At 72.2% G+C, this 112716-nt stretch carries 101 protein-coding genes, 3 tRNA genes and 1 other RNA gene (2 of these 105 cut by a window edge); 54 read left to right on the top strand and 51 right to left on the bottom strand.

Annotated elements, in window-relative coordinates:
* The 5 genes from QQX09_RS05490 to cofD all read left to right on the top strand — a co-directional run.
* Positions 1 to 1218: the 3' portion of an aminotransferase class I/II-fold pyridoxal phosphate-dependent enzyme gene (locus QQX09_RS05490; protein WP_301131751.1), read on the top strand. 162 nt of this gene lie to the left of the window's left edge; 1218 of the gene's 1380 nt are visible here — the last part of the coding sequence; its start codon lies beyond the left edge, outside the window; it ends in the stop codon at positions 1216 to 1218.
* A 105-nt stretch (positions 1219 to 1323) separates the two neighbouring features.
* Positions 1324 to 2340, top strand: coding sequence for a putative F420-0 ABC transporter substrate-binding protein (locus QQX09_RS05485; protein WP_301131750.1), 1017 nt, complete (start codon positions 1324 to 1326; stop codon positions 2338 to 2340).
* Positions 2340 to 3377 (top strand): iron chelate uptake ABC transporter family permease subunit, encoded by a 1038-nt coding sequence (locus tag QQX09_RS05480; RefSeq protein WP_301131749.1) that lies wholly within the window; start codon positions 2340 to 2342, stop codon positions 3375 to 3377. The genes QQX09_RS05485 and QQX09_RS05480 overlap by 1 nt, the downstream gene beginning before the upstream one ends.
* The gene (locus QQX09_RS05475) at positions 3368 to 4189 is read left to right on the top strand and encodes an ABC transporter ATP-binding protein (protein WP_301131748.1); all 822 of its coding nucleotides are present in this window, start codon (positions 3368 to 3370) and stop codon (positions 4187 to 4189) included. The genes QQX09_RS05480 and QQX09_RS05475 overlap by 10 nt, the downstream gene beginning before the upstream one ends.
* Positions 4186 to 5190, top strand: a complete 1005-nt coding sequence (gene cofD / locus QQX09_RS05470) for a 2-phospho-L-lactate transferase (RefSeq protein WP_301131747.1) — start codon at positions 4186 to 4188, stop codon at positions 5188 to 5190. The genes QQX09_RS05475 and cofD overlap by 4 nt, the downstream gene beginning before the upstream one ends.
* Here cofD and cofC read toward each other — a convergent pair.
* The 4 genes from cofC to QQX09_RS05450 form a co-directional block, all read right to left on the bottom strand.
* The gene (cofC, locus tag QQX09_RS05465) at positions 5174 to 5839 is read right to left on the bottom strand and encodes a 2-phospho-L-lactate guanylyltransferase (protein ID WP_301131746.1); all 666 of its coding nucleotides are present in this window, start codon (positions 5837 to 5839) and stop codon (positions 5174 to 5176) included. The genes cofD and cofC overlap by 17 nt on opposite strands.
* On the bottom strand, positions 5836 to 6654 hold the full coding sequence (locus QQX09_RS05460; RefSeq protein ID WP_301131745.1) for a coenzyme F420-0:L-glutamate ligase: 819 nt from the start codon (positions 6652 to 6654) through the stop codon (positions 5836 to 5838). The genes cofC and QQX09_RS05460 overlap by 4 nt, the downstream gene beginning before the upstream one ends.
* Positions 6655 to 6657: 3 nt before the next feature.
* Entirely contained in the window at positions 6658 to 7656 is a 999-nt protein-coding gene (locus tag QQX09_RS05455; RefSeq protein ID WP_301131744.1) for a TIGR03557 family F420-dependent LLM class oxidoreductase, read from the bottom strand.
* A 113-nt stretch (positions 7657 to 7769) separates the two neighbouring features.
* A complete protein-coding gene (locus tag QQX09_RS05450; protein WP_301131743.1) occupies positions 7770 to 8240 on the bottom strand; it encodes a rhodanese-like domain-containing protein in 471 nt (156 codons plus the stop codon).
* Between the two features lie 309 nt (positions 8241 to 8549).
* Between QQX09_RS05450 and dnaK the strand changes: the two genes are divergently transcribed.
* From dnaK to QQX09_RS05430, 4 genes are all read left to right on the top strand, one after another.
* The gene (gene dnaK / locus QQX09_RS05445) at positions 8550 to 10415 is read left to right on the top strand and encodes a molecular chaperone DnaK (protein ID WP_301131742.1); all 1866 of its coding nucleotides are present in this window, start codon (positions 8550 to 8552) and stop codon (positions 10413 to 10415) included.
* A gap of 85 nt (positions 10416 to 10500) precedes the next feature.
* Positions 10501 to 11082, top strand: coding sequence for a nucleotide exchange factor GrpE (locus QQX09_RS05440; RefSeq protein WP_301131741.1), 582 nt, complete (start codon positions 10501 to 10503; stop codon positions 11080 to 11082).
* Positions 11083 to 11095: 13 nt separating this feature from the next.
* A complete protein-coding gene (locus QQX09_RS05435; RefSeq protein ID WP_301131740.1) occupies positions 11096 to 12058 on the top strand; it encodes a DnaJ C-terminal domain-containing protein in 963 nt (320 codons plus the stop codon).
* A 55-nt stretch (positions 12059 to 12113) separates the two neighbouring features.
* A complete protein-coding gene (locus QQX09_RS05430) occupies positions 12114 to 12527 on the top strand; it encodes a heat shock protein transcriptional repressor HspR (protein WP_301131739.1) in 414 nt (137 codons plus the stop codon).
* A gap of 47 nt (positions 12528 to 12574) precedes the next feature.
* On the opposite strand, the gene QQX09_RS05425 is transcribed toward QQX09_RS05430, so the two are convergent.
* Together QQX09_RS05425 and QQX09_RS05420 are read right to left on the bottom strand one after the other, a co-directional pair.
* Positions 12575 to 13186 (bottom strand): TetR/AcrR family transcriptional regulator, encoded by a 612-nt coding sequence (locus tag QQX09_RS05425; protein ID WP_301131738.1) that lies wholly within the window; start codon positions 13184 to 13186, stop codon positions 12575 to 12577.
* Between the two features lie 116 nt (positions 13187 to 13302).
* A complete protein-coding gene (locus QQX09_RS05420) occupies positions 13303 to 14076 on the bottom strand; it encodes a hypothetical protein (RefSeq protein ID WP_301131737.1) in 774 nt (257 codons plus the stop codon).
* Positions 14077 to 14238: 162 nt separating this feature from the next.
* Between QQX09_RS05420 and QQX09_RS05415 the strand changes: the two genes are divergently transcribed.
* Positions 14239 to 17253 (top strand): sigma-70 family RNA polymerase sigma factor, encoded by a 3015-nt coding sequence (locus QQX09_RS05415; protein WP_301131736.1) that lies wholly within the window; start codon positions 14239 to 14241, stop codon positions 17251 to 17253.
* A gap of 30 nt (positions 17254 to 17283) precedes the next feature.
* On the opposite strand, the gene QQX09_RS05410 is transcribed toward QQX09_RS05415, so the two are convergent.
* The 5 genes from QQX09_RS05410 to upp form a co-directional block, all read right to left on the bottom strand.
* A complete protein-coding gene (locus QQX09_RS05410; RefSeq protein WP_301131735.1) occupies positions 17284 to 17892 on the bottom strand; it encodes a DJ-1/PfpI family protein in 609 nt (202 codons plus the stop codon).
* A gap of 52 nt (positions 17893 to 17944) precedes the next feature.
* Positions 17945 to 19141 (bottom strand): multidrug effflux MFS transporter, encoded by a 1197-nt coding sequence (locus QQX09_RS05405; protein ID WP_301131852.1) that lies wholly within the window; start codon positions 19139 to 19141, stop codon positions 17945 to 17947.
* A 227-nt stretch (positions 19142 to 19368) separates the two neighbouring features.
* Complete coding sequence (locus QQX09_RS05400; protein ID WP_301131734.1) at positions 19369 to 20358, bottom strand: ribonucleotide-diphosphate reductase subunit beta; 990 nt, start codon at positions 20356 to 20358, stop codon at positions 19369 to 19371.
* 31 nt (positions 20359 to 20389) lie between these two features.
* Positions 20390 to 23356 (bottom strand): ribonucleoside-diphosphate reductase subunit alpha, encoded by a 2967-nt coding sequence (locus tag QQX09_RS05395; RefSeq protein ID WP_436969049.1) that lies wholly within the window; start codon positions 23354 to 23356, stop codon positions 20390 to 20392.
* 471 nt (positions 23357 to 23827) lie between these two features.
* Positions 23828 to 24469 (bottom strand): uracil phosphoribosyltransferase, encoded by a 642-nt coding sequence (gene upp, locus QQX09_RS05390; protein WP_062298968.1) that lies wholly within the window; start codon positions 24467 to 24469, stop codon positions 23828 to 23830.
* Between the two features lie 62 nt (positions 24470 to 24531).
* Here upp and QQX09_RS05385 point away from each other — a divergent pair, with 62 nt between their 5' ends.
* The 3 genes from QQX09_RS05385 (at position 24532) to QQX09_RS05375 (ending at position 26210) form a co-directional block, all read left to right on the top strand.
* The gene (locus tag QQX09_RS05385; RefSeq protein ID WP_367307545.1) at positions 24532 to 24987 is read left to right on the top strand and encodes a nucleoside deaminase; all 456 of its coding nucleotides are present in this window, start codon (positions 24532 to 24534) and stop codon (positions 24985 to 24987) included.
* The gene (locus tag QQX09_RS05380; protein WP_301131732.1) at positions 24988 to 26085 is read left to right on the top strand and encodes an FUSC family protein; all 1098 of its coding nucleotides are present in this window, start codon (positions 24988 to 24990) and stop codon (positions 26083 to 26085) included.
* Between the two features lie 34 nt (positions 26086 to 26119).
* Positions 26120 to 26210, top strand: a tRNA-Ser gene (locus QQX09_RS05375).
* 104 nt (positions 26211 to 26314) lie between these two features.
* Here the strand turns inward: QQX09_RS05375 and QQX09_RS05370 are convergent.
* The 8 genes from QQX09_RS05370 to QQX09_RS05330 form a co-directional block, all read right to left on the bottom strand.
* On the bottom strand, positions 26315 to 27718 hold the full coding sequence (locus QQX09_RS05370) for a mannitol dehydrogenase family protein (RefSeq protein ID WP_301131731.1): 1404 nt from the start codon (positions 27716 to 27718) through the stop codon (positions 26315 to 26317).
* A complete protein-coding gene (locus QQX09_RS05365) occupies positions 27715 to 29415 on the bottom strand; it encodes a glycoside hydrolase family 13 protein (protein WP_301131730.1) in 1701 nt (566 codons plus the stop codon). The genes QQX09_RS05370 and QQX09_RS05365 overlap by 4 nt, the downstream gene beginning before the upstream one ends.
* Positions 29412 to 30221 (bottom strand): carbohydrate ABC transporter permease, encoded by an 810-nt coding sequence (locus QQX09_RS05360; protein WP_301131729.1) that lies wholly within the window; start codon positions 30219 to 30221, stop codon positions 29412 to 29414. The genes QQX09_RS05365 and QQX09_RS05360 overlap by 4 nt, the downstream gene beginning before the upstream one ends.
* An 89-nt stretch (positions 30222 to 30310) precedes the next feature.
* A complete protein-coding gene (locus tag QQX09_RS05355) occupies positions 30311 to 31258 on the bottom strand; it encodes a carbohydrate ABC transporter permease (RefSeq protein WP_301131728.1) in 948 nt (315 codons plus the stop codon).
* Positions 31259 to 31311: 53 nt separating this feature from the next.
* Complete coding sequence (locus tag QQX09_RS05350; protein WP_301131727.1) at positions 31312 to 32628, bottom strand: ABC transporter substrate-binding protein; 1317 nt, start codon at positions 32626 to 32628, stop codon at positions 31312 to 31314.
* Positions 32629 to 32782: 154 nt separating this feature from the next.
* Positions 32783 to 33790 (bottom strand): LacI family DNA-binding transcriptional regulator, encoded by a 1008-nt coding sequence (locus QQX09_RS05345; protein WP_301131836.1) that lies wholly within the window; start codon positions 33788 to 33790, stop codon positions 32783 to 32785.
* 594 nt (positions 33791 to 34384) lie between these two features.
* Positions 34385 to 35533: a M4 family metallopeptidase gene (locus tag QQX09_RS05335; protein ID WP_301131726.1), complete on the bottom strand. Its 1149-nt coding sequence runs from the start codon at positions 35531 to 35533 to the stop codon at positions 34385 to 34387.
* 40 nt (positions 35534 to 35573) lie between these two features.
* Complete coding sequence (locus QQX09_RS05330; RefSeq protein WP_301131725.1) at positions 35574 to 35885, bottom strand: protealysin inhibitor emfourin; 312 nt, start codon at positions 35883 to 35885, stop codon at positions 35574 to 35576.
* 276 nt (positions 35886 to 36161) lie between these two features.
* Here QQX09_RS05330 and QQX09_RS05325 point away from each other — a divergent pair, with 276 nt between their 5' ends.
* The 5 genes from QQX09_RS05325 to QQX09_RS05305 all read left to right on the top strand — a co-directional run bounded on the left by QQX09_RS05325 (position 36162) and on the right by QQX09_RS05305 (position 42310).
* A complete protein-coding gene (locus QQX09_RS05325; RefSeq protein ID WP_301131724.1) occupies positions 36162 to 37196 on the top strand; it encodes a DUF998 domain-containing protein in 1035 nt (344 codons plus the stop codon).
* A gap of 121 nt (positions 37197 to 37317) precedes the next feature.
* The gene (locus QQX09_RS05320; protein ID WP_301131723.1) at positions 37318 to 37677 is read left to right on the top strand and encodes a DUF2200 domain-containing protein; all 360 of its coding nucleotides are present in this window, start codon (positions 37318 to 37320) and stop codon (positions 37675 to 37677) included.
* A 106-nt stretch (positions 37678 to 37783) separates the two neighbouring features.
* On the top strand, positions 37784 to 40531 hold the full coding sequence (locus QQX09_RS05315; RefSeq protein ID WP_301131722.1) for a helix-turn-helix transcriptional regulator: 2748 nt from the start codon (positions 37784 to 37786) through the stop codon (positions 40529 to 40531).
* Positions 40532 to 40632: 101 nt separating this feature from the next.
* Positions 40633 to 41457: an alpha/beta fold hydrolase gene (locus QQX09_RS05310; protein ID WP_301131721.1), complete on the top strand. Its 825-nt coding sequence runs from the start codon at positions 40633 to 40635 to the stop codon at positions 41455 to 41457.
* A 28-nt stretch (positions 41458 to 41485) separates the two neighbouring features.
* Positions 41486 to 42310, top strand: coding sequence for an alpha/beta hydrolase (locus tag QQX09_RS05305; RefSeq protein WP_301131720.1), 825 nt, complete (start codon positions 41486 to 41488; stop codon positions 42308 to 42310).
* Positions 42311 to 42313: 3 nt separating this feature from the next.
* On the opposite strand, the gene QQX09_RS05300 is transcribed toward QQX09_RS05305, so the two are convergent.
* Entirely contained in the window at positions 42314 to 44074 is a 1761-nt protein-coding gene (locus QQX09_RS05300; protein ID WP_301131719.1) for a SulP family inorganic anion transporter, read from the bottom strand.
* Positions 44075 to 44187: 113 nt separating this feature from the next.
* Between QQX09_RS05300 and QQX09_RS05295 the strand changes: the two genes are divergently transcribed.
* From QQX09_RS05295 to QQX09_RS05285, 3 genes are all read left to right on the top strand, one after another.
* Entirely contained in the window at positions 44188 to 45294 is a 1107-nt protein-coding gene (locus QQX09_RS05295) for an FUSC family protein (protein WP_301131718.1), read from the top strand.
* 99 nt (positions 45295 to 45393) lie between these two features.
* A complete protein-coding gene (locus tag QQX09_RS05290) occupies positions 45394 to 47337 on the top strand; it encodes a glycoside hydrolase family 127 protein (protein ID WP_301131717.1) in 1944 nt (647 codons plus the stop codon).
* A gap of 29 nt (positions 47338 to 47366) precedes the next feature.
* Positions 47367 to 48359: a LacI family DNA-binding transcriptional regulator gene (locus QQX09_RS05285; protein WP_301131834.1), complete on the top strand. Its 993-nt coding sequence runs from the start codon at positions 47367 to 47369 to the stop codon at positions 48357 to 48359.
* Between the two features lie 220 nt (positions 48360 to 48579).
* Here the strand turns inward: QQX09_RS05285 and QQX09_RS05280 are convergent, their stop codons facing one another.
* The 5 genes from QQX09_RS05280 to QQX09_RS05260 form a co-directional block, all read right to left on the bottom strand.
* Entirely contained in the window at positions 48580 to 49293 is a 714-nt protein-coding gene (locus QQX09_RS05280) for a YesL family protein (RefSeq protein WP_301131716.1), read from the bottom strand.
* Positions 49293 to 50642: an arabinan endo-1,5-alpha-L-arabinosidase gene (locus tag QQX09_RS05275; RefSeq protein ID WP_301131715.1), complete on the bottom strand. Its 1350-nt coding sequence runs from the start codon at positions 50640 to 50642 to the stop codon at positions 49293 to 49295. The genes QQX09_RS05280 and QQX09_RS05275 overlap by 1 nt, the downstream gene beginning before the upstream one ends.
* A 1-nt stretch (position 50643) precedes the next feature.
* On the bottom strand, positions 50644 to 51594 hold the full coding sequence (locus QQX09_RS05270) for a carbohydrate ABC transporter permease (RefSeq protein ID WP_301131714.1): 951 nt from the start codon (positions 51592 to 51594) through the stop codon (positions 50644 to 50646).
* A gap of 18 nt (positions 51595 to 51612) precedes the next feature.
* The gene (locus tag QQX09_RS05265) at positions 51613 to 52566 is read right to left on the bottom strand and encodes a carbohydrate ABC transporter permease (protein WP_301131713.1); all 954 of its coding nucleotides are present in this window, start codon (positions 52564 to 52566) and stop codon (positions 51613 to 51615) included.
* A gap of 78 nt (positions 52567 to 52644) precedes the next feature.
* On the bottom strand, positions 52645 to 54057 hold the full coding sequence (locus QQX09_RS05260; RefSeq protein ID WP_301131712.1) for an ABC transporter substrate-binding protein: 1413 nt from the start codon (positions 54055 to 54057) through the stop codon (positions 52645 to 52647).
* A 386-nt stretch (positions 54058 to 54443) separates the two neighbouring features.
* Between QQX09_RS05260 and QQX09_RS05255 the strand changes: the two genes are divergently transcribed.
* From QQX09_RS05255 to arfA, 3 genes are read left to right on the top strand one after another with little or no spacing between them, the layout of a single operon-like run.
* A complete protein-coding gene (locus QQX09_RS05255; protein WP_301131711.1) occupies positions 54444 to 55727 on the top strand; it encodes a glycoside hydrolase family 27 protein in 1284 nt (427 codons plus the stop codon).
* Between the two features lie 20 nt (positions 55728 to 55747).
* The gene (locus tag QQX09_RS05250) at positions 55748 to 56833 is read left to right on the top strand and encodes an arabinan endo-1,5-alpha-L-arabinosidase (RefSeq protein ID WP_301131710.1); all 1086 of its coding nucleotides are present in this window, start codon (positions 55748 to 55750) and stop codon (positions 56831 to 56833) included.
* A 52-nt stretch (positions 56834 to 56885) separates the two neighbouring features.
* On the top strand, positions 56886 to 58388 hold the full coding sequence (gene arfA, locus QQX09_RS05245; protein ID WP_301131709.1) for an arabinosylfuranosidase ArfA: 1503 nt from the start codon (positions 56886 to 56888) through the stop codon (positions 58386 to 58388).
* 195 nt (positions 58389 to 58583) lie between these two features.
* On the opposite strand, the gene QQX09_RS05240 is transcribed toward arfA, so the two are convergent.
* Positions 58584 to 59267: a LytR C-terminal domain-containing protein gene (locus QQX09_RS05240; protein WP_301131708.1), complete on the bottom strand. Its 684-nt coding sequence runs from the start codon at positions 59265 to 59267 to the stop codon at positions 58584 to 58586.
* Between the two features lie 30 nt (positions 59268 to 59297).
* Positions 59298 to 59385: transfer RNA gene (locus QQX09_RS05235), tRNA-Ser, on the bottom strand.
* A gap of 146 nt (positions 59386 to 59531) precedes the next feature.
* Here QQX09_RS05235 and ffs point away from each other — a divergent pair.
* The 3 genes from ffs (at position 59532) to recR (ending at position 62429) form a co-directional block, all read left to right on the top strand.
* Positions 59532 to 59628: signal recognition particle sRNA small type (ffs, locus tag QQX09_RS05230), an RNA gene on the top strand.
* A 64-nt stretch (positions 59629 to 59692) separates the two neighbouring features.
* Positions 59693 to 61654, top strand: a complete 1962-nt coding sequence (locus QQX09_RS05225) for a DNA polymerase III subunit gamma and tau (protein WP_301131707.1) — start codon at positions 59693 to 59695, stop codon at positions 61652 to 61654.
* A gap of 178 nt (positions 61655 to 61832) precedes the next feature.
* On the top strand, positions 61833 to 62429 hold the full coding sequence (gene recR / locus QQX09_RS05220) for a recombination mediator RecR (protein WP_301131706.1): 597 nt from the start codon (positions 61833 to 61835) through the stop codon (positions 62427 to 62429).
* A 155-nt stretch (positions 62430 to 62584) separates the two neighbouring features.
* Here recR and QQX09_RS05215 read toward each other — a convergent pair whose 3' ends face one another.
* Together QQX09_RS05215 and QQX09_RS05210 are read right to left on the bottom strand one after the other, a co-directional pair.
* Entirely contained in the window at positions 62585 to 63853 is a 1269-nt protein-coding gene (locus QQX09_RS05215; protein ID WP_301131705.1) for an ABC transporter permease, read from the bottom strand.
* Entirely contained in the window at positions 63850 to 64785 is a 936-nt protein-coding gene (locus tag QQX09_RS05210) for an ABC transporter ATP-binding protein (protein ID WP_301131704.1), read from the bottom strand. Before QQX09_RS05210 ends, QQX09_RS05215 begins: the two co-directional genes overlap by 4 nt.
* A 260-nt stretch (positions 64786 to 65045) precedes the next feature.
* Between QQX09_RS05210 and QQX09_RS05205 the strand changes: the two genes are divergently transcribed.
* Positions 65046 to 65621 carry a TetR/AcrR family transcriptional regulator gene (locus QQX09_RS05205; protein WP_301131703.1) on the top strand — a complete coding sequence of 192 codons (576 nt, stop codon included), beginning with the start codon at positions 65046 to 65048 and terminating at the stop codon, positions 65619 to 65621.
* A gap of 6 nt (positions 65622 to 65627) precedes the next feature.
* Here QQX09_RS05205 and QQX09_RS05200 read toward each other — a convergent pair whose 3' ends face one another.
* Positions 65628 to 67208 carry a carboxylesterase/lipase family protein gene (locus QQX09_RS05200; RefSeq protein WP_301131702.1) on the bottom strand — a complete coding sequence of 527 codons (1581 nt, stop codon included), beginning with the start codon at positions 67206 to 67208 and terminating at the stop codon, positions 65628 to 65630.
* A 151-nt stretch (positions 67209 to 67359) separates the two neighbouring features.
* Between QQX09_RS05200 and QQX09_RS05195 the strand changes: the two genes are divergently transcribed.
* Together QQX09_RS05195 and QQX09_RS05190 are read left to right on the top strand one after the other, a co-directional pair.
* Positions 67360 to 68631, top strand: a complete 1272-nt coding sequence (locus QQX09_RS05195; RefSeq protein WP_301131701.1) for an aspartate kinase — start codon at positions 67360 to 67362, stop codon at positions 68629 to 68631.
* Positions 68628 to 69671: an aspartate-semialdehyde dehydrogenase gene (locus tag QQX09_RS05190; protein WP_301131700.1), complete on the top strand. Its 1044-nt coding sequence runs from the start codon at positions 68628 to 68630 to the stop codon at positions 69669 to 69671. Before QQX09_RS05195 ends, QQX09_RS05190 begins: the two co-directional genes overlap by 4 nt.
* Before the next feature lie 171 nt (positions 69672 to 69842).
* Here QQX09_RS05190 and QQX09_RS05185 read toward each other — a convergent pair whose 3' ends face one another.
* The 7 genes from QQX09_RS05185 to QQX09_RS05155 all read right to left on the bottom strand — a co-directional run bounded on the left by QQX09_RS05185 (position 69843) and on the right by QQX09_RS05155 (position 78583).
* A complete protein-coding gene (locus tag QQX09_RS05185) occupies positions 69843 to 71411 on the bottom strand; it encodes an L-lactate permease (protein WP_301131699.1) in 1569 nt (522 codons plus the stop codon).
* Between the two features lie 130 nt (positions 71412 to 71541).
* Positions 71542 to 72819, bottom strand: coding sequence for a sugar ABC transporter permease (locus tag QQX09_RS05180; protein ID WP_301131698.1), 1278 nt, complete (start codon positions 72817 to 72819; stop codon positions 71542 to 71544).
* Positions 72816 to 73568, bottom strand: coding sequence for an ATP-binding cassette domain-containing protein (locus QQX09_RS05175; RefSeq protein WP_301131697.1), 753 nt, complete (start codon positions 73566 to 73568; stop codon positions 72816 to 72818). Before QQX09_RS05175 ends, QQX09_RS05180 begins: the two co-directional genes overlap by 4 nt.
* Before the next feature lie 90 nt (positions 73569 to 73658).
* Positions 73659 to 74753, bottom strand: a complete 1095-nt coding sequence (locus QQX09_RS05170; RefSeq protein ID WP_301131696.1) for a sugar ABC transporter substrate-binding protein — start codon at positions 74751 to 74753, stop codon at positions 73659 to 73661.
* 303 nt (positions 74754 to 75056) lie between these two features.
* Positions 75057 to 75130: transfer RNA gene (locus QQX09_RS05165), tRNA-Pro, on the bottom strand.
* A 79-nt stretch (positions 75131 to 75209) separates the two neighbouring features.
* The gene (locus tag QQX09_RS05160; RefSeq protein ID WP_301131833.1) at positions 75210 to 76118 is read right to left on the bottom strand and encodes a metallophosphoesterase; all 909 of its coding nucleotides are present in this window, start codon (positions 76116 to 76118) and stop codon (positions 75210 to 75212) included.
* Positions 76115 to 78583, bottom strand: coding sequence for a penicillin-binding protein (locus tag QQX09_RS05155; RefSeq protein ID WP_301131695.1), 2469 nt, complete (start codon positions 78581 to 78583; stop codon positions 76115 to 76117). The genes QQX09_RS05160 and QQX09_RS05155 overlap by 4 nt, the downstream gene beginning before the upstream one ends.
* 78 nt (positions 78584 to 78661) lie before the next feature.
* Here QQX09_RS05155 and sp36 point away from each other — a divergent pair, with 78 nt between their 5' ends.
* Positions 78662 to 78820 carry a Sp36 family protein gene (gene sp36 / locus QQX09_RS05150; RefSeq protein ID WP_074789164.1) on the top strand — a complete coding sequence of 53 codons (159 nt, stop codon included), beginning with the start codon at positions 78662 to 78664 and terminating at the stop codon, positions 78818 to 78820.
* Between the two features lie 2 nt (positions 78821 to 78822).
* Complete coding sequence (locus QQX09_RS05145; RefSeq protein WP_301131694.1) at positions 78823 to 79296, top strand: RidA family protein; 474 nt, start codon at positions 78823 to 78825, stop codon at positions 79294 to 79296.
* Between the two features lie 105 nt (positions 79297 to 79401).
* Here QQX09_RS05145 and QQX09_RS05140 read toward each other — a convergent pair whose 3' ends face one another.
* Positions 79402 to 80094: a Crp/Fnr family transcriptional regulator gene (locus tag QQX09_RS05140; RefSeq protein WP_301131693.1), complete on the bottom strand. Its 693-nt coding sequence runs from the start codon at positions 80092 to 80094 to the stop codon at positions 79402 to 79404.
* 1 nt (position 80095) lies between these two features.
* Complete coding sequence (locus tag QQX09_RS05135; protein WP_301131692.1) at positions 80096 to 80500, bottom strand: hypothetical protein; 405 nt, start codon at positions 80498 to 80500, stop codon at positions 80096 to 80098.
* Between the two features lie 96 nt (positions 80501 to 80596).
* On the opposite strand from QQX09_RS05135, the gene nth reads away from it, so the two are divergent.
* Complete coding sequence (nth, locus tag QQX09_RS05130) at positions 80597 to 81298, top strand: endonuclease III (RefSeq protein ID WP_301131691.1); 702 nt, start codon at positions 80597 to 80599, stop codon at positions 81296 to 81298.
* Between the two features lie 18 nt (positions 81299 to 81316).
* Here nth and nhaA read toward each other — a convergent pair whose 3' ends face one another.
* Positions 81317 to 82660 (bottom strand): Na+/H+ antiporter NhaA, encoded by a 1344-nt coding sequence (gene nhaA, locus QQX09_RS05125; RefSeq protein WP_301131690.1) that lies wholly within the window; start codon positions 82658 to 82660, stop codon positions 81317 to 81319.
* Between the two features lie 51 nt (positions 82661 to 82711).
* Complete coding sequence (locus QQX09_RS05120; protein WP_301131689.1) at positions 82712 to 83416, bottom strand: response regulator transcription factor; 705 nt, start codon at positions 83414 to 83416, stop codon at positions 82712 to 82714.
* Between the two features lie 56 nt (positions 83417 to 83472).
* Between QQX09_RS05120 and QQX09_RS05115 the strand changes: the two genes are divergently transcribed.
* The 9 genes from QQX09_RS05115 to QQX09_RS05075 all read left to right on the top strand — a co-directional run bounded on the left by QQX09_RS05115 (position 83473) and on the right by QQX09_RS05075 (position 91029).
* Positions 83473 to 84207 (top strand): hypothetical protein, encoded by a 735-nt coding sequence (locus QQX09_RS05115; RefSeq protein ID WP_301131688.1) that lies wholly within the window; start codon positions 83473 to 83475, stop codon positions 84205 to 84207.
* An 18-nt stretch (positions 84208 to 84225) separates the two neighbouring features.
* A complete protein-coding gene (locus QQX09_RS05110) occupies positions 84226 to 84660 on the top strand; it encodes a thioredoxin family protein (protein ID WP_301131687.1) in 435 nt (144 codons plus the stop codon).
* A 51-nt stretch (positions 84661 to 84711) separates the two neighbouring features.
* Positions 84712 to 85152 (top strand): DUF4395 domain-containing protein, encoded by a 441-nt coding sequence (locus QQX09_RS05105; protein WP_301131686.1) that lies wholly within the window; start codon positions 84712 to 84714, stop codon positions 85150 to 85152.
* A gap of 1 nt (position 85153) precedes the next feature.
* On the top strand, positions 85154 to 85510 hold the full coding sequence (locus tag QQX09_RS05100; RefSeq protein WP_301131685.1) for a DsrE family protein: 357 nt from the start codon (positions 85154 to 85156) through the stop codon (positions 85508 to 85510).
* A 168-nt stretch (positions 85511 to 85678) separates the two neighbouring features.
* On the top strand, positions 85679 to 86260 hold the full coding sequence (locus QQX09_RS05095) for a heme-binding beta-barrel domain-containing protein (RefSeq protein WP_301131684.1): 582 nt from the start codon (positions 85679 to 85681) through the stop codon (positions 86258 to 86260).
* A 25-nt stretch (positions 86261 to 86285) separates the two neighbouring features.
* The gene (ygfZ, locus tag QQX09_RS05090) at positions 86286 to 87422 is read left to right on the top strand and encodes a CAF17-like 4Fe-4S cluster assembly/insertion protein YgfZ (RefSeq protein ID WP_301131683.1); all 1137 of its coding nucleotides are present in this window, start codon (positions 86286 to 86288) and stop codon (positions 87420 to 87422) included.
* A 71-nt stretch (positions 87423 to 87493) separates the two neighbouring features.
* Positions 87494 to 87841, top strand: coding sequence for a DUF2516 family protein (locus tag QQX09_RS05085; protein WP_301131682.1), 348 nt, complete (start codon positions 87494 to 87496; stop codon positions 87839 to 87841).
* 7 nt (positions 87842 to 87848) lie between these two features.
* On the top strand, positions 87849 to 88274 hold the full coding sequence (dtd, locus tag QQX09_RS05080) for a D-aminoacyl-tRNA deacylase (RefSeq protein ID WP_301131681.1): 426 nt from the start codon (positions 87849 to 87851) through the stop codon (positions 88272 to 88274).
* Positions 88275 to 88509: 235 nt separating this feature from the next.
* Positions 88510 to 91029, top strand: coding sequence for an ATP-dependent Clp protease ATP-binding subunit (locus QQX09_RS05075; RefSeq protein ID WP_301131680.1), 2520 nt, complete (start codon positions 88510 to 88512; stop codon positions 91027 to 91029).
* A 268-nt stretch (positions 91030 to 91297) separates the two neighbouring features.
* Here the strand turns inward: QQX09_RS05075 and QQX09_RS05070 are convergent, their stop codons facing one another.
* Positions 91298 to 92227: an endonuclease domain-containing protein gene (locus QQX09_RS05070; RefSeq protein WP_301131679.1), complete on the bottom strand. Its 930-nt coding sequence runs from the start codon at positions 92225 to 92227 to the stop codon at positions 91298 to 91300.
* A gap of 173 nt (positions 92228 to 92400) precedes the next feature.
* On the opposite strand from QQX09_RS05070, the gene QQX09_RS05065 reads away from it, so the two are divergent.
* Positions 92401 to 93414 (top strand): aldo/keto reductase, encoded by a 1014-nt coding sequence (locus tag QQX09_RS05065; protein ID WP_301131678.1) that lies wholly within the window; start codon positions 92401 to 92403, stop codon positions 93412 to 93414.
* Positions 93415 to 93436: 22 nt separating this feature from the next.
* Here the strand turns inward: QQX09_RS05065 and QQX09_RS05060 are convergent, their stop codons facing one another.
* Positions 93437 to 94390, bottom strand: coding sequence for an HhH-GPD family protein (locus QQX09_RS05060; RefSeq protein ID WP_436969047.1), 954 nt, complete (start codon positions 94388 to 94390; stop codon positions 93437 to 93439).
* A 59-nt stretch (positions 94391 to 94449) separates the two neighbouring features.
* Here QQX09_RS05060 and QQX09_RS05055 point away from each other — a divergent pair, with 59 nt between their 5' ends.
* Positions 94450 to 95076: a hypothetical protein gene (locus QQX09_RS05055; protein ID WP_301131677.1), complete on the top strand. Its 627-nt coding sequence runs from the start codon at positions 94450 to 94452 to the stop codon at positions 95074 to 95076.
* Positions 95077 to 95102: 26 nt separating this feature from the next.
* On the opposite strand, the gene radA is transcribed toward QQX09_RS05055, so the two are convergent.
* Positions 95103 to 96479 carry a DNA repair protein RadA gene (gene radA, locus QQX09_RS05050; RefSeq protein ID WP_301131676.1) on the bottom strand — a complete coding sequence of 459 codons (1377 nt, stop codon included), beginning with the start codon at positions 96477 to 96479 and terminating at the stop codon, positions 95103 to 95105.
* Positions 96480 to 96577: 98 nt separating this feature from the next.
* On the opposite strand from radA, the gene QQX09_RS05045 reads away from it, so the two are divergent.
* Genes QQX09_RS05045 through proC form a run of 3 tightly spaced genes read left to right on the top strand, consistent with a single transcriptional unit; the run spans position 96578 to position 99358 of the window.
* A complete protein-coding gene (locus QQX09_RS05045; protein WP_301131675.1) occupies positions 96578 to 97861 on the top strand; it encodes a hypothetical protein in 1284 nt (427 codons plus the stop codon).
* Positions 97858 to 98460, top strand: a complete 603-nt coding sequence (locus QQX09_RS05040) for a TetR/AcrR family transcriptional regulator (RefSeq protein WP_301131674.1) — start codon at positions 97858 to 97860, stop codon at positions 98458 to 98460. The genes QQX09_RS05045 and QQX09_RS05040 overlap by 4 nt, the downstream gene beginning before the upstream one ends.
* Before the next feature lie 52 nt (positions 98461 to 98512).
* Entirely contained in the window at positions 98513 to 99358 is an 846-nt protein-coding gene (gene proC, locus QQX09_RS05035) for a pyrroline-5-carboxylate reductase (RefSeq protein ID WP_301131673.1), read from the top strand.
* Between the two features lie 118 nt (positions 99359 to 99476).
* Here proC and QQX09_RS05030 read toward each other — a convergent pair whose 3' ends face one another.
* Entirely contained in the window at positions 99477 to 100508 is a 1032-nt protein-coding gene (locus tag QQX09_RS05030) for an aminotransferase class V-fold PLP-dependent enzyme (RefSeq protein WP_301131672.1), read from the bottom strand.
* Positions 100509 to 100586: 78 nt separating this feature from the next.
* Between QQX09_RS05030 and QQX09_RS05025 the strand changes: the two genes are divergently transcribed.
* Complete coding sequence (locus QQX09_RS05025) at positions 100587 to 101465, top strand: LysR family transcriptional regulator (protein ID WP_301131671.1); 879 nt, start codon at positions 100587 to 100589, stop codon at positions 101463 to 101465.
* A gap of 470 nt (positions 101466 to 101935) precedes the next feature.
* Here QQX09_RS05025 and QQX09_RS05020 read toward each other — a convergent pair whose 3' ends face one another.
* From QQX09_RS05020 to QQX09_RS05010, 3 genes are read right to left on the bottom strand one after another with little or no spacing between them, the layout of a single operon-like run.
* A complete protein-coding gene (locus tag QQX09_RS05020; RefSeq protein ID WP_301131670.1) occupies positions 101936 to 103768 on the bottom strand; it encodes a carbohydrate-binding domain-containing protein in 1833 nt (610 codons plus the stop codon).
* Between the two features lie 18 nt (positions 103769 to 103786).
* A complete protein-coding gene (locus tag QQX09_RS05015; RefSeq protein ID WP_301131669.1) occupies positions 103787 to 104554 on the bottom strand; it encodes a polyphosphate polymerase domain-containing protein in 768 nt (255 codons plus the stop codon).
* Positions 104551 to 105159, bottom strand: a complete 609-nt coding sequence (locus tag QQX09_RS05010; protein WP_301131668.1) for a DUF4956 domain-containing protein — start codon at positions 105157 to 105159, stop codon at positions 104551 to 104553. Before QQX09_RS05010 ends, QQX09_RS05015 begins: the two co-directional genes overlap by 4 nt.
* 178 nt (positions 105160 to 105337) lie before the next feature.
* On the opposite strand from QQX09_RS05010, the gene QQX09_RS05005 reads away from it, so the two are divergent.
* Positions 105338 to 106021: a response regulator transcription factor gene (locus QQX09_RS05005; RefSeq protein WP_301131667.1), complete on the top strand. Its 684-nt coding sequence runs from the start codon at positions 105338 to 105340 to the stop codon at positions 106019 to 106021.
* On the top strand, positions 106018 to 107448 hold the full coding sequence (locus tag QQX09_RS05000; RefSeq protein ID WP_301131666.1) for a sensor histidine kinase: 1431 nt from the start codon (positions 106018 to 106020) through the stop codon (positions 107446 to 107448). The genes QQX09_RS05005 and QQX09_RS05000 overlap by 4 nt, the downstream gene beginning before the upstream one ends.
* Here the strand turns inward: QQX09_RS05000 and QQX09_RS04995 are convergent.
* Positions 107434 to 108048, bottom strand: coding sequence for a TetR/AcrR family transcriptional regulator (locus QQX09_RS04995; RefSeq protein ID WP_301131665.1), 615 nt, complete (start codon positions 108046 to 108048; stop codon positions 107434 to 107436). The genes QQX09_RS05000 and QQX09_RS04995 overlap by 15 nt on opposite strands.
* A 117-nt stretch (positions 108049 to 108165) precedes the next feature.
* Here QQX09_RS04995 and QQX09_RS04990 point away from each other — a divergent pair, with 117 nt between their 5' ends.
* Positions 108166 to 109599, top strand: coding sequence for a DHA2 family efflux MFS transporter permease subunit (locus QQX09_RS04990; RefSeq protein ID WP_301131664.1), 1434 nt, complete (start codon positions 108166 to 108168; stop codon positions 109597 to 109599).
* A gap of 74 nt (positions 109600 to 109673) precedes the next feature.
* On the opposite strand, the gene QQX09_RS04985 is transcribed toward QQX09_RS04990, so the two are convergent.
* Positions 109674 to 110102 (bottom strand): cupin domain-containing protein, encoded by a 429-nt coding sequence (locus tag QQX09_RS04985; RefSeq protein ID WP_301131663.1) that lies wholly within the window; start codon positions 110100 to 110102, stop codon positions 109674 to 109676.
* Between the two features lie 60 nt (positions 110103 to 110162).
* Between QQX09_RS04985 and QQX09_RS04980 the strand changes: the two genes are divergently transcribed.
* Genes QQX09_RS04980 through QQX09_RS04970 form a run of 3 tightly spaced genes read left to right on the top strand, consistent with a single transcriptional unit; the run spans position 110163 to position 112269 of the window.
* Positions 110163 to 110753, top strand: a complete 591-nt coding sequence (locus tag QQX09_RS04980) for a TetR/AcrR family transcriptional regulator (protein ID WP_301131662.1) — start codon at positions 110163 to 110165, stop codon at positions 110751 to 110753.
* The gene (locus QQX09_RS04975; RefSeq protein WP_301131661.1) at positions 110750 to 111502 is read left to right on the top strand and encodes an ABC transporter ATP-binding protein; all 753 of its coding nucleotides are present in this window, start codon (positions 110750 to 110752) and stop codon (positions 111500 to 111502) included. The genes QQX09_RS04980 and QQX09_RS04975 overlap by 4 nt, the downstream gene beginning before the upstream one ends.
* On the top strand, positions 111499 to 112269 hold the full coding sequence (locus QQX09_RS04970) for an ABC transporter permease (protein ID WP_301131660.1): 771 nt from the start codon (positions 111499 to 111501) through the stop codon (positions 112267 to 112269). Before QQX09_RS04975 ends, QQX09_RS04970 begins: the two co-directional genes overlap by 4 nt.
* Positions 112270 to 112282: 13 nt before the next feature.
* Here QQX09_RS04970 and QQX09_RS04965 read toward each other — a convergent pair whose 3' ends face one another.
* Positions 112283 to 112716: the 3' portion of an SRPBCC family protein gene (locus QQX09_RS04965; protein ID WP_301131659.1), read on the bottom strand. The gene runs 58 nt beyond the window's last position; 434 of the gene's 492 nt are visible here — the last part of the coding sequence; the start codon falls outside the window, past its right edge; the stop codon is at positions 112283 to 112285.

Genomic DNA, 112716 nt, shown 5'->3' with positions numbered 1-112716 from the left:
AGCCAGGCGTGGCACGGCCTCGTGCAGGCGGGTCTCATCGAGGTCCGCGGGCGCGCAGGCTCGTACGTGCTCGAGCCGCGCACGCCGTGGCTCACGCCACGCTCGGGCCACCTGGCGGACCGGGGGGACGATGCGCCGATGCCCCGCCTCGACCTGGCACTGGGCATGCCCGACCCGATGCTCCTGCCCGACATCACCGCGGCGCTCGAGCGCGTGGCGCCGCGCCGCGCGGCCGTCTCCTCGTACCTCCAGCCGCCGCTCCTGCCCGAGCTCGAGGCGCCCCTGCGGGAGCTGTGGCCGTCGAAGGTGGGCGCGCTCACGGTCGTCGACGGCGTGATGGACGGCATCGAGCGGACGCTGCGGTCGGTCGCGCGCTTCGGCGACCGTGTCGTGGTCGAGACGCCGACGTTCCCCGTGCTGCTGGACCTGCTCGACCACCTGCACCTCATGGCCGTGCCCGCGCGCATCGACGCCGAGGGGATGGTGCCGGAGAGCCTGGAGGCCGCGCTCGCGTCCCGGCCGGCGGCCGTGGTGATCCAGCCCCGGGCGCACAACCCCACCGGCGTGTCGATGACCCCCGCGCGCGCCGCGCGGCTCGCCGACGTGCTCGAGCGCCACCGCTACGGCCGCGACGCCGTGGTGATCGAGGACGACCACACGGGGCAGGTCGCCGCCGCGATGTCGGTGAGCCTCGGCGCGTGGATCCCCCACCGCACCATCCACGTCGCGGGCTTCTCGAAGTCGCACGGCCCGGACCTCCGCATCGCGGCCCTCGGCGGACCCGCCGCCGCGGTCGAGCGCATCGTGGGCTACCGCGTGCTCGGGCCGGGATGGACGTCGCGCCTGCTCCAGGCCGTGCTCCACGACCTGCTCACCAGCCGGGCGTCGGTCCATGCGATCGACAGGGCGCGGCACGCGTACTTCATCCGTCAGCGCGAGCTCGCCGCGTGCCTGCGCGGGGCGGGCATCGACGCGGCCACCGCCGACGGCCTCAACGCCTGGGTGCCCGTGCGCGACGAGCACGCCGCCCGCGTCACGCTCGCCGCGCACGGCATCCGCGTGAGCCGCGGCTCCGCCTTCCTGGTGCGCAGCGAGCTCAACGGCGACGCGGAGGGTCCGCATACCGGCGACCACATCCGCGTATCGCTCGGTGCGCTGCGGGAGTCGATCCCCGCGGTGGCGGGCGCGATCGCGGCCGCCGCGACCACGGAAACATAGGCGAAACCGCGCGTGCCTAGCCTGACCCCAGGCCTCCCGGCCAGTGCTCCGGGACGCCCGATCCGCGTCGGCCCCGACGGGCCGCCCGACCCCCGGAGGCCCGGCATGACACGCACCCGCCTCGCCGCCGCGCTCGTCGCGGGCGCGCTCGCCACCTCCGCGTGCGCCGCCGACGCCGCCCCCGGTTCCACGGGCGCCGCGGCCTCCGCCGACCCCGGCGCCGCCGCATCGGCCGCCGCCACCGCCGCGGCGAGCGTGGACAACTGCGGGACCGAGGTGCCGCTCGGCACCGCGCCCGCGCGCATCGTCGCCGTGAAGTCCACCACCACGGAGCTGCTCATCGAGCTCGGCCTCGCGGACCGCATCGTCGGCGCGGCCTTCCTGGACGGCCCGCTCGAACCGCCCTACACGGACGACGCCGTCGAGGTGCCGGTGCTCTCCGAGTTCCTGCCCGGCCAGGAGGCGACCCTCGCCCTCGAGCCCGACGCGGTCTTCGCGGGCTGGGAGTCCGGCTTCGCGGCCGACGGCGTGGGCGAGCGCGACGACCTCGCCGCGCGCGGCGTCCTCACCTACGTCGCGCCGTCCGCATGCAAGGCGCCCGGCTACCAGCCGGATCCGATGACGTTCGACCTGCTGTTCGACCAGATCGCGGAGGCGGGCGAGGTGTTCGGCGCGCAGGACGCCGCGACGGACCTGGTCGCGCGCCTGCGGGACAGCCTCGACGCGGTCGAGCCGGACGGCCGCGGCCTCACCGCCCTCTGGTACTCGTCCGGCACCGATGCCCCGTACGTGGGCGCTGGCATCGGCGCGCCGCAGATGATGATGGAGGCCGCCGGTCTCACGAACGTGTTCGCCGACGTCCACGACACCTGGACCTCCGCCACGTGGGAGGCGGTGATCGATGCCGACCCCGACGTCATCGTGCTCGTCGACGCCTCGTGGAACACCGCCGCGAGCAAGATCGAGATGCTCGAGGACAATCCCGCGACGGCCGCGCTGAGCGCCGTCCGGGCGGGCGCGTACCTCGTCGTCCCGTTCGCGGGCGCGGAGGCCGGCGTCCGCAACGCGGAGACCGTCGGCTCGCTCGTGCGGCAGCTGCGCACCGCCGCCCCGGAGGACTGATGGCCGCAGGCCTCGACCGTCGCGCCCGCATGCTGACCGCCGCCCTCGCGGCGGCGCTCGTCGCGTCGATCGGTCTCGCCGTCAGCCTGGGCGTCGCCGGCCTCGCGCCGGCCGAGGTGTGGGGCATCGTCGCCGGCCACCTCACCGGACGCGGCGGCGACGGCACCGCCGACGCGATCGTGTGGGACATCCGCGCGCCGCGCGCGCTCACCGCCGCGCTCGTCGGCGCCGGCCTCGCATCGGCGGGAGTCGTCATGCAGGGCCTCACGCGCAACCCGCTCGCGGACCCGTACCTGCTCGGCCTGTCGTCCGGGGCCTCGCTCGGCGCGGTCGGGGTGCTGCTGCTGGGAATCGGCTCGACGGTCGCGCTGTCCCTCGCGCTCCCGATCGCCGCCTTCGCGGGCGCCCTGCTCGCGCTCGCCGCCGCGCTCGGGATCGCGCGCCTCGCCGGCAGCCTCGCCCCCACCACCGTGGTGCTCGCGGGCATCGCGGTGTCGCAGCTGCTCGCGGCGTGCACGTCGCTCGTGATCGTCATGACGGCGAAGGGCGACGCGTACCGGCAGGTGCTGTCGTGGCTGCTCGGCTCGCTGGCCGGGTCCACGTGGGCGAGCGTCGCGATCACCTGCGCCGCGCTCGCGCTCGTGTACCCGCTGCTGCGGGCGCACGCGACCCGGCTCGACGCCTTCGCGCTCGGCGACACGGCCGCGGAGGCGCTCGGGATCCCGACGCGCCGCACCCGTCTGGTGCTGTTCGTCGCGGTGTCGCTGCTCACCGGTGCGATGGTGTCGACGAGCGGCGCGATCGGCTTCGTCGGCCTCATCCTCCCCCATCTCGTCCGCGGCCTCGTCGGCGGCCTCCACCGCCACGTGCTGCCCACCGCGGCGCTCGGCGGCGCCGTGTTCCTCGTATGGGCGGACACGCTCGCGCGCACGATGCTCGACCCGCGCGAGATCCCGGTCGGGATCGTCACCGCCCTCGTGGGCGTGCCGGTCTTCGTCGTGGTGCTGAGGCGCGCGAGGGGGACCGCATGGACGTGACGGTGGAGTCGCTGTCGGTGACGCGCGGGCATCGGGAGGTGCTCAGCGACGTGTCGCTCTCGGCCGCCCGCGGCGAGGTCGTCGGCCTGCTCGGCCCCAACGGCGCCGGCAAGTCCACCCTCCTCGCCGCGATCGCGGGCATGCTCGCGCCCGCGCACGGATCGGTGCTGCTCGACGGCCGCCCCGCGCACCTCGTCCCCCGCCGCGAGGTCGCGCGGCGGGTCGCGCTGATGGAGCAGCACCCCGACCGCGACATCCCGTTGCGCGCGATCGACATCGTCGAGCTCGGCCTGCTGCCCTTCCGCCGACCGCTCGCGCGCGGGGGCGACGCCGCGCATCGTGCCCTCGCTCACGAGGCGCTCGCGCAGGCGGGAGCCGCGCACCTCGCCGACCGCCCGTGGACCGCCCTGTCCGGCGGAGAGCGCCAGCGGGTGTCCGTGGCGCGCGCGCTCGCGCAGAGCCCCGAGCTGCTCCTCCTCGACGAGCCCACCAACCACCTCGACATCCGCGCCCAGCTCGACACGCTGTCGTTCGTGGCGGGCCTCGGCATCACCGTGGTGGCCGCGCTCCACGACCTCGACCACGCCGCCCGCCACTGCACCCGCGTCGTGCTGCTGTCGCACGGGCGCGTCGTCGCGCAGGGCGCACCCGCGGACGTGCTCACGCCCGCGACCATCGCCGCCGTGTACGGCGTGCGTGCGACGGTGCTCGACCACCCCGCGGACGGGCGCCCGGTGATCGCGCTCGACGGCGCGCTCGACCCGGCCGACGCATCGTCCCCCGCCGCCCCCGGCCCCGAGGAGGCCCCATGACCCGCCCGTCCCGCCCGCTCCGGCTCGTCGTGCTGTCCGGCGGCGTCGGCGGCGCCCGCTTCACGCGCGGCCTGCTCGCGCACCTCGACCGGACGGGGCTCGAGGCGGACGTCACCGTCGTGGCCAACACCGGCGACGACATGACGTTGCACGGGCTGCGGATCTGCCCGGACCTCGACACGCTCATGTACACGCTCGCGGGCGTGGTCCACGAGGAGCAGGGCTGGGGGCGCCGTGACGAGACCCGCCGCGTCGCGGACGAGCTCGCGCCCTACGGCGTCGGCTGGGAGTGGTTCACGCTCGGCGACCGTGACATCGCGACGCACCTCGCGCGCACGTCGCTGCTCGCGGCGGGCGCGACCCTGAGCGAGGCCACGGCGCGACTGAGCGCGCGCTGGGACCTGCCCGTGACGCTGCGGCCCATGGCGGACGAGCCGGTCGAGACCCACGTCGAGCTCGCGGACGGCAGCCTCCTGCACTTCGAGGAGTGGTGGGTGCGTACGCGGGCCGCCGAGGTGCCGAGACGCTTCGTCCAGGTCGGCGTGGACGAGGCGTCGGCCGCGCCCGGCGTCGTCGAGGCGATCACGGGCGCCGATGCGGTGATCGTGCCCCCGTCGAACCCGGTGGTGTCCGTCGGGACCATCCTGGGCGTGCCCGGCATCGCCGAGGCGCTGAGCGCGACCGCGGCGCCGGTGGTCGGCGTCTCGCCGCTCATCGGCGGCGCTCCCGTGCGCGGGATGGCCGACGCCTGCCTCGCGGCGATCGGCGTCGCGGCGACGGCGGAGGCCGTCGCGGTCGACCTGCGCGCGCGGCACGGGCGCCTCGACGGCTGGCTGGTGGACGATGCGGACGCCGCGGCCGTCGCCGGGCTCCGCGAGGCCGGGATCGAGGCGCTCGCCCGCCCGCTGTGGATGACCGACCTCGACGCGACGGCGGCGATCGCGGGCGCGGCGCTCGGGCTGGCGTTCGAGCTCGCGGCCGGGCTCAGCCAGCGCGGCTGACGGCGGCGGCGATGGCGGAGCCCGCCGCGGGGTGCGGGACCGGGAGACCCAAGGCCGCGGCGGTGCGCGGGCCGACGCCGAGCGTCCTGGCCCTCGCGAGGTCCTCGACCGTGTCGACGTCTGCGCGCGCCCGCAGCGGCGCGGGGATCTCCACGTGACCGGCCCGCCGGTGGCGCGCGGCCGAGCGCGGGCCGAAGCTGACGGCGAGCGGGTCGCCGAGCGTCGTGAGCATCGTGGTGCCGTGGCCCTCGGCGTCGGCGACCATGCCGCGCGGGTGACGCTCCGCCACGCCCAGGACCGCGGCGAGGTCGCCGGGGCGCAGCGACGGCAGGTCACCCAAGACGACCGCGACGCGGCCGGAGACCATGCCCGCCGCATGCCGGACCGCCGCGTTGAGGCCCGCGCCGGAGGCCTGCCGCACGACGAGCGCCCGTGGCCCGACATCCCCGAGCCACGCGGGGTCGAGGTCCGCCACGCTCGACACGACGAGGATCCGCGCGACCGACGCCGTCCCCGCGACGGCGGCGAGGGTGTCCGCGGTGAGCGCGGCGGCGAGCATCCCCCGGGACGCCCCGCCGAGCGTCTCGGGCAGCCGCGACTTCGCGCGCGTCCCGCCCTTGACCGGGACGATCACGGTCCAGCGCGTCACGGCCGCGTCTCCGGGGCGTGCTCGCCGACAGGGCGCTCGCCCAGCTCCTGCGCCATGCGCAGCCCGGCCGCATGCCCCGCGGCGAAGGCCTCGTCGGACCCCAGCCGGAACATGTCCGACTCGGCACCGCGCACGAGGCTCGCGACGCCCGGGCCCGCCTCGTCCGTGACGACGTCGAGCCCTCGGACCACCGCGACCGGGAGCCCGCCCGCCTTGCCCTTGACCAGGTCGGCCGCGGCGGCGATCTCGTCGACGAGCGCGGTCACGGACGCGGTCATCGGCCGCCCGTGCGCATCGTGCCCGCCGCGATGGTCGGCGACCACGCGCACGTGGGCGGCGCCGATCGCGAGGTCCGTCTGACCCTGGCGCCACGGACGCCCGAACGTGTCGGTCACGATCACGCCGATGCGGGCCCCGCTGGACCCCCTGAGCCCGGCCGCGAGCGTGCGCGCGGACCCGTCGGGGTCGACGGGCAGGAGCAGCACGTGGCCCGCGGGCACGTTGGACGCGTCGACGCCGGCCGCCGCCATGACGAAGCCGTGCCGCGTCTCGACGATGCGGGTCGCGCCGCCGTCCCGACGCGGCCTGCTCGCGACCACGCGGACGGCCTCCGCGGTGATCGCATCCTCGCGGTCCTCGGCCGGGACGAGCCGTCCCTCGGCCTTGGACACGATCTTGCTGGCCACCACGAGGACGTCGCCGTCGGCGAGCGTCTCCCCCGCCCGGTCGAGGGCGCGGGCGATGAGGTCCGCGAGGTCGTCCCCGGGGACGACCTCGCCGACGCCCTCGACGCTCCACACCGACAGCCCGGGCATCGGCTACCTCGCGAGCGCCGGGAGGACGTCGGCCGCGAACGTGTCGATCCACGCGCGCTGGTTGCGCCCCACGTTGTGGAGGTAGATGCGGTCGAAGCCCAGGTCGACGAAGCGCTGGATGTGCGCGCGGTGCACGTCGGGGTCCTCGCTGATGACCATGCGGCCCTCGAAGTCCTCGGGCCGGACCAGCTTCGCCATCTGCGCGAGCTCGTGCGGCGAGCGGATGTCCCCCTTGGGGAACTTCATCCCGCCGTTGGGCCACTCCGTCATCGCGTTGTCGAGCGCCTCCTCGTACGTGGGCGCCCACGACATGTGGAGCTGGAGCACCTTCGGCATGGTCGACGGGTCCTTGCCGGCCTCGCGGGCGCCGCGGTCGAAGCGCTCGAACAGCCCGGCGATCTTCTCGGGCGGCGCCCCCACGGTGATGAGGCCGTCGGCCGCGGCGCCGGCGCGCCGCGCGGTGATGGGCCCGGCGGTCGCGACGAGGATCTCGGGGGGCACCTCCGGCATGGTCCACAGGCGCGTTGACTCGAGCTTGTAGAACCGGCCGCTGTGCTTGACGTCCTTGGCGTCGCCGGCGTCGAAGAGCTTGCGGATGATCTCGATGGCCTCGAACATGCGGTCGATGCGCTCGGGAACCTCCGGCCAGTACTGGCCGACGATGTGCTCGTTGAGGGCCTCGCCGCTGCCGAGCCCGAGCCAGTGGCGGCCCGGGTACATCGCGGCGAGCGTCGCCGAGGCCTGCGCGACCATCGCGGGGTGCCAGCGGAACGTGGGGGCCGTGACCCCCGGCCCCATGTCGCCCGTGGTGCGCTCGCCGATCGCGGTGAGCACGTTCCACACGAAGGCCGACTGCCCCTGCTGCGGCACCCACGGCTGGAAATGGTCCGCGGCCATCACCCCGCTGAAGCCCTTCGACTCCGCGTACGCGCTCAGCTCGACCGCCTCCATGGGCGCGAACTGCTCGAGCATCGCGGCGTAGCCCACCGTCAGATCCGCCATCGCCGTCCTTCCCTCGGGTGTGATCGGATGGTATTCAGGTGAACATTTCGTCGGCGTGACGCCTGTGTGATGGCGTGTTTCGGGTCCATGCGACCCGGTCCCCGCGCATCGGCTCAGCAGTCGCAGGCGACGCGCGCGCCCGCGACCGGCCGGGGCGCCGTGAGCGGGTCCACGGGGTACGTCGCGTCGACCTCCGCGCCGTCCGCACCGACGGCGTCGACAGGCATGCCCTCGCGCGCCCAGTACTCGAAGCCGCCGATCATCTCCTGCACCTCGTAGCCGAGCTCGCTGATGATGAGGCCCGCGCGGGTGGCGCCGTTGCAGCCCGGCCCCCAGCAGTAGACGACGAAGCGCGTGCCGGCCCCGAACTCGGCGGGGATCCGCGCGGGCATGTCGGGCTTGGGCAGGTGGATCGCGCCACGCACGTGGCCCTGGTCCCACGCCTCGCGGTTGCGGGTGTCGAGGAGCACGAAGCCCGGCTCGCCGGACTCGAGCGCGGCGTGCACGTCGGAGACGTCGGTCTCGAAGGCGAGGCGGGCGGCGAAGTGCGCGCGGGCGGCGGCGAGGCGGGCGGCGTGGTCCATGCGGCGAGCGTAGGCACGATGCGCGCCTCCCGTCGATTGCCAATGACAAGAGTGACAGGTGGGACTGGGCGTCGCCTCGCGACGACCGGGCCCGCCTGCGGGCCCGCCTCCCGCCCCCCGTCCCACGCGTCACACCTGACACCTTTGTCATTGGGAATCGGCATTCCTGAGAAGTTGAGCAGAGTCCGCTCAACTTTTGACCCGTCGGCTTGACAGTGCCAGACCTCGGACATAAGTTGAGTGATGGTCGCTCAAGTCCTGAGCGGGTTGGATCACGCGGCATCGGCCGCGACTGGAGGAAGAACACACATGGCACGTGCAGTTGGCATCGACCTCGGCACCACCAACTCGGTGGTGTCCGTCCTCGAGGGCGGCGAGCCCACCGTCATCGCGAACGCCGAGGGCGCCCGCACCACCCCGTCGGTGGTCGCGTTCTCCAAGACCGGCGAGGTCCTCGTCGGCGAGATCGCCAAGCGTCAGGCGGTCACCAACGTCGACCGCACCATCGCATCGGTCAAGCGCCACATGGGCACCGACTGGTCGAAGGAGATCGACGACAAGAAGTACACGCCGCAGGAGATCTCGGCCCGCATCCTGGGCAAGCTCAAGCGCGACGCCGAGGAGTACCTGGGCGAGAAGGTGACCGATGCGGTCGTCACCGTCCCCGCGTACTTCAACGACCACGAGCGCCAGGCCACCAAGGAGGCCGGTGAGATCGCGGGCCTCAACGTCCTGCGCATCGTCAACGAGCCCACCGCCGCGGCCCTCGCGTACGGCCTCGACAAGGGCAAGGAGGACGAGCTCATCCTGGTCTTCGACCTCGGCGGCGGCACGTTCGACGTGTCCCTCCTCGAGGTGGGCAAGGACGAGGACGACTTCTCGACCATCCAGGTGAAGGCCACCGCGGGCGACAACCGCCTCGGCGGCGACGACTGGGACCAGCGCATCGTCGACCACCTCGTCAAGGAGGTCAAGAACACCGAGGGCGTGGACCTGTCCAAGGACCGCTCGGCCCTCCAGCGCCTCCGCGAGGCCGCCGAGCAGGCCAAGAAGGAGCTCAGCTCGGCGCAGCAGACCCAGATCTCGCTGCAGTACCTCTCGATCGGCGAGAACGGCCCCGTCCACCTCGACACCAAGCTCACCCGCGCACAGTTCCAGCAGATGACCTCCGATCTGCTCGACCGCACCAAGGCGCCGTTCCAGCAGGTGATCAAGGACGCCGGCATCAAGCTCTCCGACATCGACCACGTGGTCCTCGTCGGCGGCTCGACCCGCATGCCCGCCGTCGCCGACGTGGTGCGCGAGCTCACCGGCGGCCAGGAGCCCAACAAGGGCGTCAACCCGGACGAGGTCGTCGCCGTCGGCGCCGCGCTGCAGGCCGGCGTCATCAAGGGCGAGCGCAAGGACGTCCTGCTCATCGACGTCACGCCGCTGAGCCTGGGCATCGAGACCAAGGGCGGCGTGATGACCACCCTGATCGAGCGCAACACCGCCATCCCGACCAAGTCGTCGGAGGTCTTCTCGACCGCCGAGGACAACCAGCCCTCCGTGCTGATCCAGGTCTACCAGGGCGAGCGCCAGTTCGCGCGCGACAACAAGATGCTCGGCACGTTCGAGCTCTCCGGCATCGCGCCGGCCCCGCGCGGCGTCCCGCAGATCGAGGTCACCTTCGACATCGACGCCAACGGCATCGTCCACGTCCACGCGAAGGACCGCGGCACCGGCAAGGAGCAGTCCATCACCGTGTCCGGCGGCTCGGCCCTCTCGAAGGAGGACATCGAGCGCATGGTCAAGGACGCCGAGGAGCACGCGGAGGAGGACAAGAAGCGTCGCGAGGAGGCGGAGACCCGCAACAACGCGGAGACCTTCGCGTACTCGACCGAGAAGATCCTGTCCGAGAACGAGGACAAGGTCCCGGCCGAGGTCGCCGAGGACGTCAAGACCGCGATCGCGGACGTCAAGACCGCCCTCGAGGGCGACGACGTCGACGACATCAAGGCCAAGCACGAGACGCTCGTCGAGAAGGCGCAGAAGATCGGCGAGGCCGTCTACGCGGCCCAGCAGGCCGAGGGCGTCAACGTCGACGAGGACTCCGCGGCGCAGACCGCGGGCGGCGCCCCCCAGGACGACGACGTGGTCGACGCCGAGATCGTCGACGACGAGGACAACAAGTAACGAGGCACGACGGCGGGCGCGCGGCGCGGTGATCATCCGACACCGGGCCGCCGCCCGCCCTCGGCGCTTCCCGGAAGGCAGCCCCATGACCGAGAACCAGAACGGCACCCCCGAGCCGCAGGACGATGCGGAGGCCCAGGCCGAGCGCATCGTGAACGACGCCGCGGCGAGCTTCCTCGACGAGGACCACGACGGCATCGACGACCTGACCGCCGACGAGGAGGGCGCGGACGACGCGCTCAACGCGGCCTACACGAAGGCGGCCGAGCACCTCGCCGACCTCCAGCGGCTGCAGGCCGAGTACGTCAACTACCGCAAGCGCGTCGACCGCGACCGCGAGCTCATCGGCACCAACGCGACCGCGAAGGCGATCGAGGCGCTCATCCCCACGCTCGACGACATCGCCGCCGCGCGCGAGCACGGCGACCTCGCCGACGGCCCGTTCGCGGCGATCGCCGCGAAGCTCGAGGGCGCGCTCGCGGGCCTCGGCTGGTCGTCGTACGCCGCCCCCGGCGACGTCTTCGACCCGCAGCTCCACGAGGCCCTCATGTCGCAGCCCAGCGGCGAGGTGTCGGAGCCGACCGTCCAGCACGTCGCGCAGCCCGGCCACAAGGTCGGCGAGCGCGTGCTCCGTCCGGCGCGCGTCATCGTCGCGCAGCCCGAGTAGGGAGGGAGGCGCCGTGGCGAGCCAGGACTGGTTCAACAAGGACTTCTACGCGACGCTCGGCGTCTCCAAGGACGCGAGCGCCGACGAGGTCAAGAAGGCGTACCGCAAGCTCGCGCGCGACCTGCACCCGGACCGCAACCCGGGCGACAAGAAGGCCGAGCAGCGCTTCAAGGACGTGGGCGAGGCGTACGCGGTCCTCTCGAACGAGAACGACCGCCAGCAGTACGACCAGATCCGCGCGATGGGCGGGGGCGCCCGCTTCCAGGCGGGCGGCCCCGGCGGTGCGGGCAACTTCGAGGACATGTTCGGCGGCATGTTCGGCGGCGGGATGCCGGGAGGCGGCAACGCACGCTTCCAGACCGGCGGGGGCGGCGGCTTCGAGGACATCCTCGGCGGCCTCTTCGGCGGCGGATACCAGCGCGGACCGCAGAAGGGCGGCGACCTCGCCGCTGCGGTGGAGGTGTCGTTCCGCCAGGCGGCGGAGGGCTCGACCGTCACCCTCGGCACCGACGGCGGCCGCATCTCGACGCGGCTGCCCGTCGGCGTCAAGGACGGCCAGCGCATCCGCGTGCCCGGCAAGGGCCGGCCCGGCTCCAACGGCGGCCCCGCGGGCGACCTGCTGCTCACGGTCCACGTCCAGAAGCACCCCGTCTTCACGACCGACGGGCTCAACCTGAGGGCGACCCTGCCCGTCCGCTTCGACGAGGCCGCGCTCGGGGCTCAGGTCGCGGTGCCGACCCTCGCTGGCGACACCGTGAAGGTCAAGGTCCCCCCGGGCACGCAGTCCGGCACGACGCTCCGGGTCAAGGGACGCGGCCTCACGTCCAAGAAGGGCACCGGCGATCTGCTGGTGACCGTCGCGGTCGCCGTGCCGCACAAGCTCTCGCGCGACGCCAAGAAGGCCGTCGAGGCGCTGGCCGAGACCCTCGGCGGCGACGACCCGCGCGCGAGCCTCTACAAGGACGCCGCGCGGTAGCCCTCACACCAGGGACGATGCAGGCCCGCTAGCGTGGGCGCGAAGGAGGTGGACCATGGAGCAGCCGGACGTCGACGAGCCCGTGTTCCTCATCTCCGCCGCCGCGGAGCTGGCGGGCATGCACGCCCAGACCCTGCGCCAGTACGACCGGCTGGGACTGGTGGTGCCGCGTCGCCGCCCCGGCGGCGGGCGCCGCTACTCGCTGCGGGACGTCGCGACGCTGCGCGAGATCCAGCGCATGAGCCAGGAGGAGGGCATCAACCTCGCCGGCATCAAGCGGATCCTCCACCTGTCGCGTGAGGTGCAGCGTCTCGAGCGCGAGGTCGAGCGTCTGCGCCCGCGTGCGGACACCGGCTCGCGCATCTTCACGACGGGCCCCACGGGCAACGTGGTGATCGTCGAGCGGGGCAGGCGCGTGCGCCGCGACGAGGGCCGCGCCGTCGTCGTGTGGACCGCACCGCACGACTGACGACGCCAGGCGACCGCCAGGTCCGCGCCGTCGCCGGCCCGGTACTGCTAGCGCGTGACCGCGACCGCCGCGCGCTCGATCTCCGCGTCGACCGCGACCGACAGGTCGGAGTGCGCCATCGCGGGGTGGGCGTCGTTCGCGTACGCATGGCTCATGAGCTCGACGGCGACGTGGCCGTGCACCCACGACCACAGGCGGATCGTGGCGTCGTGCCATGCGGCGGGGTCCGCGTCGGCGCTGTCGAGCGCCGACGCCACGCGCGCACGATGCGCGAAGAACGTGTCCCACGTGCGCTCGCGCGTGCGCTCGGAGGGCTCGTAGCCGGCGATCGCCGGGGCGAACATCGTCTGGAACTGGGCCGGGGCGTCGAAGGCCCAGTCTCGGTAGGCCTCGGCCGTCGCGATGAGACCGTCGCGTCCGGGCCCGGCACCCTCCCACGCCTCTGCGAGGACGTCGTTGAGGGTGTCGAAGCCCTGCTCCACGACGGCGTCGATGAGGCCGGACTTGCCGTTGAAGTGCGTGTACACGCCCATGGTGGAGCAGCCCGCGGCCTTGGCGACCGCGCGCACCGTCAGCCCGCTCGCGCCCTGCTCGGAGATGAGCGTGAGAGCGCTCTCGAGGAGGCGGGTGCGGAGGTCTGCGGCGGGGTCGTCAAGCATGGGTTAATGATAAGTGAAGTGCGTACATTGCGCGGTACGCGAATCACCTCGTCCGGGTGGGGACGCTACGAGGGGCCGGCACCGCCCTCAGCTCGGTACCGGCCCCTCGTCCCCCCTCAGCGGTGGAGAGACTCCACCAGCTCGACCGCGTATTCGTGGAGGTCCGGAAGGGACTCGATCCACACGCGCGGCGGCTGCCGCATGAGGTTGCCGACGCGCATCTGAACAGCGCGCCGGGAGATGTGGTCGCGGAGCTCGGCGACACCGCGACCCATGTCGGGTCCACGGTCGACGAGCACCGCATAGAGCCCATCGGCGAGGCGCGCCATCGGGCGTCCCTTGCCGTAGGCGTCGCGCAGCGATTGGCCGATGGCGGCGTTGCGCGCCATCCGCTGCCACGGATCGGTGTCGGCGGCGGCCACGTCGACGAGCACCAGGGCGTGAGCCTCGCTCACCGGGGTGCCGTCGCGCTCGGCGGCGCCGTACAGCTCGCCGAGACGTGCGACCAGGTAATCGTTGCTTCCCAGCCCCGACTCGGGGTCGTTCATCGCCGGCTCGACGCGCGTCGCGGCGTCGCCGGCGGTCCAGCCCTCGCACAGTGCGCGGATCGAGCGGATCGGTGCGGACTCGTAGCCCGCGGCGCGGAACAGCACGGCCATGTCGTCGATCGCCTCGGTGATGCCGACGCCGACGAGCGCGCGCGCCTCCCCCAGGCGGTACGCGGCGGGTGCGGTGTCGAGGCGGGCCTCGAGCGCCTCGGCGAGGGCCTCGGCGGCAGGGGTGAACCAGTCGCCGGGACGGCGCCACACCGTCCCGATGCTCGCGGCCTCCCAGCGGCGCAGCAGCGGCATGGCGGGAGCTGCACCCGGGACGTTCACCTCGCTGGTCATGCCCCATGAGAGGGGGCGATGACGCCGTGATGACGCGACTTTCCAAGTTTTTTTTCCGAGGTGTCGCGACGCGAAGTGTGACAAACCCCTCACCCTCCTTGCCCACCCCTACTGCACCAGCAAGAATGCGGGTACCGATCCGGCTACAGGAGCGAGCACGGAATGTCGCAGGAAGCCCTGTCGCTGTGGACGGAGACGTCCAGCGACCCAGAGCTGATCGCCGGTGTACGCGCAGGCGACCCGGCGGCCTTCGGCGTGCTCTACGAGCGTCACTCCGACGCCGCCCGCAAGGTCGCCGCGCAGTACACCAACAGCGCCGCGGACGCCGAGGACGTGGTCTCCGAGGCCTTCTCCCGCATCCTGCGCGCGCTGCAGCAGGGCGACGGCCCCGACCTCGCCTTCCGCGCGTACCTCTTCACCATCGTGCGGCGCACGGGCCTGGACGTCATCGAGAAGGCGAACCGGGCGCGACCCCGCGACGACATGTCGACGTACGAGTCGGCGATCGGCTACCAGGCGGGATCCGACGAGCCGGCGCTCGACACCTTCGAGCAGTCGATGGTCGCGGATGCGTTCCGCTCGCTCCCCGAGCGCTGGCGCGCCGTGCTCTGGTACACCGAGGTCGAGAAGAAGAGCCCCAAGGACATCGCCCCGCTGCTGGGCCTCTCGGCGAACGGCGTCGCGGCGCTCGCGTACCGCGCCCGCGAGGCGCTCCGCCAGGCCTACCTGCAGCAGCACCTCGGCGCCGCCGACACCGTCAACTGCCTCGAGGCCAACGCCCAGCTCGGCTCGTACGTCCGCGGCGGCCTGAGCAAGCGCGAGCACACCCGCGTCGACGAGCACGTGCGGTCGTGCGCGAAGTGCGCCGCCCTGGTGGCCGAGCTCGAGGACGTCAACCGCGGCCTGCGCGCCGTCATCGCCCCGCTGTTCCTGGGCCTGCTCGGAGTCAAGGCGCTCGAGGGCGGCCTTCCGGTGGGCGGCGTGTTCGGCGAGGGCGCCGCGGCCGCCTCGTCGTCCGCGGCAGGCGGTGCCGCCGGCGGCGGCGCCGCGGCCGGCGGGGGCGGCGGGCTTTCGGGCGGCATCGCGGTGGTCGCGAACGGCCTCGCCGCGGTCGCGCTGCCCGCGGCCGCGACGCTCGGCGTGGTCTCGCTCGTCATGACCGGCGCAAGCGTGCTCGGCATCATCGGCGAGGCGGGCCCGGACAAGACGGGCGCACAGCCCGCCGGCGTCGAGTCCCCCGTGGATGAGGACGATGCGGCGGGCGCGGGATCATCCGCGTCGCCGAGCCCGGCGGATGACACGACCGAGGACCCGGCCGACGACGCGACCGACGTGCCGGCGGATGACGCCACGATCGCGCCCGGCGACGAGGCCGGCGACGACACGGGCTCGGACACCGTGATCGAAGCCCAGGGCGCCCTGCTGGACGACGAGGCCGGCGACGCGACCACGGATGACGGAACCGCGGGAGGCTCCGCCGGCGGGTCGACGGATGGTGGTTCGACGGATGGTGGTTCCACCGGCGGCGGTTCGACCGATGGTGGTTCGACCGGTGGCGGTTCGACCGACGGCGGCTCCACTGACGGTGGCACCGGTGGTGGTGATGGCGGCACCGGTGGCGGCGACGGCGGCGACGGCGGCGACGGTGGCGACGGTGGCGATGGCGGCGATGGCGGCGACGGCGGTACCGGTGGCGACGGCGGCGATGGCGGCGACGGCGGCGACGGCGGCGATGGCGGCGATGGCGGCGATGGCGGCACCCCCACCCCGCGTACCGCGCTGTCGATCGGCTCGACGCCCCTCAGCTTCCTCACGATCTCGCGCACGTCGCCGTCGATCTCGATGGACCTCAGCAACGGTGGCGAGGACGCGGCCGCGGATGTCACCGCGAGCATCGTGCTCCCGGACGGCCTCACGTTCGCCGCGCCGACGGCAGGCGGCGGCGGCACCGCGCCGCTGGGACCCGATGCGATCGCCGGGTACCTCGCCTTCGCCGCGGATTCCGCGGTCACCGTCGGGGACTGGACCTGCGAGCTGTCCGCCGACCGCACCGAGGCGGACTGCCTCCTCGACTCGCTCGACGCGGGCGGCGACACCTCGATCGACCTCGACCTCGGCATGATCGAGGCGACCACCGACCTGGGCGACGACGCGTGGACCGAGTTCACCGCATCGTCCGGCGACGACTCGGTGACCTACCGCGTCCGCACGGGCCTGTCCGACATCAAGGCAGCGCTCGAGGGCCGTGCCGACGCGACCGGCCAGGTCGCCGCCTCCGTGGTGGGCGCGCCGCTCCTCGGCTGCGACCTCGCGGTGCGCGAGTGCCAGACGGTCATGGACTTCCGCGGCTCGGATGCGAACTCGCGCTACAACAACGACTCGCAGAAGATGCGCCCGCTCAACCTGGCCGACGGTGAGACCAGCTCGTCGACCACCGTGCTGGGCACCGACCAGCTGCCCGAGGGGGCCACGGTCCTCTCGGCGACGCTGACCTGGTCGGCCAACCGCGGCATCTTCGACACCTGGTCGGGTGACCTCGACGCCGCGCGGCTGAGCACGCCTACGGGCGGCTACGAGGACGTCGTGGCGGACAAGATCGCGACGAGCTGGGACGGCGGCGACCTCTACTACCAAGCGACCGCCGACATCACGGACCAGGTAGCCGCGGGCGGCAACGGGACGTACGCGCTCGCCGACGTCGCTCTGCCCGAGGACTTCGCCGCCGTGTTCCCGAACTACTACGCGGGCTTCGCGATCACCGTGATCTACGAGCACCCGGACCTGCCCGAGGCCGCGGTCGTGGTCCTCGACGGCACGCAGTGGATGTTCGGCTCGCAGGTCGAGGTACCGTTCCTCACCCTGCAGCGGGCGGCGGTCGACGTGAGCATGGTGGCCTTCGAGGGCGACCGCGGCAAGCACGACAACCGCCTCGCGATCGACGGCGACACGCTCAACCCCTGGGGCTGGTCCGGCACGGGCGCGATCGGCGCGAACCCGGGCAATGCGGCGGACTCGACGGCCTTCGGGTCGCCGTTCGCCAACTCGCTCGGCGTCGACGCGAAGCCGTTCAAGGCGCGCACGGTGGGCGCCGGGGTGCACCGCCTCGAGGTCTACAGCGGCTACAGCGACGCGTTCCTGCTGAGCTCGCTCGTCGTCACCGTCACGCCGGAGAGCTGAGGCGCCTGTCCGCGCAGACGCGCGGGCGGGTCACCGGGCCGGGTCCGGGCTCCAGTCCATGTCGAGCTGGCGCGCGGTGCGCACTGCGAGGTCGGTGCCCGAGACCCGCGCGACCAGGTGCAGCGCGAGGTGGATGCCTGACGTGAGCCCGCCGCTGGTGAGGACGCCGCCGTTGTCGACCCAGCGGACGTCGGCGACGACCGAGCCGACCTCGCCGCAGGAGGCGAGGTCCGAGAGGTCCTCCCAGTGGGTGGTGGCCGGCGCATCGTCCAGCAGACCCGCGCGGGCGAGCAGGAAGGCGCCGGTGCAGACCGAGGCCGTCATGGCCGCCCCGCGCGACAGCCGTTCCACGGTCTCGATGAGGACGCCGTCGCCCACCGCGCATGCGACGTCGATGGTGCCGGGGACGATCAGCACGTCGCATGCGTCCACCGTGTCGGAGTCGACGAGCCGGGTGAGCGTCATGCCGCCGAAGGCCGTCACGTCGCCGCCGCCGGGTGTCGCCAGCACCACCTCGAACTCGGGGGCGAGCCCGTCGCGCTGGAGCAGCCTCGCGGCCGTCAGCAGCACCTCGTAGGGGCCGCCGGCGTCGATGAGGTCGAAGCCGTCGTACAGCAGGATCAGCGCGCGCGTGGGCATGTCCTCACGCTAGCGAGCGGGAGCCGCTGGATGCGCGCGGCGGGGCCGTGGCTCAGACGATGGCGGTCGCCTGCACGCGCGGCCGCACGACCTTCCAGAAGACCGCGTTGGCGACGACGAGGCAGGCGACCATGACGACCGCCATCGACATCACCGAGACGCCCATCGCGCCGACGATCGGCGAGACGATGCCGGCGATGCCGAAGTTGAGCGCGCCGATGAGCGACGCCGCCGTGCCGGCCTCCGCGCCGTGGTTGGCGAGCGCGGTGATCTGCACGGTCGGCATGATGATCCCGACCGAGGCGACCACGAAGAACAGCGGCACGAGCACGCCGATGAGGCCGAGGTCGAGCACGTCGCCGCCGATGAGCAGCACCGCCCCGGTGAGCATGATCGCGAGCCCGGCGGTGGCGACCGCGCGCGGAGCAAGCACGCGCATGAGCCGCGCGGACGTCTGGTTCGCGATGACGAGGCCGATCGAGTTCACGCCGAACACGACGCCGTACTCCTGCGCGGACAGCCCGAAGATGTCCTGCAGGACGAACGACGAGGCCGAGAGGTACGCGAACAGGGCCGAGAAGGTCAGCGCACCGACGAGGGCGATGCCGACGAAGGAGGCGTCGCCGAGGAGGTGCGCGTAGCGGGCACGCGTGGCGCTGAGCGAGGCGCCGCCGCGACGCTCCGCGGGCATCGTCTCCTTGATGACGCCGCCGACGACGAGCACCACCGCGGTGCCGTAGAGCGCGAGCGCGACGAACAGGCCGCGCCAGTCGACGAAGTTGAGCAGCTGCGAGCCGATGACCGGCGCGATGACGGGCGCGAGGCCCGTCACGAGCGCCATGCGCGCGAGCATCCGGATGAGCGCCTGGCCCGCGAACAGGTCGCGCACCATCGCCATGGCGACCACGGCGCCGCCCGCGGCGCCGATGCCCTGGAGCACGCGGCCCACCATGACCCACTCGACGGTGGGCGCGAACACGACCGCGACGGACGCGAGGATGTGGACGATGGTGGCGGCGATCAGGGGACGCTTGCGGCCCAGCGAGTCGCTGAGCGGGCCGACGACGAGCTGACCGAGCGCGAAGCCGATGGTGGTCGCGGTGAGGGTCAGCTGGATCGCGGCGTCGGAGGCCGCCAGGTCCGCCGCGACCGTGGGGAACGCCGGCAGGTACATGTCGACCGTGAACGGCCCGAGCGCGATGAGCGCACCGAGCACGACGACGTACAGGAGCTTCTGCCGACGGGGCATCGCGAGCCCGGGGCTCGGCGCTGCGACGGGCGCGGTGGTGATGGTGGCGCTCACGGGTGACCTTCGTTCTGCGTGTGGGCGCGCTTGGGGCGGCGCGAGGAGGAGGGAGAGGATAGTGCGACGCACACGACGAGACGCCCGGTGCTGAGCGATCGCTCAGCGCCGGGCGTCTCGTCTATGTGTGTGGACTCAGTCTAACTGCTGCATGACACGTGTCTAGCGGCTTGTCACGGCGTCTTGGTGGCCTGCGCGTTGACCTCGTACGAGGTGTTGGTGGCCTCGAAGAAGTTGACCAGCTGGAGGGTGTCGTTCGCGGTGGCCATCCACTTGGCGGGGTTCGACACGTTGTAGTGGGCGTCGAACCCGAGCTCCTCGAGTCGACGGTCCGCAAGGTACTTGACGTACTGGTTCACGTAGTCGGCGTTGAGGCCCAGGATCCCCTTGGGGAGGAGGTCGCGGTTGTACTGCTCCTCCATCTCGACGGCACCGAGGATCATCTGGCGGATCTCCTCCGCGAACTCCGGGTCCTGCAGGTCCTCGTTCTCCTCCAGCACCGTGAGGATGAGGTTGATGCCGAACTGGAGGTGGAGCGACTCGTCGCGGATGATCCAGTCCATGAGCGAGCCGAAGTTGCGCAGGAGGTTCCGCTGGCGGAAGGACAGCGCGACCATGAAGCCCGAGTAGAACCAGATGCCTTCGAGGATGATGTTGTACGCGACGAGGTTGCGGATGAAGTCCTTCTTGCCCTCGGTCGTCGTGATGTCGAGGGTCTCCTCCGTCATGCGGCGGATGAACCTGACCTCGAACTCCTCCTTGGCCGCCATGGACGGCACGGAGACGTGCGACTCGTATGCCGCCTCGCGGTCGATCGGGAACGTCTCGAGGACGTACTCGAACGACATGCAGTGGTTCGCCTCCTCCCACATCTGCTTCGCGAGGTAGAGGTGGCCCTCGGGCGCGTTGATGTACGGGTAGACGCCGAAGGCGAGCGCCTTGTTGACGAGCAGCTCGTTGGGGTTGAAGTACGACATCAGGTACGTGATGGCGTGCTTCTCCTCGTCGGTCATCTTCTTGAAGTCCGCGAGGTCCTCGCCGAGCTGGATCTCGTTGGGGAACCAGGTGTTGGCGACGGCCTGGTTGTACAGGTCGTACGCCCACGGGTAGGTGATCGGCTTGAGCAGGAGCCCGTCCTGCACGCCGCTGCCGAGAATGCCCATCGTTGTCACCTCTCCTGTTCTGACGCTTCGCCTACTGGCACGACTCGCACTGGAGCCGCTCCATGGGGTCGACCGGGCAGGCCACGCCGCCCACCATCTCGGTGTCGCCGTCGACGGACTCCACCACGGTGAGCACCGAGGCGCCCGCCGGGGGCGCCGCCGCCGGCGCGACACCCTCGGGGGCGGCGGCCTCCGCCGTCTCCGAGGCGGTCTCCGGGAGCGAGGCGGGCGGGACCTCGGGCTGCTGCGGCGGCGCCGCGGCGAACGCGGTGGCGGCCACCTGGGCGAGCACCTCGGCGGGCGCGGCCGTGGCACCCGTCGTCGGCGCGGTGGGCGTCGGCTCTGCAGGCGCCGTCGGCTCGACGGGCGGGGCGGCCTTGACCGCGCCGAAGCCGCGCGCGGCGGGCCGCGCCTCGGCCACGGGCTGAGGCGCGACGGCGGACTCCGGCTGGACCGGGACCTCGACCGTCGGCGCCGCCTGCACCGCCGCGGTCCGCACGATCGCCGCATCGGCCACCGCGGAATCGGCCGCCGGTGCGGCGGGGGCGGCCGCCTTCGCGGCACCGAAGCCTCGCTTCGCGGCGCCGAAGCCCTTGCGCGCGGGACCGGCCGATCCGCCGGCGGCGGGGCGTCCCGCCGCGTTCCCGGTCGCGTTGAGCTTCTCGGTCTTGTTGACGCGCACGGTCGACTGCTCGGCCGTGTGGCGCGGCTTCATGTGGAGGTAGTAGGTGGTCTTGACACCGCGCTTCCACGCGGCCGCGTACAGATCCATCATGTTCTCGACGTCGCGGTCCTCGAGGTAGATGTTCCGGCTGATCGCCTGGTCGATCCACTTCTGGGCACGCGCCGCCACCTCGATGAAGGCGTAGGGCGACAGCTGGAACGAGGTCTTGTAGACGTCCTGGAGGTGCTGCGGCACCTCGTCGATCTGCGACAGGTCGCCCTGGACCTCGAGCAGCCGGTCGCGCACCGATTCCCACAGACCGAGCTCCTGCAGGTCCTTGACGAGGTTGCGGTTGACCTCGAGGAACTTGCCCGAGCTCGTGGCGCGGGAGAAGATCTGCGAGAACTGCGGGTCGAAGCCCGGCGTGACACCGGCGACGAGGCCGATCGACGCCGTCGGCGCGACCGCCATGAGCGTCGCGTTCCGGATGCCGCCGCGGACCTTCTCCCGCAGCGCCGCCCAGTCCTGACGCGTGGTGCGGTCGACCTCGATCGGGACGCCGCGGTCGGCCTCGGTCTCTGCGATGGTGTCGAACGGCACCTTGCCCTGCGACCAGCCGGAGCCCGCGAAGTTGTTGTAGGCGCCGCGCTCGCGCGCGAGGTCCGCCGACGCGTCGATCGCGTGGAACGACACGAACTCGACGATCTCGTCGATGAGGGCGTACGACTCCTCCGACTCGTACGCGAGGCCGAGACGCTCGGTGATGTCCGTGAAGCCCATGACGCCGAGGCCGATCGCGCGGTTCTCGCGGTTCGCGAACTCCGACTCCGGCACCGAGGACAGCGTGATGTCGACGAGGTTGTCGAGCTGGCGCACCGCCAGGCGCACCGAGTCCTTCATGCGGTCCCAGTCGATCGTGCCGTCGACCAGGTGCTGCGGCAGGTTCACCGACGCGAGGTTGCACACCGCGATGTTGTCGCGGTCCTGCGGCAGGCAGATCTCCGTGCAGAGGTTCGACAGGTGGATGGTGCCCGTGTTGGTGTTGAGCGCGCGGTTGTTGATGGTGTCCTTCCACGTGAGCCACGGGTGCGACGTGGTCTGCAGCATGATGAGGATCGACTTGTACTGCTCGCGCGCCTTCATCTTCTTGAAGCTGCGCATGCGGCCCGCCTCCGCGAGGGCGACGTACTCGGCGTACCGCTGCGAGAACGCGGAGCCCACGAGCTCGACGAGGTCGGGGGTCTCGGCAGGGTCGAAGAGGTACCAGTCGGCGTCCGCCTCGACGCGCTTCATGAACTCGTCCGAGATCCACACCGCGGTGTTCGCGGTGCGGGTGCGCCGGTACGGGTCGCCCGAGTTCTGGCGCAGGTCGAGGAACTGGTGGAAGTCGAGGTGCCAGTTCTCCATGTAGAAGCACAGCGCGCCGAACTTCTTGCCGCCGCGGCTCACCGCGCGCAGCGTCGAGTCGATGGTGTGCATGAACGGGATCGGGCCGGTCGACGTGGTGTTGTTCGAACGGATCGGGGAGCCCTCGGACCGCAGCTTGGTGACGGACAGGCCGATGCCTCCGGTGCCCTTGGTCAGCCACATGACGTCGCGCACCGACTTCGCGATGTGCTCGATGTCGTCCTCCATCTGCATGACGAAGCAGTTGGACAGCTGCGGGTAGGACGTGCCCGCGTTCACGAGCGTCGATCCGGCCGGGAGGTAGTCGAGCCGCGAGATCTTGTCGTAGAACTCGAGCGCCCGCGCGGTCGGATCCGCCTCGTTGAGCGCGAGGCCCATCGCGACGCGCATCCAGAAGTACTGCGGCACCTCGAGCGCCTTGCCGTGACGGTCCGTGATCATGTAGCGGTTCCGCATCGTCACCGTGCCGATGTACCGCAACAGGTCGTCGCGGGTGTGGTCGAGCGCCGCGGCGAGGGCGTCGAGGTCGAAGAGCTCGGTGAGGCGCGTGTCGAGAAGCCCGTCCTCGACCGCGTCGCGGATGTACCCGGGGAAGCGCGCCTGGTGGAGCAGCGCGAGCTCGAGCTCGGTGTCGTAGCCGCCCAGGACCCGCTTGTAGATGACCTTGCGCAGGAGCCGCGAGGCGACGATGTCGAACTGCGGGTCGTCCTTGACGTTCTGCACGGCCACGCCGATCGCGGCCTCGTCGAGCTGCTCGGTGGTGATGCCGTCGAACAGGGTGATCGCGAGCTCGGTCGCGATCTGGGTGGTCATCGAGATCTGGTCGGGCAGCCCCTCCGCCGCGCGCTCGATCGCCTTGTTGATGCGGTCGGCGTTGTACGGCTCGCGCGTGCCGTCACGCTTGGTGACGTGGATGCCGGTGGTCACGACCGGGACCGCGCCGGTGGCCCCCGTCCGTGCTGACGCGTTGTTCTCGGTGATCGTCACGCTGCTCCCCCTAGAGATGCTCCCGAGGGTCCCGTGCGGGACCCGCTCGGACGGTGAAAACGGGCGCTCGGGTGGCGGCGGATTCCGGGAGATCCACCGGCGTCGTCAGCTCGAGGCGCACTCCCGAACCTAACCCGAACGCCACCCGTGTGCAACAAGATATGGGGGGCGATTTCACGAATCGCCACCACATCTAGTGGTTCTGTGGAGAACCTTGTGTACAGCCTGTGGACTCGTCGGCGTGTCGTGTGGACGGCAGGCCGGGGCCTGTTGAACACTCTGGGACCGCCGATGCGGGGCCACTCTCCGAGGGTCTCACCGGGGTCTGACAACGGGCCCGCGCGCCGCCCGCGCACGCAGCAGCGCCGCATCGTCCACGGGGACGATGCGGCGCTTCGGAGGACGAACGGTCTACAGGTCGACGATGCCGTACAGGCGGTCGCCCGCGTCGCCGAGGCCCGGCACGATGTAGCCGACCTCGTTGAGCTTCTCGTCGACCTGCGCGACGACCACGGAGACGTCGGCGCGGTCGCCCACCTTCTCCTGGACGTGGGCGATGCCCTCGGGCGCCGCCAGCAGGCACACGCAGGTGACGTCGGTGGCGCCGCGCTCGAGCACGTACTCGATCGCCATGACGAGCGAGCCGCCGGTCGCGAGCATCGGGTCGATGAGGAACACCTGGCGGCCCGTGAGGTCCTCGGGGAGGCGGTTCGCGTAGGTGATCGCCTCGAGGGTCTCCTCGTCGCGCTTGAGGCCCAGGAAGCCCACCTCGGCGCTCGGCAGCAGGCGCGTCATGCCGTCGAGCATGCCCAGGCCCGCGCGCAGGATCGGCACGATGATGGGCGCGGGGTCCGCGATCTTGGTGCCGGTCGTGGTGGTCAGCGGGGTCTCGACCTCGCACTCGACCACGCGCACGTCGCGGGTCGCCTCGTACGCGAGCAGCGTCACCAGCTCGTCCACCAGGAGGCGGAACGTCGGCGACGGGGTCTTCTTGTCCCGCAGGACGGTGACCTTGTGACGGATGAGCGGGTGATCGGCGACGTGCAGATGCATGGTCCGAGGGTATCGCGCGAAGCGGCCGATGGCCCGGGACGATGCGCCGGTAGCCTGACCTCGTGAGAGGCCGGTGGGACGACGCGATGGGCGAGGCGCTCGTCCAGGCGCGCGCGGCGCGCGAGGCGGGCGACGTCCCGGTCGGCGCGGTGGTGCTCTCGCCCGACGGCGACATCATCGGCACCGGGCACAACCGGCGCGAGGCCGTCCACGACCCCTCCGCCCACGCCGAGGTCGAGGCGATCCGGGCCGCCGCATCGTCCCTGGGCACCTGGCGCCTCGACGGCTGCACCATGGTCGTGACGCTGGAGCCGTGCCTCATGTGCGCCGGCGCGATCCTGCAGTCCCGCATCCCGCGGCTCGTGCTCGGCGCGTGGGACGAGAAGGCCGGCGCGACCGGCTCGCAGTGGGACGTGGTGCGGGACGCGCGCATCGGCGCCAAGGTCGAGGTCGTCTCCGGGGTGCGCGCCGCGGAGTGCGCCGAGCTGCTCACCGAGTTCTTCGAGGCCCGACGCTAGATGGCCGAGGATCCCCGTCGTCGCGACGTGTGGCGCCACGGGATGCGCCGCGCGGTCGTGAGCCTCGGCACTCTCGTGCCCGCGAAGGAGCCGCGGTGGCCCATCGCCCTCCAGGCGTCGATCGTGCTCACCGTGCCGATCCTCGTGGGCATCGCCTTCGACCGCATCGACCTGGGCCTGATCGCCGCGACCGGCGCGTTCACGGTGCCGTACTTCGCTGCGCTGCCCCGGCTCGAGCGCCTGCGGCTGCGCCCGATCGCGGGGCTCGTCCTCGTGCTCACCAGCATCCTCGGCGCGCTGCTCGCGCCGTACGCGTGGTGGTCCGCGCTGGGGCTGGTGGTGGTCACGATCCTCATCGGCATCGCGGTGCACGGCTACCGCCTGGGACCGCCGGGCCCGCTGTTCCCGATCCTGGTCTACGGCATGTCCGGTCACGCGGTGAACGGCGGGGTGCCGCCGCTCGTGCTGGTCGGCGCCGTCGCGGCGGGCTGCGCGTGGGCCGTCGTCGCGAGCATCGCACCCCTGGTCAGGCGCGTGCACTGGCAGGTGACGCCGCGGCCGCTGCGCGTGCTGCTCGCGCCGCCGGAGTGGGACCGAGGCGCGCGCGAGCTGGTGTGGCGCACCGTCATCGTCGCGGTGCTGGGGACCGCGCTGTCGATGCTGTACGTCGACCCCGAGCGCGCGTACTGGACCGTGGCCGCGGGCGTGGTCGTGATCGGGGTGGTGCCAGGGCGCGGCCTCGCGCTCACGCGCGGGCTGCATCGCGCTGTCGGGACCGTGCTCGGCGTCGGGGTGTACCTCGCGATCGCGTACTCCGGCATGCCGCCCCTCGCGCTCGCCTTCACGCTCGGGGCGCTCCAGTACGTCACGGAGCTCGCCATCACGCGCCACTACGCGATCGCGGTCACGGCGGTCACGCCGATGGCGCTCGTGATCGTGACCGCGAGCGCCGGACAGCTGGGCGACCTGGCCGTCACGGGCGAGCGCATCCTCGATACGGCACTAGGTGCAGGCCTTGCGGTCGCAACCGCCCTGCTACATCCCCCCGCACCCCCGGATCCGGCCGGGAGGCATGCCCCTCCGCATCGGCCCGATTAGGTTTTTTCGTTCACACTCCGGTAATCTCTTCCGCGGTGACGTGTCCGAGCGGCCGAAGGTGCAGCACTCGAAATGCTGTGTACGGTAACCCCGTACCGTGGGTTCAAATCCCACCGTCACCGCCATACGAGGTTTCGGATCCTCGACGACGAAGGCCCTCCCTGCGGGAGGGCCTTCGTCGTATCCCAGGGCCGTGGGTCCGAGGCTGCGGTCGCTGCCCCACCGGGCGTCAGCGGGAGCCTGGCTCCGCTGCGACCTCCTCGAGAAACGCCTTCACCCCTCGGTCGCGAATCGAGGCGATGCCCCTGGCGAGCGCGGTGCGGAACTCCACGTAGCCGATCACCGGCTCGAAGATCTCCACCTCGTCGGCGAATCGCGCCGGGTCCTCGGAGGCCGCCGAGGCCGCAGCACGGAGGGTCGACGACACCTGCGGCTGCGCGTCGCCGACGGCGTTCGCGCACGCATGGGCCCAGCACGCGAGCACAGCCGTCGAGGCGTTCACCGACCGGCCTGCGCGCAGGTTGTCGAGGATGACCGGAACGAGGAACGCGGCCAGGCGGTTGGCCGAGTCGGTCGCCAGACGCCCGAGCGTGTCGGCGATCGCGGGGTTCCGGAACCTCTCGAGAAGCGACTCCGAGTATCCGCGCACATCCGTGCCGGGCACCGGCGGCAACGTCGGGCGCGCCTCGGCCATGTATCGCCGGAGGAACGCCTCCACGAGGGGATCTCCTGCCGCCGCCGCCACGCTGGAGTGGCCGAGGAGGATCCCGGAGTAGGCCATCGCCTGGTGGCTCGCGTTGAGCAGGCGGAGCTTCATCAGCTCGAACGGCGCCACGTCCGCCACCATCTGGACACCAGCCTCCTCGAGCGGAGGGCGCCCGAGGGTGAAGCGGTCCTCGAGTACCCACTGCGCGAACGGCTCCGCGGGAACCGGCCAGTCGTCGTCCAGCCCGAACCGCGTCCGTACGAGCTCGCGGTCCTCTTCCGTCGTCACCGGGGTGATCCGATCCACCATCGAGCTGGGGAACGCGACTGCACGATCTACCCAGTCCGCGAACTCCTGTCCGAGGCGACCAGCCGCATCGACGACCGCACGTCGCGCGGCGTCGCCGTTGTGCGGGAGGTTGTCGCATGACATCACGGTGAACGGCTGCACGCCTGCCGTGCGGCGTGCCGCCAGACCCTCCGCAATGAGGTCGAAGACGTCGACAGAGTCCTCGGAAGGTGCACCGTTGCGGCGATACCCACCCTCCGTGATGGTGAGCGAGACGATGCGCACGCCAGGGTCGGAGAGCCGCGCCAGCACCGCGTCGCGATCGTCGTTGGCCATCAGGTGATCGACGATCGAGCCGATGATCGTCGGGGCAGGCTCGCCGACACCGGACTTGAGGATCAAGGTGTACAGATACGACTGATCCTCGAGGACCTGGTGCATCCGCCTGTCCGCCGGGCGGGTCCCGACGCCGCAGATGCCCCAGTCCTGCCCCGTGCCGGCAGCCATCAGCCTGTCCAGGTACATCGCCTGGTGGGCACGATGGAAGTTCCCGAGGCCGAAGTGCACGATGCCGACGCGGACGGCCTCGCGATCGTATTCCGGGTGAGGGACGTGTGTCGCCTCCGTCAGGGCCGTCATGTTCCCGCCTCCTCAGCGATCGATGATTCGTGGAGCTCTCCGAACCACACCGTGGTCTCTCCAGGGATGGTCGAGTCCGAACTGGCATCCGAGCTCGTCAGCAGCACGCGTCCGCGTGCACCCGATCGCAAGGGATCGCTCGAGAAGTTCGTCACGCTCGTCAGGCCGCCGTCGCGCTCGATCACGACGAGGGCGCCGTCCCGGCTCACGCTCGGGCGCGTGGACAAGCCACCTCCCGTTCTCAGCCGTCGCCGCAACGCGATGGCGGACCGGTAGAGGCGGAGCATCGAGCTCGGATCGCTCGCCTCGACATCCGCCGCATGCGACGCGAACCAGCGCGGCTGAGGCAGGTGGCTCCCATTCGCACCGAAGCCGAAGGACTCCCCGGCCACTGTCCACGGAAGCGGCACGCGGCACCCGTCGCGCCCCTTCTGCCGCCCTTCGCTACGGCGCCAGATCGGATCTTGGAGATCCTGGATGCCGATCTCGCTCACCTCGTGCAGACCGAGCTCCTCCCCTTGGTAGAGATACGCCGAGCCGGGGAGAGCGAGCATCAGCATCGCGGCAGCACGCGCCCGCCTCTCGCCCTGGAGCGCCTGCGCGGGGCCGAGCGGCCGGCCCTCGAGAAGCCAGGCGTCGAGGTCCGCATCGTCGGGGAGGCCATAGCGGGTCGCGTGCCGTACCACGTCGTGATTGGACAGCACCCACGTCGAGGAGCTCTGCGCCTCGTCCGCGAATCGAAGGTTCCGGTCGATGATCTCCGCGAAGGCGGCCGCATCCCACGGCGCACGCAGGAGGTCGAAGTTGAACGCCTGCCCGAGGCTCTCGGGAGACGCGTAGCGCACCCGGCGTGACGCGGGGACCCACGCCTCCGCCACCGCCATGCGGGGCGGGTCGTATCGGTCGAAGAGCTCCCGCCACTCGCGATAGATCTGATGGAGCTCGTCGCGATCGTAGAGCGGGTCGGATCCATCCTCCGGAAGCAGCGAATCGATGGTGGGCTGACTGCGCAGCGGATGCGCAAGGTCCTTGACCAACGTGTGCGCCACGTCGATGCGGAAGCCATCGACACCACGGTCGGACCAGAAGCCGAGGATCGCGAGGAACTCCTTCCTCACATCCGGATGCGACCAGTTGAAGTCCGGCTGCTCCTCGGCGAAGAGGTGGAGGTAGAACTGACCATCGGGGGTCCGCTCCCAGGCCGACCCGCCGAAGTGGGACTGCCAGTCGGATGGCGGCTCAGACCCGTCAGCCCCCGCTCCCTCCATGAACACGTAACGTTCGCGCTCCTCCGACCCGCGAGGTGACGCCAGAGCAGCGCGGAACCATGGATGCTCGGACGAGGAATGGTTCGGGACGATGTCGATGATGAGCCTGATGCCGGCGTCGTGCAGCGCTTCGATCAGGTCATCGAGGTCCGCGAGAGTGCCGAGCCTTGAGTCGACGTCACGGTAGTCCGCGACGTCGTAGCCGCCGTCCGCCAGCGGCGACGGATAGAAGGGACTGAGCCACACGGCGTCGATGCCGAGCTCGCGCAGGTACGCGACGCGCGAGATGACCCCACGGATGTCGCCCAGACCGTCGGCATCGGAGTCCGCGAAGCTCCGTGGATAGACCTGGTAGACGACCGCGTCCCGCCACCAGTCAGGGTCTGTCGGAAGATCGGAGGCGATCGCCTGCACGTGCTCGGTTGTCACTTGACCGCCCCCATGTTGACGCCGCGCATCAAGGTGCGCTGGAAGAGGATGAAGAAGACGAGCGCTGGCAGGATGCCCACCACCGCTGCTGCCGCCGTGGTCACCGGGTCGCTCGTGTACTGGCCGAACAGCGAGCCCAACGCGACCGACACGGTCTGGTTGCTTCCGGATGGAAGAAGCACGAGCGGGATGAAGAACTCGTTCCATGTCCACACGAAGAAGAAGGCGCCCAGCACCATGAGCGTCGGCCGCACGAGCGGCGTCACGATCTGCGTCAGGATGCGGAAGCGGCCAGCGCCGTCGACCCGCGCGGCCTCGAGCACCTCCTCCGGAACGCTGGAGAGCACCGACGACAGAAGGTAGGTGCCGAACGCCGCCTGCAGCACGCCGATGATGATCACGACGGCGAGCTGTGAGTCGTACAGACCCACGTTCTTGGACATGAAGTACAGAGGGTAGACGAGCGCCTCCTGCGGGAGGGTGAACGCGACCATGAACATCGCGAGGATCCAGAACCGTCCCCGCACCCGCCCGACCCCGAGCCCGTACGCCGTGAGGAGGCTGAGCACGATGCCGAGGGCCGCGACACCGACGCTGATGAGCACGCTGTTGAGCAGCTTGTTCGTGAAGTCGACGCTGACCCAGAAGTCTGCGAGCCCCGAGAGGTCGAAACCCTCGGGAAGCGCGAGCGGGCCATTTCTGGCGTACTCCTCGGACGTCTTCACCGAGTTGATCACGGCCAGCATGATCGGTGAGAGCATCGCCAGGGACAGCACTGCGAAGCCCCCGAGGATCACCCAGGACATCGGCGTTCGACGGTTGATCGCCGACCGCTGTCGACGGACGTGCCGGCGATGCGGCTTCTTCGCCGCGGCGGTTGTTGTGGCTGTCGTCATCACGATCGTGTTCCCTCCTGGTGGCGGTGCTGGATGGCAAGCAGCACGACCGCGAGCACGGTCAGCAGCACGGCGAGCACGGTCGAGATCGCGGCCCCGTAGCCGACCTTCAGGGTGCTGAAAAAGTTGTAGAAGGCGAAGTAGGACGGAACCATCGTGGCGTTGGCGGGCCCGCCCGCGGTGAGCACGTAGATGGGCGCGAAGACCTTCAGCGCTGCCACCGTGGTCGTCAACAGGATGACGATGATCTCCGGGGCGAGCGACGACACCGTGATGACGCGGAATCGCTGCAGCCAGGACGCGCCGTCCAGGCTGGCCGCCTCATGCAGGGCTGGATCGATGCGCGACATGCCCGCCACGAAGATCACGACCGTGTAGCCGAGCTGCAGCCACAACAGGATCACCATCACTGTGGGAAGCGCCAGGCTCGGATCGCCCAGCCAGTTGCTCGCCGCACCGTCCAGCCCGACCGCACGGAGGGCCTCGTTGACGGCACCCGTCTGGGGCTGAAGAAGGAAGTCCCAGAGCACGCCTGCGACAGCGATCGGGATGATCTGCGGAAGGTAGATGACGGTCCTGAAGAGGCTCGATGTCGCGCCGCCGAAGCGCGGCGCGAGAAAGTCGAAGAGCAGCGCGGCGAGGAAGAGCCCGGCGAATGTCGGGATGATTGCCATCGCGACGATGGTGGCGGCGCTGTTGCCGAAGGCCCGCCAGAACGTCGCGTCTCCCATCAGCGCGGAGTAGTTGTCCAAGCCGACGAACTCGGGGGTCCCCACACCGGACCACTGGGTGAAGCTCAGCCCGAGGTTGGCGAGGGCTGGAACGATCACCACGAGGATCAGCCCGAGCAGTCCTGGAATGAGGTAGCGGTAGTAGCGAGCGGCTTCTCCGCGCTTGAGCCGTCCGTCGGTTCGCCGTGTGGCGAGGGTGCGCGTCGTCGGTGTCATGATCGTCCCTTCGGGAGGGGCGGGCGCCCCGTCGGCGCCCGCCCCAGGTCCCATCACAGGCCGGCGTCGGCCTTGCCGGTCTCGTACGCCTCGCCGATGGTGTCCAGGAACTCGTCGGGCGTCACGCTGCCCAGAACGAGCTGCTGCGAGGCGGCGAGGAAGACCTCGTAGTAGCCCGCCACAGGCCAGTCGGGGTACAGACCGAGCGCGTCGTCGGCGAGGATCGCGTCGAAGTCGTCCACCGCCATCTGACCCACCGGATCGGTGACGCTGGCGCGGTCCGCGGCCACAGGGATGCCGCCGAGGTTCGCGATGGTCGTCTGAACGTCGGCCGACAGCGCGTAGTCGATGAAGTCGTAGGCGAGTTCCTTGCTCTCCGACTGCGCGGGCACGACCCAGATGTGTCCGCCCGACCCGAGGCTCAGACCGCTTCCGGGGAACCTGAAGGTGCCCCACTCGAAGTCCGTGATGTCGGTGGCGAACTCGCCGTGGAACCACGAGCCGCTGACGAAGAACGGAGTGGTGCCGCTCTTGAATCCCGTCGCAGCGCCGACCGAGTCGATGCCCGTGGCCTCGGCGCCGATGTATCCGGCCTCGGTCCACTCGGCGATCTTCTCGGCCGCGAAGGTCCAGGCAGCGTCATGGAAGTCGACGGGACCGTCGAAGAACTGGAAGTCGCGCACCCACTGCTGGTCGGCCTGGCTGAGCGCGAGGGCGTACACCAGGTGGACCAGCGGGTAGTCGGAGGCGCCCAGGGCGATCGGGGTCACGCCGTCGGCTGTGAAGTCGGCCATGATCGCCTCGAACTCGGCCACGGTCGCGGGCGGCTCGAACGCGCGCTCCGCGAGCGCGTCCACGTTGTAGAAGACCGAGACGTACTCGCCGTAGCCAGGCACGCCGTACAGGTCACCGGTCCCCATGAGCCCCTGCTCATCGTACCGGCCCACCGTCTGCAGGCTCTCCGGCAGGATCTCGGTCCACCCTCGTTCGATGGCAACGTCGTCGAGGTTCGTGAGCAGGCCCGCCTTGACCACCGTTCCGGCGGACGCGTTGCCCTTCGGGTACTCGAGGATGTCGGGCGCCTCGGACGAGTTCAGGATCATCTGGCCCGTCTGGCGCAGCTGATCCCAGGACTTCGTCTCGAAGGTCACCTCCACGTCAGGATTGGCGGCCTTGAACTCGTCCAAGGCCATCTGCCATCCCTGTCCGATGGCCGAGTCCGGCGACTGGATCCACCAGATCGTCAGCGTGTCCGGCGACTCGCCGCCGCCCGCCTCGCCTGCGTCGGAGCTGCAGCCTGCGAGGCCGAGGGCGAGCGCCCCCGCCATCGTCGCCGCCGCTCCGCTGATGATTCGTCGTGTCGTGCTCATACGCGAAACCTCCTTGTTTCCGTGCGATCGTTCGCCGCCGCCACGTCATCGTCGACGCGCGTCGATGCACAATAACACCGATGTCGACGCGCGTCGATAGATCGACGTGAATCACACTATGGACGGCGAGTCGTCGGAGTCGCCCGGCAGGTGGTCAGCGGTGGCCGGAGGGGGCTCGGGAGACGCTCTCCCGCTCGGTGGTCGCCGACCCCACCAGCTCGGCGATGGGATCGCTCGATGCACCCTCGATCCTGTCGATGAGGGCGCCTACGGCGCGCGCGCTGATCTCCTGGGGTGGCGCCGAGACGTCCGACAGCTCGGGCACGGCCATCTCCATCGCGACGCGACCCTGGTTGAGAGCGAGAACCGACAGGTCCCGCGGTACGTCCAGACCGGCCGCCGCGACGGACTCGAGCAGGCCGATCGTCGCCGGCTCGTTGACCTCGAGCACGCAGGTGGCATCAGGAGAGACACGTCTCATGTCGAGGAAGGCCTGCCGCCCACCTCGGATGGACAGCGGCGCATGGACCGTGTGGAGCCGGGCTCCCGCACGCCCGGACGCACGCTCGAGCGCCTGCCGCATCCGTGACACCGGCCCGTATCCGCTGCGGTCGATCTGCTCGGTCTGGCTGAGGAGGACCAGGTCGCGATGGCCGTGCTCCCCCACGTAGGCGACAGCGCGTTCCGCGAGGTCGTCGAAGTCGGCATCGACATGGTTCGCCTCGGGACGTGCATCGTCGCGCCCCACCATGACGTACGGCGTCCCGAGCCTGTCGAGCACCGGGAGTCGCGGGTCGTCGGTGACCACCTCCATGAGCACGACGCCATCGACGAGGCCCTGCGACAGCACGAATCTCCACTCATCGGTCTCACCGATGGGATTGGACCAGAGCAGGAGGTGGAAGCCACGACGACGGGCGGCATCGGACACCGCGGCGATGTACTCCGACTCCGTGGTGCTGATGGGTCGATCACCCAGGGGCCAGTGCAGGCCGATCATGCCGCGCCATGCTCCCGCGAGGCCGCGCGCCAGGGCGTTGGGCGTGTAGCCGAGCTCGGCGATCGCGGCCCGCACCCGGTCGCGCGTCGCCTCAGAGATCGGGCGCTCACCGCTGAGCACGTAGGACACAGTGCTTGCCGAGACTCCCGCCCGGCGGGCCACATCGGCCCGTGTTACGGCCACGCCGCCACTCCGCTCTCTGGTGCCAGATCCCTCGACGAGCCTCCCGTGGCAGACGGACGACACATCCGTGGTCGCCTCACGTCGGACTGCGCGATCTCTCGCCGCCCGCTACCTCGAGCTCGCGGGTCGATTCTAGGCGAATCGCGCGACCGCCCGGGCGAACCGCGGGTGCTCCCGAGGTGCTCCTTCGACAGGACCACGGCGTCAGTAGCCATCCGTACCGGAGCGAACCTTCGCGCAGCGCAGCGCATGCTGGGCGATCGGTCCGCCGCCATGACCCTCGACCGATACGCTGATCTCTTCGAGGACGACCTCGACTCAGTCGCGGAAGCCATCAGCATGGCCCACGCGCGCAGCAACGAAACAGCAACAGAATCAGCATGAGAGCGCCTCGGTAGACCTACGCACACCGCAGCAAATCCACCATTTTGCAGCCCGTTCGCAAGGTCGGGGGCTTTCTCTGCAGGCGGCGATATGGGTTCAAATCCCACCGTCACCGCCGTTGAGGAAGCCCTCCCCGAGTTGCTCGGGGAGGGCTTCTCTCGTTCCCGGGGACGATGCGCGGGGGCGTCCTCAGTCCGCGGGGTCCGACGTGTCGCCCGCGCCGAAGTACGGGTCCATGCCTGGCGCCGGCTGCCACTCCCCGTCCGCCTCCTCGTCGGGCGGCGGCTCGACCACGATGCCCACGTCGGCCCACGCCTGCGCCACCGCGTCCCGGACCTCGACGTCGTAGAGCTCTCGCGCATGGTGGACCGTCAGCGTCGCGAAGTCGAGGAAGCTCGCGGTCGAGGTCAGCGCGGGGTCCGTGAGGGTCGCGTACCAGACGCGCCCCGCCCGCTCCCAGGAGCTGCCGCCGAGCGCGATGCACGCGAGGTAGAAGGCCCTGTTGGGGATGCCCGAGTTGATGTGCACGCCGCCGTTGTCCTGGGTGGTGTCGACGTAGTCGTCCATGTGGGCCGGTTGGGGGTCCTTGCCCAGCCTCGCGTCGTCGAAGGCCGTTCCCGGGTCCTTCATCGAGCGCAGGGCGACGCCGTGGATGCCGGGGGCGAGCAGCCCCTCGCCGATGAGCCAGTCGGCCTCCGCCGCGGTCTGGCCCCGCGAGCGCTGCTTGACCATCGACCCGAAGCAGTCCGACAGGGACTCGTTGAGCGCGCCCGGCTGGTCCCGGTACTCGAGGTTGGCTGTCGCGGCGGTGACGCCGTGCGCGAGCTCGTGGCCCTCGACGTCGACGGCGATGGTGAAACGGTTGAAGATCACCCCGTCGCCGTCACCGAAGACCATCTGCTCGCCGTCCCAGAACGCGTTGTTGTACCGGACGCCGTAGTGGACCGTGGCGACGAGGTCCATCCCGCCGTCGTCGATCGAGTTCCTCGCGAAGACGTCCCAGAAGAGGTCGAAGGTCGCGCCGAGGCCGTCGTGGGCCTCGTCGACGGCCTCGTCGCCGACGACCGGGTCGCCCTCCCCGCGCACGAGCCGTCCCGGCAGGCCGTAGCCGTTGTCGGCGGTGTACGTCCGACGGTTCTTGTGCGGCACCGCCGGGACCGGCTCGGCGACGAGCGTCGGCGGGGGCATGGCGAGACGATGCTCGCGCATCCCGTGGTCGACGGCGAGGGTCGCCACGGCCGCGTCGCGCTCCTCCTCGCTGCCGCCGTGGGAGATCGCCTCGAGCATGAAGTCGGGGACGATCGTGCACACATGCCGGACCCGCGGTTCGCCGGTCATCGGAACCTCCTTCGTCACAGGGCGGCGGGGCGCACGGCGGTCATGCGCCGCGCGGACCCGCCCTCACGATCTCGACGAGGCGCGCCAGGCTCGGATCCGCGATGGGGTCCGTCAGCTCGACGGCGTGCACACGATCGTCGTCGCGGAACGTCAGCGCGTACGTGAAGCGATCCGCCCCACCGGGCCTGCTCTCGCCCACCTGAGGCGGCAGCGCGAAGGCGTCCACGCCTCCGACGATCGCCTCGACCTCGCGCGCGAGCGCCGGTTCGAGCGTGCCGGTGTCGAGCCGATGGGACTCGGCCAGCCCGGGCGCAGCGACGAAGCCGCCGCTCACCTCGAGAGCGATGATCATGGCCCTCTCCGTCTCGTGACCACGACGCTCACCCCTCGTCGGGCCTTTCGCCGGTTGCCTCGCGGGCGTCTCGCGGGCCGCGACGGGCCCGCCAGCGGGAGGGGACGATGCGCCCCCGGGACGGCTTCGACTCTACGTCGGGCCCTACCGACCGGCAACGGCGCGCAGGTCCCGGCGGAGGCCGCGACGCTCCCCACGCTCCCGCGCCGGGCGCCACCCGCCGGCGCATCCGCGCCGGTACGCTCCGAAGCATCGACGATGCGGACGGGAGCGCGCATGACGGACAGGACGCCACGGCTGCCCTTGCGCGAGCGCGCGCAGACCACGCTCGAGCTCACCGCCACCGGTCTCGGCGCGCTCGCCTTCGGCGTGGTCGCCACGATCGCCCTGCCGGTGTTCGGCTTCGACGAGGCTCCGATCGCCGGGCCGGGGTCCTTGGGGCAGTACGCCGCCATCGCGTCGGCCGTCGCGGCGATGCTCGCGTTCGCGGCGGGCCGCTACGTCGTGCACGCGCAGGGACGCCACAGGATCGCGGGCACCCTCGACGTGATCGACATCGCGGCGCTCGCGTTCGCGCACGGGATCATCGCGCTCCTCAGCTGGACCCTCACCGCGGTGATCCTCTCCGACGCGTTCATCGGGGCCACCGTCTTCTGGCTGCCGATCGTCGCGCTCTCCGGCGCGACCGCGGCCGTGTCCGCGTACGTGGCGTTCCTCTCGGCGGCGCACATGGACGCGCAGCTCCTCGCGATCGTGCTCGCGGTGTTCCTGGTCCTGGGCGTGCTCGCGAGCATGCTCACGACGAGCGACCCGGACTGGTGGAAGATCCACCTCAGCACGCTCGGCATCTCGCACGACGTCTCGGCGCTCGCCTTCAACCTCACTCTCATCGTCGCCGGATTCCTGGTGACGATCCTCGCGCGCGCCGCGACGCGCGACATCCCGACGGCCTCGGAGCAGGGCGTGGGCCGCGTGCGGCTGTCGCTCATCGTCGTCGGCGTCTTCCTCGGGCTCGTCGGGGTCTTCCACGTCGACACGCACTTCTGGATCCACACGTTCGTCGCGAGCGGGATGGCGGTCGCCTTCGCGACGCTCACGTTCCGGCTCAAGATGTGGGTGCCGGGGATCTCGCGCGCCTTCCTGCCCGTCGGATGGGGCTTCGTCGCGGTGATCGTCGTGACCGCCGTGTTCTTCGCGGTCGGCTACTGGTCGCTCACCGCGGTCGAGCTCGTGGCCGGGGTGCTCGTCTTCACCTGGATCATCCTGTTCCTGCGGCAGGTGGGCGCGCTCGACGCGGACACGGTCCGCTAGCGGCGGCTCCGCACGCTCACCGGTACCGGAAGAGGCCCGTCGGGACCGCTCCGCACGATGAGCGGTATCGCGGGCGCGGGGCGGGAAGCACTCGGGGAGGATGGGCTCGTAGGCTGGGCGCATGGCATCCGACCGCATCCGCCGCATGACCTTCGCGACCATCTACCCGCTCTACGTCCAGAAGGTGGAGCGCAAGGAGCGCAGCACGGAGGACCTCGACACCGTCCTCACGTGGCTCACCGGCTACGACAAGGACAGCATCCGGGAGGCGGTCGCCGACGAGCGCACGCTCGAGGAGTTCTTCGCGCAGGCCCCCGCGATGAACCCGCACACGGACCTCATCACGGGCGTCATCTGCGGCGTCCGCGTCGAGGAGATCGAGGACCCGCTCATGCAGCAGATCCGCTGGATGGACAAGCTGGTCGACGAGGTCGCGCGCGGCAAGCGGATGACCTCGATCCTGCGCGCGCCCGTCGCGTAGCGCGGAACGAGCACGCCCACGGCTCTCGTGATGGCACCCGTCGCACCGCCCGCGTGACCAGCGCTCCGACGATTCGCTCTATCCGGGGAGAAAACCGCGGGTTACCTTGAGCGATATCGACACTCACCCGGGGGTAGTAGGGCGTGCGGACGAGCTCGGGGCCCTCCACACGCTGATCGCGAGCGCCCGCAACGGGCACGGGGGAGCGCTGCTCGTGCACGGCGACCCCGGGATGGGGAAGACGACGCTGTTGGGTGGAGCGGTCGCCGGCGCCGCCGCGCTGCGTGTGGTCGCCGTCCCCGGTTTCGCCATCGAGTCGTCGCTCGCGTATGCGGCTCTCCAGCGGCTGATCGCCCCCTTCGCGCACCTCGTGGACGGCCTGCCCGGGCCCCAGCGCGACGCGCTGCTCACCGCCGTCGGCGCCACCAGCGGTCCGCCACCCGAGCGCGCGCTCGTGGGCCTCGGGACGTTGTCGCTGCTGGCCCGCGCCGGCGACGAGGCGCCGCTGCTGTGCCTCGCCGACGACGCCCACCACCTCGACCGCGAGTCGCTCGAAGCACTCGGCTTCGTCGCCCGCCGGCTGTCCGCGGAGGCCGTCGCGATCGTGTTCGCGTCGCGCGACGACGACGCCACGGTGCGCGCGCTCGCCGGCGTCCCACGCCTCGACCTCGCGGGGCTGGATCCCGACGCCGCCGCGGAGCTGCTGACGCGGTCCGTCGGCGGCGGGCTCGAGCCGAGCATCGTCGCCGAGGTGGTGGCGCGCACAGGCGGCAACCCCTTGGCGCTGACCGACCTCGGCGCACGGTGGACCGCCGACGAGCTCACCGCCGCCGCCCGCGAGGAGGCGCCGATCCCGGTCGGCCCGCGGCTCGAGGCGCACTACACGGCGGCCGCGGCGGCCCTGCCGCCGGAGACCCGCCGATGGCTGGTGCTCGCGGCCGCGGAGTCGACCGGGGACGCCGCGGTGATCCACGCGGCCGCGGCGGGGCTCGGCATTCCCGCGGGGGCGTCCGCACCGGCCGAGGAGGCCGGGCTCGTCGAGGTCCGCGACGGGGTGCGGTTCAGGCATCCGCTCGTGCGCTCCGCCGTGTACGCGCGCGCCACCGACCTCGACCGTCGAGGCGCCCATGCCGCCCTTCAGGGCGAGGCGACGAGACGCGGCCTCGCCGAGGTCGCGGCCTGGCACGCCGCGGCCGCATGCAGCGGCCCGGACGACGATGTCGCAGCCCTGCTCGAGGCGGCCGCCGACTCCACCGGCGCACGCGGAGGGCGCGCATCCCGCGCGCGCCTGCTCGCGCGGGCCGCCGACCTGTCGAACCGCGCCGACGACCGCGCCCGGCGGCTCGTCGCGGCGGCGGAGGCGGCGATCGGCGCGGGTGCGGGCGTGCTCGCCCGACAGCTGCTGTCCACGGTCGACGAGTCCGCGCTCGACGCGGCGCGACGAGGCGCGATGCGCACCGTCGACGCCCTCTGCACGGTCTACCTCTCCGACGCCTCTCGCCTTCCCACCGTGGTCGACACGCTCGTCCATGCCGCCGACGACTTCCGCGAAGCGGACCCTATCCGGGAGCAGGTGACGCTGCTCCACGCCTTGGCCTTCGCCCTGAGCACCGAGGATCGAGCCGAGGGCTGGCCCCTCGAACGCCTGGGCGCTCGACTGCGGGCGGCAGCCGACGTCGCACCGGGGCGCCAGGCCCTGGCCCTGCGCGCGGCCGGTGCGTTCGCCCTCGACGACTACGCGTCCGCCGTGCCGCACCTGCGTGCGGCACGCGAGATGTTCGACGAGGAGGCGGACGCGGAGCTGCTCGGTCTCGCCACCTTCGCCGCGCTCGTCACGGTCGGCCTGTGCGAATTCGAGGACGCCTCGAAGGTGTGGACGCGACTGGCCGACGAGGCGAGCGCCCGCGGAGCCCTGCGCGAGCTCGACTCGATCCTCTGGGTGCTGAGCTCGCTCGAGGTCGGGCGCAATAACCCGCGCGCCGCGCGCGCCTACCTCGACCGCTGCACCGAGCTGCGCAGGGCGCTCGGCCATGAGGACGCGCAGGCCGTCAACGCGGCGCTGCTGATCTGGGAGGGGCTGCCCCCCGGCGCGGGCGACCACCTCGTGGCGACGATGCGGGCCTCCGGGTACGGCGGAGTCGCACGGATGGCGCTCGGGACCCAGGCGATCGTGGAGATCGGCGCGGGCGAGTACGCGTCCGCGCACGCGCGGCTGGCGTGGCTCGCCTCGCATCCCTACCTGCAGGCCAGCCTCCATCATCTGCCCGAGCTGGTCGAGGCATCGGTCCGATGCGGCCGACACGACGACGCGAGGGCGGCCGCCGCCCGCATCGACGACCTGGCACGGGCGACCGGCAGCCGGTGGGCTCGCGGGATGGCCGCTCGCGCCGCCGCGCTCCTCGCCGACGGCGGCGAGGCCGAGCACCGCTATCTCGAGTCGATCGAGCTGCTCGACATCCCTGGACACGCGGGCGATCACGCACGCGGCCGCCTGCTCTACGGAGAGTGGCTGCGCCGCATGCGGCGACGGGCCGACGCTCGCGCCCAGCTGCGGCTCGCGCTCGAGGTCCTCGATGCGCAAGGTGCGACGCCCTTCGCGGAACGCGCACGCCGCGAACTCGTCGCCGCCGGCGCAGCGGACGCGCCGGCGCACCCAGGCGACGCGCACGGGCCCGAGCTCTCGCCGCAGGAGGCGGAGGTCGCGCGGATGGCTGCCCGGGGTGCGACCAACGCCGAGATCGGCGCGGCGCTGTTCATCAGCCCGAACACGGTCGACTACCACCTCCGCAAGGTCTTCCGGAAGCTCGGCGTGACCTCCCGCCGCCAGCTCGCGGACCGGCTGCCCGGCACGTAGCCGTCTCCGCCGCCCTGCTCGAAGCACTACGTGCGGCGCGTGGTGCGCATGGCGCCTGCCGCGACGCACGCTGGCATCAGGCATGCACCGAGGAGGCCGAGATGCCCAACGTGACCACCGACGACGGCACGCAGATCTTCTACAAGGACTGGGGCGGCGCCGGCTCGCCGGTCCTCCTCAGCCACGGATGGCCGCTCAACGCGGACGCGTGGGAGGCGACGGCGCTGTTCCTCGCGATGCGCGGGCATCGCGCCATCGCTCACGACCGGCGCGGCCACGGGCGCTCGAGCCAGACCTGGGACGGAAACGAGATGGATACGTACGCCGACGACCTCGCCTGCCTGATCGAGCACCTCGACCTCACCGACCTCACGCTCGTCGGCCACTCGACCGGCGGGGGCGAGGTGGTGCGCTACCTCGCGCGGCACGGCACGGCGCGGGTGGCGCGCGCGATCCTCGTCTCGGCCGTGCCGCCGCTCATGCTCCGCACCGAGGACAACCCGGGCGGGCTCCCGCTCGAGGTCTTCGACGCCATCCGAGCCGGCGAGGCCGGCGGCCGTTCGCAGCTCTACCGCGAGCTCGCCGACGGACCCTTCTTCGGGCACAACCGCAACGGGGACATCCCCCAGGGCACCCGGGACGCGTTCTGGCGGCAGGGGCTCTCATCCGGCACGCGCAACGCCTACGAATGCATCGCCGCGTTCTCCGCCACCGACTTCCGCGCCGACCTCGCCGGCATCGACGTGCCGGTGCTGGTGATCCACGGCGACGACGACCAGATCGTGCCCTTCGACATCAGCGGGCGCCTCACGGCGCAACTGGTGCCCGACGCCACCCTCCTGGTCTACGAGGGCCGCAGCCACGGGCTCCCCGACACCGACCGCGAGCGCCTGCACGCGGACCTGCTCGCCTTCATCGGCTCCTGACCCCACCCCACCCCGGAAGGACACGACCATGACCACCGCTCCCGACACCATCGTCCTCATCCACGGCCTCTGGGTCACCCCGCGCTCCTGGGAGGGCTGGCGCAAGCGCTACGAGGCGCAGGGCTACACCGTGCTGACGCCCACCTACCCCGGCTTCGAGGGCGAGGTCGAGACCCTCCGCGCCGATGACACCCCCATCGCGACCGCTTCGGTCCCGGAGACCGTCGCGCACCTCGCTTCCGTGATCGAGGCCCTGCCGCACCCGCCGATCCTCATGGGCCACTCCTTCGGCGGGATGCTCACCCAGCTGCTGCTCGCGCGCGGCCTGGGCGCCGCCGGGGTCGCGATCGACTCCGCGCCGCCCGAGGGCGTGCGCGTCACCCCCGCGTCCCAGGCACGCTCGCTGTTCCCCGCGCTGCGCAACCCCGCGAACTTCCACCGCGCCGTCGGGTTCTCGAAGAAGGAGTGGCACTACGCCTTCACGAACACGCTCAGCCGCGAGGAGTCCGACGCCGTATGGCAGAGGTACGCGATCGCCGCCCCGGGGAACTGGGTATGGGCGTACGGACTGCTCGCCAACTGGCGACCCGGCCACCAGGAGACCTGGGTCGACTACGGCGTGGACCGCGCGCCGCTGCTCTTCATCGCCGGCGGCGAGGACCACATCATGCCGCCCGCGGTGAACCGGTCGAACGCGAGGCGCTGGCGCCGGTCTCCGGCCGTCACCGACTACATCGAGATGCCCGGACGCGACCACTGGACCTGCGGAGCCCCCGGCTGGGAGAAGGTCGCCGACCAGGCGCTCGACTGGGCCGTCGCCCACGCCGCCGGCGCGCGTGCGGCGGCCGCCTGACCCTCAACCGGCCGGGTCGTCCTCGTCGCGCGCGGCTCCCGCCGCATCGTCCCACCGCGTGCCCTCGAGGTCGCCGCGGAGGGTGCCGGTGAGATCGTCCACCGCGGCGCCCACGGTGGGCCAGAAGCGGTCCGGCGTGAAGCGGTCGGCCATGCCGTAGCGGCGCAGCTGGTCGACCACCGGGTCCTTCATCTCCGCGAAGACGAGCCGCACGCCGTGGGCCTGGAGGTAGTCGTCCAGCTCGACCAGCTGGTCGATCGCGGTGGTGTCGACGCCGGTGATGGGCTCGGCTGCGAGCACCACGGTCGTGACGTCCGGGCCCGCGGCGGCGACCCGCGAGCGCACCCAGTCGTTGAACACCTCGCCGTTGGCGAAGAACAGCGGCGCGTCGAAGCGTACGAGGACGATGCCGGGCAGCCGCTCGCCGCGCTCGGGGTAGCGGGAGAGGTCGTGGTAGCCGCGCAGCCCGCGCACGCGGCCCAGCTCGGCCCGGTAGGGCCGCCACGACCGGTCCACGAAGGCGAGCAGCGACAGCACGATCGCCACCACGATCCCCTCGAGCACGCCGAAGATCAGCACGCCGGCCGAGGCGGCGAGCGACAGCGCCGCGTCGAGCCTGTTCATCCGCCACAGCCGCGCGAGCGCGGGCGCGTCGATGAGGCCGACCACCGCCGCGATGACCACCGCGGCGAGGGTCGCGTCGGGCAGGTACGCCGTGAGGCCCGGCACGAGCAGGATGAAGACGACGATGAGGGCCGCCCCGACCACCCCGGTGAGCTGCGTGCGGGAGCCCGCCTGCTCGGCGACCGGCGTGCGGGAGGACGATGCGGACACCGCGAAGCCGCCGAGCGCGCCGCCCGCGATGTTCGCGATGCCGATCCCCGACAGCTCGGCGCTGCCGCTCACGGTCTCGCCGCGCCTGGCCGCGAGCGCGCGGGAGAGCACGGCGCTGTCGGTGAACGCGACGAGCGCGATGCCTGCCGCGGGCGCGAGCAGCCTCACGGCGTCGCCCCCGGTCAGGCCTCCGAGCGCCGGGGCGGGCAGCCCGGACGGCAGCGCCCCGACCACCGTCAGCTCGTCCGCGAGGCCGAGCGCCCACGTCGCGAGGGTCGCGATCACCACGGCGACGAGGACGCCCGGCACGGGCGAGCGGAGGCGGCGCAGCACGAGGATCACGGCGAGCGAGGCGAGGCCCATCGAGGCGGCGACCCCGGTCGCGTCCCCGCCGGCGAGTCCGCGCGCGGTGGCCGCGAGCTCGTCCCACCACGCGTCGGCGTCGACGGGCACGCCCAGCAGCTTGGGCAGCTGCGACGCGATCACCACGAGCGCGATCGCGTTGAGGTAGCCCACACGCACCGGCTTCGACAGCAGGTCCGTGACGAAGCCGAGCCGCAGGATCCCTCCGAGCAGCATGAAGGCGCCCACGAGGATGGACAGCAGGCCCGCGAGCGCGACCGCGCGGGCGCCGTCGCCCGCGGCGAGGGGCAGGATCGACGCCGCGATGATGGGCGCGAGCGCGGAGTCCGGCCCGAGCACGAGGATCCGCGACGGCCCCACGAGGGCGTAGACCACCAGCGGCACGATCGTCGCGTAGAGCCCCGTCTCGGGCGGCAGGCCCGCGACGCGCGCATAGCCCATGCCTGCCGGGATCAGCAGGGCCGTCACCACGATCCCGGCGCGGATGTCGGGCCACAGCCAGGCGCGCCGGTACCCGCGTGCCACCCGGATCCCGGGCAGCCACCGGTCCATCGCCGTGGTCGCCATCGCCGCCCCTGCCCCCATCCTCGCAAAGGAGCAGGGACGATGCGCGGCCTGGCGTCGCGTTCCCCCGACGCACCGGCCCGGGTCCGTGGCACCCTGGCGAGGGAGGCCGAGGCATGGCGGACGATGCGCGCGAGACCCGGGCCCGCGGCAGGGCTGCCGGGGCGGGTCGTGCGTGGGCGGGCGGAGCCGGCCGTGCCGTCGCGAGCCTCGGGACGATGCACCCCTACGAGGGCAGGCGATGGCCGGTTGCGCTCCAGGCGGCCGTCGCGATGGCGACACCGGCCGCGGTGGGCGTGCTCGTCGGCCATCCGAGCACGGGCCTGCTCGCCTCGAGCGGCGCGTTCACGACCCTGTACGCCGCGCATCGGTCGCCCGCGGAGCGCGCCCGGATCCTGCCGCTGATCGCGCTGGTCCTCACCGCCTGCGCCGTGGCCGGCGTCGCGACCGGCCCGTCGCCGCTCGCGACCGCGATCGGCCTCGTCGTCGTGACGGCGGTCGCGGCGGCGATCGTCTACGGCTTCTCGGTGGGCCCGCCGGGCCCCCTGTTCCCGCTCATCTCGTACGGGCTCGCGTCGCACGTGAGCGTGCTCGAGGACGGCGTGCGCCACACCCCGCCCGGCGAGGTCATCGGCGCGTACGCCGCAGGCACGGCCTTCTCGTGCCTCGTCGCCGCGAGCTCCCTGCTGCTCGCGCGCAACCGCGCTCCGGTGCCGCGCCTGCGGGAGCTGCTGCCCGGGCCGCGCTGGGACGCGGTCACGACGGAGCTCTTCGTCCGCGTGCTCATCGTCGCCGTCGTGGGCACCGCCGTGAGCCTCCTCGCGGTCGACCCCGAGCGCGCGTACTGGACCGTCGGAGCGGGCCTCGCCGTCATCGGCGCCCGCCCGGGACGCCGCCACGCCGCTCAGCGAGGCCTCCACCGCATCGTCGGGACGGCCGCCGGCGCCGCCGTCTACGTCGCCGTGGCGGGCGCGTTGACGCTGCCGCCGCTCGCGCTCGCGCTGCTGCTCGGCGGGCTCCAGTTCGGCGCGCAGATGCTGGTGGTGCGCCACTACGCGCTCGCGCTCGTGTGCATCACCCCGATGGTGCTGGTGATGGCGGGTGCCGCCCGTGGCGAGGATCCGACGATGGTGGTGGTGATGGAGCGGGTGCTCGACACCGTGGTGGGGGCGACGCTGGGCGCGGCGACCGGGCTCGTGCATCGGCGCCGACGGAGCACCTAGCGTGGCCACGGACTCGCCACCACGGCCTTGCGCGCGGTAGTGTTTACATCGTTGCAAAGACGCGTCCCCATCGCTCTTGCTCGAGGAGGAGCCATGCGCATGGTCCGCACCCACGACGTGTGTGCGCCCGCGACGCCGTCCGCCGTCGCCGGTCACGACCTCACCCCGCTGCCGGTCGGGGCCGTGGCGCTGGACCCCGCGCGCGAGCTGGGCGCATGGCAGACGGTCAACCGCGAGCGCACGCTCCCCCACGTGGTCGAGCGTCTCGGGTCGACGGGCGTGCTGGACAACCTCCGCCGGCTCGTCGGCGAGTCGGACGCACCCTTCCGGGGCCCGCTCTTCGCCGACTCCGACCTCCACAAGACGCTGGAGGCGATCGCGTGGGAGGCCGCCCGGGTCCCCGCCGACCAGCCGTGGGAGCCGTTCGCCCGCGCGGCCGCCGTCCTGCTCGCGCGCGTCCAGCGCGAGGACGGCTACCTCGACTCGCACGTGCAGGGCGACGCCGCCCGCGCGCCGTGGGCGGACATGCGGTGGGGGCACGAGCTGTACGTGCTCGGCCACCTCGTACAGGCGGCCGTGGCCCGCGAACGCGCGACCGGCCGCGACGACCTCATGGCCGTCGCCCGCCGCTTCGCGGACCTCGCGGTCGCGGAGTTCGGCCCGTCCTCCACGCGCGCGGACGGTCTCTGCGGCCACCCGGAGGTGGAGACGGCGCTCGTCGAGCTCTACCGCCACACGGGCGAGCGCGCCTACCTCGACACCGCCGCCGCGATGCTGGATCGCCGCGGCGCCGGCGCGCTGGGCGCCGGACCGTTCGAGCCGTCGTACTTCCAGGACCACCTGCCGGTCCGCGAGTCCCACGAGGCGACGGGCCATGCGGTCCGCCAGCTCTACCTCGCGGCCGGGATGGCGGATGTCGCGGCCGAGACCGGGGACGGCACGCTCGAGGCGGCGCTCGAGCGGCTGTGGGCCTCCGCCCACGGCACCAAGGCGTACGTCACGGGCGGGATGGGGTCGCGCCACCGGGACGAGTCGTTCGGCGACCCGTACGAGCTCCCGCCGGACCGCGCCTACGCGGAGACGTGCGCCGCGATCGCCGCCTTCCAGTGGGACTGGCGCATGCTGCTCGCGTCCGGGGACGCACGCCACGCCGACGCGATGGAGCGGGTCCTGCTCAACGGCATCGCGGCCGGCGTGTCGACGGACGGGCGGCGCTTCTTCTACTCGAACCCGCTCCAGCTGCGCAGCGGCCACGACGGCGCGAGCGAGGACACGCCGTCGGAGCGCCTCGACTGGTACGGCTGCGCGTGCTGCCCGCCCAACCTGGCGCGGCTCGTGTCCTCGCTAGGCGCGTACGTGGCGACCGGCACCGAGCAGCGCGCCCGCCTGTACCTCTACGCCGCGGGCACGGTGCGCCTCGGGGCGACCACGCTCGACGTGCGCACGGACTACCCGTGGGACGGACGCGTCGAGATCGACGTGACCGGTCCGCTCGAGGAGCTCGCGCTGCGCGTGCCGGGCTGGTGCGAGGACGCCGCCCTCGAGGTGGACGGCGTCGCCGCGGACGCCGCGCCAGACCCGGACGGCTACGTCCGCGCGGCCCTCGCACCCGGCGGCCACCGCATCGTCCTCACCCTGCCGATGCCGGTGGACGTGCTCGCGCCCCACCCCCGCGTCGACGCGGTGCGCGGTTGCGTCGCGCTCCGCCGCGGACCCGTGGTGTTCTGCCTCGAACAGCCCGACCTCCCGGCGGGCGTGCCCCTTGAGGACGTGCGGATCGACCTCACGGTCGCTCCGCGCGTCGGCCCTGGTGTGAGGTCGTTGCGCGCGGGCGCGACGGTGCTCGCGGAGGGCGTCGTGCGCAGCTCCGAGGGGCTCCCGCGGGCGACCGCGCTGCGCCGGTCCTCGCGCCCGTCCGCGCCTTCTGGCATGCTTCCTGGCAGGATCGCCCTGCGCGCCATCCCGTACGCCCGCTGGGCGAACCGTGCAGGCGGCGCGATGCGCGTGTGGATCCCCGTCGACGAGGAGGGCTTGACCACGTGAACGGCTCGGGCGTGCGCGGCACGGTGACGATGCATGACGTCGCGGCACGTGCGGGGGTGTCGATCAAGACCGTCTCGAACGTCGTGAACAACTACCCGCACATCCGTCCCGCGACGCGCGCCAAGGTGCAGGAGGCGATCGACGAGCTCGGCTACCGGATGAACCTCTCGGCGCGCAGCCTGCGCCAGGGGCGCACGGGCATCATCGGGCTCGCGCTGCCGGAGCTGTCGCTGCCGTACTTCGCGGAGCTCGCCGACTCGGTCATCCGCGCGGCGGAGGCCCGCGGCGTCGTCGTGCTCATCGAGCAGACGAGCGCGGACCGCCAGCACGAGCTCGACGTCCTCACGTCGGACCGCCGCCAGCTCACCGACGGCCTCATCTTCTCGCCGCTCGAGCTGGGCCCCGACGACGCCGATGCGCTCAAGGTCGACTACCCGCTCGTCGTGCTCGGCGAGCGCATCTTCGGCGGCGACTGGGACCACGTCACCATGAACAACGTCGACGCCGCTCGCGCCGCGACCCAGCACCTCATCGACCAGGGCCGTCGTCGCATCGCGGTGATCGGCGCGCACGCGGGCGAGACCATGGGCTCCGCGGCGCTGCGCGTGCTCGGGTACCAGGCGGCGCTCGCCGCCAACGGCATCCCGTTCGACCCGGACCTCGTGGTCGAGGGCGGCCTGTGGCACCGCGCCACCGGCGCCGACTGCACCAACCGCGTGCTCGACTCCGGGGTCAAGGTCGACGCGATCTTCGGCCTCAACGACGCGCTCGCGCTGGGCTCGCTGCACACGCTCCACGCCCGCGGGGTCTCGGTGCCCGACGAGATCGCCGTGATCGGCTTCGACGACATCGAGGATGCCGCCTACGCCTCCCCGACCCTGTCGTCGATCTCGCCCGGGCGCGAGCAGATCGCCACGATGGCGGTGGACCTGCTGCTCGCGCGCATCGCCGGCGAGGACAAGCCGTACCGCCGTGTCATCACCGACTTCAGCGTGGTGCCGCGCGAGTCCACGGCGGCCTGAACGCTCAGCCCACCCGACCCCTCCCGACGAAATGGTAGGTGGTGGTCGGTTCTGAAAGATCCGTGCGCCTCATGGGTACGTGGTTGTCGCTACGCGGCTGAGCCTCACACTGCGGTTGAGCCGGCACAACGACACTGGTCTACCCACGGCGCGCGAGAACGTGCGAAAACCGACCAAGGTCTACCATCTCGGCCGGGGTGGACTCTCAGCGGACGAGAGCTCAGGCGGCGGAGCCGCGCGCGTCGATCTTGTCGAGCCAGCGGTCGACGATGAGCCCCGACAGCAGCAGCGGCACCGAGATGCCCATGAGGATGAACAGCGGCACCCAGTTGAGGAAGACGATCGTGAGGGCCACCGTGGTGACGATGGCGCCGAGCGCGGTGAGCGGGGACAGCAGCGGCGCGAGCGCCACGAAGCGCAGCGCCTGGAGCGGCGGGTCGCTGTAACGGCGCAGCACGTGCGGCGCGTAGGCCAGGCACGCGACCGCGTAGCCGCCGAGCGCGAGGATCGCCCCGGTGAGCACGGCCGCCATGGCGCCCTCGCCGTACGCGAGCAGCACGAGCATCTCGTACCAGGCGAGCCCGATGACGACGATGAACGGCGCGGTCACGGTCGCGGCGCGTCGGAAGTCGGTGCGGTAGCCGCCCCAGAAGTCCTTCCACAGCGCGTCGGAGGCGTCGCCGTCGACGATGCGGCGCAGCAGGCGCGCGCCCGAGGCGGTCGCAGGCCCGAGGCCCGCGACGCCGAGGCCGACGACGGTGCCGGCGGCCATGAGCAGCTGGATGCCGACGAACTGCGCGACCACGCGCAGCCACACCATGATCCGTCCGGTCCAGCCGGGCACCTCGTCGACGTCCGCCGGCGTGCCCTCCATCGGGGGGAGCCGCTTGGGCTTCCCCTGCTCGTCACGCCGCCGTTCCGCCACGACAGCCATCATCCCACCTTGGTCCCCGCGAGCACCGTGCCCTTCGGCCCGATCGCGGCGAAGGCGAGGGTCTCGCGTCCGCGCACCGCGTCCCACGCGGGGAACACCACGGCGTCGACGGGCGCGTCGCCGTCGCGCGTGAAGCGGCCGCGGCCGTGCGCGACGAGGCCGGACAGCGCATCGTGCCCGACGGTGATCCGGCGCGAGTCCTGGACCGCCTCCGTGGGCAGGGACCAGTCCACGATCTCCCACTCGCCCGCGAGCCCGGAGACGTCCGCCGGCCAGGTCGACTCGTCGTCGCGCTCACGCGTGCCTGCCCACGTCTGGACGGACACGAGCGGCCACCCGCCGTGCGTCCACACGAGGCGGCGCACCTGGACCTCGTGCTGGCGAGGCGTCTCCGCGAAGCGCGTGTGGTGCACGAGCAGCTGGCGGCCCGGCTCGGTGAGCACCGCGGCGTGGCCGGGCGCGAGGATGCCGCGCTCGGCGCCCTCGAGCCGGTGGCTCGCGAGCACGGTGAGGCCGGTGACGAGCGGGTCGGCATCGAGGTCCGTCATCTCGCGGCCCTCGTGGTCGACGTACGGGCCGTAGAGGTCCTCGGCCACCGCGACGCGCACGTGGTACGTGTTCACGAGGGAGTCGTACGAGACGATCAGCGCCCAGCCGCCGCCGGGGCGGGGGACGATGTACGGCCCCTCGATCGCGGTGTCGACGGACTTCGGACGCCTCGCGATGAGGGTTCCCGGGGACGATGCGGGGGCGCCGGGCGCCGGGGCGTCCAGGGCGAAGCCGGTCGCCGGGTCGATCTCGAGGATGTGAAGGCCGCCGAAGAACGAGCCGTAGACCATGTGGTGGCGCGCGCCGTCGATCACGAGCTGCGCGTCGATCGCGTTGTGGCCGTCGCGGTCGTGCTCGGTCGCGACCACGATCCCGCGGTCGGCCCACGGCCCGCGCGGGTGCGGGGCGACGGCGAGGCCGATGGCCGACGTGCGCGAGCCGAAGCTCGAGGCGGAGTAGTACATCCGCCACTCGACGCCGGCGGGGGTCTCGACGCGCACGACGTCGGGGGCCCACAGGCCCTCGGCACCCGCGTGCTCGCGCGCCGGAGCCGGCACACCCTCGAGCGCGCAGCCGACGTACTCCCACGTCACCAGGTCGGTGGAGCGGCGGACCTGGGCGCCCGCTGCCCGCAGGCGGCCGTCGGCGTCCGCGTCCGTGGAGAAGAGCCAGTAGACGCCGTCGTCGTCGCGCACCGCGGTCGGGTCGTGCGCGTTGCGCGCGCCCCACGTGGACGGATCGGGCCGGGAAGGGGCAGCGGCCCCGGCGTTCGCCGGGGCCGCGTGCTGAGAGGTGCTCATGTCAGGTCTTCGATCCGGTCAGCGCGATCGACTCGATGATCTGACGCTGGAAGATGAGGAACACGATGAGGATCGGGATCACGGAGATCACCGACGCGGTCATGATGAGCGGGTAGTCGCGCTGCGTGGCGTACTGCACGTTCATGTTCGCGATGACGACCTGGAGGGTCTGCTTCTCGGGCGAGTTCAGGTAGATGATCGGCGCGAGGTAGTCGTTCCAGACCGCCATGAACCACAGGATGAACTGGGCCGCGATCGCGGGCCGCATGAGCGGCAGGATCATCGTCCAGAAGATCTTGAGGTACGAGGCGCCGTCGATCTTCGCCGCCTCCACGAGGGAGTCCGGCACGTTGTGCAGGTACTGCCGCAGGAAGAAGATCATGATGACGTTGCCGAGGATCACCGGCACGATCAGCGGGAGGAGCGTGTCCACCCAGCCGATGCGCGAGAACATGATGAACTGCGGGATCATCAGCGTCGGGAACGGCACCATCATCCCGGACAGCAGGGCGATGAAGATGACGTTCTTGCCCGGCAGACGCAGCTTCGCGAGGGCGAAGGCCGCGAGGGACGAGAACACGGTGCCGACGATGGTGACCGAGAGGGCCACGATCAGCGAGTTCTTGATACCGGAGAGCACGTACGTGTCCTGGAAGACGCGGACGTAGTTGTCCCAGACGAACGGGTCGGGGATCCACTCCGGCGGGAGCGAGTAGACGCCGTCCTTGGTCTTGAGCGAGGTCGAGACCATCCACACGAGCGGGGCGGCCATGATGACCGCTCCGAGCGACAGGACGATCGTCAGGATGACGTTGACCGCCGGGTTCTCCTGGGTGGCGCCCTTGCGGCGCTGGAAGACGCCGACCTTGGGGGCCTGCTTGCCGTGGTCCGGCTCGCCGGCGCCGGCGAGCGCGCTCGAGGCGGCGCGGGCGGTGTTCTGGTTGAGGCTCATCGCAGCTACTCCTTCGCCTCAGTCGATCGAGAATTCGTTGGCACGGTTGATGCGGAACTGGATCGCGGTCACGATGAGGACCAGGATTCCGAGCACCAGCGCCATCGCGGTCGCGTAGCCCATCTGGAGGTTGCGGAAAGCCTTGTTCCAGATGTACCAGACCAGCGAGGCCGTGCTCCACGACGGGCCACCCGTCGGGGTCATGATGTTGATCTCGGTGAAGATCATGGAGCCGGCGATGATGTTGGTCACCACCAGGAAGAACGTCACGGGCTGCACCATGGGCCACGTGATCTTGGTGAACTTCTTCCAGCCGCTCGCGCCGTCGAGCGAGGCCGCCTCGTACAGCGAGCGAGGCACCGCCTGCACCGCCGCCAGGTAGAGCAGCATCGAGTAGCCGAGGCCCTTCCACACCGCCATGATGATCAGCGCGGGCTTGGACCAGTTCGGGTCGGCGAGCCAGTTCGGGCCCTGGATGCCGAAGATGTCGAGGACCTGGTTCACCAGGCCGAAGTCGCCGTTGTAGGCCCACTGCCACAGGATCGCGATCGCCGCGAGCGAGCTGATCACCGGGATGTAGTAGACCGTGCGGAAGAACGTGCGTCCCTGGATCTTGCGGCTCAGCGCGAGCGCGAGCGCGAGCGAGATCGCGAGACCGATCGGGATACCGATCATGTAGAAGATCGTGTTCCAGAGGGCCTTCCAGAAGTACGGGTCCTTGATCAGGAGCGCGTAGTTGTCGAGCCCGATGAACGTCATCCTGCCGATGCCGTTCCAGTTGGTGAGCGAGGCGTAGATCGAGAAGCCCATGGGGAACAGCAGGAATGCCACCCACCCGAGCACGGGCGCCGCCATGAAGGCCGCGGCCCAGCCGTGCTCCTTACGGTGCATGCGTCGGCTGCGCTTCGCTGCGGCCTTCGCGTCCTCCTTCGACCACGTGGTCGCCTCGGCGGGGGGAGCCGTTGTCGCCATGATCCGTCCTTACCTTCCTGTGAGGATCGGGGGCCGGCGCCGGAGCACCGGCCCCCTCTCACTCGGTACTGCTGTTGACTAGCCGGTGACCTTCGCCTGGTCGGCGGCGATCCAGGACTGGTCGAGGAGCGACTGCATCTCGGTCTGCTTGCCGGCGACGAAGTCCGCCGCGGTCTGCGAGCCGTTGTCGACGACGTTCTCGATGCCGATCCAGAAGTTGTCGTACCACTCCGGGGTGTAGGTCCACACGCCGGGCAGCGGGCGGCCCTTCTCCTCGGCGATCTCGAGGAACGCCTTGGTGTTGGCGGGCCAGCCGGCGGCCGGCGCGTCGGTCTCGATCCACTCGCCGGTCGCGTAGTCGATCAGGTTCGGGATCTGGACCTTGTTCTCGGCGAGGATCTTCTGCGCCTCGAGGTCGGTCGACAGGTAGGTCGCGAGCTGGGCCGCGAGCTCCTTGTTGGCCGAGTTCTCCGAGACCGCGATGCCGAGCGAGCCGAGCCAGGTCGACCAGTCGTCACCCTCGTTGGCCACGGGGTAGGGGATGACGTCGTAGCCGAAGTTCTCGGGGTCCGTCTCCGCCTTCTCGTTGTACGTCGCGATGTCCCACGGGGCGACCGGGAAGAAGCCGAGCTCGCCGGCCATCCAGCGCTGGTAGGTGTCGAGCGTCTGCGCCTGCTCGACCGACGGGGTCACGCCCTCGACCAGGCCGAGGTCGGCGAACCACTGCAGCGCGTCGGCGAACTCCGGGGTGTCGACCGTGACGGTCTTCTGGTCCTCGGAGATCCAGTCCGCGCCGGCGCCCCAGACGAACGCCTGCGAGTTCCACACGACGTTGAGGCCGGTGCCCCAGTGGTCGAGCTCGCCGTCGCCGTCCATGTCGACCGTGAGCTCCTTGCAGAGCGCCACGAACTCGTCGAAGGTCATCGGCTCGTCGGCCGAGGGAGCCTCGAGGCCGAGCTTCTCGAACAGGACCGTGTTGTAGCCGAAGCCGAACGGGCCCACGTCCTTGGGCAGGCCGTAGAGGGCGTCGGCCGAGTTGCCGCGCTCGCCCGTCTCGGTGTTGAAGCGGTACGCGTCGGTACCGAACGACCAGATGTTGTCGATGACGTCCTGACCCACGTAGTCGGTGAGGTCCGCGAGCACGCCCGCGTAGACGTAGCCCATCATCTTGCCGGGCTCGATGTAGAAGACGTCCGGGACCTTGTTGCCGGCGATGGCCGCCTGCAGCTTGGTCGCGTACTGGTCGGCGTCGGTGATGATCATCTTCACCTCGGCGCCGGTCTCCTCCTCGAAGGCGTCGATAGCGGCCTCGTAGGCCAGCTTGTCGTAGTCGCCTCCACGGAACATGAACGTGAGCTGGTTCGCTGCGGTGCCGCCCGCGGTGTCCGGCTCCGCGCTCGCGTCGCCGCTCGACCCGTTCGAGCTGCACGCGGCGAGCGTGAGAGCGCCCACCATGGTGGCGGTGATGGCCGCCGCCTTGATCTTTCGCATGTGCTGCCTGCCTCCCTTTCATCGTTGAAGAGTGAGGTCGGCCCGGATACAACTATCCCCGTCGCGGGTGTCTGTCGCATCCTGGTCGTCGTTGACCCCAGGCTCAGCGGATCCGGCCCGGTGCCGGTTCCTTTACAACGATGGAACAATGACACGGCGCGAGGCCATCGGTCAAGTCGGAGAGGTCACGATTCCGAAACACCTGCGAAATACATCTCTCTGCCAGGGATGACGATCGAACACCCGTGCACCGGCCCGCCTACGAGGCGCGCTCCCGGGACCATCGCGCGCCTCGGCACGGACCACCCGCAGGTACCCTCGGGTTGACGCGCGACGGCCATTTTGGGCACGATCGCCTTACAACGATGTAGACGGGAGACGTCACGATGCTCGCCACCACCCCGCCCATGGGCTGGAACAGCTGGGACAGCTACGGCACCACGGTCACCGAGGACGAGGTCCTCGCCAACGCCCGCGTGATGGCCGAGCGGCTGCTGCCGCACGGCTGGGACACCGTCGTCGTCGACATCGCCTGGTACGACCCGACCGCCCGCTCGCACGGGTACAACGACGGCGCGCCGCTCGAGCTCGACGCCTACGGTCGCCAGATGCCGGCCCCCAACCGCTTCCCCTCGGCGGCGGACGGCGCCGGCTTCGGCCCGCTCGCAGCTCAGGTGCACGCGCTCGGCCTCAAGTTCGGCCTGCACATCATGCGCGGCATCCCTCGCCGCGCGGTCGAGCTCGACCTCCCCATCCTCGGCACCGGCTACACGGCGAAGGACGTCGCCGACCTCGACCACGTATGCCAGTGGAACCCCGACAACTACGGCCTGGACCACGACCACCCGGGCGCACAGGCCTACTACGACGCGCAGGTCGCGCAGTTCGCCGCGTGGGGCGTCGACTTCATCAAGGCCGACGACATGCAGGCCCCCTACTACGAGCGCGAGATCGCGGCCTACGCGACCGCGATCCAGCGTTCCGGCCGCGACATCGCGCTCTCGCTGTCCCCGGGCACGCACCTCTCCACCGCCCACGTCGGGCACCTGCGGGAGCACGCCCAGATGTGGCGCATCTCCGACGACCTGTGGGACCGCTGGGAGGACGTCCACGCCCAGTTCGCGCGCCTCGCGCGGTGGGCGCCGTTCCAGCAGCCCGGCGGCTGGGCCGACGCGGACATGCTCCCGTTCGGCCGCATCGGCATCCGCGCGGAGCGCGGCGAGCCCCGCGACTGCCGCCTCAGCCTCGACGAGCAGCGCACCCTCATGACCCTGTGGTGCATGGGCCGCTCCCCGCTCATGGTCGGCGGCGATCTGCCCACCAGCACGCCCGAGACCCTCGACCTGCTCGCGACCCCCGCCGTCGCCGAGGTCCTGCAGGGCTCGACCGACGGCCGCGAGCTGCTGCGCGAGCCGCTCGAGGGCGGCGAGCTCATCGTGTGGTCGGCCCGCGCCGCCGCCTCGGACCGCGTGTACGCCGCCGTCTTCTGGACCGGCGAGGCGCCCTTCGAGGCGCGCGTCGCGCTGTCGTCGATCCTCGGGAACGGTCACGGCGACGTGACCGCGACGGACCTGTGGCCCGCATCGTCCCCCGCCACCGTCGACGCGACCGAGCTCGCCGCGACCGTGCCCGCGCACGGCGTCGCCTGGGTCGCGCTCGACCCCCGCTGAACCCCTCGGAAGGACCCCTCGTGACCGACACCACCGTCGACGCGCCCCCCGCCCGCCGCTCGCGACGCCCGCTCCTCATCGGCGGCGTCGCCGCCGTCGCCGCGCTCGGCCTCGCCGCCGGCCTGGTCGCCTGGAGCCCGTGGAGCGAGGACGTGGTCGCCGCGACCGCGCTCGAGCTCTCCGGCGACATCCGCACCCACGACCCCGCGCTGGTCGCGGGCGAGGACGGCGAGGACTGGTACGTCTACTCGACCGGCGACGTCCAGAAGGGCTTCGGCTCCCCGCAGATCCGCCGCTCGACCGACGGCGGCGAGACCTGGGAGTACGTCGGCACCGCCTGGGACAAGCCCGACGACGTCGCATGGGTCTACGACGAGGTCTCGGGGGTGCAGAACTTCTGGGCGCCCGAGCTCGTCGAGCACGACGGCACCTGGTACCTCTACTACGCGGCGTCGACCTTCGGCACCAACGGCTCGGTCATCGGGCTGATGACCTCGCCCACGCTCGACGTCGACAGCCCGGACTACGGCTGGACCGACCAGGGCATGGTGTGGCGCTCGGCCCCGGGCGAGACCAACTACAACGCCATCGACGCGGGTGTCATCACGGCCGAGGACGGCACCGCCTGGATGACGTTCGGGTCGTTCTGGGGCGGCATCCAGCTGGTCGAGCTCGAGTGGCCGAGCGGCATGCCGGTCGACGGCGCGGAGCCGGTCACCATCGCGACCCGCAACAACGCGACGAACGCGATCGAGGCGCCGTACCTCATGTACCGGGACGGCTACTACTACCTGTTCGTCTCGCGCGACAAGTGCTGCCAGGGCACCGACTCGACCTACTCGATCGCGGTGGGCCGCTCGACCGAGGTCACCGGCCCGTACGTCGACAGCTGGGGCAACTCGATGATGTTCGACGGCGGCGACGAGCTGCTGTCGACCCGCGGCACCATGATCGGGCCCGGCGGCCAGTCCTACTCGAACGGCTACCTGGCCTTCCACTACTACGACGAGGACCTGGGCGGCGACTTCCAGCTCGCGATCCGGGAGCTCGGCTGGACCGAGGACGGCTGGCCCGTCGCCTGGACCGCCGACGAGCTCGCCGGCTGAGCCCCCGCGGCCCGCGCATCGTCCACCTGAACTCAACGGAGAGAGAGCACCCATGACCACCATCACCCTGCACCCCGACTTCCGGGTGGGCGCCGTCGACCGCCGCGTCTTCGGCTCGTTCGTCGAGCACCTGGGCCGCTGCGTCTACACCGGCGTCTACGAGCCCGGCCACGAGACGGCCGACGAGCACGGCTTCCGCCGCGACGTCGCCGACCTCACCAAGGAGCTGGGCGTGACGATGCTCCGGTACCCCGGCGGCAACTTCGTCTCCAACTACACGTGGGAGGACGCGGTCGGGCCCGTGGAGCAGCGCAAGCCGTTCCTCGACCTCGCGTGGCGCACCGTCGAGCCCAACCTTGTGGGCACCGACGAGTTCCTGCAGTACTGCGAGCGCGAGGGCATCGAGCCGATGATGGCCGTCAACCTCGGCACCCGCGGCATCGACGCGGCGATCGGCCTGCTCGAGTACTGCAACGGCGAGGCCGGCACCAAGTGGGCGGACATGCGCATCGCGAACGGGCGGGTCGAGCCGTACGGGGTGAAGCTGTGGTGCCTGGGCAACGAGATGGACGGCCCGTGGCAGATCGGCCACAAGGACGCCCACGAGTACGGCAAGCTCGCCGCCGCCACCGGTCGCGCGATGCGTCAGGTCGACCCGTCCATCGAGCTGGTCGCGTGCGGCTCGAGCTCGATGATGATGGACACGTTCGGCGAGTGGGAGCGCACCGTGCTCTCGTACTGCTACGACGTGGTCGACCACATCTCGATGCACGCCTACTACGAGGAGATGGACGGCGACCGCGACTCGTTCCTCGCGTCCGGCACGGCGATGTCGACGTTCATCGAGCGCGTCGCGGCATCGGCGGACGCGATCGGCGCGCAGAAGCGCTCCGACAAGCGGATCTCCATCAGCTTCGACGAGTGGAACGTCTGGTACCTCTTCTCGCGCTTCGTCGGCGAGACCAACCTGCCCGTCCAGAAGGACGCGCCGCGCATCATCGAGGACGTCTACTCGGCGCTCGACGCCGTGGTCGTGGGCGACATGATCATCAGCCTGCTGTCGCACGCGGACCGCGTCGCGGTCGGCTGCCTCGCGCAGCTGGTCAACGTCATCGCGCCGATCATGACCGAGCCCGACGGCCCCGCGTGGAGGCAGACCACGTTCCACCCGTTCGCGACGGCCGCCCGTCTCGCCCAGGGCGACGCGCTGCAGGTCAAGGTCGACTCCGCGACCATGCCCACCAAGAAGCATGGCGACGTGCCGACCGTCACCGCGGCCGCGACCGTCGACCCTGAGACGGGTGCGCTGGCGCTGTTCGTCACCAACCGCACGGCGGAGGAGCAGGTGGTCACGCTGCGCACGCCGGGCGCCGAGGCCCGGATCGACGGCGGCAGCGCCGTGCTCGCCGACCACGTCGGCCCGCGCGAGGGCCAGGAGGCGGCCGAGTCCTACGGCATGGTCGACGCGCTGCCGGTCGCGCACGAGGACGGCGCGATCACGCTGCGCCTCGCACCCGAGTCGTGGACCGCGTTCCACGGCACGATGCGCGGGTAGCGCACAGACGTCGCGGCGCCTCCGGGGGGAGGGCGCCGCGCGACGGCGGACGCGCCGCGGGGCCTCGGTCCTGCGGCGCGTTCGTGCTTCCGGGCCGCGTGGCGCGTCGAGGCGCCGCCTTCCGGCGGGACGGCGGCTGCCGCATCGTCCCCGCCCGGGGACCGACGCATCGTCCCCACCCGGCGAGCCGTGCCGCTAGCTGTTGTTGTTCTTCTTCTTCTTCTTGTCGACCGGGTTCTCCGGCAGGATGCGCGGCGCGGGCTCGGGCGTGACGAGCGAGGCGGGCAGGCACTGCGCGTTGGCCGACAGGACGGCGTCGGGGTCGAGCTCGGGGGCGAGGGTCGAGCGCAGGTCGCCGGTCTCGGCGAAGCCCTCGCCGAGCACGATGTCGACGAGCGTGCCCTCGCGGTTGTCGAGGACCATGTCGACCTCGCCGTCGAAGTTCAGCGCGACGGTGTACGCCTGGCGCACGCCGTCGGCGCCGAAGTAGAGACGCACGTAGTCGGTGTAGGTGCGGCCCCAGTTCTCGGTGCTCACCACGACGTAGTTGCGACCGTCGAGGTCGTCGGCGACGCTGCCCGCGAGGCCGTTGGTGTCCGTGCCGTTGAGGATGCGGACGCCCACGTTGCTGTGACGCATCGGGGTGGAGTTCGACGGGGGGCACACCAGCGTGATGTCGCTGTCGAACGCGCCCTGCGGCGTGACGAACGCCTGCGAGAACGGGCCCTCGACGTCGCCCTTGTACACGCCCGCGGCGAAGACGCCCGCGAAGGTGATGGCGATGAGGAGCACGCCGAAGACGATGATCTGGCGCTCCCGGCGGTGACGGCGCACCTGAGCGCGGCGGGCGTCGGGACGTCCGTTCGCTCGGTCGGCCACAGGCACCATCCCGTCACTGAGTACTGCTACTGGCGGAGGATAGGGGATTCGAACCCCTGAGGGCTTGCACCCAACACGCTTTCCAAGCGTGCGCCATAGGCCACTAGGCGAATCCTCCAGGCCCGGCAATGGTACACGTGTCGAGACGATGCGTCGAAACGCCTCCCCGGGGCACCGTCGGGACCTCGTGGTGACCTCGCCGGGACCTCGTCCGGGCGGCGTCGGGGGCGGACGGCAGGCCCCGCGAGTCCGGCTAGACTGGTGCGCGACCCCTCACGTGGCGATACCTCGCCCAACTCCCCCAGGTCAGGAATGAAGCAAGGGTAAGCGGGCTCTGTCGGGTGCGTGGGGGGTCCTTTCATGCCCGCACGCGCCTGTGGACGACGCCGTCCCCGCTGTCCGAGGGCCCCACTAGAGTCGTACCCGTGACCACCGCCCTGTACCGCCGCTACCGTCCCGACACCTTCGCGGACGTCGTCGGGCAGGAGCACGTCACCACGCCCCTCATGCAGGCGCTGCGCGCCGACCGCGTCAACCACGCGTACCTCTTCTCCGGCCCGCGCGGCTGCGGCAAGACCACCTCGGCGCGCATCCTCGCGCGCTGCCTCAACTGCGAGCAGGGCCCCACGGACACGCCGTGCGGCTCGTGCCCCTCGTGCGTCGAGCTCGCGCGGGGCGGCGCCGGGTCGGTCGACGTCGTCGAGATCGACGCGGCCTCGCACAACGGTGTGGACGATGCGCGGGAGCTGCGCGAGCGCGCCGCCTTCGCCCCGGCTCGCGACCGCTACAAGATCTTCATCCTGGACGAGGCCCACATGGTCACGCCTCAGGGCTTCAACGCGCTGCTCAAGCTGGTCGAGGAGCCGCCGCCGCACGTGCGGTTCATCTTCGCCACCACGGAGCCGGAGAAGGTCATCGGCACCATCCGCTCCCGCACGCACCACTACCCGTTCCGTCTCGTGCCGCCCCCGGTGCTCCAGGGCTACCTGGAGACGCTGTGCGAGGCGGAGGACGTGACCGTCGCCGGCGGCGTCCTCCCGCTCGTGATCCGCGCGGGCGGCGGATCGGTCCGCGACACGCTGTCCGTGCTCGACCAGCTCATGGCCGGCTCCGACGACACCGGCGTGAGCTACGACCGCGCCATCGCGCTGCTCGGCTTCACCGACGCGACGCTGCTCGACGACGCGGTCGACGCCGTCGCCGCCGCCGACGGCGGCTCGCTGTTCGACGTGGTCCAGCGGGTGATGTCGACCGGCCACGAGCCGCGCCGCTTCGTCGAGGACCTGCTCGAGCGCCTCCGCGACCTGCTGGTGCTGTGCGCCGCGGGCGATGCGGGGGTGCGCGCGCTCGGCGCGATGCCCGAGGACCAGCTCGAGCGGATGACCGGCCAGGCCCGGCGCCTCGGCCTCGCGCGCGCGTCCGCCGCGGCGGACCTCGTGAACGACGCGCTCACGCACATGGTCGGCGCCACCTCGCCGCGCCTGCACCTCGAGCTGCTGTGCGCGCGGCTCCTCGCCTCGGACCCGGGTGCTGCCGCGCCGGTCGCCGCTGCTGCCCCGGCTGCCGTGGCCGCGGCCCCCGCCGCCGCGCCCGTCGCGACCCCGGCGCCGGCTCCTGCTCCTGCTCCTGCGCCAGCGCCTGCGCCTAGGCCTGAACCCGCACCGTCCGCTCCCGTTCCCGCTGCCGCGTCGACGGCGCCCGCCACACCGGCGCGGCCCGCCGCGACCGCAGCGGCGGAGCCTGCCGCCGCCGCGCCCTCTCGCACGCCTGCTCCAGCTCCCGCATCAACGCCCGCGCCCGCCGCAGCTCCCACCGCCGATGCCGACGCGCCGGCGGGCGGCACCGCGGACACCGAGCTGGTGCGCCGCCGTTGGCCCGAGGTGCTCGGCACCCTTGAGCGCTGGCGCGTCACGTGGACGCTCGTCAGCCAGAACGCACAGGTCTCCGCCGTGACGGACGGCGTCCTCAACCTCGCGGTGTCCAACCCGAACCTCGTGTCGATGCTCGACGGCGGCAAGCACGCGGAGAACCTCCAGCTCGCGCTCCGCGAGACGCTCGGCATGCAGCTGCGCATCACGGCCACCGCTGGGCCGGTGGCCCCTGCCGCGAGCGCCCCTCGTGCGCCGGCGCCCGCGGCACGCCCCGCATCGGCCCCCGCTCCGCAGCGTGCGACGGCCCCGACGGCAACTGCGCCCGTGGCCGCGGCCGCAACCGCGCCTGCGCCTTCGTCGGACGCCCCGCCGCCGTGGGACGTCCCCCCGCCCGAGGACGAGCCGCCGTTCCATGAGGAGGAGATCTCCGACGACGACGCGCGCGCCGCGGACTCCGGCCTCAGCGCCGCCGAGATCCTCGCGAAAGAGCTCGGCGGAACGGTCATCGAGGACTGACCCGCCGCCACGGCGAGGGCCCGACCCCACCGGCTCCGCCGCGACCGGCGTACGAGCGCCGGCTCAGACCGTGTCGCGCCCGGTGCGGCGGATCGACCGCGGATCCGTACGCCGGTTGCGCGCACCCGCGAGCCGCGGCTGACCGTCGACGTCCCCGCCCGGGCCTACGCTTGTCCCCATGTACGACGGCGCGGTTCAGGACCTCATCGACGAGCTCGGGCACCTCCCGGGCATCGGACCCAAGAGCGCCCAGCGCATCGCGTTCCACATCCTCCAGGCGGACCCGTCGGACGTGCGCCGCCTCGCCGAGGCGATCACCACGGTCAAGGAGAAGGTGCGCTTCTGCACCGTCTGCGGCAACGTCGCCGAATCGGAGCAGTGCCGCATCTGCACGGACCCGCGCCGCGCCGAGGACCTCCTGTGCGTCGTCGAGGAGCCCAAGGACGTCGTCGTCATCGAACGCACGCGCGAGTTCCGCGGCCGCTACCACGTGCTCGGCGGCGCGATCGATCCGATGAACGGCGTCGGCCCCGACGACCTCCGCATCCGCGAGCTCCTCACCCGACTCGGCGACGGCAAGGTCGAGGAGGTCATCATCGCGACCGACCCCAACATCGAGGGCGAGGCCACCGCGACCTACCTCACCCGCATGCTCGTTCCGATGGGCGTGACGGTCTCGCGGCTGGCCTCGGGGCTGCCCGTCGGCGGCGACCTCGAGTACGCCGACGAGGTCACGCTCGGCCGCGCCTTCGAGGGCCGCCGCAAGGTCAGCTGACCCTGCCGCCCGGGCACCTCTCCACACCAACCGGGGCCGATTCGACCCGCATCGAACCCGGCCTCCGCATCGTCCCTGGTCAAGGAGGATGGCCTGGTTCCGTGGTGTGGAGGGGCGCCCCACGCGCGTGGATAGGCACCCGCGAGGGCTGAGGGTCAGGCCACCCGGGAGCCCGCGCGCAGCTTCTTGTACGGCACGCGCAGGCGGGCCACCACGATCCACACCGAGCCGAGCAGCAGCGCGGCCTCGACGCCGAGGCCGATCCAGGGCGCCCGGTCGTAGGTCGCGCTCCGCTCCTGCTCGGCCTCCCACTGCGCCTGCCACTCCTCGTCGGAGTACTGCTCGTCGGCGTACGGGTCCTGGCCCGCCGCGAGCGCCTCGAGGTTCGCGCACTCGTCGTAGGAGTCGCCCGTGAGCTGCTCCTCGTCGGGGCCGATGCGCCATCCGCTCACGCTGCTGTGCATCGCCGCGAACATGCCGGGCGCTGCGCGGCCGTCCTCCTCGTACGTGAGGGGGCTCACGATGGGCGACACCTCGCCGATCATCACCACCGGGTTGGCGAGCACGATCCACGCGATGCGCTCGGTATGCGGGACCCCGTAGGTGCTGGTCTCCTCGATGCAGGCGAGCGACGCGACGTCGAGCTCCGAGAAGTCGCCCGTCTCGTACGCGTGGTCGAGCGCCTGCTGCTGCTCGGGCGTCATCTGCTCGTAGTCCGGATACGCATAGGTGTTCGCCACGTCCTCGGAAACGAGCGGCTGCACGAAGACGAAGGTCAGCAGGGTCCCCAGGAGCAGGAAGCCCGTGGTGAGGTGGGCGAGCGACACGGACGCCACCGCGCGGGCCGCGATGGCCGACCACGCGAGCCCGATGGCCGTCGACGTGAGGACCACGAGGAGGATCGCGCCGAGCACGGTGAGCAGCTCGTCCCAGTGCCAGCCCGAGCGGGAGAACGCGTACACGAGCAGCGGCGTCGTCGTGAGCAGGACCGCGAACGCGATGAACCACGAGGACAGCAGCTTGCCGAGCGCCAGGTCGCCGGCGGTGAGGCGGGTCATCTGGAGCGGCGCGAGGACACCCTCGGACGAGTCGCCGTTGATCGAGGTCGCCGCGAGGGACGGTGCGATGAGCATGCCCGCCCCGAGGACGAGGACCAGGACCATCTCCAGCGGCGTCGAGGTCTTCTCCTCGGGCGAGACCGCGGCGACGAGGATCCCGAGTCCGAGGATCGCCGCGACCAGCAGGCCGTAGAAGACCCACCCCTTGACGGTGGGCCGTCGACGGCGGAGCTCGATGCCGGTCACGAGCCACACGCCTCGCGGCGTGGGCAGCCACGGGTTGCCCTTGATGGACGGGCGGGCGGACGATGCGCCCGCGGGCTCCGGCGCCTCGGCGGGCGCCGGCTTGTCGTCGATCAGCGTCATCGCCGCTCCTCCTCCATCGCCATGTAGGTCTGCTCGAGGGCGCTGCCCGCGGGACCGAAGCGGTGCACCCGCACCCCGCGGGACATCAGCCACGCGAGGGCCTGGAAGGCCTCCTCCTCGCTGCCGACCCGGACGACCACGCCCGACGGCTCGTCGTCGAACGGCACCCCTCCCTCGACGAGCACCTCCTTGAGCGCCGCATCGTCCAGAGTCGCGACCCGGTAGCGGCGCTTGGCGTCGGCGACCTTCTCGGCGGCCTCGTCGCCCAGGGTGCGTCCCTTCGACATGAAGATCGCGTCGTCGACCATCTCGTCGAGCTCGGCGAGCACGTGGCTGGAGACCAGCACGGCCTTGCCGTCGGCGGCGAGCTCCCTCACGAGCGTGCGCAGCTCGACGCGCGAGCGCGGGTCGAGGCCGTTGGCAGGCTCGTCGAGCAGCAGCACCTGCGGGTCGTTCATCAGCGCCCGCGCCAGCGACAGCCGCTGCTTCTGCCCGCGCGACAGCACGCGCGTGGGCCGGTCCGCGAACTCGGACAGGTGGACCATGTCGAGCAGCCCGGCGCCGCGTTCGCGCGCCTCGTGCTTGTGCAGCCGGTAGCCGCGGCCCATGAGCGTGAGCGTCTGCAGGCAGGTGAGGTTGTCCCAGGACCCCAGCTGGTCGGGCATCCACCCGATCGCGGCGCGCACCGCGGCCGAGTCGTGCCGCGGGTCGGCTCCCGCGACGCGGATCTCGCCGGCGTCGGGCCGCAGCAGGCCCGCGAGCATGAGCATGAGCGTGGTCTTGCCGCAGCCGTTCGGCCCGATGAGCGCGGTCACCGTGCCCGGCCGCACCTCGAGCGTCGCATCGGCCACCGCCTGCACCGATCCGAACGCCCGGGCCACGCCGCGCGCGCTGACCGCGGCGGTGTCCACCGCCGTGTCTGTCGCCGTCATGGGACATCCCCCAGATTCCCTCCGCCACGGGCCCCTCGCCGCGCGCCGTGTGCTCACACTCCCACATGGAAGGTCCGCGGACCCTCAGGGACACCCCTGATATCTCCCCTGGAAGCTCTGCCGTTCGCCAAGCGGCCTCCTTCCCGCCGCGCGAGACGGCGCCGCTCCGCCCGCACCACCCTCGCCGCGCCGTCCGCCTCCGCTCTTGACCCCTGGGCTATTCATAGTTAGGTTGCTGACTATCAACTAGGGGAGCGTCCATGCCGCGTCCACCGAGCGACAAGCGCGAACGGCTCACCGCGGCCGCCGCGACCCTCGCCCACGCCCGGGGCCTCGCGGGCGCCACCATCGGCGCCATCGCGGACGAGGCGGGCGTCGCGCCGGGCAGCGTCTACTACTACTTCCGGACCAGGGACGACATCGCCCGCGCGGTGGTCGACGCCCAGCACGCGCGGTACCGCGACCTGCTCGACCGCTGGGACGAGGACCCTGACCCGCGCGCGCGCCTCGTCTCCTACGTCGACCACCACCTCGGCGACGTCGCGATGTACCGGGCGCACGGATGCCCCGTCGCCACGCTGAGCCTCGACCTGCGACGCGAGGACGCCGCCATGGAGGCCGCGGCGGCGTCCGTGCCGACGATGCTGATCGGCTGGGTGACCGCGCAGTTCGAGGCGCTGGGCTTCGCCCCCGCCGCCGCACGGGCACGCGCCACCCACCTCTTCACCGGGATCCAGGGAGCGGCCGCGCTCACCCATGCGCTCGACGACCCCGCGCCGCTCGAGCGCGAAGGCGCGCACCTCAAGCGCTGGATCGCGCAGACGCGCTCCGCCTGACGGCGCTCAGGCGGACGTCGCCGGGGCGTCCTCGGCCGCCCCGCCGCCCTCGCCTTCCACCACGGGGTCCTCCGCCGCATCGTCCACCCCCGCGGCGGAGGTCGCGACCGCGAGCCGCTCCTCGAACGCGTACCCCGGCCGCACGTCCCGCACCGGCTCGCCGTAGACGATGGTCGCGCGTCCCTCCGCGTGCACCGTCGCGTCCACGCGTCCGTCGCGGATGAGGGCGAGCCAGTCGCCGTGCACCGCGTCCGCAATCTCCTGGGGCGCGTCGGTACCCGCACGACGCACGGCGGTCGGGTCGCGGAGGATGTCGAAGCCGAAGGGGAGGTCGAGGCAGTGGCCCGCGATCCCGTCGACGGGGCTCGCCCATCGGAAGTCGTACGCCCAGGTGCGCGGGGACGCGCCGCCGCGGGCCCGCAGGCCCGCCCACCGGCCCACGTGGCGGCGGAAGACCGCCTGGGTGACCGCCTGCCCCGCGGCCCTGCGGCCGTCGGCTCCGGGCACTCGGGCGAGCAGCTCGTCGTGCAGGCCCGCGGGCACCCCCTGCCGCGCGAGGATCTCGTGCGGGTCGCCGGCGACGAGCGCGGCCGGCGCATCGGCGAGCGCGAGGTCGAACTCGTGCGCCGTCGCCCCCACCAGGAGCGCGACGCCTGCGCCCACGCCCGCGGCGATCGCCTCGTCGATGCGGGCCGGGACGAGGTCCCCGTCGATCACCGGCGACAGCACCAGGTCGTCGCCGAAGGTCCCCGCGAGCGGGTCCTGCCCCTCGGGCGTCGGCTCTTCGAACGACTGCGCGTCGAGCACCTGCGCCTCCGTGAGGGAGCGCAGGCCGTCGAGGTCGGGAGCGATCCCCAACCTCGCGGCGCCGGCGACCGTGACCGCGCGGGCACGCTCCGCGCGGACCGGCGTGTCCGCGGGCGACAGCGCCAGCACGGCACGGAACAGGCCCTGCGCGGCGGGCATGGTGAGCAGCCGCATGACCGCCGCGCCGCCCGCGGACTGGCCCGCGATGGTGACCTTGGCCGGGTCGCCGCCGAACGCGCGGATGTTCTCGTGGACCCACGCGAGCGCGAGGAGCCAGTCGAGGACGCCCCGGTTGAGGGGCGCGCCGTCGATCCATCCGAAGCCGTCGAAGCCGAGACGGTAGGACGGCGTCACGGTGACGACGCCGTCACGGTGGAAGGCCTGCCCGCCGTACCAGGGGCTCGCATGCGAGCCCGCGACGAAGCCGCCGCCGTGGAGGTACACGAGGACCGGCATCCCGGCGTCCGGCGACGGGTCGGGCGTGCCGACATCCAGGGTGAGCAGGTCGTCGCCGGGGATGGACGGCTCGGGGACGAAGGCGTCGGGCCACGGCGACCGCCGTTGCGGGGTGGCCCCGTGCAGCGTCGCGGGCCTCACCCCTTCCCACGGCCCGCGGGGCACCGGGGCGAGGAAGCGCCGCTCGCCGACCGGCGGCTCGGCGTACGGGATGCCCAGGAAGATCGCGGCACGGCTCGTGGAGCCGTCGGCGGAACGATGCGCGCGCCACGCGCCGCTTACGGCGCCGGCGGAGGTCCAGACCACGGGGGCGACGGTGCTCACACGACCACAGTAGGTCCGCACGATGCGACGCCGCGGCAGCGCGCGCATCGTGCCCCGGACCGGTGGCCCGCGCGGGACGCGCGCGTGCCCCTAGAATGAGACACCGTGTCCGCCCTGCGGTCACGGACCCCCCTTCCTCCTGGAGTCTTGCATGTCCCTTGTGGTGCAGAAGTACGGCGGATCGTCGGTCTCCGACGCCGCGGCGCTCAAGCGCGTCGCGCGTCGCGTGGCGGACACGGTGCGGGAGGGCAACGACGTCGTCGTCACGGTGTCCGCGATGGGTGACACGACGGACGAGCTCATCGACCTCGCCAACGAGGTCACCGGCTCCCCCGACCCTCGCGAGATGGACATCCTGCTCACCGCGGGCGAGCGCATCTCGATGGCGCTGCTCGCGATGGCGATCGACTCCGAGGGCGTGCCCGCGCAGGCCTTCACCGGCCCGCAGGCGGGCGTCATCACCACCGAGCACCACGGCCGCGCGCGCATCATCGACGTCGCGCCCGGCCGCCTCCAGCGCGCCCTCCAGCAGGGCAAGGTCGCGATCGTCGCCGGCTTCCAGGGCCTCAACCAGGAGACGCAGGACGTCACCACGCTCGGCCGCGGCGGCTCGGACACCACCGCGGTCGCCCTCGCGGCGGCGCTCGGCGCGGACGTGTGCGAGATCTACACGGACGTCGACGGCGTGTTCTCCGCCGACCCGCGCATCGTCCCCGCCGCCCGCAAGCTCGCGCGCATCACCTACGAGGAGATGCTCGACATGGCCGCCTCCGGCGCGAAGGTGCTCATGCCCCGCTGCGTCGAGTACGCGCGCCGGTTCAACGTGCCCATCCACGTGCGCTCGTCCTTCTCCGGCCTGGAGGGGACGTGGGTCGTGGGGGAGACTGAAGAAGGAGACGAGATGGAAGACCCGATCATCGCGGGAGTCGCGCACGACCGGTCCGAGGCGAAGATCACCGTCACGGGCGTCCCGGACGTGCCCGGATCCGCCGCGCGCCTCTTCGAGGCCGTCGCGCGCGCCGACGTCAACATCGACATGATCGTCCAGAACGTGTCGGCGACGAACACGGGCGTCACGGACATCTCCTTCACGCTCCCCGGCGCCTCGGTGCCCTCGGCCCTCGCGGCGATCGAGGCGGACCACGAGGCCATCGGCTACGCCGAGCTCACCACCGACGAGTCGATCGGCAAGGTCTCGCTCATCGGTGCCGGCATGCGCTCCAGCTCGGGCGTGTCCGCGAAGTTCTTCGCGGCGCTGCGCGACGCGGGCGTCAACATCGAGATGATCACCACCTCGGACATCCGCATCTCCGTGGTCACGCGCGACGTGGACCTCGAGAAGGCGGTCAAGGCGGTTCACACGGCGTTCGACCTCGACTCCACCGAGGGCGAGGCCGTGGTGTACGGAGGGACGGGACGATGAGCCTGCAGATTGCTGTCGTGGGCGCCACCGGTCAGGTGGGCGCCGTCATGCGCGAGCTGGTCGCGGAGCGCTTCCCCGAGGCGACGGTGCGCTTCTTCGCGTCCGCGCGCTCGGCGGGCAAGGTGCTCGGCCACCTCGGCCAGGAGATCGTGGTCGAGGACGTCGCGTCCGGCGACTACGCGGGCATCGACATCGCGCTGTTCTCGGCCGGCGGCGGCGCGTCGAAGGAGTACGCGCCCAGGTTCGCCGCGGCGGGCGCGATCGTCATCGACAACTCGTCGGCCTGGCGCAAGGACCCCGAGGTGCCGCTGGTCGTCTCCGAGGTCAACCCCGAGGCGCTGGACGACATCCCCAAGGGCATCGTCGCGAACCCCAACTGCACCACGATGGCCGCGATGCCGGTGCTCAAGCCGCTGCACGAGGCCGCGGGCCTCGAGCGCATGGTCGTGTGCTCGTACCAGGCGGTGTCGGGCTCGGGCCTCGCAGGCGTCGAGGAGCTGCACTCGCAGGCGCGCGCGGTGGTCGACGAGGCCGACCTGCTCGCCCACGACGGCTCCGCGGTCGAGTTCCCCGCGCCGGTCAAGTACGTCGCGCCGATCGCGTTCAACGTGGTGCCCATGGCGGGCTCCGTGGTCGACGACGGCTCGAACGAGACCGACGAGGAGCAGAAGCTCCGCAACGAGTCCCGCAAGATCCTGGGCCTGCCTGAGCTGATGGTGTCCGGCACGTGCGTGCGCGTGCCCGTGTTCACTGGCCACTCGCTGTCGATCAACGCGGAGTTCGAGCGGGGCATCACGCCCGAGGACGCGTACGAGATCCTCGGCTCCGCGCCGGGCGTCCAGGTGGCCGAGGTGCCGACCCCGCTCGCGGCCGCCGGCGGCGACGTGTCGCTCGTGGGCCGCATCCGCCAGGACCGGTCGCTCGAGGGCACGCGCGGGCTCGTGCTGTTCGTGTCGGGCGACAACCTGCGCAAGGGCGCGGCGCTCAACGCCGTGCAGATCGCGGAGCTGGTCGCCGCGAAGCTCAAGGCCGCCGCATAGGCGACCGCCGCATCGTCCGTCCCGAGGGCCGGTCTCCCGCGTGGAGGCCGGCCCTCGCGCCTTCCCCGCGGCGCCCTGCCACACGTGCCTGGTGGTACCAATCGCTACGACTTCGGCCCTGGTCGTCCCGTTTGGTACCACCGGGACGGCCGGGGACGATGCGTCGGGCGCCTACGCGAGCAGCAGCGCCATCCCGCCGGTCATCACGAGCGTGATCATCGCGACGGGCAGCGTGCCCTTGAGCAGCTCGCCCTCGCGACCGGCGAGTCCCACCGTCGCGGCGGCCGCGATGATGTTGTGGGGGCAGATCATGTTGCCGATCGCGGCGCCCGCGTTCTGGGCGCCGATGAGCGGCAGCGGCGACAGCGACGCCTCGGTCGCGGTGAGGTCCTGGAAGTCCGTGAAGAGGATGTTCGAGGACGTCGCGGAGCCGGTCATGAACGTGCCCAGCGCCCCCACGAAGGGCGACAGCACCGGCCACACCGCGCCCGTGCCCGCGGCCGCGACGGCGAGCTGGGTCGTCATGCCCGAGTCGGACATCGTGTACGCCACCGTGACCATCGCCACCAGCGCGAAGAACACCGGGACCACCTGCCTGGTCGCCACGGTGAACGCCCCGCCCACCTCGGCCCGCGAGGCGCGCTGCCACAGCGCGCCGCCCAGGAACGCCACGAGCAGCAGCGGCCCCGGATGGTAGAGCGGCTGGATGCCGTCGCCGAAGCTGCCGTCGAACAGGCTCCACGTGACGTTCCACGACTGGGACGCCTCCTTGACGGGCGGCACCAGGCGGGTGAGGAGCACCAGCACCACGAGGATGGCGTAGGGCGCCGTCGCCGCCGCCATGCCCATGTGGTGGGCCTCGCTGGCCTCGGCCTCGTCGGCGGCGTGCTCGACCTCCCGCTCCGCCTCCTCCTCGGCCGGTGACAGCAGGGCGTGGGCGCGCGCCCGGCGCATCACCACGGCTCGCACGAGCACGATGAACAGGCCCGCGCCCACGATCGATCCGACCAGGGACGGCAGCTCGGGCCCGACGAACCGCGCGATGAGCAGGTACGGCGCGAAGAACGCGACGTACGCCACCGCCATCCACTTCCACGGCGGCCCGGCCGTGGGGATGAGCGTCCCGACCAGCCGCGCGACCGTGAAGGCCAGCACGACGCCCGTCACCACCATGTACGGCGACACCGCCCAGGACAGGTCCACCGCCGCGTAGTCGACGATCGCGTCCTGCGCCAGCGTGGGCGTGCCGACCGCGCCGAAGGGCACCGCGGCGACGTTGCCCGCCATGGCCGCGACGACCGCGGTCACCGGCTTGAAGCCCGCGGCGACGAGGAAGGGTGCCGACAGCGCGACGGGCGTGCCGAAGCCGGCCGCGCCCTCGATGAGCAGCGTGAAGAACCACGCGATGAGCAGGGCCGCCACGCGCGGATCCGGCGTGATGCGCGCCAGCCCGGCCTCGATGGCGGACGTCGCCCCGGTGCGCTGTTGAAGATGGTGGATGCCGAGCGCGGGGCCGATGATGAGCATCACCGTCATCGCGGTCCAGGCGGCGCTGACCACCACGCCGCTGACGCCCTCGAAGCGCCCGAAGGCGTCGCCGGTGCCGAACGAGAACGTGGTGAGCGCGATGACGATCGCGACGATCGCCGCGGACACGCCCGCCCACACCGCCGACCACTTGAGGCCGATCATGAGCACGAGCACCACCACGATCGGCAGCGCGGCCAGCAAGGTGTCCATCAGCGACCCTCCCGCATCGGCAACATCCCTGGTTCACGCTAGCGCGCGAAGCCCGCCCGGGCACGGGGACGATGCGCCGGGACCGGGCGCGACGAGCCTCCGGAGACCCGCACGCCGGGCGGCCGCCCGGCTAGACCCCGATGGCCCCGGACCTCTTCCTGGCGAGGGCGTCCACCGTGGCCGCCAGCACGAGCACGCCGCCCGACACCGCGAGGTTGGCCCCCGCGGAGAAGCCGAGCAGGCCCAGCCCGTTGGTGATGACCGCGATCACCGTCGCGCCGATCACCGCGTGCACCAGCCGGCCTCGGCCGCCGAAGAGGCTGACGCCGCCGACCACCGCCGCCGCGACGCCGGACAGCACGATCTCCCGCCCGGTCGACGCGTCGGCCGAGCCCACGCGGGAGATGAAGAAGAAGCCGGCCACGACGGCGAGCATCGAGCACACCACGAACGCGGACCACTTGATGAGGGGAACGTTGACGCCCGCGCGGCGCGCGGCCTCCGCGTTGCCGCCGATCGCGTAGATGTAGCGCCCGAAGCGCGTGCGGTCGAGGACGTACGTGCCGATCATGAGGATGACGAGCACGACCGGCACGACGATGGGGATGCCCTCGAGCGTGCGGGCGGCGGTGCCGCGGTTCTGGTTGAGGTAGAAGACGAGGCCGGCGCCGAGCACCGCGATGACGCCGAGCTTGGCCGCCATGATGCTCACCGGCGGGTTGGGCGCGCCCGACGCCGCGCGGCGCTGCCGGTCCACCAGCGCGACGCCGAGCAGGACGGCGAGGATCAGGCCGAGCATGAGCCAGCCCGCCCACGGCGGCAGGTTGCGGTTCTGGATCGCCTTGATGGGCGCCGGGATGAGCCGGTACGTGCCGCCCGCGCCGATGATGACGAGCATGACGCCCTGGAGGCCCAGGAACAGGCCCAGGGACACCACGAACGACGGGACGCCGATGCGCGCCACGAAGAAGCCGATCGAGGCGCCCACGACGAAGCCGATGCCGAGCGCGACGAGCACCGCGAGCGGCCATGGCATGCCCCCCGGCTGCGTGAGCTTGACGAACACGCCCATCGCGACGCCGAACGTCACTCCGGCGGACAGGTCGATCTCCCCGAGAAGCAGCACGAACACGAGCGCCATGCCGAGCGTCACGAGCGGCGCGGCCTGCGTGAAGAGGTTGGCGATGTTGCGCTCGGTGAGGAACAGCGGGTTGGCGGAGGCGAAGATGACGACGAGCACGACGAGGCCGCCGACCGCGGGCAGCGGGCCCATGTCGCCGCCGCGCACGCGGCGCAGGTAGGCCGCCATCGCGTCGCGCACGCCGCCGTGCGCGCCCTTGCCCAGGAGGCTCGGCGCCTCCTTGTCGACCTCGATCGCCGGCCCCTCGCTCTCGATCTCGGTGCTCACGCCTGGACCTCCGTCATGGTCTTGGTGCCGGTGATGTAGCCGACGACGTCGTCGGGGCTCGTGTCCTTCGCCTGGATCCGGGCGGTCATGGTGCCGAGGTAGAGGACGTTGATGTCGTCCGCGACCGCGAACACGTCCTGGAGGTTGTGGGAGATGATGATGACTGCGACGCCGCTGTCCGCGAGCCGCCGCACCAGGTCGAGCACCTGGGCGGTCTGAGCGACGCCGAGCGCGGCCGTCGGCTCGTCGAGGATCACCACCTTGGCCTGCTTGACCACGGAGCGCGCGATCGCCACCGTCTGGCGCTGTCCGCCCGACAGCGACGCGACCTTCTGACGGAGCGACTTCACGGTCTTCACCGACAGCGTCTGCAGGGCGCGCGCGGCCTCGGCCTCCATGCGACCCTCGTCGAACGTGCCGGTCGCCATCTCCTCGCGGCCGAGGAACATGTTCTGGACGATGTCGAGGTTGTCGCACAGCGCGAGGTCCTGGTACACGACCTCGATGCCCAGCCGCGCGGCCTCGCGAGGGTGGTGCAGCGACACGGCCTCGCCCGCGAAGAGGACCTCCCCGCCGTCGTACGGCTGCACGCCGGCGAGGCCCTTGATGAGGGTCGACTTGCCGGCGCCGTTGTCCCCCACCAGGGCGGTCACGCGACCCGCCTCCGCGGTGAGGTCGACGCCCTTGAGGACCTCGACGGGGCCGAAGCTCTTGGTGACGCCGCGCAGCTCGACGATGGGCTGGCTCATCTGGACCTCCCGGATCCACGTGTCGCGATAGGTGGGTGGGGGGAGGGTCCCGCATCGGGACGATGCGGGACCCTCCCGTCCGTCGGGTGGCTAGGCGGCAGCCTCGATCCCGTACTCCTCGCACTTCGCAGCGACCTCGCCCGTGCAGATCTCGTCGTACGACGCGTTGCCGTCGTCGATGACCTGCTGGACCTCCTCCGGCCCCACGAGGATCGGAGTCTCGGCGAAGAACGGCGTGCCGTCGTCGAGCGCCGACGGCGCCTCCGGCGACTCGCCGTTGAGCAGCGACACCGCCAGGTCCGCGGCCGTCGCGGCCTCGAGCTGGTACGGCTTGTAGACGGTGGCCGCCTGCTTGCCGAGCAGCACGTTCTGCAGGCCCGCCACGGAGGCGTCCTGACCGGACACCGGCACCGTCAGACCGTTCTTGTCGAGGACGGTGATGACGCCGGCGGCGTTCGTGTCGTTGGCCGCCCACACGGCGTCGACCTCGCCGCCGAGGTCGGTGAGCGCCTGCTCGAACTGGGTCGCCGAGTACTCGCCGTCCCACTTGCCCGGCGGCTCCGCCGCGGGCTCGATACCGGCGGCCTCCATCACGGACACCGCGCCGTCGTGGAACATCGCCGCGTTGCCGTCGGCCGGGTCGCCGCCGATGTAGACCACGACCGCCTCGGCCGGGTCCACCCCGCTGGCCTCGAGCCCGTCGACCACGGACTGGCCCTCGAGCTCGCCGACCTGGAAGTTGTCGAACGACACGTAGTAGTCGGCGCCCGCGATCGGCCGGTCGTAGGCGATCACGGGGATCCCCTGCGCCTGGGCGTTCTCGGTGATCGTGACGGCCGCGCCGTTGTAGTCGACGAGGATCATGACGCCGCACCCCTGGGTGAGCATCTGGTCCGCGATGGTCGAGTACTTGGCGGTGTCGCCCTGGGCGTTCTGGATGTCCGCCTCGAACCCGGCCGCCGTGATGGCCTCGTCGAGCGCGGGACGGTCGCCGTTCTCCCAGCGGGGGGACGATGCGGCGTCCGGCAGGATGACGCAGGCGCGGCCGCCCTCGGCCATCGCACCGTCGTCGGAGGGCTCCATGCTGGAGCCGTCGCCCGAGTCGTCGCCGCTCGAGCAGCCGGCGAGCACGAGGGCGGAGGCCGCGAAGAGCGCCCCCGCCGAGATGAGTGTGGATCGCTTCACGTCGATACCCCTTCCCCAGGTGGGGCGTCGTTGCCCCCGGATGCCTACCACGACGTGCAGGTGGCATCACGCTCACCGTACGCCGATTCAGCGAACGCACAACGAAGCGGAGGTCACACTTCTGTAAAGGCGTTATTCCTGGTCAAGTGGCAAATAGCCCGACGCGGGCAGCCGACGCGAGAGCGCTCTCGTCGGGAGCGCGCCCGGCCGCCGACGACTCCGCCGGGGCGAGCCTGCCGCCGCATCGTCCCCGCGGACGCAAGAAGGGCCGGATCCATGCGGATCCGGCCCTTCTCTCAACCGTCGGGGTGACAGGATTTGAACCTGCGGCCTCCTCGTCCCGAACGAGGCGCGCTACCAAGCTGCGCCACACCCCGGTTTTTGAGCCCGCTAAGAATATCGGACTCGGGGCCGAAACACGAAATCGGCCCCCTCCCGCTCCCGCGAGGTCGCGCGTCAGCCCCGCGGCACGAGCGTGAGGATCGTCGCCTCGGGCCGGCACGCGAAGCGGATCGGCGTGTACGGCGACGTGCCCAGGCCCGCGGAGACGTGCACGTAGGCGCCCGCGCCCCCGGAGTCCGGGCGGACGCCCGGCCAGCCGTGGAGCCCGCTCGCGCGGCTCGTGTCGAGGTCGCAGTTGGTGACGAGCGCGCCGTAGAACGGCACGCAGACCTGGCCTCCGTGCGTGTGCCCCGCGAGGATGAGCTCCGCGCCGTCCGCCGCCATCCCGTCCAGCACGCGCGTGTAGGGCGCGTGCGCGACGCCGATGCGGGCCGCGGCGCCCTCGACACGCTCGGCAGGCGAGGGCATGACGTCGAGCCCGATGTGCGGGTCGTCGACGCCCACGAGGTCGAGCACCGAGCCCGCCGCCGCGAGCGACCCGCGCGCGTTGTTGAGGTCCACCCAGCCGCCCGCGGCGAGTCCTGCGCGCAGCTCCTCCGTGGGGAGCTGCGCCTGGCGCTCCTGGAGCCGTGACGGACCCGCGAAGTACGCGAGCGGGTTCTTGGGCAGGGGGCCGTGGTAGTCGTTCGAGCCGAACACGAACGCCCCGGGCTTGGCCAGCAGCGGCTCGAGGGCTTCGAGGACGGTCGGGACCGCACCGGGGTGCGCGAGGTTGTCCCCGGTGGTGATGACCGCGTCGACGCGCTCCTGCGCCAGGCGGCGCAGCCACGCGACCTTGCCGCGCTGCGCCGGCGTGAGGTGCAGGTCGGACAGGTGCAGGAGCCGCACGGGTCGGCTGCCGGGCGGCAGGATCGGCACCTCGACGCGGCGCAGCGTGTACGCGCGCGCCTCGGCGAGGGACCAGGCCAGGCCGGCGCCCGCCACCGCGGCCAGGGCGACCGCCGCGCGTCGCGCCACGATCAGTTGCCCCGTCCGCGGTTGTTGTTGCTGTCGTTGTTGTTGTTGTCGTTGTTGCGGTTGTTGTTGTCGTCGTCCGATTCCTCGGGCTCGGGCGCCTGATCCGTCGCGACCGAGTAGCTCACCGTGGAGCCGGGGACCTGCTTGTAGTAGGCGCTCGGCGACTGGGACACGATGGTGCCGGGCGCGTACTCGGTCGAGTAGACCTCGTTGCCCGAGTCGGCGAGGCGGAAGCCCGCCGCCGACACCACGCCGCTCGCCTCGTCCGGCGTCATGCCGATGATCGACGGCACGGGGACCGGCTTGCCGTAGAGGACGTCGGTGCCGGCGTCGTCGAAGCCCTCGGCCGGCAGGTCCGCGGTCGCGACGTCCATGTACGCCTTCCACGTGGGCGCCGCCAGCGACGAGCCGTAGAGGTACGAGTAGTACGTGCCGTTGAGCGTGATGCCCTGGCCCGGCTCGTCCTCGTTCGGGTTGCCCAGCCACACCGTCGCCACGAGGTTGGGCGTGTAGCCCATGAACCACGTGTGGGTGTTGTTGTTCGCGGTACCGGTCTTGCCCGCCGCGGCGCGGCCGTCGGCGAGGTTCACGTACTTGCCGGAGCCGCTCTTCATGACCTCCTGCATCGCGTACACGACGCCGTCGGCGATCTCCTTGTCGATCACGCGCTCGCAGTTCTGCGGGGGCACGTCGAGCTCCTTGCCGTTGGCGTCGGTCACCGACAGCAGCGCGATCGGGTCGCAGCGCACGCCCTCGTTCGCGTAGACCTGCGCGACCTGCGCCATGGTCAGCGGCGACGCGTTCTGGGTACCCAGCGCGATCGACGGGACCACCTCGATCTCGTTGCCGTCGGCACGCTGGAAGCCGAGCTTCTCGGCGGTGTCACGGATGTCGCACAGGTCCAGCTGGTTCGCCATGTTGACGTACGCGGTGTTGACCGAGTTGGCCGTCGCCTTGAGCACGGTCTGCGTGTAGGTGAAGGCGTTCTCGACGTTGCCGGGCGACCAGGTGCCGTAGTAGAACATCGGGTTGCCCAGGCACGAGGCGTTCCACGAATCGCCCGTGTAGGCCTTCTGCGCGCCGCTGACGTTCTGCATGAGGGAGTGGCCGCTCTCGAGCCACTCGGTGAGGATGATCGGCTTGAACGTCGAGCCCGGGGAGAAGCCTCGGGAGCCTCCCCACTCGCGGTCGACCGAGTAGTTGATCGCGGTCGACCCCTCCTCCTCGGCCGACGGGTCGAACGTCTTCGACTGCGCCATCGCGACGATCTGGCCCGTGTCCGGGTCGAGCGAGACCAGGGCCATGGCCCAGCCGCTCGGGTCGTCGGCGGGCAGCGCGTCCGCGAGCGCCTGGTTCGCGGCCTTCTGCTTCGTGAGGTCCAGCGTCGTGATGACGTCGAGGCCGCCTCGGCTCAGCAGCTCGGCGCCGGTGAGCTCCGCGCCCTCCTGGTTGAAGACGTCGTCGCGGCGGATGATCTTCGTCACGTAGTCGCAGAAGAACGGCGCATCCTGGGCGGCCACGCACGAGAACTTGGGGTTCGACACCTTGAGGGTGTCCTCGACCGGGGTCGAGCTGTACTCGTCGTACTCCTCCGCGGTGATGAACTCCTGCTGGTACATCTGGAACAGCACGGTGTCGCGGCGGGCCTTGGCGTTCTCCGGGTAGCGGATCGGGTCCCACTTCGAGGGGTTCTGCGTGATGCCGGCGATGGTCGCCGCCTCGATCGCGTTGAGCTTCTTCGCCGACTTCGAGAAGTACAGCTGCGACGCGGCCTCCGCGCCGTACGTGTTCGCGCCGAACTGGGCGATGTTGAGGTACTGCTCGAGCACCTGCTCCTTGCCGCAGTCGACCTTGGGGTTCGTCTCGTCGCACTCGACGCCGTACTCGCGGTCGAGGTTCTCCTCGAGCGCCAGCGCGAGGCGCCACTCGCGGATCTTGCGCGACAGCGACACCTCGGTCGCCGCGTCCATGGCGTCCTCGTCGTCGGACAGGACGGCCTTCTGCAGCAGGGTGTTCTTCACCAGCTGCTGCGTGAGGGTCGAGGCGCCGGGCGAGTCCGGCGACGTGAGGTTGACGTAGGCCGCGCGCAGGAGACCCTCGCCGTCGACGCCGTGGTGGAGCCAGAAGCGCTTGTCCTCGATCGATACCACCGCGTTCTGCAGCCACGGCGAGATGTCCTCGAGCGGCACCACGACGCGGTTCTGCTCGTAGAACGTCGCCAGCAGGTGCTTGCCGGTGCGGTCGTAGATGTTGGACTGCTGCGGCAGCGTGACCGCGGACAGCTCCTCGGGGAGCTCCTCGAACAGCTCGGCGGAGCCGCTGGCGGCCGAGCCCGCGACCGTCACCGCAGGTAGAGCGAGTCCGGCGACCAGGAAGCCGCCCATGATCGACAGGGCGACGAACAGGGACAGCGCGGTGAGCAGCTGGACGAACGTCACCTTCGTGCGGGGGCGCGAGGAGGACCGAGGCATGCAGCAATGGTAAGGGAGCCTCCTGAGAGCCCGGCCCAGGCCCTCCCCCACGGCGCCCCGCGGGCTAGGCTCGGCGTCATGACCACCTGGGAATACGCGACCGTTCCGCTCATCGACCACGTCACCAAGCAGATCCTCGACCAGTGGGGCGAGGACGGCTGGGAGCTCGTCCAGGTCGTGACCGGCCCGACCGGCGGCCTCGTCGCCTACCTCAAGCGCCCCACCGGGGAGAAGTAGAGGTGTCGGCGAGCCAGCGCCTCGCAGCGCTCGGCCTGCAGCTGCCCGAGGTCGCGACGCCCGTCGGCACGTACGTGCCGGCGCGCCGCCACGGCGACCTCGTCCACACCTCGGGCCAGCTCCCCCTCGCGGACGGCGACCTGCTCGCCGTCGGAGTCGTCGGACAGCGGGCCGGCGACGTCACGCCCGAGCGCGCCGTCGAGTGCGCGCGCCAGTGCGCGCTCAACGCGCTCGCCGCGGCCGCGCAGGCCGCGGGCGGCCTCGACAGCATCGAGTCCATCGTCAAGGTCACCGGCTTCGTCGCCTCGGCGCCCGGCTTCACCGCCCAGCCGGCGGTGCTCAACGGCGCCTCGAGCCTCATGGTCGAGGTCTTCGGCGAGGCCGGCCGCCACGCGCGCTCCGCCGTGGGCGTCGCGGCGCTGCCGCTCGGCGCGCCGGTCGAGGTGGAGATCACCGTCGCCCTGCGCTCCCTCTAGCGACCGGACGATGCGCGGCCCGGGCGGGCGCGCATCGTCGCTCCCCCTCCGACAGCGAGCACGGAAGAGGTCCCGGGTCGCCCGCGTGTCGGGGGTGGGGGTGCGTCAGCGGGAGCGGGCGCGCAGGCGCTCGGGCTCGTAGACCTCGACGGCGCCGATGTGGACGTCGATCCAGCCGCGCGACGCGAAGTCCGCGAGCGCCTTGTTGACCGTCTCGCGGGACGCGCCGACGAGCTGAGCGAGCTCCTCCTGCGTGAGGCCGTGGCGCACGGTCACGTGACCGCGCTCCATGCGCCCGAAGCGGTGGCCCAGGTCGAGGATCGCCTTGGCGACGCGGCCGGGCACGTCCGAGAAGACGAGGTCCGCCATCGTGTTGGACTGCCGGCGGATGCGCTGTGCGAGCGCGCGCAGCATGTGGCGGGACATCTCGAGGTGGTCGTCGAGCCACACGTCGAGCACCTGCTTGGGGAGCTCGTAGACGATGGTGTCCTCGACCGTGTGGGCGCGCGACAGGCGTGGGCCCGGGTCGAAGACGGACAGCTCGCCGAGCATGTCCCCCACGCCGACGAGGGCGAGCAGGTTCTCGCGGCCGTCCCGCGCGGTCCGGGCGAGCTTGACCTTGCCCTTGACCACGACGTAGAGCGCGTGACCGTCGTCGCCCTCGACGAAGATGTTCTCGCCCCGCGACAGCTCGCGACGGCGCATCTGCGAGATGAGCGAGCGCGCGGTGACGGCGTCCATGCCGCCGAACAGCGGCGACGACCGGAGCAGCTGCTCCTCGCGGGCCGCCTCGGGCATGTCAACCCTCCTTCGTCGCCGACTCCGCACGGTGCGCCTGCGCAAGCGCACGCACCATCTGGGCCGTCACATTATCAAGGGTGGCGGCCACTCGGGACTCGTACTCACCGAGTCGCGCGTCCAGATTGTCGAGTTCCTCGAGCGTCCCGGCGGAGAAGGCCTCCGCGTTGGGCCACACGGCGGCGGCCAGCTCGGTCGACGTCGGCGCCCCCGCGGCCAGGGCCTCCCACGAGAGGTCGAGCCCGGCGGACGTGTGCTCGTCCGGCTGCGCGAGCAGCGCGACGGCCAGGTCGTGGCGTGCCTGCACCAGGCGGCGCCACCAGCGGACGCGGGCCAGCTCGCGGCGCATGTCCCGGCGACGCTGCCGCAGGTCGGCGATGGCGTCCGCAGCGATCGTTGTCGTCACTCGCACCTCCCTCGCACCGCGCGCACCCCGTGCGCCTGTCCCTCCGTCTATCGGCGGCGGGGGCGGGGCGCTTGAGCCCTCGCTAGGGTGTGGCCCATGGCCGGCCGCACCCCCCTGACCGTCGCATCGTCCACGCAGGAGACACCTCCCGTGGCCCTCGTGCGGCGCGCCCGCGCGGTCAACCGGGCGCTGGCCGAGGTCTACCCCGATGCGCACTGCGAGCTCGACTACCGGAACCCGTTCGAGCTCCTCGTGGCCACCGTGCTGAGCGCCCAGTGCACGGACGTGCGCGTCAACCAGGTCACGCCCGCGCTGTTCGCGCGCTTCCCCGACGCGCAGGCGATGGCGGCGGCGGACCGCGACGAGCTCGAGGCGCTCATCCGTCCCACGGGCTTCTTCCGCGCGAAGGCGGAGTCGCTGCTGGGGCTCAGCCGCGACCTGGTCGAGCGCTACGACGGCGACGTGCCCGGCCGTCAGCGCGACCTCGTCACACTGCGGGGGGTGGGGCGCAAGACCGCGAACGTGGTGCTCGGCAACGCGTTCGACGTCCCCGGCATCACGGTCGACACGCACATGGGCCGCCTCGCGCGCCGCCTGGGCCTCACGGTGAACGAGGATCCCGTGGTGGTCGAGCGCGACCTCATGGCGCTCATCGAGCGGCGCGAGTGGACGCTGTGGTCGCACCGCGTGATCTTCCACGGCCGCCGTCGCTGCATGGCGCGCAAGCCCGACTGCGGCAGCTGCGAGATCGCGGCGCTGTGCCCCAGCGCACCCGGCGCGAGGGTGCGAGCGGAGTAGCCGGGACGATGCGCGGGCCTAGTGGCCCTTCTCCTCCGGCGCCTCCTCGATGCCGACCTCGGCGGGGTCGACGCCCACCGACTTCCCGAGCTCGTGCGGCTTCGCCATGCGGTTCGCCGGCAGCGGCACGGGGGTCGAGCGACGCTCGTAGAGCCTGCGGTAGAAGCGGTCGCGCGCGCCGAGCAGGCCCGCCCCGAGCGCCGCGGCGAGCACCGAGGCCGTGAGCACCGACAGCTTGACCACCTCGGCGTTCTCGCCGCCGAAGGCCAGGTCGCCGATGAGCAGCGACACCGTGAAGCCGATGCCGGCGAGCAGGCCCATGCCGGTGACGTCGAGCCACGACAGGCCCCGGTCGAGCTGCGCGCGCGTGAACGTCGCCACCAGCCACGTCGCGAGCACGATGCCGAGCGGCTTGCCCACGACGAGGCCCAGGATCACGCCGTGCGCGACAGGGCTGGAGACGAGGTCGGAGACCGCGTCCGCGTTGATGGTGACGCCGGCCGCGAAGAACGCGAAGATCGGCACCGCGACGGCCGCCGAGACTGGACGCCACACGTGCTCCCAGTGCTCGGCGAGCGAGGTGCGCTCGCCCGCGCGGGCCACGGCCGGGACCATCATGCCGAGCGCGACGCCGGCGATCGTGGCGTGGATGCCCGAGGCGTGCATGAACGCCCACGCGGCGAACGCGATCGGGAACAGCAGGAACGGGCTGGCCCAGCCCTTCCGGATGAGCAGGCCGAAGGCGACGATGCACGCGATGGCCGCGCCGAGCCACAGGAAGCTGAGGTCCGAGGAGAAGAACACCGCGATGATGATGATCGCGAGCAGGTCGTCCACCACCGCGAGCGTGAGGAGGAACGCGCGGAGCGCGTTCGGCAGCCACTTGCCGACGACCGCGAGCACCGCGATGGCGAAGGCGATGTCGGTCGCGGTCGGCACCGCCCAGCCCTGCAGCGAGCCGTCGGGGCCCAGGTTGGACAGCACATAGAGGAGCGCGGGCACGGCCATGCCGCCGACCGCGGCCACGATCGGGACGATCGCGGTCGAGGGCTTGCGGAGCTCGCCGGCGACGATCTCGCGCTTGAGCTCGAGGCCCACCACGAAGAAGAAGATCGCGAGCAGGCCGTCCTTCGCCCAGTCGGCGATCGACAGGTCGAGGTGGAGCGCGTGCGGGCCGATCGTGAACTCGCTGAGGTTCTCGTAGAAGCCCTGCAGCCCCGTGTTCGCGAAGATCAGCGCCGCGACCGTGCCGATGAGGAGCAGGATGCCGCCGGCCCGCTCCGTGCGCAGCACATCGACGAGCGTGCGCTCGGTCGACGGCGTCAGCCGGGAGAAGAGGCGGGAGGCGGGCTTGGACGTCATGACGCTCCTGATCGGGGTACGGCGGGAACGCGCCCAATCCTATCGGTGCGGCTAGACCGTCTCCTGAACGCCCGAGCGCTGCGGCTGGGGCGGGTCGAACCGGTATCCGACGTTGCGCACCGTGCCGATGAGCTGCTCATGCTCGGCGCCGAGCTTCGCGCGCAGGCGACGCACGTGCACGTCGACGGTGCGGGTGCCGCCGTAGTAGTCGAAGCCCCACACCTCCTGGAGCAGCTGGTCGCGCGTGTACACGCGGCCCGGGTGCTGCATGAGGTACTTGAGGAGCTCGAACTCCTTGTAGGTGAGGTCGAGCGGCACGCCCTTGAGGCGGGCGGTGTAGCCGCCCACGTCGACCGTGAGGTCGCCCGAGGAGAACTCGGCGACGCGGTCGAGCGGGTCGGCGGCGTTCGCGCGGCCGATGAGCAGCCGGATGCGCGCCTCGACCTCCGCGGGGGACGCGTCGGCGAGCACGACGTCGGCGGCGCCCCAGTCGGCGTTGACGATCGACATGCCGCCCTCGCGCAGGACCAGCAGCAGCGGCACGGCGACGCCGGTCACCTGGACCAGGTTGCAGTTGTTGCGCGCCTCGACGAGGTCCGTCCTCGCATCGACGACCAGGACATCCGCGTCCATCGCGTCGAGCATCGCGGACGGCTCCGGGGCCACCACGCGCGTCCGATGCGACAGGAGCGCGAGCGCAGGCAGGACGTCGGCCGCGCCGTCTCCCGACGGCGTGAGCACGAGCAGGTCTGCCATCGCCACCTCCGATTGCGCTTCACTCTAGCGGTGCCAGGTCTGAGACACTAACGCCCATGCTTCCCACGACGAGGGCGACGATCAGCGCGGCCGCGGCGGCGCTCGTCGCCGTCGGCGGCTTCCTCGGCACCCGCTATCTCGCGGTCGTGGTGATGGGCCTCATGGTGGTCCTGGCGATGGGCTGGCCCGTGCTCCTGCGCGCCTCGCGGCGCCGCACCGCGTCGGTCATCCTCATCGGTGGCGGCGCGCTCGCCCTGATCGCCGTGCTGGTCGGCCGCACCGCCCCGCACCTGCGCCACATGGTGGTCGCCGTGGCCCTCATGGTGATCGCCGCGCTGGTCGCCGAGGTCTTCTGGCCCAGCTCGCGCGGACGGGCCGTGACCTCGGTGGCGGCGACGTGTGCGGGCGCGATCGTCGTCGCCTCCGGAGCGGCGTGGGTCGCGGCCTCGCGCACCCATGGCGCGGAGGACCTCGTGGTGACGGGCGGCGTCGCTCTCGCCGTGTCCGCGATCGCCTCCGTGATGACCCCGAAGCCCGGGGTCAACTCGCTGCTCGCGCTCACGCTCGGCCTCTGGTCGGGCATCGGCACGGGCGCGCTGTTCCCGGAGCTGCCCTGGTGGGCGGGCGGCGGCGTGGGCCTGCTGTGCGCGGCCGTCGTGACCCTGCTGCAGGAGCTCCGCCGGCGCGAGCCGCGGCTCAAGGGCTGGATCCCGGGAATCTCCTCGGCCGTGGCCCCTGTTCTCGGAGCGGGCGCGCTCGTCTACATTGGCGGACGACTGCTCGTCGGCTGAGGTCAACCGGAGGTCCCCGTGCTGCTCCGCATCATCATCGTCGTCGCGATCCTCGCGGTGGCGACCGGTGCCGCCCTGTGGTGGCGCCGCCGTCAGGGCATGGTCCGCGAGGTCGAGCGGGCGGGCGCGCTGTCCTCCGCCACCCTCGGCGCCAAGCGCGGCTACCACGCGACCTTCGTGCAGTTCTCGACCCCCATGTGCGCCAAGTGCCCGCCCACCGCCCAGCTGCTGCGCCGCATCGCCGAGGAGGACGCCCGCGTCGTCCACATCGAGATCGACGCCGCGGAGCGGCTCGACCTCGCGCGCGAGCTCGAGATCATGCGCACGCCCACGATCCTGCTGCTCGACGGCGACGGGGTGGTGGTGTCCCGCATCTCCGGCGCCCCGTCCGAGCAGCAGGCACGCGACGCGCTCGCGGCAGTGCCGCGCACCGGCACCGACTACACCATCTAGCGGGCACGACCCTCCGTGACCGTAGACTCCACCTCGAGGGAGGGAGCCCCCATGAAGGACATCCAGATCGACCCGCGCGGACCCCGGTTCAGCGCATTCTGGCAGCTCGCGTTCTCGGTGTCCGCGCTGCTCGCGGGCGCCAACCCCGTGGGCATCGCCATCATGGCCGTGCTGCTGGTGCTGTTCATCCCGGGCGCGATCATCGGCCCGCAGGCCACGCTCCAGGGCTGGGTGTTCCGCACGATGGTGCGCCCGCGCCTGGACCCGCCGGCCGAGACGGAGTCGTTCCGCCCGCCGCGCTTCGCGCAGCAGATGGGCACCACGTTCTCCATCCTCGCCGTCGCGTCGGGCCTCCTCGGCCTCGACGCCGGCTTCTTCATCTTCACCGGCTTCGTGACGTTCGCCTCGTTCCTCAACAGCGTCTTCAACCTGTGCCTGGGTTGCGAGATCTACCTGCTGTTCAAGCGCGCCACCACCCGCACCGCCGCCTGACATGCCCACCCTGGTCGTCAAGGTCACGTGCGGCGTCGAGCGCGTCGAGACGCTCATGCAGGCCTTCACCGTCGCCGCAACCGGCGTCGCCTCGGGCCTCGAGGTGAGCCTGTGGCTGACGGGCGACGCCACGCTGCACGCGCTGCCCGGCACGGACGACGTGGTGATCCCGCACTCGCCCCCGCTGTCGACGCTGCGTGACGCGGTGCTCGCCGCCGGCACCGTGACGGTGTGCGCGCAGTGCGCGGCCCGTCGCGAGATCGCCGAGCCGGACCTGCTGCCGGGCGCCCGCATCGCCGGCGCCGCCGCCTTCGTCGCGGAGGCGACAGCCGCCGACGCGACCGCGCTCGTCTACTGAGACAGCGCATCGTCCGCGCGGGACGTGGCCCGGGACCTCGGTCCCGGCATACACTCGGGCCATGACTGCTCTCGAGGTCACCTTCACCGTGCTCGCCGTCCTCGCGTTCGCCGCGACCACCTGGATCGCCGGCATCGTCGCCTTCCGTCTGGTGAAGGGCCCCAAGCGGTGACCTTCGTCATCCCGTCGGACCTCGCGCCCGAGCTCTACCCGCTCGCGTGGGTGGTGGGCGCCTGGGAGGGCCACGGGGTCCTCGAGTACCCCGGCATCGAGACGGCGGACTTCCGCCAGCGCGTGGTCTTCGACCACGACGGCGGCCCGTACCTCTCCTATACGGCGACGATCACGCTCATGGGCCCCGACGGCGAGGAGGGCCAGGTGTGGTCCACCGAGTCGGGCTTCTGGCGCGTCGCACCGAGCGCCCCCGAGGGCGTCCAGCTGGGCGAGAACCAGCACCCGCTCGAGGTGGTCCTCGCGGACGCCTCCGGCCTCCTCACCGCGTTCTTCGGCGCGGTGGGCAACGGCCGCATCGACCTCGCAAGCCGCTTCGCCGCCGCGACCGAGTCCGGCCCCGACGTGCGCGCCGCCACCCGCATGTACGGCAACGTCGGCGGCGAGCTCATGTGGGCGTGGGACCTCAAGGCCTTCGGCCAGGATCTCCAGTCCTACGCGAGCGGCCGCCTGTCGCGCGTCGACGGCCCCGAGGTTCCCGGCGACGCCGAGACCATCGCGCCCGACGCGGAATCCTGACGCCGCGCCCGCGCGTTCACGGAACATGACCTCCCCTCTTCTCGACCGTCACGGCGCCGTCGTGGGCGTCGGCCCCGACGCGGGCGTCGCCTGGCACTACGGCGACCCCACCGCGGAGCAGCGCGCCCTCGAGGCCGGCCGTGCGGTCGCCGACCAGTCCCACCTCGGCATCGTCACCGTCACCGGGCCCGACCGCCTCACGTGGCTCGACTCGCTGTGCACGCAGCAGGTCGCGGGCCTCGCGCCCGGCGAGTCCGCCGAGCTCATGATCCTGTCGCCCCAGGGCCGCGTCGAGCACGTCGCCGGCCTGGTCGACGACGGCACCACCGCGTGGCTCATCTCCGAGACCGCGCCCGCCCTGGCCGCGTTCCTCGATCGCATGCGCTTCATGCTCCGCGTGGAGGTGCACGATGCGACGGCCGAATGGGCCGCGATCGGCGAGGCCGTGTCGCGCCCCGCCGCCGAGGGCGAGCCGGTCACGTGGGTCGATCCGTGGCCCGGCGTCACCGCTGGGGGCACGTCGTACGCCGCCGACCCGTCCGCGCTGTCCGATGCGGTGCGCCCGTGGCGTCTCGTGCTCGTCCCGCGCGCGTCCCTCGCCGCGGAGATCCAGGCGCGCGTCGACGCCGGCTGGACCCTCGTGGGCACGTGGGCGACGGAGGCGGTCCGGATCGCCGCGCATCGTCCCCGCGCGGGCCGCGAGATCGACGACCACTCGCTGCCGCACGAGCTCGATTGGCTGCGCACCGCGGTGCACCTGCACAAGGGGTGCTACCGCGGCCAAGAGACCGTCGCGAAGGTCCACAACGTGGGCCGCCCGCCGCGCCGGCTCACCATGCTCCACCTCGACGGCTCCGGCCACGAGCTGCCCGAGCCCGGCGTCGACGTGCATCGCGCGGACGGCGCGATCGCCGGGCGCGTCACCTCGGTCGCGCGCCACCACGAGCTCGGTCCCATCGCCCTCGCGGTGCTCAAGCGCTCGACCGATCCCTCAGCGACGCTCACCGTGCCCACCGACGGCGGACCCGTCGCCGCGGCGCAGGAGCTCGTGGTCAACGCCGACGGCTTCTCCGCCGACCGCCCGCCCAAGCCGGGCCCCACGATGAAGGGCCTCCTCATGGGCAAGGGCTGCGCCGCCGACGGCGGGGACCTGCCCGCCTGAGGACGGGCTGAGGCCCGCCCGCGGCCCTGCGCTAGCGTAGGTGCCCGATCGATCCTTCGGAGGAGGCTCCCGTGTCCCTGTTCGGCTGGCTTCAGAACGCCCTCGTCCTGCTCATCTCCGTGGCCGCGTTCGCGGGCGCCATCTGGGGCCTGGTCGACGCCTTCCGCCGCCCGGAGACGGCGTTCACCGCCGCGGGCAAGTGGTCCAAGACCATCTGGCTCGTCATCCTCGGCGTCGCCACCATCATCGCGTTCATCTCGCTGCCCTGGCCGCTCGGCACCGGGGGCGGGATCGGCGGCATCCTCGGCATCGCCGCGATCGTCGCGGTGATCATCTACTTCGTGGACGTGCGCCCCAAGCTCGGCGGCGGCTACGGCTCCTCGGGCGGTTCGCAGGGCCGCTCGTCCGGCGGCTGGTGAGCCGCGGGTGAAGGCAGTCCTCCAGCGCGCCTCGCGCGCGTCGGTGACCGTCGACGGCACCGTGACGGCCTCGTTCGACCGGCAGGGCATCGTCGCGCTCGTGGGTGTGACCCACGGCGACGGTCCCGAGCAGGTGCAGACCATCGCGCGCAAGATCGCCGAGCTGCGGATCCTGTCCGACGAGAAGAGCGTGTCCGACGTCGACGCCCCCGTCATCGTGGTCTCGCAGTTCACCTTGTACGCCGACACGCGCAAGGGACGCCGCCCGTCGTGGAACGGGGCGGCACCCGGGCCGGTCGCGGAGCCGCTGGTGGAGTCCGTCGTGGCGCACCTGCGCGACAGGGGCGTGACCGTCGGGACCGGCGTCTTCGGCGCCCACATGGACGTCGAGCTGGTCAACGACGGGCCGATCACGATCCTCCTCGAGGCCTGACCCTTCTCGTCCCTTCCGTGCACGGCCGGGGCCCTCGCCGCTCGTCTCCCGGGCCCGGCCCGCCGTCCGGCACGTCCGGCGCTGCTCCCCCCGCGCATCGTCCCCCCGCGATATCCCTTCACGCCCCTGGCGAACACGGGCATGAGGCCGGGGGGCCCGCGGTTAGCCTGGAAGCACCCGCGGTGGGCGACCGCCGCGACCCCGGCCCCGGCCGGACGAATCAAGGGAGGCTGACATGTTCGAACGGTTCACCGATCGAGCCCGTCGCGTGGTGGTGCTCGCCCAGGAAGAGGCGCGCATGCTCAACCACAACTACATCGGCACGGAGCACATCCTGCTCGGGCTGGTGCGCGAGGGCGAAGGCGTGGCCGCGAAGGCCCTCGAGGCGATGGACATCTCCCTCAACGGCGTCCGCGAGCAGGTGCAGGAGATCATCGGCGAGGGCTCGCACGCCCCGTCCGGGCACATCCCCTTCACCCCGCGCGCGAAGAAGGTCCTCGAGCTGTCGCTGCGCGAGGCGCTGCAGCTGGGCCACAACTACATCGGCACCGAGCACATCCTGCTGGGCCTCATCCGCGAGGGCGAGGGCGTGGCGGCGCAGGTGCTGGGCAAGCTGGGCGCGGACCTCGGCGGCGTGCGCCAGCAGGTCATCCAGCTGCTGTCGGGCTACGAGGGCAAGGAGCCGGTGACGTCCGGCGGCGGCCCCCAGGAGGGTCAGCCCGCGGGCTCGACCGTGCTCGACCAGTTCGGCCGCAACTTCACGCAGGCCGCCCGCGAGGGCAAGCTCGACCCCGTCGTGGGCCGCGAGCTCATCATGGAGCGCGTGATGCAGGTCCTGTCGCGCCGCACCAAGAACAACCCCGTCCTCATCGGCGAGCCCGGCGTCGGCAAGACAGCCGTGGTCGAGGGCCTTGCCCAGGCGATCGTGCGCGGCGACGTGCCCGAGACGCTCAAGGACAAGCACCTCTACACGCTCGACCTCGGCTCGCTGGTCGCGGGCTCCCGCTACCGCGGTGACTTCGAGGAGCGCCTCAAGAAGGTGCTCAAGGAGATCCGCACGCGCGGCGACATCATCCTGTTCATCGACGAGATCCACACGCTCGTGGGCGCCGGTGCGGCCGAGGGCGCGATCGACGCGGCCTCGATCCTCAAGCCGATGCTCGCGCGCGGCGAGCTGCAGACCATCGGCGCGACCACGCTCGACGAGTACCGCAAGCACGTCGAGAAGGACCCCGCCCTCGAGCGTCGCTTCCAGCCCATCCAGGTGCCGGAGCCGGAGCTGTCGCACGCCATCGAGATCCTCAAGGGCCTGCGCGACCGCTACGAGGCGTTCCACCGCGTCACCATCACGGACGACGCGATCGTGGCCGCAGCGACCATGGCGGACCGCTACATCTCCGACCGCTTCCTGCCGGACAAGGCGATCGACCTCATCGACGAGGCGGGCGCGCGCCTGCGCATCCGCCGCATGACGTCGCCGCCGGAGCTCAAGGAGCTGGACGACAAGATCGCGGGCGTGCGCCGCGACAAGGAGTCCGCGATCGACGAGCAGGACTTCGAGAAGGCCGCCAACCTCCGCGACGTCGAGCGCCGCCTCTCCGAGGAGCGCGCGCGCAAGGAGGAGGCCTGGAAGTCGGGCGACCTCGACGTCGCCGCCGTGGTGGACGAGGACCTGATCGCCGAGGTGCTGTCGATGTCGACCGGCGTGCCCGTCACGCGCGTGTCGTCCGACGAGTCCTCGCGCCTCCTCCACATGGAGGCCGAGCTCCACAAGCGCATCATCGGCCAGGAGCAGGCCATCAAGGTCCTGTCGCAGTCGATCCGCCGCACCCGTGCCGGCCTCAAGGACCCGAAGCGTCCCGGCGGCTCGTTCATCTTCGCCGGCCCGACCGGTGTGGGTAAGACCGAGCTCGCCAAGGCGCTCGCCGAGTTCCTCTTCGGGGACGAGGAGGCGCTGATCTCGCTCGACATGTCCGAGTACGGCGAGAAGCACACGGTGGCGCGCCTCTTCGGTGCGCCTCCCGGCTACGTCGGCTTCGAGGAGGGCGGCCAGCTCACCGAGAAGGTGCGTCGCAAGCCGTTCTCCGTGGTGCTGTTCGACGAGGTCGAGAAGGCCCACCCCGACATCTTCAACTCGCTGCTCCAGATCCTGGAGGACGGCAAGCTGACGGATGCGCAGGGTCGCGAGGTCAACTTCAAGAACACCATCATCATCATGACCACCAACCTGGGTGCGGACGCGATCTCGCGCCGTCAGGCCACGGGCTTCTCCGCGATCAAGGAGGGCGGCCACACCTACGAGGACATGGTCAAGCTGGTCAACGGCAAGCTGAAGGAGCACTTCAAGCCGGAGTTCCTCAACCGCGTCGACAACGTGGTGGTGTTCCCGCAGCTCACGCAGGCCGAGATCATCCAGATCGTGGACCTCATGGTCGCCCGCCTCGACGAGCGCATGAAGGACAAGGACATGGGCATCGAGCTCACCACGGCGGCCAAGCAGCTGCTCGCGGAGAAGGGCTACGACCCCGTCCTCGGCGCACGACCGCTGCGCCGCGCCCTCCAGCGCGAGATCGAGGACCCGCTGTCGGAGAAGATCCTCTTCGGCGAGGTCACCTCGGGCCAGATCATCCGCGTGGACGCGCAGGGCGAGGGCATCCTCGGCGAGTTCACGTTCGAGGGCATCGACCGGGACGAGGTGGTCGGCGAGCCGATCGCCGAGGACCCCGAGGTCACCTCGAACTCCAAGAAGGACTAGGCGGCTCGACCGTCACCGGAAGGCCCGGCTCCCCGCTCCTCGGCGGCGGGGCCGGGCCTTCGGCCTGTGCGGGCACCCGCGCGGTCCGAGGGTAGGCCGGCCCCGCCCGTGCCGATTGGTACCAATCAATACGACTCGGCCTCTCCTCGTCCCGATTGGTACCACTGGGCGCAGCGGTGCCGACACTGGGCGCAGCGGTGCCGACACTGGGCGCAGCGGTGCCGACACTGGGCGCAGCGGTCCCGACGCGCCGGGCCGGGGCCCATGCCTACTCGGATCCCAGCCGGCTCCGGATCGTCCCCCGCAGCTTCTGCCGGCACCGTTCAGGACGTTCGAGCAGGTCGTGGAACCCGAAGCGGATCGTCGCATAGCCGATCTCGAGGAAGTCCGCATCTCGCTGACGGTCGGCCGCGACCGCGCCAGGCACTCCGTGATACGCGTCACCGTCGCACTCGATCACCAGGCGCGCCTTGCGATGGACGAGGTCGGGATGGCGCCAGGTGCCGGCCACCAGGAACTCCGCGCCGCGCTCGAGCGCGGCGAACTCGGCGCCGACGAAGACCCGCCGACGTGCCAGCACCTCGGCGGGCGAGCGGGCACCGGCGGCGAACTCGCCAAGGATCGCGTCCATCTCCGCTACGCCAGGGACCCGGGGTGTCCGGTCGAGCACCTCGCGCAACCGGTCGACCCCCACGACCTCCTCCCACAGCGCAACGTAGAGCAGGTCCTCGCGCTTCGTGGGCAGTGCGCGAGTCCACGCGTCGATCAGTGCCTCTTCTCCGGGGACGCACCGCACCCCGAACCGATTCACGTACACGCGCGGCAGACCCACGCGGCGGATCTGGACCCACTCAGGTGCATGGGCGTGGTGCCGCACGACGCCCACCGCGTGGACGTCGGCAGGCGCCGCGAACCGCGAGTTCAGCAGGTGCAGGGCCGATGCTCCTGCTATCCGGAGGCGGCCACGTCCCCAGACCACGACCGCCGTGCACCGCACCACGTGCTCGTGCTGGCGAGCCCCCGCGACGTAGACCCGGGGCAGCAGCTCGACGAGGTCACCGCCGCGCACTGCTTGGCGGAGGCCACGTTCGCCCAACGCTTTCACCGCGTCTGCCCGGCTCATGGCGCCACGGCGGGGACCCCGGAGCAGCGCGAGCACCGCCTCCAGCCTGCCATCGCGGCTCGCCTGTCGCGCCATGTTCCGAGGGTCACCCCAGGCATCGTCGCGCGCCATCCCCTGTGGAGAACGCGGGCCTGACGCTGGTGGTACCAATCACTACGACTCGGCCTCGCCTCGTCCCGATTGGTACCACTGGGACGGCGAGCCACGAAGCTCGGGCACGCGCACACCCCCGGCCCTAGGCTGACCTCATGACCCACGACCCGTATGTGGCCGACGACGCCCGCTACGCCTCCATGCCCTACGCCCGCTCGGGGCGCTCGGGCCTCCTGCTGCCCCGGATCAGCCTGGGCCTGTGGCAGAACTTCGGCGGCCACCATCCCCTCGACAACCAGCGCGCCATCCTGCTGGCGGCCTTCGACATGGGGATCACCCACTACGACCTCGCGAACAACTACGGCCCGCCGCCGGGCAGCGCCGAGGCCAACTTCGGAGGCTTCCTCGCCCGCGACCTCAAGCCGTACCGCGACGAGCTGATCATCAGCACCAAGGCCGGCTACCACATGTGGCCCGGCCCGTACGGGGACTGGGGCTCGCGCAAGTACATCCTCGGCAGCCTCGACCAGTCGCTCCGGCGCATGGGGCTCGACTACGTCGACGTCTTCTACCACCACCGCCCCGACCCGGACACGCCCATCGAGGAGTCGATGATGGCGCTCGACCAGGCCGTCCGCTCCGGCAAGGCGCTCTACGCGGGCATCTCCAACTACGGCCCGGCGGAGACGGAGGAGGCCGCGCGCATCCTCCGCGAGCTGGGAACCCCGCTGCTCATCCACCAGTTCAGGTACTCGATGTACGAGCGCACCCCCGAGGACGGGCTCCTCGACGCGCTCGACGCGGTGGGCGCCGGCTCGATCGTCTTCTCCCCGCTCGCGCAGGGCATGCTCACCGACCGGTACCTCCACGGCATCCCCGACGGGTCCCGCATCACCCACTCGCAGTTCCTCCACGAGAACCAGGTCACCGAGACCTACCTCGAGCGCACGCGCGCCCTCGACGCGATCGCGAAGGAGCGCGGCCAGACCCTCGCGCAGCTCGCGCTCCAGTGGGTGCTGCGCGGCGGTCGCGTGACCTCGGCGCTCGTGGGCGCAAGCTCGGTCAGCCAGCTCCGCGCGAACGTCGAGGCGCTCTCCTTCCCCGACCTCACCGACGAGGAGGTCGCGGCGATCGAGCCGCACGCGGTGCACGGCACCTACTACGTGTGAGCGGCGCGGGGACGATGCGCGGCTAGAGGGCGCAGCGGCCCGTCGCCTCGTCGCGGGTCACCAGCCCGTCCGCGAGCAGCCCGTCGAGGCAGCGGTCGAGCTGGCCGGGCTCGACGTCGGCGAGCGCGGCGTGCCCGGTCACGTTGAGCGGGGCCGATGCGGCGCGCAGCAGCGCCATGATGCGTCCGCGCACCTGACGGTCGGTGCCGTGCCACGGCTGGGTGCGGCGCGGCGCGTCGTCCAGCCCCGGGCATCCGGCCCGGAACCACGCGCACGACGACGCGAGCGGGCACGCGTCGCAGCGCGCGACCCGCGCGGTGCACACCAGCGCGCCCAGCTCCATCGACGCGACGGCCCATTCGGCGGCCCCCGCATCGTCCTCCGGCATGAGGGATGCGGCGTGCGCGCGCTCGCCGACCGTCTGATGCGCGGCGGGCAGCGGCTCTCCACGCCACGCGCGCCCGATCACCCTCCGCACGTTGGTGTCGAGCACGAGCGCGCGGCCGTGGAAGGCGAAGGACACCACGGCGGCGGCCGTGTAGTCGCCCACCCCCGGCAGCGCGCGCAACGCCTCCTGGTCGGCGGGCACCTCGCCGCCGTGCCGGTCGACGATCGCGACCGCGCACTCCCACAGCCGCTTCGCGCGGCGTGGGTAGCCCAGCCGGCCCCAGGCGCGGACCGCGTCGGCCTGGGTCGCGGCGGCGAGGTCCGCGGGGGTGGGCCAGCGCTCCATCCATGCGTGCCACACGGGCTCGACCCGCACCACCGGCGTCTGCTGCAGCATCACCTCGCTCACCAGCACGCCCCACGGGGTGGAGCGTCCGCGCCACGGCAGGTCGCGGCCCTCGTCGCGGAACCACGCGCGCACGGCGTCGACCATCGCGGCCGATGCGGCGTCGAGGCCGGCATCGGTCGCCGCTCCGGTCCCGGCGCCCGCGGCGGGACGCGCGGCAGCGTTCTGCGGTGCGGTCGGCATGGCTTCATCATCCCAGCCGATCGGACGCCTACCGTGGATCGCGACCGTTGGGAGGAACGATGAAAGGTCTTCGCGAACCCGTGGGGGACCACCCGTCGGAGGTGTACTGGCGCCGCCGCATCGTCCTGCTGGTCGCGCTCGCCGTGATCGTCGCGGTGGGGTGGCTCATCGTGAGCGCCCTGTCGTCGGACGGCGCCGAGCCCTCGGAGCCCGCCGCTGCCTCGAGCCCCGAGACCAGCACCTCGCCGACCTCGTCGGTGTCACCGTCGACCGAGCCGACCTCGGCCGACGTCGAGGCCTGCGCGAAGGACGCGATCTCCGTGTCCGTCGCGCCCAACCCCGCCAACGTGCCGGCGGGCAAGCAGCCCAAGTTCGCCGTCACCATCGAGCAGACCGGCGACGTGCCGTGCCTGCTCGACACCACCGGCAAGAACACGAAGCTCGTCATCACCTCGGGCGACGAACGCATCTGGAGCTCCAACGACTGCCCCGCCGAGGAGCCCCTCATCGGCAAGGAGTGGCTGCTCGCTTCGGGCGACTCCAAGGAGGTTCAGGCGGCGTGGCCGCGGATCCGCAGCGCGGAGGGCTGCGCGACCACCGGCGACGCCATGGGCGAGGGCTGGTACTGGGCCGAGGTGACGGTGGCCGGCGTCAAGGCCGACCGCGTGCAGTTCCACCTCCAGTAGCGGAGCCGCCCGGGCGCCGTGCCGGGTCAGTCGCGTGGCGGCAGCGCCAGCGCGACCGCCTGCCCGACGGAGCCGACGGGGTGCACGCGCACGCCCGCGGGCACCTTCCCCGGACCCGCCGAGGCGGGCACGATCACGTCGGTGAAGCCCAGGCGGACGGCCTCGGCGACCCGCTGCGCCACCGCGGAGACCGGCCTCACCGCGCCGGACAGCGCGACCTCGCCGACCGCCGCCCAGCCCTGGCGAAGCGGCCGGTCCGCCCGCGCCGAGGCGAGTGCGAGCGCGAGCGCGACGTCCGCGGCGGGCTCGGTCACGCGCGCGCCGCCGACGGTGGAGACGTAGACGTCGTCCGCGGCGACGGCCATCCCGACCCGCCGGTGCAGCACCGCGAGCAGCATCGCCACGCGCGGGCCGTCGACGCCGGAGGTCGCGCGGCGGGGGTTCGACAGCGCGCTCGGCGCGACGAGCGCCTGGATCTCGGCGGGCAGCGGCCGCTTGCCGTCGAGCGTGATGGTGGGACACGTCCCTGGAACCGCCTCGGTCTCGCGCGAGAGGAACAGCCCCGAGGGGTCCGACACGGACTCGATGCCCGCGTCGACGAGCTGGAAGCAGCCGACCTCGTCCACCGAGCCGAAGCGGTTCTTGAGCGCGCGCAGCAGCCGCAGGGGGCTGTGCTGGTCGCCCTCGAAATGGCACACGACGTCCACGAGGTGCTCGACGATGCGCGGCCCGGCGACCGAGCCCTCCTTCGTCACGTGCCCGACCAGGACCATCGGGACCCCGCGCGTCTTGGCCGCCTGGATCAGCGCCGACGACACCTCGCGCACCTGGCCGACGCCGCCGGGCGTGCCCTCGACCTCGGCGGAGGCGATGGTCTGGATCGAGTCGATCATCACGAGCGCCGGCTCCGCGTCCGCGAGATGCGCGAGGACGGCGCCGAGGTCCGTCTCCGCCGCGAGCAGCACCTCCTGCTCGAGCGCGCCGATCCGCTCGGCACGCAGGCGCACCTGCCCGGCGCTCTCCTCGCCCGTGACGTAGAGGACGCGCCCGCCCGCCCGCGCGGTCCGCGCGGCCACGTCGAGGAGCAGGGTCGACTTGCCTACGCCGGGCTCACCCGCGAGCAGGATGACCGCGCCGGGCACGAGGCCCCCGCCGAGCACCCGGTCGAACTCCGCGACGCCGGTCGCCGAGCGTGCGGCGGCGGCCGCGGACACCTCGGGGATGGGCGTCGCCGGCGCCGTCACCGCGGTCGCCTTCGTCGCGGGCCCGGCGGGCGACGCGCCCGCCTCGATCACGGTGCCCCACGCCTGGCACTCCCCGCACCGGCCCACCCACTTCACGGCGGTCCAGCCGCACTCGGTGCAGCGGTAGCCGGGGGACGCCTTGCGGGTGGTGGTGGCCATGCGCACACGCTACCGGCGGCCTCCGACAGCGGGACGATGCGCGGGAACACGCGCGCGGAGGCACGATGCTGTCGGGACCCACCCCTAGGCTGTGGGCCATGACGCGTCAGCAGCCGGGCAGGGGCACGCCCGCGCACGCCCGCGAGACGGGCACGGCCCTCGGGGTCGCGCCGTCGAAGCCGGTCCGGCCGCGGGCCTCCGCGGGCACGCCCGCCCCCGTGCCCGTGGACCTCGACATCGATCACGACGACGTCGCCGCGCCGGTCCCCGGACCCGCGGCGGACGAGGTGCTGCCCGAGCCCCGCTCACCGCTCGACGCGGCCGCGGATGCCGAGGCCGTCGCCTCCGCCCGGCGCAGCCGCAGCGATGTCGAGCTGCTGGCCGCGGCCGCGGCCGCGAACGCGGCGATGCACGCCGCCGGCGCCCCCACCCCGCTCGGCGGGGTGCCCCGGGTGGCGGCGGGCGCCGTCGCAACCGGACCCGAGACCGACCTGTCGCACGGCGAGCCCGCGTTCGTCCCCACCTTCGCCCCGGTGGCGGGCGGCACCGCCGCCCGCGCCGCCTCGCAGCCCGGACCCACGCCGGTGGCCGCCCGCACCACCGCCCCCACCCCCACGGACGGCACCCCCGCCTGGCTGGCCGTCGCGCAGGAGGGGACCGCCGCATCGTCCACCGCGCCGCACGACCCCCCGCTGTACCGGCCGCGCGTGATGGCAGCCTCGTTCCCGGCGGTCGGGATCGGCGCGGCCGAGCCCGGCACCGCGCAGGCGGCGCGGGACGGCGACGGCGAGACGCCGGACGCGGCTCCCACCCGACCTGCCCGGGCGCCGCGCGACCGCGCGTGGCCGCTCATCCTCGTCGGCCTGCTCGTCCTCGGCGGGATCCTCGCGGGTGCCGCCTGGTACCTGCTGCGGGCCGACACCGTCGAGATCCCGGGACAGAAGGTGCTCGTCCCGCCCGTCGAGCGGGCCCTCGACCCGATCGAGGTCGAGGACGCCTCGCCGTTCCTGGCCGCCATGCCTCCCACCGTGGGGCTGTGGTCGCTCGTCGAGGTCCACTCGCCGAACCCCGCGAAGGACACCGCCCTGCCCGACCGCGTCGCCGAGGTCCAGGTGCTCACGTACGGGGACGGGGCGTCGCAGATCACGCTCACGGCGCGCCAGCTGTACACGGACGAGGACGCCGCGAAGGCACTCAGCCGTGCCGCCGGCAAGGACGCCGAGCTCGCCGACGCGACCGTGGCGGGCGAGATCGTCGGCAGCCGCGCGGTGATCGAGGCCGACGGTCAGACCACCGTGCGATGGACCCACGGCAGCGTGTACCTCGAGGCGACCGGCCCCACGGGCGAGGTCGAGCCCTTCGTGGAGACGCTGGGCCTATGAGCGCGGCCGGCAGGTCCCGCAGCCGCGGGCCTCGCGGCGGCGACGCGGACACGCGCGGCGACATCCTCGCGGCGGCGGCCGAGGTCTTCGGCGACGAGGGCTACGGCGCGGCGTCCATGCGGGAGATCGCGCGCCGCGCGGACGTCGACCCGGCGCTCATCCGGCACTACTTCCCATCCAAACGGGACCTCTTCGTCCACGCGGTCCGCCCGGTCACCGCCGACGACCCACGCGTCACCGCCCTCGCCGGGACCCCGCGCGACCGCCTCGGCGAGGCGCTGCTGCGGCTCTTCCTGGGCGTCTGGGACGACCCGGAGATGGGCAAGCGCCTGCGCGCGGTGCTCGCATCGATCGCCGCCGCGGGCGACCTCGGCCAGGCCCTCGCGGACGTCATGCTCCGCGACATCCTCAGCCGCCTGGTGCGGGAGGACGATGCGCCGCTGCGGGCGGAGGCCTGCGGCTCGCAGCTCGTGGGCTTGGCCATGGCGCGGTACGTCATCGGGATGCCCGCGGTGGCGCACGCCTCCGCCGACGAGCTCGTGGCGCTGTACGCGCCCACCCTGCAGCGCTACATCGACGGCGACATCGAGGCGGCCTGACCGTCCGGCCGCTGCCCGCGAGAGCCGCCGCGCCCCGCGATAGGTTGGGCGCATGAGCACCCACGTCTCCACGTCCGAGTCCGGCCTGCCCTCCGTCGCCGTCATCGGCGGCGGGGTGATCGGCGGCACCCTCATCTCCGCGATGCGCGTCGCCGGCTGGCCGGGTGCATCGATCACCGTCGCGAACCGCGGCGACGAGCGGCGCGAGGCGCTCGTCGAGGCGCACCACGTGATCGGCACCGCCGACGCGGCCGAGGCCGTCAAGGGCGCCGAGGTGGTCGTCCTCGCGGTGAAGCCGCAGCAGATGGCCGAGGTGCTCGACGGCCTCGTCGCCTCGCTCGAGCCCGGCGTGGTGGTCCTCACCGTCGCCGCCGCGCTGCCCGCATCGTTCTACGAGGAGCGCCTGCCCGCCGGCACGCCGGTGGTCCGGGTCATGCCGAACACCCCGTCGGTGGTCGGCCGCGGCGCGACCTCGGTGTCCCCGGGCGCGCACGCGACCGAGGAGCACCTCCTGCTCGCGGAGAGGATCCTGCGCGCGACGGGCCTGGTGGTCCGGGTGCCCGAGGACCTCATCGAGGCCGTGACGGTGGTCGCGGGCTCCGCGCCCGCGTACTTCTTCGCGGTGGTCGAGGCGATCACGGAGGCCGGCGTCATGCACGGGCTCGACCGCGAGGTCTCGTCGCTGCTCGCACAGCAGACCTTCACCGGCGCGGCCCAGCTGCTCGCCGAGTCGGGCGACACCCCGCAGGAGCTGCGCCGTCGCGTGAGCTCCCCCGGCGGGGTCACGCTCGCCGCGCTCGAGGCGATGGAGCACGCCGGTCTCCAGGGCGTGATCTCCGCCGGCGCGAACGCCGCCGTGGCGCGCTCGAAGGAGCTCGGCGCGCAGCTCGCCGGCTAGGCGAGACTGCGACGAGGGCGACGAGGGCGACGAGGACGACGAGGGCGACGCTCGACGGAACGTCATCGGTCCGTCGAGCGCCACGTGTGGCCGGGCGGTCCGCCTCTCGAGCCGCCTCTCAGGCCGCCTGCGCGACGCGGATCGCCGACGCGGCGGCCTCCACGTCGCGCTCGTCGTTGTAGACGTAGAAGCCCAGGCGGGCCCGGCCGCCGCGCGCGGCGGCCTTGACCCCGGCGCGCGCGAGGGCCGCGGGGTCGACGCCGTCGACCGCGACGATCGGCGACGCGCCGGCGGGCAGCCCGACGCGGGCCCGGAACTCGTTCGCGAGGCCCACGCTGTGGCGCCCGATCGCCTCGACGCCCTGCGAGGCGAGCAGCTCCAGCGCGGCGGCGCCGGCCTCGACGAGCTGCCAGGGCGGTGAGATGTCGAGGCGGCGCGCCCGGGCGCTGAGCGCGACGTCGTGGCCGTAGAGCGACTCCCACGGCGCATCGGACCCGTACCAGCTGGCGCTCACGGGGCGCACCCAGGAGGCCTCCGGCCGCACGGCCGCGAGCGCGATGCCTCGCGGCGTGCCGAGCCACTTGTAGGCGCTCGCCACCACCACGTCGAAGTCGCGCGCGGCCACGGGCATCCAGCCGGCCGCGTGGCTCACGTCGATCAGGGTGCGCGCTCCCGCGACGCGCGCGGCCATCGCGAGCGCGGCGAGGTCGACGACGGCGCCGTCCGCGGACTGCACGGCGCTCACCGCGACGAGGTCCGCGCCGCGCGCGGTCTCGGCGACGATGCGGTCGAGCGGGACCACGTCGACGGTGAGGCGCGGGTCGTGCACGAAGGGCAGCGGGACCGATGCGAAGTCGCCCGCCGCGACGACGACGCGTGCGCCGTCCGGCAGCGACGCCGCGACCATGCCGACCACCTGCGAGGTGCTCGCCGCGAGCGCGATGTCGTCGGCGTGCGCCCCCACGAGGGCCGCGAAGGCGGCGCGCATGCGCTCGACGGAGGCGTCGAGCGCGACCGGGTCGAGCGTGCCCTGCTCCCACGCGCGGGCGGCGCGCCGCAGCGCGGTGGCGGTGGCGCGGGCGGGCAGGCCGTAGGACGGGGTGTCGAGGTAGCCCGGCACCCGGCGGAAGGAGGAGGCGATCGCGAGCATGGGTCCATGGTCGCCACGACGCCACACCCACACAAGACGCCATTATCGACATCTAGACCTCGATGTCATGATGGTCTCATGATCGATGTCGAGCGACTGCTCATCCTCCGCGAGGTCTCCCGTCACGGCTCGAAGGCCGCCGCCGCCCGCGCGCTGCAGCTGAGCGAGCCCACCGTGGCCCACCACCTGCGCGCGCTCGAGCGGCGCGCGGGCGTGCCGCTGACGATGCGCGCCGGCCGGGTCACGCGCCTCACGCCCACGGGGGTCGCGCTCCTGCAGCACGCGGACTCGATCGCCGCGAGCCTCGAGGATGCCGAGCGCTGCCTCCACCGGCACGCGGACCTCCAGGTCGGGCACCTGCGGATCGCGGCGTTCACGTCGTTCTGCGCGACGGTGCTGCCCCGCCCGCTCGCGCAGTTCGCGCGCACCTACCCGGGCGTCGAGATCGGACTCGAGGAGACCGAGACGGATCCCGCGCTGGAGCTCCTGCGCACCGGCGCGGCGGACCTGGTGATCGGCTTCTCCGACTCGGCCACGCCGCCGCCGGAGGACCTGCCGACCACGCCGCTGGGCCGCGACGAGTACCTCGCGATCCTGCCCGAGGCGCACCCGCTGGCCTCGCGCGCGGTGATCGAGATGAGCACGCTCGCCGACGAGCGCTGGATCTCGGGCTGCATCCGCTGCCGGACCCACCTCGTCACGCATGCGGAGGAGGCGGGCTTCGTGCCCAACATCGCGTTCGTGACGGAGGACTACATCGCGGCACAGCGCCTCATCGCGGAGGGACTCGGCGTCGCGCTGCTCACGCGCATGGCCCTCGACGCGAGCCCGGCCATCCCGGGCATCGTCGCCGTGCCCACCCGGCCCGACACGTACCGCGACATCTTCCTCGCGCTGCCGCGGGATGCCGCTCCGGCGGCTCAGGCGTTCGCGAGCCTGCTGGTCACCGGGCTGTAGACGACCGCGAGGCCCCGGTGTTGGCAGTCACCAGGGCCTCGCGCGATCGGATGGGGCGGCGTTGGCAGCCGTCGCCCCGGGGGGAGCCGAGAGGCGTCCACGGCCTCGCTCCGGCCCGGCGGACCGGTCATCAGTCCCGGAGCTCACCGGTCGCCGTCCCGTCGGGGCCCTCGGGGAGGTGTCGAGGGCCGTCGACACGGGGAGGACGGCGAGCCGGCGACCATGGGCGCCTCTCGGCTCAGAGCCCTCGGGGGGGCTGGGGCTCATGACATCCATACAACCGGCGGATGCTGGGAGAAGCCTGGGAGCGCGGCGGGAGGTCGCGGGGAGTCGCCGCCCGCGTGCACCCCTCCACGCACAGGAAGCGCTCCTCCACACGAAACCCCTGGTGTGAACGGGAACACGATCGAATCGTGCCGATCCACGGGGCCTCCGTGTGGAGGAGCGCTACGTGTCGCGTCGGTGGCGGGTCAGTCGGCGGTCAGCGTGCCGAGCTCGTCGCCGCCGGAGACCGAGCCGTCGGTGACCAGGCCGCCGAAGTCGTCGCCCGTGACCGTCGCGTCGGCGATCACCGTGTACGTCTCGCCGGAGACGACGTCGGGGCTCGACAGCACGATCGCCTGCGCCACCTTGGACGTGGTGAACGATGCGACGAAGTCGCCGTCCGCATCGGTCACCGTCAGCACCGTGCCCTCGGCGAGCTGGGACTGGAAGCCGATGGAGAGCACGCCCTGGCCGTCGGCCGTGGGCGCCTCGAACATGCCGGACGAGCCCGAGGCGACGAGCGTGCCGCCCGAGATGGTGAAGTCGCCCGCGACGTCGACCGCGCCGTTGCCGCTGTTGGTCGGCCCCTCGACGACGACCGTGCCGCCGGTCATCACGGCGTCGCCGTTCGAGTCGAGGCCGTCGCCGTCCGCGTCGATGTACCAGGTGCCGCCGGAGATCTCGAGCTCGAGGCCCTCCTCGGCGGACTCCATGCCGCCCATGCCGCCGCCCGCGACGGTGGTCGCGTCGGTGGCGCCGTCGATGGACGCATCGGTGGACGATGCGGTGGTCGAGTAGACGGCGGTGGTCGCCGTGGTGCCGGTGGTCGAGGTGGTGTCCTCGGTGTCGGAGCTGCTCGGCGCCGCGCCCGGGCCGCCGGACGGACGGTCGCCGCTGCGCCCGCCGCCCATGCCGCCGCCGACGTCGGCGCTGCCGTCGCCCACGGTGGAGCCGGAGCCGGAGCTCACGTTGAAGCCGTCGTCCGAGGCGACGATCGAGCCCGTGCCGCCGGTGAGGCGGATGAGGCGGCCCTCGAGGCCCTCGTACGAGTTCGTGATGTCCACGGTGCCGTCGGCGATGCGGAGCACGCCCTTGGTGGTGATGCCGTCGTCGTCCGCCGCGATCGTGATGTCGCCGCCCTCGACCATGGCCTGGTAGTACGCGTCGATGCCGTCCACGCCCGCGGTGATGTCGAGCGTGCCGCCGGAGATCCACGCCACGCCCACGGGCACGCCGTCGTCGTCCGCCATGTTCTCGTTGTCGGCCTTGAGGCCGTCGCCGCCCGCGTCGACGGTGATGTCGCCGTCGAGGACCACCAGGTAGTCCTTGCCGCGGATGCCGTCGTCGGTCGCGGTCACCTCGATGGTGCCCGAATCGATGACGAGGCCGTCCTTGGAGGTGATCCCGTCGTTGGCGACCCCGTTCACGGTGAGCGCGCCGTCGCCGGTGATCCACAGGTCGGAGCGGGAGAACAGCGCCGCGTTGGGGCCGTCGTAGTCCTCGTCCGTGCTCGCGGTCGCGTCCGCGGCGTCGGAGATGCTGTTGGTCGAGCCGTCCGCCAGCAGGATGATCACCTCGTCGGCGTCCTCGATGTCGAGCGCGCCGGTGGTCTCCGCGGTGATGTCGACGCCGTCGAGGATGAGCGTGACGTCCTTGTCGTCGGTCGCGACCACCACCTGGCCGGCGGACAGGGTGCCGCTGAGGCGGTAGACGCCGCCGTCGGTGATGGTGACGGTGTCGCCGTCGACCGTGTAGCCGTCGCCCGCGGCGGTGGCGCCGTCCGCGAGCGCGATGTCGACCGCGGACGACTCGTCGACGTCGAGGTCCTCGTCCTTGATGTCGAGGTCCGCGTAGCTGACCTCCGCGAACTCGCCGCTGGCCGCCGCGGTCGAGGTGGTGCTGGTGGTCGTGTCCTCGGTCTGCGTCGTGCCGGTCCCGGAGGTGGCGTCCTCGGTCGAGGTCGCCGCGCCGGTCGAGCAGCCGGCGAGGAGCAGGGAGCCGGCGAGGATGCCGGCGAAGACGGTGGTGGGCTTGCGCATGGGGAACGCCTCTCAGGGTCAGGCCGCGAGCGCGGCAGCGGGGGTCAGGTGTCGGCGCAGCGTGCGGGACCAGCGGTTGGCCGGGAGCCCGGGCTGCAGCGCGGCGAGCGTGGTGCAGTACTTGGAGACGCGGGCGGGGCGCACGCCGCGCGCCCACAGCGCGCGGTCGACGTCGCCCGCCCGCAGGGAGGACTTGGTCTCGACGATGAGGGCGCCGCCGAAGCCGATGCGCTCGCCGTCGGTGCCGATGCCGACGACGTCACGGTCGATCGTGACGCGGGCGCCGGCGGCGACCAGGGTCGATCGGCGGTAGCGGGTGGTGAGCACGGGGCTGAGCCGCTCGACCGCGGTCCCGACCTCGGGGAACGTCGCGACGAAGTCGCGCGCCTCGCCGTCGAGCTCGCGGCCGCGGGCCACGTCGGCGCCGATCCACTCGCGGTGCTTCACCGTCTCGCCCTTCGCGGACCGCAGCTTCACCTCGATCGCACGGCCGCCGGTGTCGAGGTACTCGCGGGTGCGCACCTTGTAGCGGGACGGGCGGCGCCGGGCGGCATCGCGGTAGGACTCGAGCTCCGGGGTGTCGTAGTAGACGGACGCGTACCCGAAGGCCCGCTCGCCGTCGATCTCGAGGGCCCGCAGCCCGTCGACCGAGCCGAGCACGTCGGCCCACACCGCAGGCGACACGATGTACTTGCGGTCGACCCGGGTGAGCAGGGCGGCCTCGGCCTCGAGCTCGGGCAGGCTCACCGCCGGCAGCGCCGCGAGGCGCTCCTCCCACGAGATCATCGCGTCACCTCGGCGTTCGCGCCCCGGGCGACGATGCGGTCGTCGAACGGGGTGTCGACCGCCGCGTCGAGCGTGTAGCGGACGTCGACCACGGTGGACTCGTTGAGCAGGTCGACCTTGCGGATGTTGACGCGGTCGATGCGGGCGCCCAGCAGGAGCGCGAGGTGGTTGCGCGCGTCCTCCTCCGTGGTGAAGGCCTGGTCGAGGACCATCTGCTGCTGACGGCTGCGCGCGAAGAGCCGCGGGTTGTCGCCGACCAGGATGACGCCGAGGAGCACCGCCATGAGGGTGAAGCTCAGCGAGGGCGACAGCGCGGGGAAGCCGCCGAGGAGGCCGAGCGCGATCGCCGTGAAGTAGTAGGCGATCTCGGCGTGGTCCATCTCGGTGGAGCGCAGGCGGATGATCGACAGCACCGCGAAGATGCCCATGCCGAAGCCGAGCGAGATGTCGGCGTTGGTCATCGCGTAGGTGACGCCCATGACGCCGACGTTGATCGACAGGAACGCCACGATGAGGTCGCGACGCCGGTGGCGCGGGAAGTACAGGCCGAAGACGAGGAGCGCGACGGCGATGAGATCCGCGGCGATGAAGGCGTAGTAGGGCATGGTGACCTCTCGGTTATGGGGCGTCGGACCGGCGTCCTGGCCGATGTTCACCTCGAGTTAACCTGCGCCACCTGGGAGGACGCTGAGAGGGAGCACGGGGGTTCCTGGGGACCGGGCTCGAGGCCCACGCCCAGGGTCCTCCCAGCAAACCGTGAGGTTGTGCGGGGATACTGGGGCCATGGCTGAACGACGCATCCTCGTGGTCGACGACGAGGACAACCTCCGCATGATGCTCTGTGCCGCCCTCCGCTACGAGGGCTACGAGGTCATGGACGCGAGCGACGGCCAGGCCGGCCTCAAGGCCGTACGCGAGCTGCGCCCCGACCTCATCGTGCTCGACGTGATGATGCCCGGGCTCGACGGCTTCGCCGTGACGCGCCGCCTGCGAGAGTCGGGCGACCGCACGCCGATCATCTTCCTCACCGCGCGCGACAGCGCGAAGGACAAGGTCGAGGGCCTCACCATCGGCGGCGACGACTACCTCCAGAAGCCGTTCAACCTCGACGAGCTGGTCGCGCGGGTCGAGGCGGTGTCGCGCCGCGTCGAGCGCGCGCCCAGCGCCTCCGACGTGTACCGCGTCGCGGACCTCGAGCTCGACGACGTGGCCCACCGCGTGACCCGCGGCGGCGAGGAGATCCAGCTCTCCCCCACGGAGTACAACCTGCTGCGCCACCTCATGCAGAACACCGGCCGCGTGCTGTCGCGCGGCCAGCTGCTCGAGGGCGTGTGGGGCTACTCGCGCGACGACGACCCGGGCGTCGTCGAGACCTACATCGGCTACGTGCGCCGCAAGGTCGACACCCAGGAGCCCAAGCTCATCCACACGGTCCGTGGGGTGGGCTACACGCTGAGGGTGTCGTGACGGCCCGCGCCGGGCTGACGCTTCGCTCCCGTGTCCTGATCGGCCTCGGCGCGATCGCGGCGATCGCCGTCGGCATCGCGCTCATCGTCACCGTGGTGACCCACACCTTCCTGGTCGGTCAGCTCGACGACCGCCTCGCATCGTCCTCCGAGACCATCGGCGGGCGCGGGGAGCCGCGGCTCGCGCTCGAGTGCGGGTCCGGCGACGAGGACGCGACGGAGACCGACGGCGACCGCCCCTCGGACGTCTTCAGAGGCTTCGTCGACCTCGCCGGCAACTGCTACGTCTTCTACACGCCCAACACCGTCGACGCGGCCAACACGTCGCCGGCCTTCGACGACGTGACGATGCCCACGAGCGGCTCCGCGTACCTGACCGTGCCGGCCTCGGACGGCGACGGGCAGTACCGCGTGCTCGCGCGGGCCACGAGCTTCGGCGCCGACATCACGGCGCTGCCGATGGACGACGTCGAGGCCACCACCCGCCGCCTCGTCCTCATCGAGGGGCTGGGCCTCGTGGCCATCCTCGGCGGCCTCGCCGTCGTGGGCTGGTTCGTCATCTCGCTCGGGGTCAACCCGATGCGGCGCATGGTCGACGCCTCCAAGCAGATCGCCACCGGCGACCTCGACGTCCGTCTCGAGGGAGCGGGCCAGGGCAGCGAGTCCGGCGAGCTCGCCTCGTCCCTCAACACCATGGTCGACACGCTCACCGACGCCCTCGACGAGCGCGCGCGCTCGGAGGCCCGCCTGCGCGAGTTCGTCGCGGACGCCTCGCACGAGCTGCGCACGCCCCTCACGACGGTCCTCGGCTACGCGGAGCTGTACCGCCGCGGCGCGCTCGCGCGCGACGAGGACGTGGCCGACGCGTGGACCCGCACCGAGGCCGAGGCCGGCCGCATGCGCAGGCTGGTGGAGGACATGCTGGAGCTCGCGCGCTACGACGCGGAGCCGCAGCTGACGCCCATCCGCCTCGACCTCGCGCACGTGTGCGAGGAGGTCGTGCGCGACGCGACGGCCGCCCGCGAGGGCGTGACGTTCGCGCTGGACGCGCCCGAGGCCGTCACCATCGAGGGCGACCCCGACCGCCTGCGTCAGGCGATCATCAACGTCGTCACCAACGCGGCCGTGCACGGCGGCGACAACGTCACGGTGCGCGTGCGGCGGGACGATGCGGCGGCCCGGGTCGAGGTCGTGGACGACGGCCCCGGCATGGCCCCCGACGTGGCCGGTCGCGCGACCGAGCGGTTCGTGCGCGGCGACCAGTCGCGCGCCCGCGCGACCGGCGGGTCGGGCCTGGGTCTCGCGATCACGGCCGCGATCGTGGCCGTGCACGGCGGCGCGCTCGAGGTCGACTCGGTCGAGGGCGACGGCACGACGGTCCGCATCACCCTGCCGCTCGCTCCGGCGGAGGGGTCAGCCGGCGGCTGAGGCCTGCGCCTCGAAGCTCGCGAGGATCGTCTCGCACTGCTCCCCCATCGAGGAGCTCAGCAGCTCGAAGGCCCGCGGATCGTCCTTGAGGTCGGGCATGCGGAGCGCGAGCAGGATCGTGTTGAGCATGCCGCGCGCGAAGAACTCGGTGGCCTCCTCGGCGGAGAACCCGGCCTCGTCACGGACGATCCGGTAGACGTCGAGGAAGCAACCGCGCGCCTCGGGACCGAAGACGGGGTCCTGACCCAGCCCGAAGAGGTGCAGCAGCGTGAGGAGGATCCCGCGGTCGGCGACGAGCTGGCCGTACGCGCGCCCGAGCGCCACCTGGCGCTCGAGGTTGGTCTCCTCGCCGGTGAAGCCGGCGATGATGTCGCGGAACGCGACGCGGAGCCGCCCGGTGGCGCGGCGGGAGACCTCGAGGAAGAGGTTCTCCTTCGAGCCGAACATCCGCACCACGTACGCCTGCGAGATCCCGGCCTGCTTGGCGATCGCGTCGGTGGTGCCGCCCGCGTAGCCCCGGTCGCCGAACACGATCGTCGCGGCGGCGAGGATCTGCTCGCGTCTGTCGTCGCTGCTCAGACGGCCTTCCACGGTGTTCATGTTGACATGTTATCAAGCGATTACTAGCGTGTCGAAGTGTAGTAATCAATTGATTACTCACGGCTCGGAGGCGGCGCCCCGCCCGCCCCGGCCCCACCGCCATCCCCGGGAGGGAACATGTCAACCACGTCACGCCGGACTTCCGTGGGCCTCGTGGTGCTCGCGGCGTCGATCCCCGCCTTCATGGCGAGCCTCGACAACCTCGTCGTCACCAACGCGCTGCCCGTCCTCGCCGTCGACCTCGACGCCTCGCTCGAGCAGCTCCAGTGGTTCATCAACGGCTACTCGCTCGCCTTCGCGAGCATGATCCTCATGGCGGTCGCGCTCGGCGACCGCTTCGGCCGCCGCCGGGTGTTCTCCGGCGGCGTCGCGCTGTTCACCGTCGCATCGATCCTGTGCGCGCTCGCCCCGACCGCGGAGGCGCTCATCGCCGCCCGCGTGCTCCAGGGCATCGGCGGCGCGGCGCTCATGCCGCTGTCGCTCGCGATCCTGTCCACCAACGTCTCCGCGCGGATGCGACCGCTCGCGATCGGCATCTGGGGCGGTGTCGCCGGCCTCGGCGTCGCGGTGGGCCCGCTCGTCGGCGGCGCCGTGGTCGAGGGCCTCACCTGGCACGCGATCTTCTGGCTCAACGTGCCGGTCGGGGTCCTCGCGCTCGTGCTGATCCGAGCGTTCCTCGCGGAGACCCGCGGCGACCGCGTGCGCCTCGACCTCGTCGGCCTCGGGCTGGGCATGGCGGCCGTGTTCGGCCTGGTCTTCGGGATCGTGCGCGGGAACGATGCGGGATGGACCTCGCCCCAGGTGCTCGCCGCGCTCGTCGGCGGCGCCGTCCTGCTGCTCGCCTTCCTCGCGTGGGAGGGCCGCACCCGCGACCCGCTGCTGCCGCTCGGGCTGTTCCGCGACCGCTCGTTCTCCGTCGCGAACGCGGTGGGCCTGATGTTCTCGATCGGCATCTTCGGCGCGGTGTTCATCCTCATCCAGTTCCTGCAGGTGGTGCAGGGGAGGTCGCCCCTCGAGGCGGGCGCGATGACGATGCCGTGGACCATGGCGCCGCTCGTCGTGGCCCCGCTCACCGGCATCGTCGCGCCGCGCGTCGGCATCCGCGCGCTCGTGACGACGGGGGTCGCGCTCCAGTCCGGGGGCCTCGCGTGGATCGGCCTCACGCTCGACCCGGCCGTCGCCTACGGCGAGCTCGTGCCGGGATTCGTCGCGTGCGGCGTGGGCATGGGCCTGGTCTTCGCCCCGCTCGCCACCGCGGTGCTCGCGCACATGCGCGACGAGGACCACGCCAAGGCGTCGGGCACCAACGCCACCGTCCGCGAGATCGGCGTCGCGCTCGGCATCGCGGTGCTCACCGCGGTGTTCACGGGCGTGGGCGGCGAGCTCACGCCCACCGGCTACACCGACGCGGCACGGACCGCGGTGCTGTGGGGTGCCGCGATCCTCGCGGCCACCACCGGCATCGCGACGCTGCTGCCGTCGCGACGTGCCGAGCTGGCGACGGCGCCCGCGGCCGAGGCCGCACCGGCCCCGGCCCTCGCCCCGGCCTGACCCCGAACCCGCCCCCGCCCCCGCCCCCGCCCCCGCCCCCGCCCCCGCGACATCGTCCGCAGGGCCGCCCGTCGTCACCAGGGCGACGGGCGGTCCTCGTCGCGCGTCGCGTCGTCGGGCAGGTGCGGCAGCTCGCCGCCGCCCGCGCGGATGCAGAACCACCGCATCGGCTCGGCGCTGTCGGGCACGCACCTCCAGGTCCGCCACACGCCCTGGCCCACGCGCACCGCGGTGCCGGGACCCACGTCGACGATCTCGTCGTCGAGCGCCATCTGGCCGCGACCGGCGAGGAAGACGTAGAGCTCCTCGATCGCGTCGTGCGTGTGCCAGTAGCCGGCCTCCTCGCCAGGCACGAACGCGTTGGCCGTCATGCCGATGTACTGCATCGCGATCTCGTGGTCCACCACGCGCCGGCCGTCGCGCAGCGTGTGCGGCTGGAAGCCGCCGTGATAGCCCCGCCAGTCCTCGAGGCCGCCCATCTCCAGCACCTGGTAGTCACCCATTCGGGCACGCTATCGCCCCCGCGGGTTGCGCACTAGATGTTAGTGACTAACACTAGAGGCATGACCACCCGCGCCGAGGCCACCCGCGCCCGCCTCCAGTCCGCCGCGCTCGACCTGTTCGAGCAGCGCGGCTACCGCGCGGTCACGGTCGAGGAGATCGCGACCGCCGCCGGCGTCAGCCACATGACGTTCTTCCGCCACTTCCCCACCAAGGAGCGGGTGCTCCTCGACGACCCCTTCGACCCCGTCATCGCCGCCGCGGTGGCCGCTCAGCCCGTGGACCTCCCCGCCATCGAGCGCGTCGCGCGGGGGCTGCTGTCGCTCGTGCCGCTGCTCGACCAGGAGCCCACCGCGTCCGCGCGCCGCGGTATCGCGATCGCGGCGCGGGAGCCCGAGCTCCAGGCGGGCATGGCCGCGAACTCCGCCGCGACCGAGCGGGCGATCGTCGAGGCCGCCGCGGGCCCCCGAGCCGAGCGGGAGATGCGCGTCGCCGCCGCGGCCTGCCTCGCCGCCGTCACCACCGTCCTGTTCTCCTGGGCGCTCGAGGGCACGAGCCGCACCATCGGCGCGCTCGTCGCCGAGGCGATGACCACCGTGGTGCCCAGCCTCGCCGACGCTCCGGTCGCCGCATTCGCCGGGGCGACGCCATGACCGCCCTCGAGCTTCGCGACGCCGTGCGCGTCTACGGCGGGCTGCGGGCGCTCGACGGCCTCACCCTCGCGGTGGAGGCGGGCGAGATCCACGCGATCGTCGGCCTCAACGGCGCCGGCAAGACCACCGCGATGAAGGCGCTCGTCGGGCACACGCGGCTCGACTCGGGCGCCGCGACGATCCTCGGCGCCCCGGCCGCGTCCGCCGGCCCCGTGACGTTCGCGCGGCTCGGCTTCGTCATCGACCAGCCGTTCGGGTACCCCGAGCTCACCGTCCGCGACAACATCGTCCATGCCGCCCGCCTGCACGGGCTCGACCGCCACGCGGCCGTGAGCGCGGCGTCGTCGTGGATCGCGCGTCTCGAGCTCGGGCCGTGGGCCGCACGCCGGGCGCGTGGGCTGTCGCTGGGCAACCGCCAGCGGCTGGGCCTCGCCTGTGCGGCCGCGCACGACCCCGACGTCCTCATCCTCGACGAGCCCACCAACGCGCTCGACCCCGCCGGGGTGCTGCTGCTGCGCGACGTCATCGTGGCGGCGGCCGCCAGGGGCGCGGGCGTGCTCGTCTCCAGCCATCACCTCGACGAGGTGTCGCGCATCGCCCACCGCATCACCGTGGTGCATGCGGGTCGCGTCGTGGGCGCCCTCGAGCCCGGGCATGCGGACCTCGAGCATCGCTTCTTCGAGATGGTGCGCGCGTGGGACGCGGACCACCGCGAGGATGCCCTCGCTCGTCAGGAGGCTCCCGCATGAGGATCGCGCTCGCCCTCCAGGTCGCGACGTTCTCGCGCTCGCTCACGGCGCGGCTCGCGACCGTGCTGCTGGCCGCCTTCCCCCCGCTGATGTCCGTGGGCATGGTGGTGCTCGCCCGGTCGGCCGATGCGGCGGGCCCGTCCGCGGCGAAGCTCGCACCGTACCGGGAGGGGCCCTTCGGCGAGACCGTCGCGGGCCTCGCGGGCCAGGTCGTGAGCGTGGTCGCGCTCATCGGCGTGGGCTTCGCGGTCGCCTGGCTCGTGGGCCGCGAGTGGGCGGACCGGACGGTCGGCTCGCTCTTCGCGCTGCCCGTCGGCCGCGCGGAGATCGCCCGCGCGAAGCTCGTGGTCGTTGCCGCGTGGGCCGCCGCGTCCCTCACCGTGGCGGTGGCGCTCACCGCCGCGGTGCTCGCGCTCGTGGATCCGGCGGCGCTCACCGCAGCGGTGGCGGGCCAACTGGTCCGCGTGTGGCTGGCCGGCCTCCTCATGGCCGCGCTCGCGCTGGGCTTCGGCGGGATCGCCGTGCTCACCCGGGGCTACCTGGGTGCCGCGGGCGCGATCGTCGGCGTGACGGCGGCGAGCCAGATCCTCGCGATGGTCGGACTCGGCGCCTGGGTCCCGTACGTCGCCCCTGCGATGTGGGCCGGAGCGGGCGGCCCCGAGGAGGCCGCGGCGATCGGGCCGATGTCGCTCGCGATCGCGGTCGCGTTCGCGGCCGCGGCCGTGTGGGCGTCGGTGCGCGCCTTCGCGCACGCCCGGCTGGACTGAGCCCGGGAGCGGCTCAGCCCTCGGCGTGGGAGTAGAGGCGCTGCAGCTCCTCGAAGTGCGGGTCCGAGTCCACCTCGGGCGGCGTGCCGCCCGAGAGGTGCAGCTCGAGCCGGTCGAGGTGCCAGTGCCAGCCCGCGGCGATGTCGGGGCTGTTCGGGTCGGGGCCCACGTGGTCGAAGGTGACGAAGGCTCCGTCTCCGTGCTCGGCGATCGCGATGCGCACCTGCCATCGCCCGCCCGGACCGTCCCACGCGTATTCGAGCGCGTGGGGCTCGTCCCACGCGAGCACCTCGCCGGCGCCGCCGTCGAAGGTCGTCACCGTGCCGCCGGCGCGGGGCTCGAACTCGGTGCGGAAGGCCCACGCCGCGGTGCGGTCGGGGTCCGTGAGGGCCGCCCACACCTCGGCGGGCGGCTGGGCGACCGCACGCTCGAAGCGCAGGTAGTCGC

Source organism: Demequina litoralis, from assembly GCF_030418455.1.
GTDB lineage: Bacteria > Actinomycetota > Actinomycetes > Actinomycetales > Demequinaceae > Demequina > Demequina litoralis.
This window is presented reverse-complemented; position numbering and strand designations above follow the sequence as displayed.

Excerpts from the sequence above, each read along its gene's own strand:
- QQX09_RS05285 (WP_301131834.1), top strand. The coding sequence starts at position 47,367 with ATGCATGACGTCGCGGCACGTGCGGGGGTGTCGATCAAGACCGTCTCG.
- QQX09_RS04995 (WP_301131665.1), bottom strand. The coding sequence starts at position 108,048 with ATGAACACCGTGGAAGGCCGTCTGAGCAGCGACGACAGACGCGAGCAG.
- QQX09_RS05485 (WP_301131750.1), top strand. The coding sequence starts at position 1,324 with ATGACACGCACCCGCCTCGCCGCCGCGCTCGTCGCGGGCGCGCTCGCC.
- QQX09_RS05405 (WP_301131852.1), bottom strand. The coding sequence starts at position 19,141 with ATGCCCCGTCGGCAGAAGCTCCTGTACGTCGTCGTGCTCGGTGCGCTC.
- QQX09_RS05460 (WP_301131745.1), bottom strand. The coding sequence starts at position 6,654 with ATGCCCGGGCTGTCGGTGTGGAGCGTCGAGGGCGTCGGCGAGGTCGTC.
- QQX09_RS05100 (WP_301131685.1), top strand. The coding sequence starts at position 85,154 with ATGCCCACCCTGGTCGTCAAGGTCACGTGCGGCGTCGAGCGCGTCGAG.
- cofD (WP_301131747.1), top strand. The coding sequence starts at position 4,186 with ATGACCCGCCCGTCCCGCCCGCTCCGGCTCGTCGTGCTGTCCGGCGGC.
- QQX09_RS05140 (WP_301131693.1), bottom strand. The coding sequence starts at position 80,094 with ATGCCCGAGGCGGCCCGCGAGGAGCAGCTGCTCCGGTCGTCGCCGCTG.
- QQX09_RS05205 (WP_301131703.1), top strand. The coding sequence starts at position 65,046 with ATGCCGCGTCCACCGAGCGACAAGCGCGAACGGCTCACCGCGGCCGCC.
- QQX09_RS04970 (WP_301131660.1), top strand. The coding sequence starts at position 111,499 with ATGAGGATCGCGCTCGCCCTCCAGGTCGCGACGTTCTCGCGCTCGCTC.
- QQX09_RS05275 (WP_301131715.1), bottom strand. The coding sequence starts at position 50,642 with ATGAGCACCTCTCAGCACGCGGCCCCGGCGAACGCCGGGGCCGCTGCC.
- QQX09_RS05055 (WP_301131677.1), top strand. The coding sequence starts at position 94,450 with ATGAAAGGTCTTCGCGAACCCGTGGGGGACCACCCGTCGGAGGTGTAC.
- QQX09_RS05305 (WP_301131720.1), top strand. The coding sequence starts at position 41,486 with ATGACCACCGCTCCCGACACCATCGTCCTCATCCACGGCCTCTGGGTC.
- QQX09_RS05195 (WP_301131701.1), top strand. The coding sequence starts at position 67,360 with ATGTCCCTTGTGGTGCAGAAGTACGGCGGATCGTCGGTCTCCGACGCC.
- QQX09_RS05425 (WP_301131738.1), bottom strand. The coding sequence starts at position 13,186 with ATGCTTGACGACCCCGCCGCAGACCTCCGCACCCGCCTCCTCGAGAGC.
- QQX09_RS05410 (WP_301131735.1), bottom strand. The coding sequence starts at position 17,892 with ATGCCCACGCGCGCGCTGATCCTGCTGTACGACGGCTTCGACCTCATC.
- proC (WP_301131673.1), top strand. The coding sequence starts at position 98,513 with ATGAGCACCCACGTCTCCACGTCCGAGTCCGGCCTGCCCTCCGTCGCC.
- QQX09_RS05325 (WP_301131724.1), top strand. The coding sequence starts at position 36,162 with ATGACGGACAGGACGCCACGGCTGCCCTTGCGCGAGCGCGCGCAGACC.
- QQX09_RS05040 (WP_301131674.1), top strand. The coding sequence starts at position 97,858 with ATGAGCGCGGCCGGCAGGTCCCGCAGCCGCGGGCCTCGCGGCGGCGAC.
- ygfZ (WP_301131683.1), top strand. The coding sequence starts at position 86,286 with ATGACCTCCCCTCTTCTCGACCGTCACGGCGCCGTCGTGGGCGTCGGC.
- QQX09_RS05415 (WP_301131736.1), top strand. The coding sequence starts at position 14,239 with ATGTCGCAGGAAGCCCTGTCGCTGTGGACGGAGACGTCCAGCGACCCA.
- arfA (WP_301131709.1), top strand. The coding sequence starts at position 56,886 with ATGACCACCATCACCCTGCACCCCGACTTCCGGGTGGGCGCCGTCGAC.
- QQX09_RS05185 (WP_301131699.1), bottom strand. The coding sequence starts at position 71,411 with ATGGACACCTTGCTGGCCGCGCTGCCGATCGTGGTGGTGCTCGTGCTC.
- QQX09_RS05370 (WP_301131731.1), bottom strand. The coding sequence starts at position 27,718 with ATGACGGCCCTGACGGAGGCGACACACGTCCCTCACCCGGAATACGAT.
- QQX09_RS05060 (WP_436969047.1), bottom strand. The coding sequence starts at position 94,390 with ATGCCGACCGCACCGCAGAACGCTGCCGCGCGTCCCGCCGCGGGCGCC.
- QQX09_RS04990 (WP_301131664.1), top strand. The coding sequence starts at position 108,166 with ATGTCAACCACGTCACGCCGGACTTCCGTGGGCCTCGTGGTGCTCGCG.
- QQX09_RS05190 (WP_301131700.1), top strand. The coding sequence starts at position 68,628 with ATGAGCCTGCAGATTGCTGTCGTGGGCGCCACCGGTCAGGTGGGCGCC.
- sp36 (WP_074789164.1), top strand. The coding sequence starts at position 78,662 with ATGACCACCTGGGAATACGCGACCGTTCCGCTCATCGACCACGTCACC.
- QQX09_RS05360 (WP_301131729.1), bottom strand. The coding sequence starts at position 30,221 with ATGTCCTGGGTGATCCTCGGGGGCTTCGCAGTGCTGTCCCTGGCGATG.
- QQX09_RS05400 (WP_301131734.1), bottom strand. The coding sequence starts at position 20,358 with ATGGGCATTCTCGGCAGCGGCGTGCAGGACGGGCTCCTGCTCAAGCCG.
- upp (WP_062298968.1), bottom strand. The coding sequence starts at position 24,469 with ATGCATCTGCACGTCGCCGATCACCCGCTCATCCGTCACAAGGTCACC.
- QQX09_RS05025 (WP_301131671.1), top strand. The coding sequence starts at position 100,587 with ATGATCGATGTCGAGCGACTGCTCATCCTCCGCGAGGTCTCCCGTCAC.
- dnaK (WP_301131742.1), top strand. The coding sequence starts at position 8,550 with ATGGCACGTGCAGTTGGCATCGACCTCGGCACCACCAACTCGGTGGTG.
- QQX09_RS05300 (WP_301131719.1), bottom strand. The coding sequence starts at position 44,074 with ATGGCGACCACGGCGATGGACCGGTGGCTGCCCGGGATCCGGGTGGCA.
- QQX09_RS05335 (WP_301131726.1), bottom strand. The coding sequence starts at position 35,533 with ATGACCGGCGAACCGCGGGTCCGGCATGTGTGCACGATCGTCCCCGAC.
- QQX09_RS05420 (WP_301131737.1), bottom strand. The coding sequence starts at position 14,076 with ATGACCAGCGAGGTGAACGTCCCGGGTGCAGCTCCCGCCATGCCGCTG.
- QQX09_RS04975 (WP_301131661.1), top strand. The coding sequence starts at position 110,750 with ATGACCGCCCTCGAGCTTCGCGACGCCGTGCGCGTCTACGGCGGGCTG.
- QQX09_RS05310 (WP_301131721.1), top strand. The coding sequence starts at position 40,633 with ATGCCCAACGTGACCACCGACGACGGCACGCAGATCTTCTACAAGGAC.
- QQX09_RS05015 (WP_301131669.1), bottom strand. The coding sequence starts at position 104,554 with ATGATCTCGTGGGAGGAGCGCCTCGCGGCGCTGCCGGCGGTGAGCCTG.
- QQX09_RS05455 (WP_301131744.1), bottom strand. The coding sequence starts at position 7,656 with ATGGCGGATCTGACGGTGGGCTACGCCGCGATGCTCGAGCAGTTCGCG.
- QQX09_RS05450 (WP_301131743.1), bottom strand. The coding sequence starts at position 8,240 with ATGGACCACGCCGCCCGCCTCGCCGCCGCCCGCGCGCACTTCGCCGCC.
- QQX09_RS05355 (WP_301131728.1), bottom strand. The coding sequence starts at position 31,258 with ATGACACCGACGACGCGCACCCTCGCCACACGGCGAACCGACGGACGG.
- QQX09_RS05045 (WP_301131675.1), top strand. The coding sequence starts at position 96,578 with ATGACGCGTCAGCAGCCGGGCAGGGGCACGCCCGCGCACGCCCGCGAG.
- QQX09_RS05120 (WP_301131689.1), bottom strand. The coding sequence starts at position 83,416 with ATGGCAGACCTGCTCGTGCTCACGCCGTCGGGAGACGGCGCGGCCGAC.
- QQX09_RS05330 (WP_301131725.1), bottom strand. The coding sequence starts at position 35,885 with ATGATCATCGCTCTCGAGGTGAGCGGCGGCTTCGTCGCTGCGCCCGGG.
- QQX09_RS05255 (WP_301131711.1), top strand. The coding sequence starts at position 54,444 with ATGCTCGCCACCACCCCGCCCATGGGCTGGAACAGCTGGGACAGCTAC.
- QQX09_RS05295 (WP_301131718.1), top strand. The coding sequence starts at position 44,188 with ATGGCGGACGATGCGCGCGAGACCCGGGCCCGCGGCAGGGCTGCCGGG.
- QQX09_RS05105 (WP_301131686.1), top strand. The coding sequence starts at position 84,712 with ATGAAGGACATCCAGATCGACCCGCGCGGACCCCGGTTCAGCGCATTC.
- QQX09_RS05290 (WP_301131717.1), top strand. The coding sequence starts at position 45,394 with ATGGTCCGCACCCACGACGTGTGTGCGCCCGCGACGCCGTCCGCCGTC.
- QQX09_RS05210 (WP_301131704.1), bottom strand. The coding sequence starts at position 64,785 with ATGACGGCGACAGACACGGCGGTGGACACCGCCGCGGTCAGCGCGCGC.
- QQX09_RS05030 (WP_301131672.1), bottom strand. The coding sequence starts at position 100,508 with ATGCTCGCGATCGCCTCCTCCTTCCGCCGGGTGCCGGGCTACCTCGAC.
- QQX09_RS05005 (WP_301131667.1), top strand. The coding sequence starts at position 105,338 with ATGGCTGAACGACGCATCCTCGTGGTCGACGACGAGGACAACCTCCGC.
- QQX09_RS05010 (WP_301131668.1), bottom strand. The coding sequence starts at position 105,159 with ATGCCCTACTACGCCTTCATCGCCGCGGATCTCATCGCCGTCGCGCTC.
- radA (WP_301131676.1), bottom strand. The coding sequence starts at position 96,479 with ATGGCCACCACCACCCGCAAGGCGTCCCCCGGCTACCGCTGCACCGAG.
- QQX09_RS05070 (WP_301131679.1), bottom strand. The coding sequence starts at position 92,227 with ATGGCGCGACAGGCGAGCCGCGATGGCAGGCTGGAGGCGGTGCTCGCG.
- QQX09_RS05265 (WP_301131713.1), bottom strand. The coding sequence starts at position 52,566 with ATGGCGACAACGGCTCCCCCCGCCGAGGCGACCACGTGGTCGAAGGAG.
- QQX09_RS05280 (WP_301131716.1), bottom strand. The coding sequence starts at position 49,293 with ATGGCTGTCGTGGCGGAACGGCGGCGTGACGAGCAGGGGAAGCCCAAG.
- QQX09_RS05440 (WP_301131741.1), top strand. The coding sequence starts at position 10,501 with ATGACCGAGAACCAGAACGGCACCCCCGAGCCGCAGGACGATGCGGAG.
- QQX09_RS05065 (WP_301131678.1), top strand. The coding sequence starts at position 92,401 with ATGACCCACGACCCGTATGTGGCCGACGACGCCCGCTACGCCTCCATG.
- nth (WP_301131691.1), top strand. The coding sequence starts at position 80,597 with ATGGCCGGCCGCACCCCCCTGACCGTCGCATCGTCCACGCAGGAGACA.
- nhaA (WP_301131690.1), bottom strand. The coding sequence starts at position 82,660 with ATGACGTCCAAGCCCGCCTCCCGCCTCTTCTCCCGGCTGACGCCGTCG.
- QQX09_RS05115 (WP_301131688.1), top strand. The coding sequence starts at position 83,473 with ATGCTTCCCACGACGAGGGCGACGATCAGCGCGGCCGCGGCGGCGCTC.
- QQX09_RS05155 (WP_301131695.1), bottom strand. The coding sequence starts at position 78,583 with ATGCCTCGGTCCTCCTCGCGCCCCCGCACGAAGGTGACGTTCGTCCAG.
- QQX09_RS05175 (WP_301131697.1), bottom strand. The coding sequence starts at position 73,568 with ATGAGCCAGCCCATCGTCGAGCTGCGCGGCGTCACCAAGAGCTTCGGC.
- QQX09_RS05260 (WP_301131712.1), bottom strand. The coding sequence starts at position 54,057 with ATGCGAAAGATCAAGGCGGCGGCCATCACCGCCACCATGGTGGGCGCT.
- QQX09_RS04980 (WP_301131662.1), top strand. The coding sequence starts at position 110,163 with ATGACCACCCGCGCCGAGGCCACCCGCGCCCGCCTCCAGTCCGCCGCG.
- QQX09_RS05480 (WP_301131749.1), top strand. The coding sequence starts at position 2,340 with ATGGCCGCAGGCCTCGACCGTCGCGCCCGCATGCTGACCGCCGCCCTC.
- QQX09_RS05380 (WP_301131732.1), top strand. The coding sequence starts at position 24,988 with ATGGCCGAGGATCCCCGTCGTCGCGACGTGTGGCGCCACGGGATGCGC.
- QQX09_RS05270 (WP_301131714.1), bottom strand. The coding sequence starts at position 51,594 with ATGAGCCTCAACCAGAACACCGCCCGCGCCGCCTCGAGCGCGCTCGCC.
- QQX09_RS05320 (WP_301131723.1), top strand. The coding sequence starts at position 37,318 with ATGGCATCCGACCGCATCCGCCGCATGACCTTCGCGACCATCTACCCG.
- recR (WP_301131706.1), top strand. The coding sequence starts at position 61,833 with ATGTACGACGGCGCGGTTCAGGACCTCATCGACGAGCTCGGGCACCTC.
- QQX09_RS05215 (WP_301131705.1), bottom strand. The coding sequence starts at position 63,853 with ATGACGCTGATCGACGACAAGCCGGCGCCCGCCGAGGCGCCGGAGCCC.
- QQX09_RS05430 (WP_301131739.1), top strand. The coding sequence starts at position 12,114 with ATGGAGCAGCCGGACGTCGACGAGCCCGTGTTCCTCATCTCCGCCGCC.
- QQX09_RS05075 (WP_301131680.1), top strand. The coding sequence starts at position 88,510 with ATGTTCGAACGGTTCACCGATCGAGCCCGTCGCGTGGTGGTGCTCGCC.
- QQX09_RS05350 (WP_301131727.1), bottom strand. The coding sequence starts at position 32,628 with ATGAGCACGACACGACGAATCATCAGCGGAGCGGCGGCGACGATGGCG.
- QQX09_RS05020 (WP_301131670.1), bottom strand. The coding sequence starts at position 103,768 with ATGCGCAAGCCCACCACCGTCTTCGCCGGCATCCTCGCCGGCTCCCTG.
- QQX09_RS05475 (WP_301131748.1), top strand. The coding sequence starts at position 3,368 with ATGGACGTGACGGTGGAGTCGCTGTCGGTGACGCGCGGGCATCGGGAG.
- QQX09_RS04985 (WP_301131663.1), bottom strand. The coding sequence starts at position 110,102 with ATGGGTGACTACCAGGTGCTGGAGATGGGCGGCCTCGAGGACTGGCGG.